The 84,077-nt window shown below is 66.7% G+C and carries 78 protein-coding genes and 2 pseudogenes (1 of these 80 only partly in view); 39 read left to right on the forward strand and 41 right to left on the reverse strand.

What is annotated here, in order from left to right:
* The 9 genes from A7X97_RS07590 to A7X97_RS07625 form a co-directional block, all read left to right on the forward strand.
* Positions 1–264, forward strand: the 3' portion of a protein-coding gene (locus tag A7X97_RS07590; protein WP_072167115.1) for an SPFH domain-containing protein. Its footprint begins 876 nt before the window's first position; the window shows 264 of its 1,140 coding nt (coding positions 877–1,140); its start codon lies beyond the left edge, outside the window; the stop codon is at positions 262–264.
* A 20-nt stretch (positions 265–284) separates the two neighbouring features.
* Entirely contained in the window at positions 285–1,637 is a 1,353-nt protein-coding gene (locus A7X97_RS07595) for a TFIIB-type zinc ribbon-containing protein (protein ID WP_111007759.1), read from the forward strand.
* Positions 1,634–1,891, forward strand: coding sequence for a hypothetical protein (locus A7X97_RS07600; RefSeq protein WP_053496535.1), 258 nt, complete (start codon positions 1,634–1,636; stop codon positions 1,889–1,891). Before A7X97_RS07595 ends, A7X97_RS07600 begins: the two co-directional genes overlap by 4 nt.
* Before the next feature lie 210 nt (positions 1,892–2,101).
* Positions 2,102–2,293: a hypothetical protein gene (locus A7X97_RS22070; RefSeq protein WP_227836744.1), complete on the forward strand. Its 192-nt coding sequence runs from the start codon at positions 2,102–2,104 to the stop codon at positions 2,291–2,293.
* 33 nt (positions 2,294–2,326) lie between these two features.
* Entirely contained in the window at positions 2,327–2,686 is a 360-nt protein-coding gene (locus tag A7X97_RS22075) for an AprI/Inh family metalloprotease inhibitor (protein WP_227836745.1), read from the forward strand.
* A 69-nt stretch (positions 2,687–2,755) separates the two neighbouring features.
* Complete coding sequence (locus tag A7X97_RS07610) at positions 2,756–3,715, forward strand: cation diffusion facilitator family transporter (RefSeq protein WP_072167118.1); 960 nt, start codon at positions 2,756–2,758, stop codon at positions 3,713–3,715.
* A gap of 72 nt (positions 3,716–3,787) precedes the next feature.
* On the forward strand, positions 3,788–4,423 hold the full coding sequence (locus A7X97_RS07615; protein ID WP_111007801.1) for a DNA-3-methyladenine glycosylase: 636 nt from the start codon (positions 3,788–3,790) through the stop codon (positions 4,421–4,423).
* The gene (locus tag A7X97_RS07620) at positions 4,423–4,617 is read left to right on the forward strand and encodes a hypothetical protein (protein WP_061480303.1); all 195 of its coding nucleotides are present in this window, start codon (positions 4,423–4,425) and stop codon (positions 4,615–4,617) included. The genes A7X97_RS07615 and A7X97_RS07620 overlap by 1 nt, the downstream gene beginning before the upstream one ends.
* A gap of 120 nt (positions 4,618–4,737) precedes the next feature.
* Entirely contained in the window at positions 4,738–6,450 is a 1,713-nt protein-coding gene (locus A7X97_RS07625) for a sensor domain-containing diguanylate cyclase (RefSeq protein ID WP_072167120.1), read from the forward strand.
* Positions 6,451–6,480: 30 nt separating this feature from the next.
* On the opposite strand, the gene A7X97_RS07630 is transcribed toward A7X97_RS07625, so the two are convergent.
* From A7X97_RS07630 to xth, 3 genes are all read right to left on the reverse strand, one after another.
* Positions 6,481–9,189: a class III lanthionine synthetase LanKC N-terminal domain-containing protein gene (locus A7X97_RS07630; protein ID WP_181503430.1), complete on the reverse strand. Its 2,709-nt coding sequence runs from the start codon at positions 9,187–9,189 to the stop codon at positions 6,481–6,483.
* A 158-nt stretch (positions 9,190–9,347) separates the two neighbouring features.
* Entirely contained in the window at positions 9,348–9,473 is a 126-nt protein-coding gene (locus A7X97_RS22240) for a hypothetical protein (RefSeq protein WP_255299118.1), read from the reverse strand.
* 217 nt (positions 9,474–9,690) lie between these two features.
* Positions 9,691–10,482: an exodeoxyribonuclease III gene (xth, locus tag A7X97_RS07635; RefSeq protein WP_111007761.1), complete on the reverse strand. Its 792-nt coding sequence runs from the start codon at positions 10,480–10,482 to the stop codon at positions 9,691–9,693.
* A 160-nt stretch (positions 10,483–10,642) separates the two neighbouring features.
* Between xth and A7X97_RS07640 the strand changes: the two genes are divergently transcribed.
* Positions 10,643–12,229, forward strand: a complete 1,587-nt coding sequence (locus A7X97_RS07640; RefSeq protein ID WP_088497568.1) for an alpha-amylase family glycosyl hydrolase — start codon at positions 10,643–10,645, stop codon at positions 12,227–12,229.
* Here the strand turns inward: A7X97_RS07640 and A7X97_RS07645 are convergent.
* Complete coding sequence (locus tag A7X97_RS07645) at positions 12,199–13,185, reverse strand: TIGR03885 family FMN-dependent LLM class oxidoreductase (RefSeq protein ID WP_111007762.1); 987 nt, start codon at positions 13,183–13,185, stop codon at positions 12,199–12,201. The genes A7X97_RS07640 and A7X97_RS07645 overlap by 31 nt on opposite strands.
* A gap of 59 nt (positions 13,186–13,244) precedes the next feature.
* On the opposite strand from A7X97_RS07645, the gene A7X97_RS07650 reads away from it, so the two are divergent.
* The 3 genes from A7X97_RS07650 (at position 13,245) to A7X97_RS07660 (ending at position 15,195) form a co-directional block, all read left to right on the forward strand.
* Positions 13,245–13,628, forward strand: a complete 384-nt coding sequence (locus tag A7X97_RS07650) for a sensory rhodopsin transducer (protein WP_072167125.1) — start codon at positions 13,245–13,247, stop codon at positions 13,626–13,628.
* Positions 13,629–13,728: 100 nt separating this feature from the next.
* On the forward strand, positions 13,729–14,595 hold the full coding sequence (locus A7X97_RS07655; protein ID WP_019659796.1) for a glucose 1-dehydrogenase: 867 nt from the start codon (positions 13,729–13,731) through the stop codon (positions 14,593–14,595).
* Positions 14,596–14,601: 6 nt separating this feature from the next.
* Positions 14,602–15,195 carry a mechanosensitive ion channel domain-containing protein gene (locus tag A7X97_RS07660; RefSeq protein ID WP_111007763.1) on the forward strand — a complete coding sequence of 198 codons (594 nt, stop codon included), beginning with the start codon at positions 14,602–14,604 and terminating at the stop codon, positions 15,193–15,195.
* Positions 15,196–15,314: 119 nt separating this feature from the next.
* On the opposite strand, the gene A7X97_RS22245 is transcribed toward A7X97_RS07660, so the two are convergent.
* From A7X97_RS22245 to A7X97_RS07675, 4 genes are all read right to left on the reverse strand, one after another.
* Positions 15,315–15,437, reverse strand: coding sequence for a hypothetical protein (locus A7X97_RS22245; RefSeq protein ID WP_260808591.1), 123 nt, complete (start codon positions 15,435–15,437; stop codon positions 15,315–15,317).
* Between the two features lie 13 nt (positions 15,438–15,450).
* Positions 15,451–16,539 carry a DNA glycosylase AlkZ-like family protein gene (locus A7X97_RS07665; protein ID WP_111007802.1) on the reverse strand — a complete coding sequence of 363 codons (1,089 nt, stop codon included), beginning with the start codon at positions 16,537–16,539 and terminating at the stop codon, positions 15,451–15,453.
* A gap of 95 nt (positions 16,540–16,634) precedes the next feature.
* Positions 16,635–17,261 (reverse strand): signal peptidase I, encoded by a 627-nt coding sequence (gene lepB / locus A7X97_RS07670; protein WP_111007764.1) that lies wholly within the window; start codon positions 17,259–17,261, stop codon positions 16,635–16,637.
* A gap of 118 nt (positions 17,262–17,379) precedes the next feature.
* The gene (locus A7X97_RS07675) at positions 17,380–17,973 is read right to left on the reverse strand and encodes a TetR/AcrR family transcriptional regulator (protein ID WP_088497563.1); all 594 of its coding nucleotides are present in this window, start codon (positions 17,971–17,973) and stop codon (positions 17,380–17,382) included.
* A 238-nt stretch (positions 17,974–18,211) separates the two neighbouring features.
* On the opposite strand from A7X97_RS07675, the gene A7X97_RS07680 reads away from it, so the two are divergent.
* Positions 18,212–20,407 carry a TonB-dependent receptor gene (locus A7X97_RS07680; RefSeq protein ID WP_111007765.1) on the forward strand — a complete coding sequence of 732 codons (2,196 nt, stop codon included), beginning with the start codon at positions 18,212–18,214 and terminating at the stop codon, positions 20,405–20,407.
* A gap of 185 nt (positions 20,408–20,592) precedes the next feature.
* On the opposite strand, the gene A7X97_RS07685 is transcribed toward A7X97_RS07680, so the two are convergent.
* Together A7X97_RS07685 and A7X97_RS07690 are read right to left on the reverse strand one after the other, a co-directional pair.
* The gene (locus A7X97_RS07685; RefSeq protein ID WP_111007766.1) at positions 20,593–20,949 is read right to left on the reverse strand and encodes a hypothetical protein; all 357 of its coding nucleotides are present in this window, start codon (positions 20,947–20,949) and stop codon (positions 20,593–20,595) included.
* Between the two features lie 458 nt (positions 20,950–21,407).
* Positions 21,408–22,073, reverse strand: coding sequence for a TraX family protein (locus tag A7X97_RS07690; RefSeq protein ID WP_072167129.1), 666 nt, complete (start codon positions 22,071–22,073; stop codon positions 21,408–21,410).
* A gap of 114 nt (positions 22,074–22,187) precedes the next feature.
* Here A7X97_RS07690 and pip point away from each other — a divergent pair, with 114 nt between their 5' ends.
* The 8 genes from pip (at position 22,188) to A7X97_RS07730 (ending at position 30,517) form a co-directional block, all read left to right on the forward strand.
* Positions 22,188–23,135: a prolyl aminopeptidase gene (pip, locus tag A7X97_RS07695; protein WP_111007767.1), complete on the forward strand. Its 948-nt coding sequence runs from the start codon at positions 22,188–22,190 to the stop codon at positions 23,133–23,135.
* 308 nt (positions 23,136–23,443) lie between these two features.
* Positions 23,444–23,743 carry an EF-hand domain-containing protein gene (locus A7X97_RS07700; protein ID WP_111007768.1) on the forward strand — a complete coding sequence of 100 codons (300 nt, stop codon included), beginning with the start codon at positions 23,444–23,446 and terminating at the stop codon, positions 23,741–23,743.
* 293 nt (positions 23,744–24,036) lie between these two features.
* Complete coding sequence (locus A7X97_RS07705; RefSeq protein ID WP_072167132.1) at positions 24,037–24,336, forward strand: hypothetical protein; 300 nt, start codon at positions 24,037–24,039, stop codon at positions 24,334–24,336.
* Positions 24,337–24,399: 63 nt separating this feature from the next.
* A complete protein-coding gene (mgtA, locus tag A7X97_RS07710; RefSeq protein WP_111007769.1) occupies positions 24,400–27,159 on the forward strand; it encodes a magnesium-translocating P-type ATPase in 2,760 nt (919 codons plus the stop codon).
* A 31-nt stretch (positions 27,160–27,190) separates the two neighbouring features.
* The gene (locus tag A7X97_RS07715; protein WP_049448085.1) at positions 27,191–27,928 is read left to right on the forward strand and encodes an MgtC/SapB family protein; all 738 of its coding nucleotides are present in this window, start codon (positions 27,191–27,193) and stop codon (positions 27,926–27,928) included.
* Between the two features lie 351 nt (positions 27,929–28,279).
* The gene (locus tag A7X97_RS07720) at positions 28,280–29,335 is read left to right on the forward strand and encodes a sensor histidine kinase (protein ID WP_088497553.1); all 1,056 of its coding nucleotides are present in this window, start codon (positions 28,280–28,282) and stop codon (positions 29,333–29,335) included.
* Positions 29,328–29,969 (forward strand): response regulator transcription factor, encoded by a 642-nt coding sequence (locus A7X97_RS07725; protein WP_088497552.1) that lies wholly within the window; start codon positions 29,328–29,330, stop codon positions 29,967–29,969. Before A7X97_RS07720 ends, A7X97_RS07725 begins: the two co-directional genes overlap by 8 nt.
* Entirely contained in the window at positions 29,966–30,517 is a 552-nt protein-coding gene (locus A7X97_RS07730) for a DUF1697 domain-containing protein (RefSeq protein WP_088497551.1), read from the forward strand. The genes A7X97_RS07725 and A7X97_RS07730 overlap by 4 nt, the downstream gene beginning before the upstream one ends.
* Before the next feature lie 69 nt (positions 30,518–30,586).
* Here A7X97_RS07730 and A7X97_RS07735 read toward each other — a convergent pair whose 3' ends face one another.
* Together A7X97_RS07735 and A7X97_RS07740 are read right to left on the reverse strand one after the other, a co-directional pair.
* On the reverse strand, positions 30,587–31,759 hold the full coding sequence (locus A7X97_RS07735; RefSeq protein WP_088497550.1) for a low temperature requirement protein A: 1,173 nt from the start codon (positions 31,757–31,759) through the stop codon (positions 30,587–30,589).
* A 9-nt stretch (positions 31,760–31,768) separates the two neighbouring features.
* A complete protein-coding gene (locus A7X97_RS07740; RefSeq protein ID WP_005416705.1) occupies positions 31,769–32,035 on the reverse strand; it encodes a hypothetical protein in 267 nt (88 codons plus the stop codon).
* 202 nt (positions 32,036–32,237) lie between these two features.
* On the opposite strand from A7X97_RS07740, the gene blaL1 reads away from it, so the two are divergent.
* Positions 32,238–33,107 (forward strand): L1 family subclass B3 metallo-beta-lactamase, encoded by an 870-nt coding sequence (gene blaL1, locus A7X97_RS07745; RefSeq protein ID WP_088497549.1) that lies wholly within the window; start codon positions 32,238–32,240, stop codon positions 33,105–33,107.
* A gap of 116 nt (positions 33,108–33,223) precedes the next feature.
* Here the strand turns inward: blaL1 and A7X97_RS07750 are convergent, their stop codons facing one another.
* The 3 genes from A7X97_RS07750 to A7X97_RS07760 all read right to left on the reverse strand — a co-directional run bounded on the left by A7X97_RS07750 (position 33,224) and on the right by A7X97_RS07760 (position 36,530).
* Positions 33,224–33,763: a DUF411 domain-containing protein gene (locus A7X97_RS07750; protein ID WP_080376956.1), complete on the reverse strand. Its 540-nt coding sequence runs from the start codon at positions 33,761–33,763 to the stop codon at positions 33,224–33,226.
* Positions 33,764–33,879: 116 nt separating this feature from the next.
* The gene (locus A7X97_RS07755) at positions 33,880–34,221 is read right to left on the reverse strand and encodes a hypothetical protein (protein ID WP_088497595.1); all 342 of its coding nucleotides are present in this window, start codon (positions 34,219–34,221) and stop codon (positions 33,880–33,882) included.
* A 23-nt stretch (positions 34,222–34,244) separates the two neighbouring features.
* Positions 34,245–36,530 carry an FdhF/YdeP family oxidoreductase gene (locus A7X97_RS07760; RefSeq protein WP_111007770.1) on the reverse strand — a complete coding sequence of 762 codons (2,286 nt, stop codon included), beginning with the start codon at positions 36,528–36,530 and terminating at the stop codon, positions 34,245–34,247.
* 244 nt (positions 36,531–36,774) lie between these two features.
* Between A7X97_RS07760 and fdhD the strand changes: the two genes are divergently transcribed.
* Positions 36,775–37,614 carry a formate dehydrogenase accessory sulfurtransferase FdhD gene (gene fdhD, locus A7X97_RS07765; RefSeq protein ID WP_072168795.1) on the forward strand — a complete coding sequence of 280 codons (840 nt, stop codon included), beginning with the start codon at positions 36,775–36,777 and terminating at the stop codon, positions 37,612–37,614.
* Between the two features lie 205 nt (positions 37,615–37,819).
* Entirely contained in the window at positions 37,820–38,818 is a 999-nt protein-coding gene (locus A7X97_RS07770) for a TraB/GumN family protein (RefSeq protein ID WP_111007771.1), read from the forward strand.
* A gap of 56 nt (positions 38,819–38,874) precedes the next feature.
* Here A7X97_RS07770 and A7X97_RS07775 read toward each other — a convergent pair whose 3' ends face one another.
* Positions 38,875–39,411 carry a carboxymuconolactone decarboxylase family protein gene (locus A7X97_RS07775; protein ID WP_072168797.1) on the reverse strand — a complete coding sequence of 179 codons (537 nt, stop codon included), beginning with the start codon at positions 39,409–39,411 and terminating at the stop codon, positions 38,875–38,877.
* Positions 39,412–39,517: 106 nt separating this feature from the next.
* Between A7X97_RS07775 and A7X97_RS07780 the strand changes: the two genes are divergently transcribed.
* Positions 39,518–40,399 carry an AraC family transcriptional regulator gene (locus A7X97_RS07780; RefSeq protein ID WP_088497546.1) on the forward strand — a complete coding sequence of 294 codons (882 nt, stop codon included), beginning with the start codon at positions 39,518–39,520 and terminating at the stop codon, positions 40,397–40,399.
* Between the two features lie 195 nt (positions 40,400–40,594).
* Here the strand turns inward: A7X97_RS07780 and A7X97_RS07785 are convergent, their stop codons facing one another.
* From A7X97_RS07785 to A7X97_RS07820, 8 genes and pseudogenes are all read right to left on the reverse strand, one after another.
* Positions 40,595–41,152, reverse strand: coding sequence for a TetR/AcrR family transcriptional regulator (locus A7X97_RS07785; protein ID WP_072168799.1), 558 nt, complete (start codon positions 41,150–41,152; stop codon positions 40,595–40,597).
* Between the two features lie 4 nt (positions 41,153–41,156).
* The gene (locus A7X97_RS07790) at positions 41,157–42,689 is read right to left on the reverse strand and encodes an MFS transporter (protein WP_088497545.1); all 1,533 of its coding nucleotides are present in this window, start codon (positions 42,687–42,689) and stop codon (positions 41,157–41,159) included.
* A gap of 148 nt (positions 42,690–42,837) precedes the next feature.
* Positions 42,838–43,584, reverse strand: coding sequence for a hypothetical protein (locus tag A7X97_RS07795; RefSeq protein WP_072168800.1), 747 nt, complete (start codon positions 43,582–43,584; stop codon positions 42,838–42,840).
* Positions 43,584–44,204, reverse strand: coding sequence for a DUF3299 domain-containing protein (locus A7X97_RS07800; protein WP_072168801.1), 621 nt, complete (start codon positions 44,202–44,204; stop codon positions 43,584–43,586). Before A7X97_RS07800 ends, A7X97_RS07795 begins: the two co-directional genes overlap by 1 nt.
* Complete coding sequence (locus A7X97_RS07805) at positions 44,194–44,745, reverse strand: DUF3299 domain-containing protein (protein WP_072168802.1); 552 nt, start codon at positions 44,743–44,745, stop codon at positions 44,194–44,196. The genes A7X97_RS07800 and A7X97_RS07805 overlap by 11 nt, the downstream gene beginning before the upstream one ends.
* Before the next feature lie 2 nt (positions 44,746–44,747).
* Positions 44,748–46,001 (reverse strand): annotated as a pseudogene (locus A7X97_RS07810) (ABC transporter permease).
* Positions 45,994–46,689 (reverse strand): ATP-binding cassette domain-containing protein, encoded by a 696-nt coding sequence (locus A7X97_RS07815; protein WP_061479410.1) that lies wholly within the window; start codon positions 46,687–46,689, stop codon positions 45,994–45,996. Before A7X97_RS07815 ends, A7X97_RS07810 begins: the two are co-directional and overlap by 8 nt.
* A complete protein-coding gene (locus tag A7X97_RS07820) occupies positions 46,686–47,219 on the reverse strand; it encodes a ZrgA family zinc uptake protein (protein ID WP_072168804.1) in 534 nt (177 codons plus the stop codon). The genes A7X97_RS07815 and A7X97_RS07820 overlap by 4 nt, the downstream gene beginning before the upstream one ends.
* 31 nt (positions 47,220–47,250) lie before the next feature.
* Between A7X97_RS07820 and A7X97_RS07825 the strand changes: the two genes are divergently transcribed.
* Positions 47,251–47,727 carry a MerC domain-containing protein gene (locus tag A7X97_RS07825; RefSeq protein ID WP_111007772.1) on the forward strand — a complete coding sequence of 159 codons (477 nt, stop codon included), beginning with the start codon at positions 47,251–47,253 and terminating at the stop codon, positions 47,725–47,727.
* 73 nt (positions 47,728–47,800) lie between these two features.
* Here the strand turns inward: A7X97_RS07825 and A7X97_RS07830 are convergent, their stop codons facing one another.
* The gene (locus tag A7X97_RS07830) at positions 47,801–48,703 is read right to left on the reverse strand and encodes a LysR family transcriptional regulator (RefSeq protein ID WP_111007773.1); all 903 of its coding nucleotides are present in this window, start codon (positions 48,701–48,703) and stop codon (positions 47,801–47,803) included.
* Between the two features lie 118 nt (positions 48,704–48,821).
* Between A7X97_RS07830 and dkgB the strand changes: the two genes are divergently transcribed.
* From dkgB to A7X97_RS07850, 4 genes are read left to right on the forward strand one after another with little or no spacing between them, the layout of a single operon-like run.
* On the forward strand, positions 48,822–49,625 hold the full coding sequence (gene dkgB / locus A7X97_RS07835) for a 2,5-didehydrogluconate reductase DkgB (protein ID WP_111007774.1): 804 nt from the start codon (positions 48,822–48,824) through the stop codon (positions 49,623–49,625).
* Positions 49,626–49,636: 11 nt separating this feature from the next.
* Complete coding sequence (locus A7X97_RS07840) at positions 49,637–50,584, forward strand: TIGR03571 family LLM class oxidoreductase (protein ID WP_111007775.1); 948 nt, start codon at positions 49,637–49,639, stop codon at positions 50,582–50,584.
* Between the two features lie 19 nt (positions 50,585–50,603).
* On the forward strand, positions 50,604–51,542 hold the full coding sequence (locus A7X97_RS07845; RefSeq protein ID WP_111007776.1) for a cyclase family protein: 939 nt from the start codon (positions 50,604–50,606) through the stop codon (positions 51,540–51,542).
* Positions 51,539–51,862 carry a MoaF-related domain-containing protein gene (locus A7X97_RS07850; protein ID WP_111007777.1) on the forward strand — a complete coding sequence of 108 codons (324 nt, stop codon included), beginning with the start codon at positions 51,539–51,541 and terminating at the stop codon, positions 51,860–51,862. The genes A7X97_RS07845 and A7X97_RS07850 overlap by 4 nt, the downstream gene beginning before the upstream one ends.
* Before the next feature lie 19 nt (positions 51,863–51,881).
* On the opposite strand, the gene A7X97_RS07855 is transcribed toward A7X97_RS07850, so the two are convergent.
* Positions 51,882–52,835 carry a LysR family transcriptional regulator gene (locus tag A7X97_RS07855; protein WP_111007778.1) on the reverse strand — a complete coding sequence of 318 codons (954 nt, stop codon included), beginning with the start codon at positions 52,833–52,835 and terminating at the stop codon, positions 51,882–51,884.
* A gap of 105 nt (positions 52,836–52,940) precedes the next feature.
* Between A7X97_RS07855 and A7X97_RS07860 the strand changes: the two genes are divergently transcribed.
* The gene (locus tag A7X97_RS07860; protein ID WP_111007779.1) at positions 52,941–53,684 is read left to right on the forward strand and encodes an SDR family oxidoreductase; all 744 of its coding nucleotides are present in this window, start codon (positions 52,941–52,943) and stop codon (positions 53,682–53,684) included.
* A 117-nt stretch (positions 53,685–53,801) separates the two neighbouring features.
* Here A7X97_RS07860 and A7X97_RS07865 read toward each other — a convergent pair whose 3' ends face one another.
* Genes A7X97_RS07865 through A7X97_RS07875 form a run of 3 tightly spaced genes read right to left on the reverse strand, consistent with a single transcriptional unit; the run spans position 53,802 to position 59,292 of the window.
* Positions 53,802–56,879: an efflux RND transporter permease subunit gene (locus A7X97_RS07865; RefSeq protein WP_111007780.1), complete on the reverse strand. Its 3,078-nt coding sequence runs from the start codon at positions 56,877–56,879 to the stop codon at positions 53,802–53,804.
* Complete coding sequence (locus tag A7X97_RS07870) at positions 56,876–58,048, reverse strand: efflux RND transporter periplasmic adaptor subunit (protein ID WP_111007781.1); 1,173 nt, start codon at positions 58,046–58,048, stop codon at positions 56,876–56,878. Before A7X97_RS07870 ends, A7X97_RS07865 begins: the two co-directional genes overlap by 4 nt.
* Positions 58,045–59,292 (reverse strand): TolC family protein, encoded by a 1,248-nt coding sequence (locus A7X97_RS07875; protein ID WP_111007782.1) that lies wholly within the window; start codon positions 59,290–59,292, stop codon positions 58,045–58,047. Before A7X97_RS07875 ends, A7X97_RS07870 begins: the two co-directional genes overlap by 4 nt.
* Positions 59,293–59,354: 62 nt before the next feature.
* Between A7X97_RS07875 and A7X97_RS07880 the strand changes: the two genes are divergently transcribed.
* Both A7X97_RS07880 and A7X97_RS07885 read left to right on the forward strand, forming a co-directional pair.
* Positions 59,355–60,029: a response regulator gene (locus tag A7X97_RS07880; RefSeq protein WP_072168815.1), complete on the forward strand. Its 675-nt coding sequence runs from the start codon at positions 59,355–59,357 to the stop codon at positions 60,027–60,029.
* Positions 60,022–61,395, forward strand: a complete 1,374-nt coding sequence (locus A7X97_RS07885) for a sensor histidine kinase (protein ID WP_111007783.1) — start codon at positions 60,022–60,024, stop codon at positions 61,393–61,395. Before A7X97_RS07880 ends, A7X97_RS07885 begins: the two co-directional genes overlap by 8 nt.
* Before the next feature lie 139 nt (positions 61,396–61,534).
* Here the strand turns inward: A7X97_RS07885 and A7X97_RS07890 are convergent, their stop codons facing one another.
* Both A7X97_RS07890 and A7X97_RS21680 read right to left on the reverse strand, forming a co-directional pair.
* The gene (locus tag A7X97_RS07890; RefSeq protein ID WP_111007784.1) at positions 61,535–63,880 is read right to left on the reverse strand and encodes a GH92 family glycosyl hydrolase; all 2,346 of its coding nucleotides are present in this window, start codon (positions 63,878–63,880) and stop codon (positions 61,535–61,537) included.
* Between the two features lie 619 nt (positions 63,881–64,499).
* A complete protein-coding gene (locus tag A7X97_RS21680) occupies positions 64,500–64,889 on the reverse strand; it encodes a hypothetical protein (protein ID WP_146260233.1) in 390 nt (129 codons plus the stop codon).
* A 264-nt stretch (positions 64,890–65,153) separates the two neighbouring features.
* On the opposite strand from A7X97_RS21680, the pseudogene A7X97_RS07895 reads away from it, so the two are divergent.
* The 4 genes and pseudogenes from A7X97_RS07895 (at position 65,154) to A7X97_RS07915 (ending at position 72,154) form a co-directional block, all read left to right on the forward strand.
* Positions 65,154–66,575 (forward strand): annotated as a pseudogene (locus A7X97_RS07895) (autotransporter family protein).
* Positions 66,576–66,670: 95 nt separating this feature from the next.
* Positions 66,671–68,980, forward strand: coding sequence for an autotransporter family protein (locus A7X97_RS07905; protein WP_111007787.1), 2,310 nt, complete (start codon positions 66,671–66,673; stop codon positions 68,978–68,980).
* A 95-nt stretch (positions 68,981–69,075) separates the two neighbouring features.
* Positions 69,076–71,493, forward strand: coding sequence for an autotransporter family protein (locus A7X97_RS07910; protein WP_111007788.1), 2,418 nt, complete (start codon positions 69,076–69,078; stop codon positions 71,491–71,493).
* Positions 71,494–71,908: 415 nt separating this feature from the next.
* Entirely contained in the window at positions 71,909–72,154 is a 246-nt protein-coding gene (locus A7X97_RS07915; RefSeq protein WP_088496249.1) for a hypothetical protein, read from the forward strand.
* Between the two features lie 59 nt (positions 72,155–72,213).
* On the opposite strand, the gene A7X97_RS07920 is transcribed toward A7X97_RS07915, so the two are convergent.
* Both A7X97_RS07920 and A7X97_RS07925 read right to left on the reverse strand, forming a co-directional pair.
* Positions 72,214–72,537: a thioredoxin family protein gene (locus A7X97_RS07920; protein WP_072168822.1), complete on the reverse strand. Its 324-nt coding sequence runs from the start codon at positions 72,535–72,537 to the stop codon at positions 72,214–72,216.
* 5 nt (positions 72,538–72,542) lie between these two features.
* A complete protein-coding gene (locus A7X97_RS07925; protein WP_072168823.1) occupies positions 72,543–72,959 on the reverse strand; it encodes a host attachment family protein in 417 nt (138 codons plus the stop codon).
* 558 nt (positions 72,960–73,517) lie between these two features.
* Between A7X97_RS07925 and proP the strand changes: the two genes are divergently transcribed.
* Complete coding sequence (proP, locus tag A7X97_RS07930) at positions 73,518–75,005, forward strand: glycine betaine/L-proline transporter ProP (RefSeq protein WP_111007789.1); 1,488 nt, start codon at positions 73,518–73,520, stop codon at positions 75,003–75,005.
* Positions 75,006–75,089: 84 nt separating this feature from the next.
* Here proP and A7X97_RS07935 read toward each other — a convergent pair whose 3' ends face one another.
* From A7X97_RS07935 to A7X97_RS07970, 8 genes are all read right to left on the reverse strand, one after another.
* Positions 75,090–75,704, reverse strand: a complete 615-nt coding sequence (locus tag A7X97_RS07935; protein WP_111007790.1) for a hypothetical protein — start codon at positions 75,702–75,704, stop codon at positions 75,090–75,092.
* 63 nt (positions 75,705–75,767) lie between these two features.
* Positions 75,768–76,394, reverse strand: a complete 627-nt coding sequence (locus A7X97_RS07940) for an ATPase (RefSeq protein ID WP_111007791.1) — start codon at positions 76,392–76,394, stop codon at positions 75,768–75,770.
* A gap of 3 nt (positions 76,395–76,397) precedes the next feature.
* Positions 76,398–76,739, reverse strand: coding sequence for a type II toxin-antitoxin system prevent-host-death family antitoxin (locus tag A7X97_RS07945; protein WP_111007792.1), 342 nt, complete (start codon positions 76,737–76,739; stop codon positions 76,398–76,400).
* A 70-nt stretch (positions 76,740–76,809) separates the two neighbouring features.
* Positions 76,810–78,396, reverse strand: coding sequence for a sensor histidine kinase (locus tag A7X97_RS07950; protein WP_111007793.1), 1,587 nt, complete (start codon positions 78,394–78,396; stop codon positions 76,810–76,812).
* A 9-nt stretch (positions 78,397–78,405) separates the two neighbouring features.
* Positions 78,406–78,810 (reverse strand): response regulator, encoded by a 405-nt coding sequence (locus A7X97_RS07955; RefSeq protein WP_005416747.1) that lies wholly within the window; start codon positions 78,808–78,810, stop codon positions 78,406–78,408.
* 136 nt (positions 78,811–78,946) lie between these two features.
* Positions 78,947–80,401 carry a surface lipoprotein assembly modifier gene (locus A7X97_RS07960; protein ID WP_111007794.1) on the reverse strand — a complete coding sequence of 485 codons (1,455 nt, stop codon included), beginning with the start codon at positions 80,399–80,401 and terminating at the stop codon, positions 78,947–78,949.
* A 90-nt stretch (positions 80,402–80,491) separates the two neighbouring features.
* Positions 80,492–81,256: a Slam-dependent surface lipoprotein gene (locus tag A7X97_RS07965; RefSeq protein ID WP_111007795.1), complete on the reverse strand. Its 765-nt coding sequence runs from the start codon at positions 81,254–81,256 to the stop codon at positions 80,492–80,494.
* Positions 81,257–81,308: 52 nt separating this feature from the next.
* The coding region (locus tag A7X97_RS07970; RefSeq protein ID WP_111007803.1) for a TonB-dependent receptor domain-containing protein at positions 81,309–84,077 on the reverse strand (2,769 nt) is incomplete at its 5' end.

Below are 84,077 nucleotides of genomic sequence, written 5' to 3' on the forward strand. Positions count from 1 at the left end.
CTGTCCGGCTCGCGCGGCAATTCCAACCTGCAGGCGAGCGTCGCCCAGGGCATCCAGTCGGCCGGCGAGAACGGCGGTGCGGCCGGCCTGGTCGGTGTCGGCATGGCCTCGGGCATGTTCGGTGTCGGCGGCATGCAGCAGCCGGTCACACCGGCTGCCGACGATCCGGTGGCCAAGCTGAAGAAGGCCAAGGAAATGCTGGACCTGGGCCTGATCACCCAGGGCGACTATGACGCCCTGAAAGCCAAGGCGCTGGGCCTGTAACAGCAGGACGCACAACCCACATGTCCGATCCCAGAAACGGCCCACCGCCGCTGCCCGGATCCGTGCCCGCGACGCCGCCGCCCTTGCCGGCGGCGTCGTTGGATGGGCCCGGTTCGCCGCAGGACGTCCCTCCCCTGCCCGGCAGCTTCCCGCTGGACACCTCGAAACTGCCACAGGCCATCCGCGATGAAGTGGAAGCGCCCGATCCTGTGGCCATTGATACCTCGGCCAGCGAGCTGAAGGACGGCCTCAACCGCTGCCCGAAGTGCGGCGCCACCGACATCCGGCCCAAGGCCGGCACCGATATCCTCATCTGCCTGTACTGCCGTCACGAATGGCATGGCGCGCGGGTCGAGGAGGAATTCGGGCTGGGCGAGGCCATCGACCAGTTGCGTGGCACGGTCATCGCCTCCGGCGCGCGTGACATCGACGCCGACACCTCGGCGTTGATGACGTTCAAGTGCACGGGCTGCGGCGCTGAAGTCACGGTCAATACCGAAAGCACGATGACGGCGCGCTGCCACTGGTGCCGCCATGTATTCGGCGTCAACGAACAGATCAGCAATGGTGCGGTGCCCGATGCGGTGCTGCCCTTCCACATCAAGAAGGACGATGCGGTCGCGCGCATCCGCCAGTTCGTCGACAAGCGCCGCATGTTCGCGCTGAAAGCGTTCAAGGAGCAGTTCACCCCGGAAAACGTGGTGGGCGTGTTCCTGCCCTACATGATCGTGGACAGCAACGTCAGCGCGGCCGTGGCCGGCAAGGGCGAGATCCAGACCCGGCAATACACGGTCGGCACCGAGAAGAACAAGCGCACCCTGTACGACGCCGATGTCTACCAGGTCGAACGCCAGGTGGATTTCACGGTTGATGACCTGCCCCTGGAATCCTCGGCCGAGCGCGGCAATCTGGATACCCGCGCCAACACCAACAACATCATCAACACCATCCTGCCGTTCGACACCAAGAACGCGGTGAAATGGAACGCCTCATACCTGGCTGGCTTCACCTCTGAGAAGCGCAACCTGGATGTGGAAAAGCTGCGGCCGCGGCTGGAAGACCAGCTGCTGTCGATCGCCCGCGCGCAGGTGGAAGGGTCGGTGAGGCGCTACAACCGTGGCGTGCGTTGGGAACAGGAACAGCTGGAGGTGCATGGAACGCGCTGGGTGTCGATGTACCTGCCGGTGTGGTTGTACTCGTATCACCAGCCCGGAAAGAACGGCGGCATGTTGCACTACATCGCGGTGAACGGCCGTACCGGCGAAACCATGGGCAGTGTGCCCGTGCAGCAATGGAAGATGCTGCTGGCGGCCCTGGCCACCGGCACCGTCATTGAAGCCCTCGCAATTGCCTTCCTGGTGGCATCGACATGAGCGACGACAGTGGCCTCTGGCTGTTGGCGGCAGGTCCGGCCGGCGCAACCGCGCTGTACTGGGCGCTGTACCGCTATTACCGCAACACCGACAAATCGCACTCCTTCGAGCACGAGACCGAGATCGAGGCCAAGCCGGTCACCGGCTCGGACCAGCAGGTCGGCCGGGTCACCGGCACCGAGGACAAGCGTATCCGCGGTGACAACGTGTATGAGTACCGGAAACGGGTGGCAAGGGTGAAGCCGGATCAGTAGCGCCAGGCCATGCCTGGCTGCGGGTCATGCCGGCCGATGGCCGGCATCCCTTCGGTCTCTGGGCGTCAAAGGGGAGCCGGCCAGCGGCCGGCACGACCCTTCAGCGGACAGCACCTGTTCTTGGCTGGCTTGCCTCAGGGCGCGCCCTCACACCGCCTCCCGCCCCACCGGTTCGGTACTCGCGCGATCCACCCTTCCGAGGATCGTGCGATGGCCGCCGTTCCTGCCCGTGCCTGCCTGTCCGTCCCGTGCTTCCTGACCCTGCCCGCCCTTGCCCAGGACGCGTCGTTCGGCTTCGGTGAACAGGCCACCCGTACCGAGCAGACCACGCAATCCAGCAGTACCCAGACCCAGAGCAGTGGCGCGGTGACCACGCAGACCACCACCAGCGGCAGCTCGTAGTCCGAGTCGCGCAGTGAAAGCAAGGGGCTGGACGTGGACTTCGGCTTCCACGACAACAACGATGACTGGGACCACGACCGCCAGCGCGGCGGCCGCGGCGTGCGCGAAGGCGATCTGTTCCGCAGCTGGACACTGGGCCAGGAGAACGGCAGCACCTGCACCATCGAGCTGAAGAACATCGAGTGGTTCGGCGGCTACAGTGCCTCTGTGCCTGCCGGCTGCCCGGATGGCTTCTTCTCGGCCAACCGCTGGGTGCTGTCGGGCAACCAGCTGCTGCTGACTGACACCAGCAACACCGTATTCGGGCGCTTCCGCGCGTCGGGCGGCGGACGCTGGACGGGGTACCGTGAACCGGATGGCGCGCGGCTGTATCTCAATCCCAAGGGGCGCTGATCGCACCGTGCACGCAGTGGGCACGCGCTGATCGGGAAGATCAGGCATCCGCCCCACCCCGCCACCGAAATGTCCGCTCCCACCGGCTCCCGTCTCGTCATCTATGCGGCCCTTGCAGGCAATCTGGCCATTGCCGTGGCCAAGTTCATCGCAGCCGGCATCTCCGGCAGCTCGGCCATGCTCAGCGAAGGCGTGCATTCGCTGGTCGACACATTGAATGAACTTCTGCTGCTGTACGGGCTGCGCCGTGCCAGCAAGGCGCCGGATTCCCTGCATCCGTTCGGCTATGGCCGCGAACTGTACTTCTGGAGCTTTATCGTCGCCCTGCTGGTGTTCGCTGCCGGCGCCGGCGTTTCGGCCTACGAAGGTATCCAGCACATCCGCCAGCCGGAGCCGGCCACCAACCACGCGTTAAGCTACAGCGTGCTGGGCATCTCCATCCTGTTCGAGGGGGCTTCCTGGTGGGTGGCGCTGCGTGAGTTCCGGCGCACCAAGGGCAGACTTGGCTACTTCGAAGCGTTCCGCCGCAGCAAGGATCCTTCCACCTTTACCGTGCTGCTGGAGGATAGCGCGGCCCTGCTGGGCCTGGGCTTCGCACTGATCGGCCTGGTGGCCGCGCAGGTGCTGGACATGCCGGTGCTTGATGGCGTTGCGTCGCTGTGCATCGCTGGCGTGCTGGCCGCCACCGCCTTCCTCCTGGCCCGTGAGACCAAGGGCCTGCTGGTCGGAGAGCCTGCCCATCCCGCAGTGGCCGAGCGGATCATGGCGGTGGCCGAAACCGATCCGGATCTGCGCCGCGCCAACGGGGTGACCACCATGCAGATGGGCCCGGAACAGGTGGTGGCCATGCTCAGCGCCGAGTTCGAGGATGACCGGCGGACCCCGCAGATCGAAGCCTGCATCACCCGCATCGAAACGGCGGTGAAGCGCGAGTATCCGGAGCTGGTGGCACTGTTCATCAAGCCGCAGACGCCGGAGGTGTATGCCGCCCGGCGCGCTGCATTGGCCGCACCGCCTGCGCCGGAATGACGCGGCGTCTGCGCCCGTTTCACCTGATCGATGCCACAGTGCCACGGTCTTTCTCCCGAGCCTGCCACCACCGTGCCGGATTGGTTGCCCGCCTCCCTGCAGATCCTGCCGCGCCGCTTCTACCGGCGTCCATCGACCGACGTTGCGCCGGAGCTGCTCAACAAGCTGCTGGTGCGCGACGATGGTCGCGCTGGCCGCATCGTCGAGGTTGAAGCCTATGCCGGCAGCGACGACCCCGCCGCGCACTCCTATCGCGGGCCAACGCCGCGCACGGCCAGCATGTTCGGTGAGGCCGGCCACCTCTATGTCTACTTCACGTACGGCATGCACTGGGGCAGCAACGTGGTCTGCGGAGAGGTCGGTGAAGGCGTGGCGGTGCTGCTGCGGGCCGTCGAGCCGCTGGCGGGCCTGGAGCGCATGCACGAGCTGCGTTCCGCCGCGCGCCGCGACCACGATCTGGCCAGTGGCCCCGGCAAGCTCTCGCAGGCCTTCGGGTTGGACCGCAGCTTCGACGGCGCCGATCTGGTGACCGGCAGCCATGGCATCGTGATCGCCAGCGATGGCACCCCGCCTCCGTCCGACCCGGAAGTTGGTCCTCGCATCGGCATCACCCGAGCCGTGGATTTCCCGTGGCGATGGCACGTCCGTGACCACCGTCACGTATCGGTGCGGCGACGCCGCATCTCCGCCCCCGCAAGGAAACGTTGATGACACCTCTCGACAAGCCGTTGCGACGCGAACTGGAGATCGATGGCCAGCCCTACACCCTGACTGTGGACCCTGAAGGCCTGAAGCTGGCGGAGAAGGGGCGACGCAAGGGCATTGCGTTGCGCTGGCAGGATCTGGTGTCCGGGGACGCGGCGCTGGCAACCGCATTGCAGGCGTCGCTGCGCGAGCACTGAACCGGCGCACCCAGCTCACGTCGGCATCACCCCGTCACAGCGATACATAACACTGTACCGACTACCGTAGTCCCAGACAGCCGCCGCAAGCGCCCTCGCCACCCTGCCCTGAAAAGCACCATGGACGAAGCCGAACGACTGCTTGAGATCGAACGACTGCACCTGTTGGATACGCCCCCGGAGCCGGTGTTCGATGCCATCGTCGCCGCCGCCCGCGCCGCAACCGGCATGACCATGGGCCTGATCAGCGTGGTGGCCGAAGACCGCCAGTGGTTCAAGGCCAACATCGGCCTTGAAAGCGTCAGCGAAACGGCCCGCGAAATTTCCTTCTGCACCCATGCCATACGCCAGGACGAGCTGTTCGAGATACCCGATGCGCGTCAGGACCCACGTTTCTCCACCAACCCCCTGGTGACGGGTGGGCCGCGTATCCGCCACTACGCTGGCATCCCCCTGGGCTCGGCGCACGGCGCGCGTATCGGAACACTGTGCCTGCTCGATCCGATGCCCGGCGTGCTGTCTCCGTCCCAGCGCGAGCTGATGGTGCACCTTGCCCGGGTCACCACCCAGGTGCTGGAGCAGCGCAGCACGCTGATGGCGCAGGTGGGCCAGGCCAAGGCGCTGCATCGTGAGCTCAAACGCAGTGAGGACTTCCTGGAGCGCACCAACCGCGCCGCCCGGGTGGGCGGCTGGGAGATGGACCTGGTCACCAACGAAGTGCGCTGGACCCGCGAGACCAAGCAGTTGCACGGCGTGCGCAGCAACTTTGAACCGACGCTCGACACCGCGCTGTCGTTCTATCGCGAAGACAGCCGCAACATCATCCGGGCAGCAGTGCAGCGTTGCATCGACGAAGGCACGTCCTGGGAGGTGCAGCTGCCAATGACCACCGCCGACGGGCGCGCGATCTGGACCCGGGTGGTCGGCAGCCGGCAACAGGTCGACGGCCATCCGCGCCTGGTCGGGGCGATCCAGGACATCACGGACGAACGAGCCGCGCTGGACGCGCTGGAAGCGAGCGAAACCCGCTACCGGCGACTGTTCCACTACAGCCTGGGCCTGATCTGCACCCACACGCTGGACGGCACATTGACCTCGGTGAATCCCGCGGCGGTGCAGTCGCTGGGCTTCGAGGAAAGCCAGATGATCGGGCGCAGCCTGTGTGACCTGATGCCGCCGGAAAAACGCGAGGGCTTCAAGGCCTACCTCGCTCGGATCCAGGCAAACCACACCGACGCTGGCGTGATCGAGCTGATTGCCGCCGACGGTACGCGCCACTACTGGGCGTACCACAACGTGCTCGACAGCGAGGCCAGCCCGCCCTACGTGCTGGGACATGCACAGGACGTCACCGCGCTGCGGATGCAGGAGCAGCAGCTGCGCGAAATGTCCTTCAAGGATCCGCTCACCCAGTGCTACAACCGGCGCTACCTGCACCGGCTGGATGAACTGATTGACGAGCGCTGGGCCTGCGTGATGTTCGACCTGGACCACTTCAAGCACATCAACGACACCCAAGGCCACCGGCGTGGCGACGCCGTGCTGGTCGAGTTCGCCACCTTCCTGCGCTCGCCGCTGGGCAAGGAGGAGACGGTGGTGCGTCTGGGCGGCGACGAATTCATGGTGGTACTGGTCGCGCCTGCGGACGGCCGGTTGAGCGAACTGGAGCATTGGTACCAGGACCACGCCGCGCTCTCGCCCAGCGCGTTCTCGATGGGTGCGGCCATCAACACGCCCGGCGAGCCGGTGGCCGACACCATCCAGAAAGCGGACAGCCGCCTGTATCGCACCCGCGCGCGCGTGCGTCGGGAGCCACGCGCGCAGAAGGATTAGGACCGCCCGCGGATCGCTACCGCGCGCTGCTCACGCAAGTCGCCTCGCTGCACCGGACCGTCGGTCGAGCAGGCCATCCAGCATCAGCAATCGTGGAGAGCGCTTCAGCAGCCGGTCCAGGAAGATGCCGATGCCGGCGCCCCCAACGCTGTACTCATTGCAGACCCGGTGATGTGCCGGGCCCGCGAACGCCACCCCGACGGGCATGGGAACTGCGTGCTGTACGATCGCCTCGGCGTGATGGAAGGCCACATTCGCGTAACGCTCATCCCCCAAGACGCAAGCCAGGTCCAGCATGTACTCACCGAATCCGGCATTGCCGCTCTCCTGCCACAACTTGTTGGTCACCCTTGATCGGACCGAATAGGCACACTCCAGGGCAATCTCGCGGAAACGCACCTCACCCGTCGCAGCAAAGTGGCGAAGGCAGGCGGTACCGATGCCCGCTGCACCAAACCGTGTGTGCGGTGAGTTGCTCGCATTGGCGGGCGCATCCGCCAGATTCTTCCAGAACAGCCGTCCGGCCACACGGATGCCATGGGAAATATCGTAATCCAGCGCCTGCGACGCCGCCTCCAGGAACCGGGCATCGCCGCTGGCCACGCCAAGGTAGCTAAGGAACAGTGCAATCCCGGATTGACCATCACCCAACCCAAGGAAGATCTTGCCCTGCGATGACCAGAATCGACCTTGCGGGCTACGCCGGGAGCTTTCCAGCAGGCCTTCGCCGATGCTGATCGCCGATGACAGGTAAGCGCCATCACCGGTGGCCTGCCAGAAGTGCAGGTCCATCAGGCCCTGTCCGGCCGCACCAAAGTACAGGCTAGGAGTTGCCAGTGCGTCGCCCGACTGCGCGACGCCCGCGCGCACCCGCATCGCCGCTTCCCGTCTCCCGGCCTGCAACAGCAGCAGGCTGACCCCGGCTAGTCCGGAGTACAACCCTGGCGGGCACCGCTCACTGACCGCCCTGTCCTGGATCCAGTCAAGAATTGCCGGGTCGAGGTGCCCCTCATGCCGTAGCAGGAACCATGCGGTTCCCGTCGCGCCAAACTGAAGCGAAACCGGGTTGGTGAAGAACAGCTGCGGTCCGGCTGGCCAGAGACGATCATCACGCCCGGTGTCGACAGCGGAGTGCAGATAGGCCGCGAGCCCTGAAAGGATGTCCTGGAGCGCCCGGCACTCGGAGGGCGCCGGCACCGGCGCGGTCAGCAGCTCCTGGCGGGACGGAAACATCACCCGCCGTAGCGATGGCACTTCAATGTTGCCCAGCGCTTTCAACGTCTTGGCGATGTCCCAGCGCCTGCCTGCATCCTGATCGGTCAACCCGACCACGATATCCCGCAGCGCCTCGGGCAGGCCTAGGTCGGCCAGAACCTGAGGCAACTTTCCGTCGACGATCTGCCCACGGGCCAGGTCGAGACCGGAGGCGCAGAAGGTGAGCATATCCAGGATCAGCACACCCAGCGCATAGTGATCCTCTTGCACGGTCGGTCGCCGCGACGCACGCTGTTCCGCCGATGCATATCCGGGTGTCCACCCCTTCACCCAGCGGTCGTCAACACCGATTTCATGCGCGAATTCGAGATCGATGAACTTCACCTTCCCGGCGGCGGTGAACATTACGTTACTACGTGTCAGGTCGCGAAGTACGACACCACGTGAATGCACGACGGAGAGCGCCTCTGCAATGCTGACAATCTTCTCCCGGATGCGCCTGAAGCCATCGGCGGCCGTCTGCAGCTCCTCCGAGAAGTAGAAGTCCATTGCGCTGTCCCACAGCGTCGAAGCCTCCAGCTGTTCCTCGACGAGAAACCAATTGTTCCACTCCTTGAACAGCGCCACGAACTCGGGTACCAAGCCAGTGCCCGACAGCTTCTGCAGAATCCTGGCCTCACGCTGGATACCGCCCACGAGCACATGCGGAGCAAGTGCCTGCATTGAGCCGGCGAAGCCGCGCACCTCGCGGATCACGATTCGCTGGCCTGTATCCATATCCACGCCGTGGTAGACGCCGCCTGTACCATTGAATTTGAGCGCGCCCAGCACCCTGTAGCGCTGGTTGAGCAGTATCTCCGCCGGCGGCGGATCGACCGCAGGACGCTCCAACGGAACCACCGGGTCCGTGCAGCCTGGAGGGAGCCGGAAGTGGGCACCTCGCACGTCGTCGTGCCAAGAGCCATCCTCCAGCCGGAATCCCTGCTGCCTGTTGCCATAGATGTCGGGTCGGAAGCCCTCCGAGTGGGCACCGTAGCGATAGTAGACAACACTGCTCCCCTTGTACGGGCGATCAGTAAGAATGTGTGGTCCACCGAGGTGCTGCGTACGTACGTGCAGCCGTTCCAGCAGGCTGAGAAACTGGGCCTCGCCTGCCGGATAGAGCGTGATGAACTTTCCAAGCTGGAACCGCGACCATCCCTTTCCCAGCGACATTGCCAGCATGCGCGGATCGGAGCAGAACTTGAACATGGCACCCGCGGCCGCGATCTCTTCGCACGCTACCGCGATGGTCTCTTCGGCGTTCTCCGGGATGCTCGATATGTGGATCTTCCAGCCGTGGGAGCGGCTCTTCCATCCCGGCGGCCGGCAGTGTGTCCAGAACCCACGTGGCTGCAACTGCCAGTCGGCAGGGAGCAGGTTGCGAGCAACGGAAGAATATTCATCCGTCGGCCTATAGCGTTCGATGTTCTCGAAATGAACATCGTCTAACAACGTATACATCCGTGCCGTCGTGTCGACCACCAACAACCTCCCTGTCATCCCGGCCCAAGCTGGGTTGATCCGGAAACATCCGGCTGGCCAGGTACAAATGCGCCGCCAACGGGATGCCGGCGGCGCACGTTGGATCAGCTGCCCGGTGCCGTCAAAAAGCGCTCGCCGGCAACAGGACGCGGGATCGATCAGGCTTGATCCATGCCATCTTCGATGCCTGCATCCGAACTGATCAGAGACAGGCAGGCAGTGCAGGTTTCAGAGACATCGAGGCACTCGATTTCAAGGGTCTGCAGGGCAAGTACATTGTTCATTCGTCACTTCCTTATTTAATGGAGATGAACACTGCTGAATACGGTGAAGCAGATCAGTATTTTGCTCAATATAGCTGCACCGCGCGCCACTTATAATCTCAGCGGGTTTTCGATGTCAAATCGCATTATCAAATTCCGCTTTATCCATCACAGAATGGACCACCCTGCTTTGATTACTCCATTGCAGATGCCGGATGCGGGCCCTGCCGCGCGTTGATCACGCGCTTACCGTCACCCACGCCGGCGCGTGGTCGCTGGCCTTTTCCTGTAGGCGTACCCAGCGGTCGACGCCAGCGCCCTTCAGTCGCGACGCCAGTACGGGGTTCAACAGCAGATGATCGATGCGCAACCCACGGTCGCGCTCGGCATGCTGGCGGAAATAATCCCAGAAGGTATAGATCGTGGCGTCGCCGTGCACCTTCCGCACCGCATCGGTCCAGCCCTGCGCCAGCAGTCGTTCGAAGGCCTCGCGCACCTCCGGCTGGAACAGCGCATCGCGGCGCCAGGCCTTGGGGTCGTAGACGTCGGCTTTGGTGGGAATCACGTTGAAATCACCCAGCAGCAGCGCCGGATGCGGCAGCTCGACCAGGCTGCGCGCATGCCGGATCAGGCGCTCCATCCAGCGCAGCTTGTAGTCGAACCTGGGACCGGGCTGCGGGTTGCCGTTGGGCAGGTAGAGGGCACCCACGATGACCCCGTGCGCCACCGCCTCCAGGTAGCGGCTCTGGGTGTCCTTGGGCTCGCCCGGCAATCGGCGGCGGCTCTCGACCGGCGTGGTCCCTCGTGCCAGCAGCGCCACGCCGTTCCACCGCGCCTCGCCCTGCCAGAGCGCGCCGTAGCCCGCCTCTTCCAATGCCGCAGCCGGAAACGCGGCGTCGGTCGCCTTCAGTTCCTGCAGGGCAACCACATCCGGCGATTCCCTGTGCAGCCAGTCCAACAGCTGCGGCAAGCGTGTGCCGATGCCGTTGACGTTGAACGTGGCAATGCGAAGCGTCTTGCGTCGGGCCATGCAGGAAGTCTCCTCGGCGCCGGGAATGAGCGTTCACTGTGCGCGCCCGCGCATGCAGAATCCGTGGATGCCATGTCACGACAGGGTGCCATCCGTTTCACCAACCGCTGCCACGGGCGACAGCAGGCTGGTCACCCGTGGCCAGTGACGGAGAAGCCCCATGGCGGTGCGCCCGCTGCGCGCGATCTACCAGGTCGACCCCTACCTGTTCCGCGACAGCAATGGGCGCGGCTGGGGCACCCTGGATGGCATCACCGAAAAGCTGGACTACCTGCAGTGGCTCGGCATCAGCCATGTGTGGCTGCTGCCGTTCTACTGCAATGCCGGCCGTGACGGTGGCTACGATGTCACCGATCACTACCGCATCGATCCACGCCTGGGCGACCAGACCGCGTTCCAGCGCCTGGTCGATGCTGCCGACGCACGCGGTATGGGCATCATCGTCGAGCTGGTGATGCAGCACACTGCCAGCGCCCACCCATGGTTCGTCGCCGCGCAGCGCGGCGACCCGGCCTGGCGCCGCTGGTACCTGTGGAGCGACCACGTGCCCGACGACGGCCTGCAGCCGATGTTCCCGCCGATCGAGGCGTCTGCCTGGACATGGGACGCCGAGGCCGGCGCGTTCAACCGGCACATGTTCTACCGGCACGAGCCAGACCTGGAGCTGGCCCATGCGCCAGTACGCGACGAACTGCTGCGGGTGATGACGTTCTGGATGCAGCGCGGCGTGGCCGGCTTCCGCGTGGATGCGGTCCCGTACATGGTCGAGCGCGCCCGCCACGCGGACCCGCGCGACGACGGGCTGTGGCTGCTGGAGGAAATGCGCGCCACGGCAGACGCACAGCAGCCAGGGCTGCCGTTGATCGGCGAAGCGGATGTCCCCGCGTCCCGCTACGGTGACTTCCTGTGCCAGGGGCGGCGGCTTTCGCACCTGCTCGACTTCCATCTGAACAATCATTTCTTCCTGGCCCTGGCGCGCGGCGACGCCAGTGAAGTGGCCCGGGTCATGGCCGAATACGGACCGCAGGCGCCGCCGCACACGCGCATCGCCTGGCTGCGCAACAATGATGAGCTTGACCTGGAGCAGCTGCGGCCCGACGAACGCGAAGCGGTGATGGAGCGCTTCGCGCCCGAACCTGGCATGCGCATCTATGGCCGCGGCATCCGCCGCCGGCTGGCGCCCATGCTGGACGGCGACACCGCGTGGCAGGCCATGGCCTGGGCCGCACTGCTGTCGCTGGGTCAGGTGCCGGTGATCCGGTATGGCGAGGAAATCGGCCTCGGCGACTGCCTGGAACTGCCCGAGCGCAACGCCGTGCGGATGCCGATGCACTGGCACGACCGCCCAGGGGCGGGGTTTACCGATCAGCCACGGCATGCGTGGCGCGCGCCTCCGGCAGACGGCGCTTACGGTTACCGGACAGTGAATGTCGAGGCGCAACGCGCGACGCCCGGCTCGCTGCTGCGGCGTGTGCGCGAGCTGCTGCAGCAACGCAATGCCCATCCCGTGCTGCAGCAGGGGCCACACACGCTCGACCCACCTTCACCTGCGCTGCTGATGCTCCGCTACGGCGAGGCCCCCCACCAGGCGCTTGCACTGATCAACTTCGGCGACAACCCGGTTGAGGTAGAGGTGCCACTGCACGGCCCGCTGCGTATGCTGGTGGGCCACGGCACCACCATGCAGGATAACCGCTGCATCCTGCAGGGCCACGGCTACGCGTGGCTGGCCGCCGAGGGCGCCTGAGTGCGCAGCGCGGGCAGCACGTGTTCGGCGAAATCATCGATGAAGCGGTCCTGCTCGCGGTTCACGTTGTGCAGGTAGATGCGATCGAAGCCCAGTGACTGCAGTTCCTGCAGCCAGGCCCGGTGCTGGCCAAGATCCGCCGAGACATGCACGTGCTGGCGCAGCTCCTCGGCACTGACCGCCCGGGCCTGTGCCTCGAACTGCTCGGGCTGGTCCAGGCCTTCGGCCAGTTCCGGTGGCAGCACATTGGCGCTCCACTGCTCCATCGCACCGTCCAACGCCGCCTGTTCGGCGCGCGCGTAGGAGAGTTTGGCCTGCAGGTACATCGGCTTGCCCCTGCCACCGCCGTCCTCGAACGCCGCCACCACACGCCGCAACTGCGCAAGTGGCTGGCTGATGGTGATCAGGCCATCGGCCCAGCCCCCCATCCAGCGTGCGGTTTCCTCGGTGACGGCTGCACCCAGCAGCGGCAGGGGAAGGGCCGGTCGGCTGTACAGTCGCGCCTGGCGCACCTGGAAGCCACCGCTGTGGTCGACCCGCTCGCCTCCCCACAGTCGCCGCATCACCTCGGCCGCAGCGCGCAGTGCCTTCTGCCGCTCGCGCTTGGCTGGCCACGGCTGTCCAGTAACGCGCTCATTCAGCGCCTCGCCGGTACCCAGCGCCAGCCAGATCCGGCCCGGCGCCAGCTGCTCCAGCGTCGCCGCTGCCTGGGCCACCAAGGCCGGGTGCTGGCGCAGCATCGGGCACGTCACCATGCCCAGGGTCAACGCGCTCTGCACCGCCAGCGCGCCGGCCCACACCCAGCTGTGGCCCGACTGCCCTTGCGCAGCCGTCCACGGGTGGAAATGGTCCGAGCACATCAGGGCCTCGAATCCCGCCTGTTCGGCGCGCAGCGCCAGGCCCAGCAACGTGGCGGGCGGGAACTGCTCATGCGATGCGTGGTAGCCGATGGTCATCACGGATTCCGTGCGGAGACTGGACACGATGGCAACACCCCTCCAGCTAAAACGGCGTCATGGAAACGAACACTCCCTGCATCGGGCATCGACGCTGGGCTATCGCCGAGGGCTACATTCCAGCCTGGAGCAACGGCCCGTCACCGGAGATGCAGAGTCACGAAACCTGCTGTGTCCTCAATGCCGGCAGCGAGGACGCGCATGTCACGCTGACCCTCTACTTCGAGGACCGCGATCCGGTGGGTCCCTACCGGATTACAGTGCCGGCGCGGCGCACCTGCCATCTGCGCTTCAACGACCTGCAGGATCCGGCACCTGTGCCGCTCGGTACGGGCTTCGCCACCCTCGTCGAATCCGACCAGCCGATCATCGTGCAGCACACGCGGCTGGATTCACGGCAACCGGCCAACAGCATCATGACCACCATCGCGCATCCAGTGTGAAGCCGCGCGCGCAGGCGTCCACGCTGCAACGACACCGCGCCGTCCAGCCGTTTACCCGCTTGGAGGGAGACTGGCGCCGGTTTCCTTTCGGAGAGTGACGATGGCCCTGCCCGACTACCCACGCCCGCCGTTCCCGGCCCAGCAGCAATCCTTCCCCGGCAAGACTGCGCAGATGCAGCCCCGGCCGGACCACGGCGAGGACAGTTATCGCGGGCATGGCCTGCTGCAGGGCAAGAAGGCATTGATCACCGGCGGTGACAGCGGTATCGGCGCGGCGGTGGCGATCGCTTTCGCGCGCGAAGGCGCCGACGTTGCCATCGCATTCCTCGATGGCGAGCAGGACGACGCCCGCCATGTGCAGCAGCAGATCGAACAGGCCGGGCGCAAAGCCGTGCTGGTACCCTGCGACATCAGTGACCCGGCACAGGCGCGATCGCTCGTAGACCGCGTGGCCAGCGAACTGGACGGTCTCGATATCCTGGTCAACAACGCGGCCTACCAGCGCTACTACGAGCACTTCGACGACATCACCCTGGATGACTGGAAGCGGACGTTCGATACCAACGTGCATGCCGTGTTCAATCTGACCCGACTGTGCGTCCCGCACCTGCGCGGTGGCGGTGCGATCATCAACACCGCATCGGTCAACTCCAAGCGGCCGACGCCGAACATCCTTCCCTATTCTGCAACCAAAGGTGCCGTCGCCAACCTGACGCTGGGGCTGGCCGGCCTGCTGGCCGAGCATCAGATCCGCGTCAATGCCGTGCTGCCCGGCCCGATCTGGACGCCGTTCATTCCCGCAGGCATGGCCGCCGAAGAGGTCGAACAGTTCGGCGCGCAGACGCCATTCGGCCGCCCCGGACAGCCGGCCGAGCTGGCCTCGGCCTATGTGATGCTGGCTTCGGACAGCGCCAGCTACACCTCCGGTGCGCTGCTGACCATCTCCGGCGGCGCGGCAACACTGTGACCCCTCATGGCCGGATTGCCCGCCTGGATTGAGGACTGGCTGACCGTGGTTGTGCCGGTGGCCGAGGTGCTCGCCATCCTCGGCGTCGCATGGGTTATGGTGCGTGCCCTGGCGTGGCTGCTGGTGCAGGCGCGGCAGCGCGGCAGGCTGGCACCAGAGCTTCATGTGGGCCTGCGCCGCGGCGGTGCCCTGCTGCTGTATCTGGCGGCTGCGCTGCTGATACTGGAGCGACTGGGCGTGTCGCGCTCGGTGCTGTGGACCGCGCTGACCGGGTTCATGGCGGTCGGTGCGGTGGCGTTCTTTGCTGCATGGAGCGTGTTGTCCAACCTGTTCTGTTCGTTCCTGATCGTCGCCACGCGCCCGTTCCGCATCAATGACACCATCGAGGTGCTGGAAAGCGTGGACAAGCCGGGCTTGTGCGGTCAGGTGGTGGACGTCAACCTGATCTACACCACGCTGAGTGATCGTGGCGAAGGCGCGCGCGGTTGCCTGCTGCGCGTGCCCAACTCCTTGTTCTTCCAGCGCATCACCCGCCACTGGGGTGACAGCGGCTATTCCCAGCTGCCGGGAAGCGTGCCAATCAAAGGCAAGGTGCGCTGAGTAGCTGTAGAGCCGAGCCCATGCTCGGCTTGCTGCGCGCAGCGCTCGGTGCAGCGCGACCTGAACGGAGAGCAGCCGAGCATTGGCTCGGCTCTACGGGTGCCACAGCGGGTGCAACCCTACTCCGCCGCCAATGCCTGGATCGGGTCCAGCTGCGCGGCGCTGCGCGCCGGAAAGTAGCCAAAGCCCAGCCCGATCACAGACGAACACACCAACGCGGCCAGCACCAGATAGGTACCCATGCGCCGCTTGGCGCTACAGGAACTCCGCCAAGCGCTGCAACTCGTCGTCCAGCGCGCCACGAAATGCCTTGTCGCGGGCCAGCGACTTTCCGGCATAACCCACGTTCGGCACCAACTCACCGCCGCACACGCTCAGGTTGGCCCAGCCCACCACCTGGTCATGCCACAGCACCGGCAGTGCGTAGTACCCATACTGGCGCTTTGGCGCAGGTGTGTAGGCCTCGAACTTATAGACCCAATCCCACAGCAACTCGAAACGGCGGCGGTCCCACACCACCGGGTCGAACGGCGCCAGCAGGCGCACCTGATCGTCTGGCGCGTGCCTGCGCGAGCGTGGATTCTCGTCTGCCGGCCAGTACCAGGTGGTGCCCTCCAGCGAGCAGCTGGCCAGCTGCTGCTTGGCCAGCGCCAATGCCTTGCGGGTCTGCTCGGCCAGATGCGGTGCACCATAGCCCAGCAGGCGCACCAGGTAGGTCAGGCTGGCCGATGGCAGCGGCGCGTACTTGCGCACCACCAGATCAATCAGGGCGGCCGCGCGTTCGACCTGCGACTGCTCGCTGGCATCCGCCTCGGCATGCTCGGCCACGGCGTAGATACGGGTGCCGTTGTCACGCCGCGCCACGCGCAGCATTCCGCGGTAGTGCATGCCATCGAGCAGGTGGGTGCTGGCATTGCTGGTGCCGCCCCAGTAGTTGGTCACCCGCCCATGCGCAAACGCCTGGTCGACCTCGCGGGGGTGCACGCTGCCGCGCTCGCGCACGAACGCCAGCACGTCGGCCGCGCGGCGATGGGTCTCGGCGTCCCACTCGCGCTTGGACACGCGCGGGTGCATCAGCGCCAGATGCTCGCGCGGCAGGAAGCCGTAGTTCACCAGGCAGTCCTCTTCCACCGGCAAGCGCGCATAACGACGTTCAAGATCACCCGCGCGGTAGTCCTTCACCCGGTGCCGCAGGGTCAGGTCCTGCGCGCGTGCCGGTGCCCGGATCGGGTCGGCCTGCACGAAGCCCAGCCGCCGGATTGCGGTCAACAGCGTGGTCGGCTTGAACAGGGTGCGCGCCACCGCGTAGCGGCGCAGATCTTCAAGGGTAGGCGTGGCAGGCATGGCTGCATTGTAGATCCACGCCATGCGTGGATGGGATCACGGCAATTCCCCCGAGGGCTAGCGCTCATCGCACCCGGACCCTTCACCGGATCCAACTACAGGCGCTGCCAGACCACGCCCTCACCCCGGCGGTAGTACACCGCCATCGCGCGGCCATAAATCCGGTCCGCATCGACCCATCCGAAGAAGCGGCCGTCCAGGCTGTTGCCACGGTGATCACCCAGCACCAGTACCTTGCCGGAGGGTACCTGCACATCGGCAATGTCCGGGCCTCCGCCATGCGTCAGGTAGAGCCAGGCGTGCCGCTTGCCAAACCGTTCCACGCCGCTCGCATAGGTCATCTGGAGGGGGCGTCCATTGACGCTCAGGCGCCCATCCTGCAGACGCACGCGGTCGCCGGCCACGGCCACCACGCGCTTGATCATGCGCACGCCATCGGCCGGCGAAGCGAACACCACCACCTCGCCGCGTTGCGGCACGGTGGCGCCCATCAGCTTCAGCCCGCTGAAAGGCAGGCGCAGGCCGTACGCGCGCATATCGACAACGACGCGGTCACCCGGCTGCAAGGCGGGCTGCATTGAACCACTCGGCACGACGTAATGGTTGGCCAGGGTGTCGCGTGCAACGAAGAACAGGCCCAGCAGCATCAGCAGCGGCGCGGCCTCCTTCTTCAGCCACGCCAGCATTCGCTGGGACCACGACGCGCGGAGGGTGGCATCCATAAGGGCTCCGGAAGGTGATGGAAGGACTCGGAGCCCTAGGCTAGACCGGGCACACCTGGCCACACATAGGACAGGTCCCAGATGTGCCCGCCCGTAGGGCCCACAGGCACGACCAACGCTACAGATCGCCGTCCGCATCCAACAACTGCAACGACCCGATCACGAGCGCCTGCATGCCCTGCTTGAACTCGGTGATCACCTGGCCCTCTTCGTCATCCGCAATCGCGTAGATGGTGTCGGCGCCGGCGATGCAGTAGAACGCGATCGTGGCCAGCAGCCAGCGCGCCTTGTCCATCGGCAGGCCGAACACTTCGGCCACGTGCGCCTGGTGCGAGGCAATCTTTTCCAGCATCGGCGCGGTCGCCACCGTGCGCCGCAGCAGGTATGGCGGCAACCCGGGATGCGCCTTCACCACCTCGCACAACGATTCCACGAACACCATCAGATAGCCCTGCAGGCCGCCCGCCGCATCGGCCGACGCGCGCGGAATCTGCCAGCGCTGGAACACGGCTTCGGCCACCAGCCGCTTCAACGCCTCCAGGTTCGCAACGCGCTTGTACAGCGCCGCTTGGGTGACCGCGAGCTCGGCGGCCACATTGGCCATGGTCAGGTTGGGCAGACCCAGGCGGATGCCGATGTCGGCCAGGCGCTCGGGGGTGATGGTCGGTGGACGGCCGCGCGGCGGCACCGTGGTTTCGCGTTGCGTGTTCATACCCTGCCGAGGGTGCCAGCAAAGGGACCCTCTTGTCCGCTTTGGTCTCTTTAGTTTAATTTACTCAACTAATTCGGAATGCGTCTGGTTCGCAATCATGGCGCCGTCCGGATCGAGCCCGTGGCTCACTTCCCGCCAGGTCCCCACCCAGCCGACAACCCCGCGCTGCGCCCTCCCCCGTGCTTGCCGATGGCCGCGCGCCAGGCGCGCTCGCCCTCGCGATTCACAGGACCCTGGTATGACCGTATCCCCCTTCTCCTCTTCACAGAACCAAGCTGCCGCCGTGCCCTGCAGCCAGCCACTTCCACACGGCCTGGCCCGGCGCTACCGCGCATCGGCGCTCGCGCTTGGCCTGATGGCATCGTGTGCCGCGCTGGCCGAAACCGCGCCGTCCACCCTGCCCTCGGTGCAGGTACAGGAACAGCGCCGCGTGACCGGCGACTACGCCGGCGGCCAGGTCGCCGCCGGTGGCCGCATCGGCCTGCTCGGCGACAAGGATTTCATGGATACGCCGTTCAGTACGGTCAGCTACACCGAGTCGTTTATCCGCGACCGCCAGGCCAAGGACCTGACCGACGTCATCGCCGCCACCGACCCCACGGTGTTCAGCAACGGCGTCACCGGTTCCTGGAGCGAGAACTACGCAATCCGCGGCTTCGCCTCCAACACCAGCGACACCACCTTCAACGGCCTCAGCGGCATGGCGCCGTACTACCGTACCTCGCCGGAGATGTTCGAACGCATCGAGGTGCTGAAAGGCCCCTCCGCGCTGCTCAATGGCATGCCGCCGGGCGGCTCGGTGGGCGGCGCGGTGAACCTGGTGCCCAAGCGCGCTGGCGAGCAGCCGCTGTTGCGGGTCAGCGCCAACTTCGCCTCCGACGCGCAGTTCGGCACCCATGTGGACATGGGCCGTCGGCTCGGCGCGGGCAAGCAGTTCGGCGTCCGCTTCAACGGCGCGTACCGTGATGGCGATGGCGCAGTGGACAAGCAGCGCAAGAAGGTCCAGCTCGGTTCGCTGGCACTGGACTGGCGCGGCGAACGTGCGCGGCTGTCGGCCGATCTGTACAGCGCCGATGACCGTGTTGACGGCCCCGCACGTGGCGTCGGCCTGGCACCCGGCGTCGCCATTCCGCGGCCGCCGCGTGGCGATACGCTGATCAACCCGGACTGGGCCTACGTGGACAGCCAGGACAAGGGCGCGATGCTGCGCGGCGAACTGGACATCAACGATACCCTGATGGCCTACCTGGCCTACGGCACCAGCAGGACCGACTACCGCTACAACGGTTCGATCAGCGCGCAGATCCTCAACCCGGCCGGCGACTTCACCACGGTGATCGGCCAGCTCGCCTTCGATATCAGGAAGCAGTCCGGCGATGCCGGCCTGCGCGGTTCGTTCCGGACCGGCAGGGTCGGCCACCAGTGGGCTGCCAACGTGACCCACTACCAGCACACCCAGAACGACTACGGCCGCCGCAGCGTGCCGGGCTGGGACTGGACCACCAACCTCTACAACCCGGTGTGGGGCCCGGCCGCGCCGTTCGTAGCGCCGCACATCTCGCATACCGAACTGCGGCTGGACAGCCTCGGCTTCGCTGATACCCTGTCCTTCGCCGATGAACGCGTGCAGTTGACCCTGGGCGTGCGCCGCCAGCAGGTGGTCAGTGAGACCTTCAACGTCGCCACGGGTGCGCGCACCTCACGCTACGACGAGAGCGCCACCACGCCGGCAGCGGCGCTGCTGGTGAAAGCCACCGACACGATCTCCCTCTACACCAACTACATCGAGGGCCTCAGCCAGGGCGCCACCGCGCCGATGACCGCCGCCAATGCCGGCGATGTATTCGCGCCGTTCCGCACCAGGCAGAAGGAGCTGGGCCTGAAGCTGGACCTGGGCCGCTTCGCGCACACCTTCAGCGTGTACGAGATCAAGCGGCCCAGCAGCTACACCGACCCGGTCACGAATATCTTCTCGTTCGGCGGCGAACAGCGGAACCGCGGCGTGGAATGGGGCTTCTTCGGTGCGCCACTGGACGGCGTGCGCCTGCTGGGCGGCGTGGCCTACGTGCAGCCGAAGCTGACCCGCACGGCGGGCGGCGTGAATGAAGGCCGCATGGCCACGGCAATTGCGCAGCGGCAGGCCAAGCTGGGCGTGGAGTGGGATGTGCCCGCGCTGGAAGGCCTGACCCTGACCGGCAATGCCACGGCCATGTCCAAGCAGTACATCAGCGCCGACAACCGCCTGTCGGTGCCGGGGCGGACGTTGTTCGACGTGGGCGCGCGCTACAGCACCACCGTGGCGGGTCGACCGCTTGCGCTGAGAGCCAGTGTGAACAACGTGACCAACAAGGCGTATTGGGGCATGCCGTTGTTGTCGAGCCTGGCGCTGGGTGCACCTAGGACGGTGCTGGTGTCGGCGACGATGGATTTCTGAGGCGGCGCGGAACCCCTGTAGATCCGATCCATGCTCGGCCCGGTTCTGTCTGGTGAGCCGAGCGTAGGCTCGGCGCTACAGAACGCGGGGCCATCCGCCAACGGCATCCAGGCAGGATGCGAATATTCTGTAGAGCCGAGCCCACGCTCGGCTCCACGCCAACAGCATCCACGCATGGCGTGGCTCTACTCGGGATGCAGGCGGAAGATGGCGTGATTGGTCAGCGCCAGCGCGGCCAGCTTCAGACCTTCCATCACGCGATCGCCCACGTACTGTTCCGGGCCGCCATTCTGGCGGGCGCGTTCGGCCGCCAGCAGGATCTCCTGCACGATACGCAGCCCGGCCAGTGCACCGTCGGCGTCGGCCAACGCCAGGCACCGGCCCGGCAGCTGATGGCGCTCGGGCCAGGGCTGGCCGTCGGCAGCCGCGCCCAACCCGATGCGATGCAGCAGGGCCGTCAGGTTGTTGGGATCGGGCGGGATGTCGTGCCCCTCATCGGCATTGGCCGGGGCGCGCTGATGGGGAAACTCCGATGCGTTCATGGCAGGTCTCCGTGCAAGGCATGCGGGACCACCGCCCTTAACAAAGGCGGCGGACGGTACGTGTGTGGAAACCGGTAGCTAAGCGTCATTACCCGGTGGGTTCGCTTGCGCGCACCCCACGTACCGCCCGCCATGGAACGCGAACGGAATGCCAGCCGGCGCCGCGCAAGGCGACGCCGGCTGGCAAGCGTAAACAACGCATAGCTAAACGGGTTTCCACACCCGGCCACCCTTTTCCGGCGGCAATCCATCATGTGCACGGCGGGGTGGCAGGCGCCAACAACCCACGTGCAAAGACAGCAACGTTCACGCAGTGGCAGCATTGTCGCATATCGACAATCGAGCCGAAGATTCAACAACTTGCACCATGCCGATGGCGGCATGCTTCACCCGCATCGGCACCGCGCATTCCTTGACCGCATCCGGCATTCAAGACAGGCGACGCGCCAGTTGCGACATTACGCAAGCAGATAGGCAATCAACGCCAGCACCGCCAGATGTCCCACGTAGTACCCGTAGAACACCCACCGCCAGCGCGGCAGTGGCCAATTCACCCGCGCGGCCAGCAGCACCACCGGAACGGCCAGCAGCGCCCAGCCGTTGTGGTTCGCCCAGCACACCGCTGCGAGCCCGACCAGCAACAGCCACCACGCGCGATGCCGGAACGCGATCCATCCCAGCAGCACGCAGCCGACACCCGCCCACTGGTAATCCACGAACATCGGCAGCACGCCGGCAGCCAGCAACAGCAGAACGGGCCGATGGTTCGCCAGCGCATGAACGGCCACGGCCGCCAGAGTGAAAGTAAGCAGGATGTTGAGCGGCAGCCAGGAACCAAACGCGAATGCGTGCACTGGCTGGGCGATCAACCCCCAAAGCACGAGCCGGCGTATCGATTTGCGCAGGTCGGCCCCGGGCTGGGCCAGGTTGCAGGCCATCACCAGCGCGAACAGCGGGAAGGCAATACGCCCCAGTTCGCTGACCACCGGCACGTAGCCGCCGAAGGCCACCTTGGCCACGTGATCACCGGTCATGGCCAGCAGTGCGATCCACTTCAACAGCTCGCGCGCACCGCTGCCAAGGGTGAAGTTGAAGGTTGACGTCCCGGTCGTGGTCGCTTGCATCGCGGAAGCTTATGCGCATCGGCCAGCCCATTTCCAGCGCCGCGCAGGAGCCCGTCGCTGCAGCCCGCAGGTGGCGGCGCTATGCTGGCCGCCCCTGCTTGTGAGACACCCGCCATGCGCACCCTATACCCCGCCATCGAGCCCTACCGCGAGTTCACCCTACCGGTGAGCGATCTGCACACGCTGCATGTCGAAGAGTGCGGCACACCGGACGGCATTCCGGTGGTGTACCTGCACGGCGGCCCGGGCGCCGGTATCTCGCCCACCCATCGCCGCTTCTTCGATCCGGCACGCTACCGCATCGTGTTGATCGACCAGCGTGGCAGCGGCCGCTCCACACCGTTCGGCGAGCTGCGCGACAACACCACGCAGGACCTGGTGGCCGACATCGAGAAAGTGCGTGAGCACCTGGGCATCGAGCGTTGGCTGGTCTATGGCGGCTCCTGGGGGTCGACCCTGTCACTGGCCTACGCACAAGCGCATCCCGAGCGCGCCACCGGCCTGATCGTGCGCGGCGTATTCCTCGGACGCGAAATGGAGAATCGCTGGTTCGCCGAGGCCGATGGCGGTGCGCGCTGGATCTTTCCGGAGCGCTGGGACCGTTATGAGGCTTACATTCCGGAGGCTGAGCGTGGCGACATGATTGCGGCCTATTGGACCCGCATGGATGGCCCGGATGAGGCGACCCGCATCGAAGCCGCGCAGGCCTGGCTCGGCTGGGAAGACAACGCGGCAACCCTCCAGCACGACGTCGACGCCCAATCCACTGATGATCCGCTGGATACCTTGGCCAAGGCCCGCATCGAGGCGCACTACTTCCGCAACGGCATCTTCCTGGAACCCGACCAGCTGCTGCGCAACATCGATCGCATCCGCCATCTGCCCTGCGTGATCGTGCAGGGCCGCTACGACATCATCTGCCCACCGCGCAGCGCGTGGGACCTGGCCAAGGCCTGGCCGGAGGCGGGGCTGGAAATGGTGACCTCCGGCCACAGCGCCAACGAGCCGGCCACGGTGGATGCGCTGGTGCGGGCGACGGATGCCTTTGCCGACCGGTTCTGAAGCAGACGGTAGTGCCGGCCGCTGGCCGGCTTCCTGCCGTTCGAGGGTAGAGTGGACTGTTAGTCGACTGCTCTTGGCAGGAAGCTGAAGGCCCCGCGCTGCACTAGCAGTTAACTCTACCGAGGCGTCTCCGTCGAGCCACCGCCCCCAAGGCCTCCGCGCGCAATCGCCTCTGCGCGGCCCGGTGAATGGCGGCCCACCGGCAATGGTCGACGGGCCCCATTCTTCGCAGCCCGCTTACAGCCTCCCGCAGAAGATCCGGCCGTGACCACCGCACCGGTCGTCCGCCTTTTCTTCAGGAGCACGCCATGATCGCTTGTCGCTACCTTCCGATTGTACTCTCGCTTTCTGCGGCCTTGCTGCTGGGCGCCTGTTCCAGGACCCAGGAGGCGAGCAGGGCCACCGCCGACGAGGACGTCACCGAAGTGAAGCTGATACCGCCGTATGAATCGTTGGACAAGGACAAGGACGGCATCGTCACCCTGGCGGAAGTCGATGCGGTGGCACCGGACTGGGCCGAGCGCCTGCATGCCTGCGATACCGACCGCAACAAGACGCTGAGCCGCGGCGAGTACGACGTGTGCAAGCAGACCAGCGCTTCGCATTGATCCATCACCGAACCCCCGATTGGCGCTGTGCATGCCCGGCTATACCAAGGTATAGCCGGGCTAACCCACGGACCTCTAGGACTGTCCCGTTCAGGCGCGGACAATAGCACCACTGGGCAGGGCAACCCTGGCCGGCCCCCTCCCCTCATGGAGACGCAGATGGACCCCGACCCTTCCGGGCGCACCGCGACCCGTATGCCTGATTGCTGCCTGTTCCTGGCGCCTGGCCGCCGGTCCCTGCCTGCCTGAGTGACGGGGGACCGCCAGGCGCCGCCTGCCTGGAGATCGCCCCCATGTCCTACAAGATCCTCTACATCACCCTGCGTCGCCTGATCGGCGAGCGCGATGTTGCCGCCCTGCGCAGCCAGCTGCTGCAGTACGGCCCGATCATGTTTGCCCGTTCGCTGTCGCTCGGTTCGCCACGCGTTGTGGCCGACGCGCTGTCGCTGCTCCCGATCAGCGAGCGCATCAATGTGCTGCGCCACCTGCCCTATCCCCTGCGCGACGCGATGAAGCCACTGTGCATCGGTGGCAGCCAGCGCCTGCGCATGCAGCCGTGGTCGCCAGCGGTGCTGGCCATGCGCCACGCCTGACCTGCCTCACCCATTCCGTTCGTGTTCCGGCTGCGGCCGGCTCTGACATTCGAGGAGCGTCCCATGAGCCTGCTCAACGCCTGGTTCAACGCCTTCCTGCGCAGCCGCCGCGCAGGCAACCTGTTCCGCCGCCGTGCGATGCCCGAAGCCGGCTTCGGCCCTGGCAGCGCCGAGGCCGCGCCGTTCGCGCTCACCACCGGCCTGGTCACCCTCGCCCAGCAGGACGAAGCCGAGCTGCTGACCACGCTGGAATCACATGCCGATGGCCTCAGCCCGCACGAGGCCGAGGAGCGACTGGCCACGCTCGGCCCCAACGAGGTGGATCACGAGAAGCCGCTGCCGTGGTGCCGCCACCTGTGGCAGTGCTACCGCAATCCGTTCAACCTGCTGCTGACCGTGCTGGCGGCGGTATCCTGGCTGACCGAGGACATCAAGGCGACGATCGTCATCGGTGCGATGGTGCTGCTGTCCACGCTGATCCGCTTCGTGCAGGAGGGTCGTTCGAACCGAGCGGCCGAGCGGCTGAAGGCACTGGTCGGCAACACTGCGCGCGTGCTGCGCCGCAATCCCGGCACCGAGGCTGCGGATGTGGCAGACCAGTACTTCGGCGCGCGCCTGCACAGCCGTCGCCCTGCACGCCTGCTGGACCTGCCGATCCGTGAACTGGTGCCCGGCGACCACATCGTGCTGTCGGCAGGCGACATGATTCCGGCCGATTGCCGCGTGCTGAATGCCAAGGACCTGTTCGTGGCGCAGGCGGCGATGACCGGCGAATCGCTGCCGGTGGAGAAGTTCGCGCACCCGGGCGATGGCCTGGCCGGCCTGCTGGAACAGCACAACCTGCTGTTCATGGGTACCAACGTGGTGTCCGGTACGGCCACCGCCATCGTGCTGGCCACCGGTAACCGCACCTACTTCGGCACGCTGGCCCAGCGCAGCACCGCCAGCGACCGTGCGCCCACCGCATTCCAGGCCGGCGTCAACAGTGTCAGCTGGCTGCTGATCCGCTTCGCGCTGGTGATGGTGCCATTCGTGCTGCTGATCAACGGCTGGACCAAGGGCGACTGGACCGAGGCGTTCCTGTTCGCGCTGTCGGTGGCGGTGGGCCTGACGCCGGAAATGCTGCCGATGATCGTCACTTCCACCCTGGCCAAGGGCGCGGTGCTGCTGTCGCGGCGCAAGGTAATCGTCAAGCGCCTGGATGCCATCCAGAACTTCGGCGCGATGGAAGTGCTGTGCACCGACAAGACCGGCACCCTCACCCAGGACAGGATCGCGCTGGAGCGCCACACCGATGTGTTCGGCCACGATTCGGAAGACGTACTGAAGTTCGCTTACCTCAACAGTCACTTCCAGACCGGGCTGATCAACCTGCTGGACCGCGCAGTGCTGGAACACGTGGAGCTGCAGAGTTCGTTGCGGCTGTCGCAGGACTACCACAAGGTGGATGAGATCCCGTTCGACTTCGAGCGCCGCCGCATGTCGGTGGTGGTCTCCGAGCGCGAGGACCACCATGAGCTGATCTGCAAGGGAGCCGTGGAAGAGATGCTGGCGGTGTGCAGCACCGTGCGCGAGAACGGCCAGGACATGCCGCTGGACGAGCGCCGCCTGGCGCGGGTGCGGCAGACCACCGAGGAACTGAACGAACAGGGCCTGCGCGTGGTGGCGGTGGCGATGAAGGAGACCGCAGCCAGCCAGACCACCTACTCGCAGGCGGACGAGTGCGGGTTGACCCTGGTCGGCTACGTGGCGTTCCTGGACCCGCCGAAGGAATCGGCCGCGCAGGCGCTGCAGGCGCTGGCCGCACACTGCGTCGAGGTCAAGGTCTTCACTGGCGACAACGAACTGGTGACCGCGCGTGTGTGCGCACAGGTGGGACTGGATGCCGACACCATCCTGACCGGGCCGCAGATCGAGCGCATGGATGACGGCGCGTTGTCGCGGGCGCTGCACCACCATCGCGTGTTCGCCCGGCTGACGCCGCTGCACAAGGAGCGCCTGGTGCGCGAGCTGCGTGCACAGGGCAAGGTGGTCGGCTTCCTCGGCGACGGCATCAACGATGCACCGGCGCTGCGCGCGGCCGATATCGGCATCAGCGTGGACAGTGCGGTGGACATCGCCAAGGAGGCCGCCGACATCATCCTGCTGGAAAAGAATCTGATGGTGCTGGAGGAAGGCGTCATCCAGGGTCGGCGCACGTTCAACAACATGCTGAAGTACATCCGCATGACCGCCAGCTCCAACTTCGGCAATGTGTTCTCGGTGCTGGTGGCCTCGGCCTTCCTGCCGTTCCTGCCGATGCTGCCGCTGCAGCTGCTGGTGCAGAACCTGCTGTACGACATCTCGCAGATCGCCATCCCGTTCGACAACGTGGACGAAGAGCTGGTGCGCAGGCCGCTGAAGTGGAACCCGGCAGACATCGGCCGCTTCATGGTGTTCTTCGGGCCGATCAGCTCGATCTTCGACCTGAGCTGCTTCGCGCTGATGTGGTACGTGTTCGATGCACGCACGCCGGCCGACCAGGGCCTGTTCCAGTCCGGCTGGTTCGTGGTCGGCCTGCTGACCCAGACCCTGATCGTGCACATGATCCGCACGCCGAAGCTGCCGTTCCTGCAGAGCATCGCCGCGCCGCCACTGCTGCTGATGACCGGCCTGGTCATGGCCATTGGCGTGGCCCTGCCGATGAGCCCGCTGGCCGGCTACTTCAAGCTGCAGGCCCTGCCGGCCGGCTACTGGCCGTTCCTGGTGGCGATCCTGTTCGGCTATGCGGTGCTGACCACCGCGCTGAAGCGCTTCTACATCCGTCGCTACGGCTGGCAGTAAGCGCCCGCCGCCTTGTCCAGGGAGAATCACAATGGACATCAATCCGAACCTGCCGGCGTTCAACGCCGGCGCAACCCTGAGTTCGCTGATCAGCCTGTCGGTGGCGTTCGTGCTTGGCACGGCCATCGGCCTGGAACGGCAGCTGCGCCAACGCACCGCGGGCCTGCGCACCAACACCCTGGTGGCGGTGGGAGCGGCGGTGTTCGTCGATCTGGCGGTGCGCTTCCATGACCTGTACGGCGGCCCGCCGTCGCCGCTGCATGTGGTGGCCTATGTGATCTCCGGCGTCGGCTTCCTGGGCGCCGGCGCGATCATGAAGGATGGTGCGCAGGTGTCCGGCCTGAACACCGCCGCCACCCTGTGGGGCTCGGCGGCGGTGGGTGCATGCGCGGGTATCAAGCTGCTGCCGGAAGCGGTGCTGGCGGCGGTGTTCGTGCTGGCCGCCAACACCCTGCTGCGGCCGGTGGTGAACCGCATCCAGCGGCAGCCGCTGCCGGAAGCGTTCAGCGAAGCGACCTATGCGATCAACGTGGTCTGCCAGCGCGAGCAACAGGCCGAGGTGCTGGACCAGCTGTTGCTGCTGCTTGAACAGGCACAGTACCCGGTGCGCGCAGTCGACCAGCGCCCGTTTGGCGAGCGCGACGTGGAGATCGAAGCGGTGCTGTATGCCACCACCGTCGATGCGGGCGAACTCGATGCGGTATTGGCCACGCTGGCGACCACGCCCGGCGTCCTGCAGGGGTTCTGGAACGCCAGCCTGGAGGAGTAGTGTCGGCCGCTGGCCGGCAACCTGATGATCTCCGGAAGCACCCTGCAGATGCCGGCCAGCGGCCGGCACTACCAGGCATCGTTCTGGCTTGTGCCGGCCTACGGTCGGCACCCACCCCACACGAGCACGCCGACCCATGATCCGCGGACGCCCCATGCATCGCCTCGGCATGCCCACCGCTGGGGGTAGTGCCGGCCGCTGGCCGGCAACCCCGTGATCTCCGGAAGCACCGTGCAGATGCCGGCCAGCGGCCGGCACTACCAGGCATCGCTTTGACCGGTGCCGACCAAGGCCGGCATCCACCGATGGCGGCTTTGCTATCCTTTCACCCCACGCCAGGGAGCCGTCCCGATGCCATCGCTGTCGCCCCGCCGCCCACTGGTGCTGCTGGCCCTGTTCGTCGTGATGGCGGCGATCTTCCTGATCGACACCGTCACCGATTACGCGGTTGCCGCCGCCTGCTTCTACGCGGCAGTCATCCTGGCCGCATCGCGCGTGCTGGGCGCACGCGGGTTGATCACGCTTGCCCTGGCCTGCATCGCGCTGACCGGGCTGAGCTTCTTCCTGACCCGCTTCGGCACCTACCGCATCGGCCTGGTCAATTCGGTCATTGGCATGCTGGTGATCGGTATCACCACCTACCTTGCCCTGAACATGGAAGCGGCCAAGGCCGCCGTGCAGGAAGCACAGGGCCGCCTGCTGCGGGTAGCGCGCGCCTCCACCGTGGGCGAGCTGACCACCTCCATCGCGCATGAAGTAAACCAGCCGCTGGCGGCCATCGCCAGCAGCGCCGAAGCCTGCCAGCGTTGGCTCGCGCAGGATCCACCCAACGTGGACAAGGCGCGGCAGACCGTGGCCCGCATCCTGGCCGATGCACATCGTGCCGGTGACGTGATCGCCCGCATCCGCGGCCTGACCCAGGGCGCGGCACCGCAGCGACGCGCCTTCGATCTGAACCAAGCGGTGGAGGAAATGCTGGCGCTGTCGCGCAGCGAGCTGGACCGGCATGGCGTGGCCGTGGCACTGCTGCTGGACACCGAGCTGCCACCGGTGCAGGCCGATCGCGTGCAGGTGCAGCAGGTGATCGGCAACCTGATCCTCAATGCGGTGGACGCGATGGAGACCGTGCCCACCGCCGACCGACGCTTGTCCCTGCTGACCCGGCGCAACGGCCAGCGGATCAGCCTCAGTGTGCGTGACCGCGGCGTCGGCCTGCCCGCCGACCATCCCGAACGCGTCTTCGATGCCTTCTGGACCACCAAGTCGCACGGTCTGGGGCTGGGTCTCAGCCTGAGCCGCTCGATGATCGAAGCCAACGACGGCCAGATCCGTGCCGAACGACCGGCAGGCGGCGGTGCCTGCTTTGTGTTCGACCTGCCCATTGCCACGGACGCCCACCATGCGTAAGCCGACTGCCGCCAACCCCGATCCGGCACCCATCGTCTATGTGGTCGACGACGATCCGTCGGTGCGCGCGGCACTGGAAGACCTGCTGGCCTCGATGGGCCTGCAGGTGCGGGCCTTCGCCTCCACCCAGGCCCTCCTCGAACACGCGCTGGAAGACGCACCGGCATGTCTCGTGCTGGACGTGCGAATGCCCGGCCAGAGCGGTCTTGAATTCCATCGCACGATGGGCAACCACGGCCTGCAGCTTCCGGTGGTGTTCATCACCGGCCACGGCGACATCGCGATGGGTGTCAACGCGATCAAGGGTGGCGCCATCGAATTCCTGACCAAGCCCTTCCGTGACCAGGAGCTGCTCGATGCCATCCACAAGGGCATCGAGATCGACCGCCAGCGCCGCCGCGAGGACAAGGCGCTCGGCGCGCTACAGCTGCGTTGGCACACCCTCAATGCCGGCGAGCGCGAGGTGGTCGATGGCGTGGTGCGCGGCCGCCTCAACAAGCAGATCGCCGCTGATCTCGGCGTCAGCGAGATCACGGTGAAGGTGCGCCGTGCGCAGGTGATGCGCAAGATGGGCGCACGCACCCTGGTCGACCTGGTGCGCATGTACGACCGCCTGCAGGCGGGTACGCCATGAACGTCCACGTCGCGCTGCTGCGCGCGGTCAATGTCGGCGGCACCGGCAAGCTGCCGATGCGCGAACTGGTGGCAATGTGCGAGGACGCAGGCTTCGCCGATGTCCGCACGTACATCGCCAGCGGCAACGTGGTGTTGCGCAGCTCGCTCGACGAAGCAGGCGTGCGCCAGGCCCTCGGCCAGCGGCTCCAGGCCTATGCCGGCAAGCCGGTGGGCGTGCTGGTGCGCACGGCCAACGAGATTGCCGGTGTGGTGGCACGCAACCCGTTTGCACAGGCGGCCGGCAACCGTGTGGTCGCCCTGTTCCTCGACGGCAGCCTGCCTGCCGATCCGCTGGACGGCGTGACCGGCCGGCGCGACGAACAGCTTGCACTCGGCACGCGCGAGATCTTCATCCACTACGGTGCCGGCATGGCCGACTCGCGCTTGCGGGTGCCCTATGCCCAGCACGGCACCGCCCGCAATATGAACACAATCGGCAAGCTTGCAGTGATGGCCGCAGCGCTTACCTGGCCTGCCAGCAATCCGCGTGCTGGCCGGAGGCGGTAGCGTCGACCCTCAGGCACTGCGCTGCGCTCGCGCTCCGTGGAGGCTGAAGCAGTGGGCGGACCCAACGGGTCACGCCCGCTGCAAGCGGCGCTTCAATCGCGTATCCAGCAGCCCCACGCCCAGCAGCACCAGGCTGGTCAGCCATCCGGCGGCCAGCAGGTGCACGTGCGGTAGCATCAGCCCCAGCACCAGCAGCGCCACCGCGCCCAGCAGATGCGAGCGCGGCGCGTGCCCATAGACCACGCGTTTGTACAGGGCACTGCCCAGCAGATAGATCAGCGGGCCTGCCACCATCACGCTGGCGTAAACCGTGGTGACGGCCACCCCCGGATGGTCCATGACCAGATCATTGCCCACCGCCGTGGCGATGATGCCGGCGATCAGCAATGCATGCACGTAGTGGAAGTTGGCGCCCATCCGTCCGGGGTCTTCGGCGTGGGTGATGGCCTCTGTGGCATCGCGGCTGGAGATGCCGAAGTACAGCCACCACATGGCAATCGTGCCGGCGAAGGTGGCCAACACCGCTGAAACCACTTCCAGGCTCCAATGCTCGACGTCGCTGAGCACGCCACCGGTGGCCAGCAACGTCTCGCCCAGTGCGACGATGACGAACAACTGGCAGCGTTCGGCCAGGTGCCCCCCCTCGATAGTCCAGTCGCGGGTGTGCGAACGACCCATGCCCGGGAACGCGAAGCCGAACATCGGCGAGATGTATTCGCAGGCCACCGCCACCGCCCACAATGCCAGGCGGAGGTTGCCCTCGGCCGCCGCGCCGGCCAGCCAGAGGCAGGCCGACACGCTGACCCAGGCCAGCATGCGGCGGAAGTTCGGTGCCAACGGATGGCTCCGGCCGACCTCCAGCAGCACGAACGCGGTGCGTCCGACCTGCATCGTGGCGTACGCCCCGGCGAAGATCCACGCACGATCGGCAAACGCCTCGGGAATGGACGAGGACATCAACAACGCCAGCAGCATGGTGGCGAACAGCAGGCCGCGGATGCGCGGCGCCTCCGGGTCGAACCAGTTGCTGACCCAGCACGCGTACTGCCAGCCGAGCCAGACCGCGAACCACAGCACCAGCGTCTGCAGTACACCGGCCAGGTCCAGGTGGTGCAGCAGATGGTGGCTGAGCTGGGTGACCGCGAATACGTAGACCAGATCGAAGAACAGTTCTTCGTAGGTCACGCGGGCATGGTGGCCGTCGCGGTGGCGCAGCGCGGGCAAGCGCAGTCGGGTACGCATGGAACTCCTTCAGCGCGCCAGGCGCCAGTACAGGAAACCGGCCAGCAACGCCGGCGCGGCAAACACCAGCAACAGGATCGGCAACTCCTCGCGTACCGCGTAACCGGCCTTGCTGACCCCCACCCACATGTTGGCCACGGCCACCAGCAGCCAGGTAGCGATGAAGGCGATCAGCGCCGTGGGCAGCTGCGAGGTGCCCACGCTCCAGAGACGGCCAAACAGCAGGAACACGCCCAGCAGGAGCACGCCGCCGAGCATCACCATGAGCACATGCATGGTCCACCTCCTTGAGCCTGGGAACAGGCTAGCCCCGGCCGATTGTGCGCAACAGCCCGTGGAGATGGATTCACAGTCCAGAGCAAGCGAACAATCCCGGCATCGGCTGCGGCGACCTTATGGCAGCCATGAGTTATTCGCGAAACGGGCCGTCCAGGGTACGTGCTAGCTTCATCCGACCCTATCCAGACCCCTCTCCGCCATGCGCCGTTGCCTGACGACCCTTGCCCTGACTGCCACACTTGCCTTTGATGTCACTGCCGCCGACACACCGCTGCCACAGCTGCAGGCCTACACCGTAGACCCATCCTGGCTGCAGCCGATGGCGCCGCTGCAGATCGCCGACCATACCTGGCAGATCGGCACTGAGGACCTGACCGCGCTACTGGTGCAGACCGCCGACGGCGCGGTGCTGCTCGACGGCGGCATGCCGCAGATGGCCAGCCACCTCATCAGCAACATGAAGGTGCGCGACGTGGCGCCGCAGGACCTGCGCTTGATCCTGCTCAGCCATGCGCATGCCGACCATGCGGGCCCGGTGGCAGAACTGAAGCGCCGTACCGGTGCGATGGTGGTAGCCAACGCCGAATCAGCGGTGCTGCTGGCGCGCGGCGGCAGCAACGACCTGCACTTTGGCGACAGCATCACCTTTCCGCCGGCCAGCACCGACCGCATCATCATGGATGGCGAAGTGGTCACGGTGGGTGGCATCGAGTTCACCGCCCACTTCATGCCCGGGCACACCCCGGGCAGCACCGCCTGGACCTGGACCGATACGCGCGATGGCAAGCCGGTGCGCATCGCCTATGCCGACAGCCTGAGCGCGCCGGGCTACCAGCTGCAGGGCAATGTCCGCTATCCCCGCCTGGTCGAGGACTACCGACGCAGCTTCGCTACGGTGCGCGGCCTGCCCTGCGACCTGTTGCTGACCCCGCATCCGGGCGCCAGCAACTGGAACTATGCTGCTGGCAGCAACGCCAGCGAGAAGGTACTGAGCTGCAAAGCCTACGCGGATGCGGCAGAGAAGAAGTTCGACGCGCAGCTGGCCAAGGAAACGGCCACGGCACGCTGATCCTGTAGAGCCGAGCCCATGCTCGGCTTGCCGGCCGACAACAGCCGAGCGTAGGCTCGGCTATCCACAGGACGCGTCGAAGAGTGCCGGTCAGGACAACCGGCACCCGCCGTCCATCAGCCACCCTGCCCGTGCTGGGCAAACGGCTCGGTGCTGCCGTCGTTGCGCACCAGCTCGACGGTGTACGGCTGCACGTAGCCATCCGGCATTTCCATGCCCGGCGAACCGGCCGGCATGCCGGGCAGTACCAGCCCGCGCGCGGCCGGGCGTTCGGCCAGCAGGCGCTTGATGTCCTCGGCCGGGATGTGGCCCTCGACCACATACCCGCCGATCTCGGCGGTATGGCAGGAGGCCTTGCCGACCGGCACGCCCAGGCGAACCTTGATCGGATTCATGTCATCGGTGTCGCGCACCTCGACCTGGAAGCCGGCGGCCTTCAGGTGGTCGACCCAGATGCCACAGCAGCTACAGCTGGCAGTCTTGTGCACGATGGCCACCGGCAAGACCGGATCGACCTTGGCCGGGCCGGCCTGGATCGGTGCCACCGGTGCTGCGCTGGCGATCGGTGCGGCGGCGGATTCTTCGGCGGCACGTGCACAGGCAGTCGTGGTCAGCACGGTGCCCAGCAGCAGGCCGAGGGAGAGAGTGCGGTTCATTGAGTAATTCCTTTGCAGAGGCGGACAACGCGGCCCGCCGCCCGCGCATCGAAGGCGCAGGCAGAGGCGAGAAAAAGTCGAACAGGCATGGCAGGCGCTTGAGCGCCTGCAGGACATCACACGATGGGGGGACGCAACGGGTCCGGCATCGGCGGCGATGCGCGTTGCTGGGAGCGCGCGGCTACAGGTGCCTCGCGCCACGGCGATGCGGGCGTTCCGCTCAACGTGGCCAGCATGCCAAGGCAGGCCGGCGGGCATTCGCACTCACCGCTCTGGCAGGCCGCCCGGGCCGCATCATCGCAGCAGCCGGCTGCCGCCAGCGCAGCCGCGTGTGGTGCAGCGCAGTGATCCTGGTTGCCCGACCCGCCGTACGAAGACGAGGCAAGCGCCAGCGCCGGTGCATTCAGCACCAGGGCAACGAGCAGCATCCATCGCAGCAGCAGGTCAGGCAGGTTCACCCGCCGATGATAGCCGATGCGCGTCACGCAATCGCCGCCGCCATCGCCCGCATCCGCACCGGGATCGACTTCGCTGCGGGTGTGCCGCTGATCCGGTCGTAGTAGTCCAGCGGCAGCAACGGATTCAGTTCCGGGTAGTAACCGGCCAGCGCGCCGCGCGGCATCGGGTAGTCCAGCACCGTCAGGCCCTCGATGCGGCGCTGCACGCCATCGCCGCTGATCGTCTCCAGGCTGACCAGCGCCTCCTTCTCCAGCCCGCGCGCCAGCCGGTCCTCGATGTTCATGAACAGCACCATGCGATCGTTGTACACGCCGCGATAGCGATCGTTGTAGCTGTAGATGGTGGTGTTGTACTGATCATGCGAGCGCACGGTAGCCAACCGCAACAAGTCCGGATCGTGCACCGGATCGTCCACATCCAGGCCGGGCATCACCAGGATGTTGGCCTTGCCGTTGGGCGTGGGCCACACCCGGCGGCGCGGCGGAATGTCCAGGTGGAAGCCATGAGTCTGCTGGATGCGCTCGTTGAAGCCGGCGTAGATCTCCGGGTACACGGCAGCGATCAGCGCGCGGATGGAGGCATAGTCGTGCATGCAGCGCATCCAGTCGACCTTGCTGTGCGGCAGTGTGGCCATCGCCATGCGGCAGACGATCTCGACCTCGGGCAACACATCGGCACTGACCGGCTCGAGCACGCCGCGTGAGGCGGTCACGTTCGACATCGCGTCTTCGATGGTGACGAACTGCTCGCCGGCCGGCGTGACGATGCGCTCCGAGCGCGCCACCACCGGCAGGATCAGCGCATCGCGGCCATGAACCAGATGACCTCGATTGAGCTTGGTGGCGATGCCCACGGTCAGGTCCAGCCCACGCATCGCCTCGTACGCACGCGGCGTATCGGGCACCGCACGAATGAAGTTGCCCCCCAGGCCGATGAAAACCCTGGCGCTGCCCGCCAGCATCGCCTCGATCGACTCGACCACGTGGTGACCATGCTCACGCGGCGGATCGAAGCCGAACACCTGCTGCACGCGGTCCAGGTAGGCCGGCTTGGGCTTCTCGTCGATGCCGACGGTGCGGTCGCCCTGCACATTGGAATGTCCGCGGATCGGACCGATGCCGGCACCGGGCTTGCCGAAGTTGCCGCGCAACATCAGCAGGTTGGCCACCTGCTGCAGCAGGCGCGAGCCATACTGGTGCTGGGTCAGCCCCATGCCGTAGCAGATCACGGTGGCGTTGGAGCGGATGTAGATCTCTGCGCATCGGCGGATCTGCGCCTCCGAGATGCCGGACACCTGCACGATCTGGTCCCAGTCCTGCGCCATCACGTCTTCGCGCAGCGCCTCCAGGCCCACCGTGTGTTCCGACAGGAAATCATGGTCGAGCACGCGCTCGCCCTGTGCCTCACGCTCGAACATCACCTTCATCATGCCCTTGATCAGGGCCAGGTCGCCGCCGATGCGGATGTGCACGAACTCGCTGGTGATCGCGGTCGAGCCGAACGTGGCCATCTGCACCACGTCCTGCGGCTCGGCAAAGCGGATCAGCGCGCGCTCGGGCATGGGATTGACCGCCACGATCGGGATGCCGCGTTTGCGTGCTTCGACCAGGTTGCTCATCATCCGCGGCGAATTGGTGCCGGTGTTCTGGCCAATCACGAAGATGGCCTCGGCGTGCTCGAAATCCTGCAGCACGATTGTGCCCTTGCCCACCCCGATGGCCGGCGGCAGCCCGCGGCTGGTCGGCTCGTGGCACATGTTCGAGCAGTCCGGGAAATTATTGGTGCCGAACTCGCGCACGAAGATCGAATACAGGAACGCCGCTTCGTTGGGCGTGCGCCCGGAGGTGTAGAACTCGGCCTGGTGAGGACTGTCCAGCGCCTGCAGGTGGCGACCGATCAGTGCGAAGGCATCTTCCCAGCTGCACGGCACATAGTGGTCGGTGGCTGCGTCGTAGCGCATCGGCTCGGTCAGCCGGCCCTGCATCTCCAGCCAGTAGTCGGTCTGCGCCATCAGTTCGGTCACGGTATGCCGGGCGAACAACTCGCGGCCGGACCGGAACTCCGTAGCTTCCCAGGCCAGTGCCTTCGCGCCGTTCTCGCAGAACTCCAGCTTCCTGCGTTCGTCGGCATCGGGGAACGCACAGCTGGGGCACTTGAAGCCACCGGGCTGGTTCATCGCCAGCAATGCCTTCGACCCCTTGCCGATCACACTCTGCTGCAGCAGCACCTTGGCCGTGGCGCCGGCGGCACCCCAGCCTCCGGCGGGCTGGTTGTAGGGCTTGTAACGCGGCGGTTTCTGCTCGGACATGTTCGGGAACCTGGCGGAAGGAACGCAGCAACGAACGGCACAACGCGGTCCGGCGGTGCATTCAGTGGCACGGCCAGCCGCACAGTCAAGCACGGCCCACGGCGCTTCGCCAGAGGGCACAGGCTGATTTCAGCACAACCTGCCATGGCAACGGTTACAGCCGCGTCTGCGCGCGACCACTGCGCTATCCTCGAAACCGCAGGCGGTGGCCCGCCCGCGTTTCTCCCTTGTCCGGACGCGCTGCATGCCTGATTCGATCCCGCCGCACACCCCGCCTGCCGGCACCGCCCAACGCCCGTTGCAGCGCTGGCGCGGCGGCACGCAACAGCAGCGGGTCGACGTGGTGGCCGAGGAAGTGCCGGTGGCGCTGCGCTACAACGATGCCGCCTTTGCCGTGATGATGGCCACACCCTGTGATCTGGAGGACTTCGCACTCGGATTTTCGCTCAGCGAAGGCCTGATCAGCGCGCCCTCGCAGCTGCTGTCGATCGATATCCACCCACAGCTGGAAGGCATCGAGCTGCAGATGACCGTGGACGAGGCTGCGCCCGGCGCAAACCTCGACCCCGACAAGGGGCGCCTGCTGCCCGGCCGTGGTGGCTGTGGCCTGTGCGGCACGCGCCAGCTGGAAGAAGTGCTGCGCCCACTGCCGCAGATCCGCGAGCGCCGCAGCTATTCCGCCACCGCCCTGCAGCGGGCGTTGGCCACCTTGGCGCAGCACCAGCCGATGAATGCGGCAAGCGGCTCGATCCACGCCGCGGCCTGGGCCGACGCCAGTGGGCGCATCGGCTGGGTACGCGAGGACGTCGGCCGCCACAATGCACTGGACAAGCTGATCGGTGCGCTGCACCACAACGAACACGCCATCGAAGGCGGCCTGCTGGTGATTTCGAGCCGGGCCAGCTACGAAATGGTCAGCAAGGCGGTGCGCGCCGGCGCCAGCGTGCTGGCGGCAGTGTCGGCGCCGACCGCGCTGGCGATCGACCTGGCCCGCAGTGCCGGCCTGTGCCTGGTCGGGTTCGCGCGGGAGAGCGGGTTCAATGTGTATACCCATCCGGACCGGTTGCAGGCGGACGACCGGTAATCTCCGCTGCGTAGGGTCGACTATCACTCGTGGCGCGAGGTTTCCGGGCACCTGAAGGACGAGCAGTCGATTAACTGTCGCCTCTACCGCAACGGCTTCCGGGCCCCTCGCCCAGCCAAGGCGAAATCGTCGTAGTCCGATAGCCGACAATCGGCGCGCCACGCACCATCGAGGACACTCATCATGGTCCTTTCTGGAGTTCCCCATGTCGGCTGCCCGGCAACCACGTTCACTGCTGTCGGTTTCCCTTGATGTTTCCGTGCACCGTACGTTGGCAGGTGCGCCGGCTTCCGGAAGCCGCGGAACCAAGGTAACGGATGCCCTGCCTCCCCCCACGATCCGTGCAGAAGGTCCGGCGCTCTGGCAGGCAAGGCGTGAAGAGGCCCACCTGTGGATCCTGCCCGTCCCCACCGCGCTACCCGGATCGATGCGATGCGTGACGGGCGAAGCAGGACGCATTGCCGCGGTTGCGCACACCATTCTGGGCCGGCCGAAGGTGGACATCACCGGCAGATGGGAGGGCTCGGGACTGAGCGCGTTGTTCACACTGGCCCGCGCGGTGTCTGAAGCCGAAACCATCCACCACAATCCCGACAACCTGACCCTGAAGGATGTTCTGCCGGCGGACGTCCATGCAGAATGGCAAGCGGCATTGAATGAGTGCGGAATCGATCCAATCGAGCTGGAACGCCTGCGTCCCCACTTCGCGGCCAGAGCGCTGCGCAAGGCCGTCATGGCCAGGCATCGGCTGGAGTCGCCGAAGGCATTCTGCAAGGAGCTGCGCAGGATAGGACGCGCGGGTGGAGCGCGCTACTTCGTGCCGCGCACTGAACTGGCTATCGACATCGCGGCAGCTGACGACTGCGGTAAACCGCATCCTGCACTGGATGACACGACACGGTTTGCGGTGCAGGTCGAACGACTCCGTCGCCTTCACGATACCGCCCGTGTTCAGTCCAAGGCCTGGGCGCAGGGCAATGCCCTTGGCATGTGTGGGCATGACGTGCCTATGGATATGCACGTGACAGCGACTGGCAGCAACGAGCTGGACACGCTTCGACGCGAGGCCTGGCTCAGCGCAGTGGAAACCGTAACTGCGGGAAGATCAACCACGCTTGCGATGCTCGATATTGCAGATGCGTTCGACGGGAATGGCTACATCAGAGCGCTGCGCGAACGCGGTTTCAGCTTCCAGCCGGCGTAGCCACTGAGCTGCGGGCCTGAGTCCGGGCAGCACTCTGCTGCCCGGAGCAATTGCACTCAGCGCAGCGCGACCTTCGGGAAGTCCACCGGCACGTCGAACGCCACGTTGACGTAGTTGGTGAACAGGTTGAGCGCCACATGCGCGAGGATCTCCACGATCTGCTCATCATCGAAGCCAGCCGCGCGCAGCGCCTGCACGTCGCCGTCGGCGATCTGCGCACGCTGCTCGACCACCTTCAACGCGAAGTCGAGCGCCGCCGCAGTGGCCGGGTCGCTGGACTGGCCGATCTGCGCGGCCGCCATCTGCTCGCTGCTGGCACCAGCCTTGCGGCCCAGCGCGGTGTGCGCGGCCAGGCAGTACTCGCAGGCGTTGCGGTTGGCGATGGCCACGGCGATCTGCTCGCCCAGCAGCGGCGACAGGCGACCGCCGCCCAGCGCGCCGAACGAACCCCACATGCTCTGCAGGGCGGCCGGCGAGTTGGCCACGGCGCGGAACATGGCCGGGGTGGCGCCGAAAGCGGCGTGGACCTGGCCCAGCAGGGCCTGGCGGTCGGCGGTGGTGTTGGCGGCATCGATCAGGGGGACACGGGACATGGTGGATCTCCTTGGGAAAGCGCCCGGGATTGGACGACCCGCTCATCCTAGGTAGACTCGCCGGACGCATCAGTCGTAATTCGCCATACATGTTGTCCATACGTCCATGAGCATGCCCGCCGCCGCCCCTGCGCCAGATCGACTCTCCTGCCTGCTGGAACGCTTCCGGGTGCAGGCGGCGCTGTTCTACAGTGGCCCGCTGTGCGGGCGGCATGTCTTCGAGCCGCAGCCCGGTCGTGCGTTCCTGCACATCCTGCGCCAGGGTGAAATGGAAGTCCGCCATCCCGACGGCGATATCGCGCTGCCCCGGCTGAAGATCGACACACCCAGCCTGCTGCTGTACCCGCAGCCGCTGCACCATGTGTTCTTCAACGCGCCGCTGGATGGCCCGGATTTCACCTGCGCCACGCTGGATTTCGATGGCGGTGCGCGCAATCCGATCGTGCAGTCGCTGCCACCGGTGATGGTAGTACCGCTGGCGGCCATCGGCGAACTGGATGACACCCTGCAGCTGCTGTTTGCCGAGGCCGATCGCCAGCGCTGCGGTTCACGGCTGCTGACCAATCGCCTGTTCGAGGTGGCGCTGATCCAGATCCTGCGCTGGGTGGTCGACCACCCGGATGCAGCGGGCGTCAGTCACGGACTGATGCGCGGGCTGTCCGACGCGAGGCTGGCACGCACGCTGGTGGCGATGCACCAGGCACCGCAGGACGAATGGACGCTGCCCCGGATGGCCGCGACCGCCGGCATGTCGCGCAGCGCATTCGCGGCAGTGTTCAAGGAGGTGATGCAGGCGACGCCGGCCGCTTATCTGCTGGACTGGCGGCTGAGCCTGGCCTGCGCGCAGCTGCGGGCCGGCGTGGCGGTCAAGCAGGTAGCGGTCGAGGTGGGGTTTGCCGATACCGCGTCGTTGTCGAAGGCGTTCCGCAAGCGGCTGGGGGCATCGCCCAGGGCGTGGCTGGCCGCGAGCGCCACGCAGGCTCGGTAAATGGGTGAGGGGTGGAGTCGGCCGCTGGTCGACTATCGCGCGACGCGCGGGATTTTCGTTGTCTGACCGAAGGGCAGCCGACCAGCGGTCGGCTCTACCACGGGCGATCGAAGCGGCATTTCCGTGGCCTGACCGAAGGGCTGCCGACCCGCGGTCGGCTCTACCACGGGCGATGTCGGCGCGCCGGCTGGCCGCTCAACTGGACGTGCCGTCAGACTTTGCCAGCAGCCCGGCGATGCGCTCGGCCACCTGGGCACGTACGCCTTCATCCAGCTGCCCTTCGTACATCGCCTCGTAGATCCACAGGCCGTCGGCCGCCAGGCGCGCCACGAAATTGTCGAGCGTCGTCGGATCCACATTCCCGGCCTCCGGCGCGGACGGTGCCCAGCGCTGAACCGCCGGGCCCCACGGACGCTCACCCGCCTCCGGGTCGGCCGATTCGAGCATGAACATCAGTTCGGCACGGGTGGCGCTCTGGGCCGACACGCGCACGAAGGTCTGGTAACGCTCCAGCGCCGAGGCTTCGTCCGCACGCTTCCCCAGCAGCGTTTCCATGGACGCCTCCCAGGCCTGCGCCAGGTACTCGTCGATCCCGCGCAGCAGCGCCTCGCGCGAGGGAAAGTGGTACAGCAGGCCGCCGCGGGTCAGCCTGGCCTCGGCCGCCACCGACTCGAAGGTCACCGCACGCACGCCGTCACGATTGATCACGTTGACGGCGGCGTCGAGGATGCGGTCGCGCTTGCTGGTTCTCATGGCGTCATTTTACGCGATCGGCCGCGCCCTCACGGCTGCCGGCCCGGCCACGCAGCAGGTGCGCCAGGATCGTCGCGCCCAGCGCCAGTACCGCCGTGATCACCAGCAGCACGCTCTGGTAGCCACGGTCATATGCCGCCGCAGCCAGTGCGAACCAATCACCCTGCCCGCTCTCGCGCGCGGCATGCAGCGCCTGGGTGAAACCCTCGCGGGCAAGCGCGGGCATATCGGCCGAGACCGGCAGGAACACGCTGTACATCGCCGCGCTCAGGCTGCCCAGCATCGCCACCGCCAGCAGGCCACCTAACTCGTAGGACACTTCTTCCACGGAAGACGCCATGCCCGCGCGGTGCGTCGGCACGTTGTTGAGGATGGCCGTGGACGCCACCGAGATGGCCGAACCCATGCCGAAGCCGGTGATCGCCATGCCGGCGATCACCCAACCGAGGCCGTGCGGGAAGCCGAACGCCACCAGGCCGACGCCCAGCGCGCCCGTAGCCAGGCCACCGCAGATCAATGGGCGCAGGCCCACCCGGTGCAGGATGCTGCCGCCCAGCAGCGCACTGGGCAGGCTGCCCAGCGCCGCCACCGACACCAGCAGGCCCGCCTGCAGCGGCGTGAAACCTGCCACCAGCTGGAAGCGCTGCGTGGTGACCAGCTGCAGGCCGGCCATCGCGAACAGGGTGAACACCGCCGAAAGCGTGCCGGCCAGGAACGCCGGATTACGGAAGATAGCGAAGTCCAGCAGCGGGTACGGCAGCTGCTGCTGGCGGCGTGCGAACGCTGCGCCGCTGGTGACAGCCAACAGCAGCGCGCCCGCGCCCAGCGCATACGACGGCGGCGTAGCGATCAGCGACTTGATCGCCAGCACCAGGCCGGACAGTGCCGTCAATGCCAGCAGCGACGAAACCAGATCCCACGGCCGCGAGGTGTCGCGCTGTCCTTCCGGCGCCAGCAGCAGCGTGGCCACGAAGGCGACCACCGCCACCGGCACGTTGATCAGGAACACCGAGCCCCACCAGAAATGCTGCAGCAGCCAGCCGCCAATGATCGGGCCGAGCGCCGCACCGACGATGGCCACCGAACCCCAAATGGCGATGGCGATGTTGCGTTCGCGCTCTTCGTGGAAGCTCAGGCCGATCAGCGCCAGCGTGGCCGGCATCATCGCGGCCGCGCCGACCGCCAGCAACGCACGTGCGGCAATCAGCTGTGCTGCGGAGTCGGCGAACGCCGCTGCCAGCGAGGCGACGCCGAACACCACCAGGCCGATCAGGAACATGCGGCGGTGGCCGATGCGGTCGCCCAGCGTGCCCGCCCCCAGCAGCAGGCCGGCCATTACCAGTGGATAGGCATTGATGATCCACAGCGCCTGGCCGGCGCTGGCCGAGAGTTCCCCAGTCAGTGTGGGCAGTGCGGTGTAGAGCACCGAGTTATCCAGCGTGACCAGCAGCAGGCCGGCGGCGACGGTGAACAACAGTGCCCACCGACGGGCACGCGACAGGGCCGGAGCGCCGGCCAAGGGCTGGGACAGAGCCATGGGAGAACCTGATGGGATGAAGTACCACCGTAACTATACAGGATGTCCGGTATAGTTACGGAAACTGTACCACCGGTTCAGATTGGGGTCCGGCCAATGTTCATGTTGCCGCGCCGCGCCTGCCGAGTGTGGCCGGTGTCAGGGATCATCACCGGCAGTGTTCCGGCAGCGCGGCGATGGCTGATACCACGGCCGCCTGCATGCCCTGCCCTACGGCCATGTCCAGCTCCCCACCTGTATTCCCATGCTGGCGCCGCAGTTCGTCCTCGCACAGCCCGCGCACCCGCGCCCGGGCATTGGCGCGCAGGCTGCTGCACCGCCAATCGGTGCCACCCAGCGGCAACACCGAATACACCACGCTGTTGCAGGCATTGCCGGCCCGCTGCTGCAACGACACCCCACCAAAATCCCGTGGTTCGCTGCTGCGCTGCGGGTCGAAATAGCTGTCCGGGAACGTGCGCGCGTACTGCTCGATGTCCACCGCCAGGCTGCGCCCACCGGCCAGCGGCATCTGCAGCGGCTGGCCGCACGGCGTCGCATCAGCGCGATGCTGGATGTACTGGTAGATCGGCCGGTCCAGCGTTGGATCCTGCTGGGTCACCGCACTGACCGCCGCCAGCACCGGCAACGACGCACGATTGGCCATGCGCGCCAGCAGCCCGGCCTGCGTCGGCTGGCAGCGGTCGCGCACTGTTGCCGCGAGCAGGAACAGCACGTCATTGCGAAACGCGTGGTCATCGCCCAAGCGCTGTTCGATGCGCTGGCGGGCATCGGACGCCGGTGCCGGGAACGCGACTTCCGGCGGCGCAGCGGGTGCAGCCCGCCGCTGCCACCACACCAGCAGCACAACTGCGCCCAGTAGCACCCCGGCAGCCAGGACCCAGCGCCGCCGCATCAGTTGTGGATCGCCGTCAGCGTGGCCGCGGCGGCATCGTAGGACGCGCTGGCAATGTCCGCATCGAAGCGCTTCACCCGCAGGCGGCCGGCCAACCGGTACGGATCCCACAGATCGCCCAGCGCGATCGGCGTCGCCAGGGTCACGTGGATGATCTGGTTCGGCGGCGGTGGCGGCACGTGGATGCAGGCCCCGTAGAACGGCACGAACAGCAGTTCATCCACCAGACCGGCATCGTTGGTGCCGAGCGGTACCACGTAGCCATCCAGGTCCACCGCGCGGCCATCGGCAGCATCGACCACGCGCGAGGAGCCGAACTGCTTGGCGCGATCGGGGCTGGAATGGTCGATCTCCTGCCCCGGCGGCGTGCCCGAGCCGGTGTCGTCGATCAGCCCGCCCACGCCGTCCATCCCATTGCGTGACAGGCCGATCTGCGGGGGCGGGCGCTGATAGGTGACTTCGTCGGGCCGCAACGCGTCCCAACGGTCGATCGGGGCTTCGGCCGTGGCGGAGGGCGCCGGCTTGTCCTGCGGCACGACCGCCACGGCATCGCCGCCCGGCGACGTACAGCCCGCCAGCCACAGGCATCCCAGCATGAGCAAAAGGGGGCTACGGTTCATACGGCCTCAGCTCCGCATCGCGCATGGTGTACGCCGAGCCGGCCAGATCGTCATCCAGCCGTTCGGCACGCAGGGTGCCGGCCAGGAAGAACGGCGAGTACATGTCCGGCATCTCGATCGGGCGCGGCAGCACCACGTGCACGATCTGGTTCGGCGGCGGCGGCGGCACGTGGATGCAGGCGCCGTAGTACGGCACGAACAGGAATTCGGTCAGCCGCCCGTCCTGCGCATTGGCCAGCGGTACCACGTAGCCTGGCAGGCGCACCGGTCGCTGCAGGACCGTGTCCACCGTGCGGAAGGTGCCGAACTGCGGCATGCGCCGGTTGCCGTTGTGCTCGACCTCCGGGCCCTCGCCCCGCTCCAGCGCGGCCAGCTCATCCTTCGGCATCATCTGCAACCAGTCCAGCTCCTGCTCCGCAGCGCCTGCAGGGTCCTCGCGGTCGACCACCGGCGCGGGTGGCAAGGCCTGTAAGCCCGTATCCACCGGCCGCTCGCAGGCTGCCAGCGCCAGCACCATCGGCAATGACAGCATCCAGCGCATGCTCAGCCTCCCGGTGAAAGGCCATCGGCCAAGGTGCGCCGGTAGGCCAGCAATGCCGGCACCAGCCCAGCCACCGCACTGATCGCCAGCACCCCCGCCACCCACGCCAGCTCGCGGCCATCCGGCCAGACATGGGTGATCGACAGGCCGAAGGTGGCCAGTACCCAGCCGCGCCCGGCAATGCTGGCGACCACCAGCAGCGACAGGGCCAGCACGCACGCCACCGCACTGGTCGCCACCGCTTCCACCACCAGCAGGCCGGCGATGTAACCCGGCCGTGCCCCGGTGGCACGCAGGATGGCCATCTCACGCCGCCGCTCCTGCAGGGTCGAGACCAGCAGCGCCACCAGCGAAACCATGCCCAGCAGCACCACCATCGCACTGATCAGCTGCAACGCCCGCTCGGCGGTACCCAGCGACTGCCATAGCTGCTGCAGCGTCACGCCGGGCAGGATCGCCAGCATCGCCTCGTCCGGGTACTCGTTGATCCTGCGCTGCACCGAGAACGTCGCGATGCGCGAGTTCAGGCCGAGCATGAAGGCGGTGATGCTGGTCGGGGTCAGGTCCAGATGACGCGCCTGCTCGGCGCTGACGCTCTGGCTGCGCAGCTGCACGCCCGAGCGTCAGTCGACATGGATCGCCTCGATGGCCGCCAGCGAGACCAGCAGCGACGAGTCGACCTGCGTGCCGGTGCGCTGCAGGATGCCGGTGACACGGAATGGCTTGTCGGCGTGCCTGGCCAGGGTGACTGCGCCGGTGCCGTGCGCCAGCACGATCTCATCACCGAGGACGACCTTCTGTGCCTGTGCCACCTCGGCACCGATCACCACGTCATACAGGTCATCGAACGGCCGTCCGCTCGCAAATGCAAGCACGTGCCCGGCGCCGTAGCGGTAGTGCTCGAAATAGGCATCGCTGGTACCGACCACGCGGTAGCCGCGCCAGGAATCGCCCAGCGAAAGCGGCACCGCCCACTTCACCTGCGGCATTGCGGACAGCGCCTGGTAGGACTGCCAGGACACGTTGTTGGTCGGGTCGCCGATATGGAACACCGAGTACAGCAGCAGGTTCACCGGCCCCGAACGCGCACCGACGATCAGGTCGGTACCGGACACGGTGCTGGCGAAGCCTTCGTGTGCTTGCGTGCGCACGCGCTCGACGCCCAGCAACAGCACCACGCTGAGGGTGATGACCAGCACGGTCAGGCCCACGCTCACGGCACGGCTGCGCAGGCTGGCCCAGGCAAGCTCAAGCATGGCCGGCACCTGCCTGGTTGATCTGAGACAGGGCAATCGTGCGGTCGAACAACCGCTCCAGGCTGTCGTCATGGCTGACCACCAGCACCGTGGTGCCGGCCGCCTGGCACTGCGCAGACATCAGCTGCAGGAACGCGGTGGCCGCGTCGCGATCGAGCGCCGAGGTTGGCTCATCTGCCAGCAGCAACGCCGGGCGGCCGATCAGGGCGCGTGCCGCCGCCACGCGCTGCTGCTGGCCAACGCTGAGTGTGCCTGCGCGCCGCTGCATCAGCGCCGGGTCCAGCTGCAGGGCCTGCAGCAGGCGGGTGATCTCGGCATCCACCGGGCCGCTGATGCGCGCGCTGCGCACGCGCGAGAAGCGCAGGCCCAGTGCGATGTTGTCGCGCACGCTCAGAAACGGCAGCAGGTTGAACTGCTGGAAGATCACGCCCAGGTGGTCGGCACGGAAGCGGTCGCGTGCGGCGCCACGCATCGCCTGCAGTGCGTGGCCGGCGACCTCCACGCTGCCCTTGCCGGGCAGCAACACGCCCGCCAGCAGGCCCAGCAGCGTGCTCTTCCCGCCACCGCTGATCCCGCGCAGCAGCACGCTGCTGCCCTGCTCGATCCACAGCCGCGGCACATCCAGCACCAGGCGCCGGCCATAGCCGAACTGCACGCCATCCAACGCGATCACCGGTCGCAGGCTCACGGTGCCAGCACCACGCGCAGGTTGTCCGCAGTCAACACGCTGCGGTTCTGGCCGCGAGCCGTGGCGCTGTTGACGATCACTTCGTGCAGGCCCGGGAACAGTACGGGCAGGCGCACGACCATGGCCCGCAGCTCGGCCGGCCTGGCGCAGTGGTACTGCAGCGTTGCGCTGAACCCCGCGTGCCGGTGCTGGCCTGGCGGCGGCGCGGCAGCCGACGCATCGAAGCCCTCGGCCTTGGCATCGTTGCCGGAAAGGCGGCAGCCCGCCGCGGTAGGCAGGGTGACCCAGCTGCCCCCCTTCAACAGCGCAGTCGCTCGCGCCAGCGCGGCCTGCTCTACCGCATTGGCCGGCGGCCGCTCGAAATCAAGGATGCCGATGCCGGGGGCCTGCAGGGCGAACTCCAGTGTTTGCTGGTCAAGCGCAACATCGACGGTGGCCTGGCCGTGCACATGCGCACCCAACTGGCGGACGTCATGGGCCTGCGCGGTGCTGGCCGTCAGCAGCAGGAAAAGAGCAGCAGAACGCTTCATGGGGATCCCCCGGTTGTTACTATGTAACATTATGGACCACACCCCCACGACGCCCGCAAGGGCCCTGGCCCAGCCGCCACGTTCGGCACGCTGGCACCCCCGCTTCGATCTTGCCGGGGCCTGGCTGTCCCTGGCCTGCGCCGCCCACTGCATCGTCCTGCCCCTGCTGCTGGCCTTCGTGCCGGCCACGATGATGGCGCTGCGCTCGTTCCAGCATCCCGGCCATGGCGCCATGACATGGCTGCTGATGATGTCGCGCTGGGAGTGGCTGTTCGCGCTGCTGGCCTCCTCGCTGGCCTTGGCGAGTACCTTGGCCGGGGTGTATCGGCATCGGTACTGGTGCCCCCTGCGGTTGGCGTGCGTCGGCGCCATCCTGCTGTTGTCGGCCTCGCTGTACCTGCCGTTGAAGGAATCGCTGCTCTGGCACGGCGTGGCGACAGCCAGCGGTGGCGTGCTGCTGGCATGCGCGCATATCGGAAACCGGCGCGCGCTGCACAACCGCCGGTAGTGCCGGCCGCTGGCCGGCAGCGGCGGTGATCCAGCAGATGGGGAAGCCGGCCAGCGGCCGGCTCTACCGATCTTTATTCATCGAACGGGCGCTGGCCGAGCGTCTGTGTGACATGGTCGACGAAGCATGTGATGCGCGCGGCCAGCGCGGTGTTGCGGTAGTACACCGCGTTGATCGGCTGCCGCACCTCCTGCGTCTGCCTGGCCAACAGCTGCACCAGTCGGCCCTCGCGCCGGTCCTGGCCGGTCAGGAAGTCGGACAGGCAGGCGATGCCCAGCCCGGCCACCGCCATCTGCCGCAGTGTCTCGCCACTGGATGAAGCGATGGCCGGCGCGATCACGAAAGGCCCGCCATCGGCATCCTGCAGCGGCCATTCGTTCAAGGAGCTGGGCTGGGTGAAACCCAGCAGGTCGTGCTCGCGCAGTTGCTCCGCGCGCGTAGGCGTGCCGTGCCGTCGCAGGTACTCGGGGCTGGCCAGCACGCGGATGCGACTGTGGCCGATCGGCCGCGCATGCAGGGTCGAATCGCGCAAGACGCCGATGCGGAACGCCACATCGGTGCGCTTTTCGATCAGGTCGGTGATGCCCTCGTTGGAATTCAACTCCAGCTCCACCTGCGGGTAGCGCTCGCGGAAGCCCTCCAGCAGCGGCACGATCACGTGCAGCATGAACGGCGTGGCCGCGTCCACGCGCAGGCGCCCGACCGGCTGCAGCCGCCGCGCCGCCATCTGTTCCTCGGCCTCGTCAACCGTGGCCAGGATCGTGCGCGCGTACTCCAGGAACGCTGCGCCTTCCTCGGTCAATTCCAGCCGGCGCGTGGTCCGCCGCAGCAGCGTGGTCTGCAGCTTGTCCTCCAACCGCGCCAGGGTGCGGCTGGTGGCCGAGATGGTCAGCTCCAGCGCCTCGGCCGCCGCCGTGATCGAGCCACCATCGACCACCGCCACGAAGGCCTTCAGCTCATCCAGGGTGGTTTTCATTATTTACCTCGCTGCAAAAGTATTTCCCGTATACACGGCTTAATCAACAAATGTAAAGCACCCACACTTCGCCCTGTCCCGAGCCCGCCGGCTCTCAACGAAGTCCCTGGAGTCCATCATGAGCGTTCCTTCCTTTGGCGTCGGCACCTTCCGCCTGACCGGCCAGACCGTCATCAACTCGGTGCGCAACGCCCTCGACGTCGGCTACCGTGCGGTCGACACGGCGCAGATCTACGGCAACGAAGCCGAGGTCGGCCAGGCCATCGCCGAATCCGGCGTCCGGCGCGACCAGCTGTTCCTGACCACCAAGATCTGGGTGGACAACTACGCCGTCGACAAGCTGATCCCGAGCCTGCGCGACAGCCTGGCCAAGCTGCGCACCGACTACGTCGACCTGCTGCTGATCCACTGGCCGGCGCCGGGCAATGGCGTTGAACTGCGCGAGTACATGACCGCGCTGGCCGAAGCCAAGACGCTGGGCCTGACCCGCCAGATCGGTGTGTCCAACTTCAACATCGAACTGACCCGGCAGGCCATCGAGGTGGTCGGCGCCGGCGAGATCGCCACCAACCAGATCGAACTGAGCCCCTACCTGCAGAACCCGGCACTGACTGCTTTCCTGCAGGATCAGGGCATCACCGTGACCTCCTACATGACCCTGGCCTACGGCAAGGTGCTGAAGGACCCGGTGCTGGCCACCATCGCCGACAAGCACCAGGCCACCGTAGCCCAGGTCGCGCTGGCGTGGGCGCTGCAACGGGGCTACGCGGTCATCCCGTCCTCGACCAAGCGCGAGAACCTGGCCAGCAACCTGCTCGCCCAGGACCTGCGCCTGGATGCCGACGACATGGCCGCGATCGCCGCGCTTGACCGCAACGGCCGCGAAGTCGATCCGCCGGGCCTGGCCCCGGCCTGGGACTGAGGAGCCTCGCCATGGGGAGTGCGTTGGCGCGGCTGCAGGCCGGGGGTTTCAGCATCGGCATCGAAGCACCGCTGGACAATGACTGGACGCCGCTGGGCGAACAGGCGCGACGCGCCGCGCGACGCCTGCCCGGCCAACCGGACCTGCAGCGCCATGCGGAGCTGGCACGGCTGGCCGACCGCCTCGGCTTCCGTGCGCTGTGGCTACGCGACGTGCCGGTGTACGACCCGGCCTTCGGCGATGCGGCCCAGGTGTTCGAGGTGTTCAGCTACCTCGGCTATCTGGCCGGCATCACCGAGCAGATCCTGCTGGGCACCGGTGCGGTGGTGCTGCCGATCCGCGAGCCGTTGCTGACCCTGAAGTCGGCGCGCAGCGTGCAGCGACTCAGCGGCGACCGCCTGCTGCTGGGCGTGGCCAGTGGCGACCGCCCGGTGGAGTACCCGCTGTTCGGCCGCGACTTCGACAGCCGTGGCAGCCGCTTCCGCGAGCAGATCGCACTGTTGCGCGAAGGCGCCGCCGCGCACCTGCCGCAGGGCCTGGATGTGCTGCCCGCGGATGGCCCGGCCCTGCCGCTGTTCGTGGCCGGCCTGGCCCAGCAGCAACCGGCGTGGATCGGCCAGCACATGGACGGCTGCCTGGCCTACCCGGGCACGCCACAGGACCATGCGCAACGCGTGGCGGCCTGGCGCGCCGTGGCCGGCAACAAACCGTATGCCAGCTTCATCCATCTGGACCTGGTGCCCGATGCCGATGCCCCTCTGCAGCGCTGGCGCTTCGGCCTGCGCGGCGGCCGCAACGCCCTGCTGGCCGAGCTGCATGCCATGCAGGCCGCCGGTGTCGACCACATCGGCCTGCAGTTCCGCCGCAATGAACGGCCGTTGGCCGAAACCTTCCACGAAATCGCCGAGTACGTGCTGCCGCGCTTCCCGGCCCATGCCGGCGCCGCCGCGACGGCCTGACAGTTACCGGAGCTTTGCCATGAAGATGAAGACCCTGGCCGCCCTTGCGCTGGCCACCCTGCGGCTGTCCTTCCAGGCTAGTGCCGAGGACTGGTATCCCTCTGCCTACGGTGCCAATGACGAGATCGGCGCGGCCAACCTGCTGACCGCGGACGTGGTCAAACACGCTGTCTCGCTGGTCAGGACCGGCAAGACCTATCCGCTGGCGGTGCCGGTGGACAAGAACCTGCCCGCGTTCCGCCACCGCAGCTTCCGCCTGTACAACGTGCAGGTCGGCCAGCAGGCCGGCACGTCGCTGGGCCCCAACAGGTTCACCTTCAACGATGAACTGGTGAACGCCTGGACCGGCGTTGGCACCCAGCTCAACGGCATCGGCCATATCGGCATCGACAACGTCTACTACAACGGCAACAGGGCCGCCGACTTCGTCACCGTGGACGGCGTGCGCAAGCTCGGCGTCGAGAAGGTGCCGCCAATGGTCACCCGCGGCGTGGTGCTGGACATGATCGCGTACTACGGCAAGGCGATCGTGCCCGGCGGCACCGAGTTCACCGTGGCCGACATCCAGGCCGTGCTGAAGAAGCAGGGCCTGAGCCTGCGCAAGGGCGACGTGGTGCTGTTCAACACCGGCTGGCTGGAACTGATCGGCAAGGACGACAAACAGTTCCTGGAAGTGGAACCGGGTATCGGCATGGAGGCCGCGAAGTGGCTGGCCGACCAGGGCATCGTCGCCTTCGGTGGCGACACCTGGGCCTCGGAGGTCTACCCGAACCCGGACGGTGCCGAGGAATTTCCGGTCAACCAGTACATGCTGGCCAAGCGCGGCATCTACAACCTGGAGCTGATCGACAGCCGTGCCCTGGTGCGCGACAAGGCCTGGGAATTCCTGTTCGTACTCGGCCAGCCGCTGTACGTCGGCTCGACCCAGGTCAACATCAACCCGGTGGCGATTCGATGAGCGCTGCCACCGACCTGCCCGTGTTCGCTGGCCGCCGTTTCCGCGTCTGCTATGACGGCCTGGCGGCCGACAATGCCTACAGCGCCGATGGTCGCCACGTGCAGTACGTCATCGTCTCCGGCGCCTATGCCGGCGCACGTGGCGAAGCCGCCTGCGAGTGGCAACAGATCAGCGACGGGATCTATGCCATTTCGTGGCAGGAAGCCGACGGCGCCACGGTGGTGCATGTCGACGACTTCGTGGGTGGGCGTTCGCTGGCCTGGTTCACCGCCCCCGATGGGAGTTTCCATCGCATGCAGGGGCCGCTGCACGCGCTGTGATGCCGGCCAGCGGCCGGCACTACCCAAGCAATACCCCACTCTGTTTGACCGGGCCCGGTAGTGCCGGCCGCTGGCCGGCACCCTCGAACGAGTCGAACACCCCAGTCACCCAGTCGATGAACACCCGCAACCGCGGCGACGGCGTGCGGTTGCGCGGGTAGACCAGGCTCAAAGGGCTTGGCGTCGGCGGCGCCTCAGGCAACAGCTCGACCAGCTGCCCGCGCGCGATATACGGGTCCATCCGGTAGCGCGGTGCCTGGATGATGCCCAGGCCTGCGAGCGCAGCACCAAGGAAGGCGTCCGCACCGGACACACGCACCCGCGCCGGCAGCGGCAGGTAGCGCACCTGCCCGCCCTGCTGGAACTCCAGCGGAATCAGCTGGCCGCTGGCGCTGGAGCGGTAGCCGACCATCTCGTGGCCGTCCCGCAGGGCATCGATGCTGCCCGGCGCGCCCCTGGCCTGCACATAGCTTGGCGAGGCCACCGTCACCTCGCGCAGCATCGTCAACCGGCGCGCCGCCAGATCGCTGTCGGCCAGCGTCCCCACCCGCAACGCCGCATCCACGCCTTCGCGCAACAGGTCGACATAACGGTCGCCTTCACTGACGTCCAGCTCGATCTCCGGGTAGCGCCGCAGGAATTCCGGCAGGTGCGGAAACAGCAGGTGCCGGCCCAGCGTGCCATGCACTTCAATGCGCAACGGGCCGCGTGGCGGCGCGTCACGGAACGCGGCCTCCGCATCATCCATGTCGGCGATCAGGCGCAGGCAACGGCCATAGAAGGCCTCGCCTTCGAGCGTTGGCACCACCCGCCGCGTGGTCCGGTGCAGCAGGCGCACGCCCAGCCGCTGTTCCAGTGCCTTGATCGCGTCGGTCACCGTGGCCCGTGGCAGGCCCAAGTCCTCGGAAGCCCGGGTGAAGCTGCGGCGCTCGACGATACGGACGAAGGCGCGCATGGCCGTGAAGCGATCCATTGTTCGGTGATCCGGATGATGTTGGCGGATTATGCAGGATTATCCGAGCGGGCAATGGCGCGAAGATGGCCCTGCGCCACTCCGGCGTGCCCACTGGAAACCACCATGACCCCCTCCCCCGTCCGCTCTGTCGCCCTGGTTACCGGCGGCTCCCGTGGCATCGGCGCCGCCATCTCCCGCCGGCTCGCCGCCGACGGCCACGCGGTCGCGATCAACTATGCGGGCCGCCGCGACGACGCCGAAGCCTTGGCGGCCGAACTCAGCGCAGCCGGCGCGCAGGCCATCGCATTGCAGGCCGATGTCGCCGATCCGCAGGCCATGCGTCAGCTGTTCGATGCCATCGAAGCCCGTTTCGGCGGTATCGACGTGGTGGTCAACAGCGCCGGCGTGCTGCAGCTGGCGCCGCTGGCCGACACCGACGACGCGTTGTTCGAGCGGGTCATCGGCATCAACCTCAAGGGCGCCTTCAACGTGCTGCGTGAAAGTGCGCGCCGGGTGCGCGACGGTGGCCGCATCATCACCCTGTCCACCAGCGTGGTCGGCACCCGGCTGGAGAACTACAGCGTGTACGCCGCCAGCAAGGCGGCGGTGGAGACCATGGGCGCGATCCTCAGCAAGGAGCTTCGCGGGCGCAACATCACCGTGAACGCCGTGGCGCCGGGCCCGACCGCCACCGACTTGTTCCTGGACGGCAAGCCGCCCGAGCTGATCGAGCGGCTGGCGAAGATGAACCCGCTGGAGCGGCTGGGTACGCCCGAGGACATCGCCGGCGCGGTGGGGTTCCTGGCAGGTGCCGATGGCGGATGGATCAACGGCCAGGTGCTGCGCGCCAACGGCGGAATGGTGTAGATCGCACAGATGGCATCCACGCATGGCGCGACGCCCTTGTAGAGCCGAGCCCATGCTCGGCTGCTCTTCGCGCAAAGGCCAGAAGCAGCCGAGCGTGGGCTCGGCGCTACAGTCAGGTCAGGCGCCATGGGCCTCGCGACGCCCGTGTACCCAGTAGTAGAGCGTAGGCAGCACCAGCAGTGTCAGCAGCATCGCCGACAGCAGGCCGCCGATCACCACCACCGCCAACGGCTTCTGGGTCTCGGCACCGATCGCGTGCGAGGTGGCCATCGGCAGCAGGCCGAACATCGCCAGCAGCGCGGTCATCAGCACCGTGCGCAGGCGCTGCAGCGAGCCTTGAATCACTGATTGCAGCAGGTCCATGCCCTGCTCGCGCAGCTGGGCGAAGCGGCTGAGCATCACTACTCCGTTCAGCACCGCCTGCCCGAACAATGCAATGAAGCCGATCGCCGCTGACACCGACAATGGAATGCCGGTCAGCCACAAGGCGAGGATGCCACCGATCATCGCCAGTGGCACGTTGGCCAGGATCAGGGCGGCACTGCTGATGTCCTTGAAGGCATCGAAGAGCAACACGAAGATGATCAGCACCGACAGCGGAATCACCCAGCCCAGCCGCTTCATCGCACGCTGCTGGTTCTCGAACTCGCCGGACCACTCCAGCCGGTAGCCTTCCGGCAGCTGCACGCTGGCGTCCACGCGCTTGCGCATGTCAGCCACCACGCTGCCCATGTCGCGGCCGGCGATGAAGATGCTCACCGCCTTCACCCGCTGTGCGTTCTCGCGCGAGATGTTGATCGCGCCGCTGGCCATGCGGAACTCGGCCACGTCGGACAGCGTCACCGTGTGGCCATCGCCGATGCCAACCGGCACCGTACGCAGCCGCTGCAGCTCACGATCGGCATCGTCCAGGCGCAGGGTGATCGGGAACCTGCGGTCACCTTCCCACAGTTCACCGACCTGGCGTCCGCCCAGTGCGGTCTCGATCACCTCGTCGATGTCGCGCACGTTCAGGCCGTAGCGCGCGGCGCGGTCGCGGTCGATGTCGATCTGCAGCTGCGGCAGCGAACCGTCGCGATCGATGAACGCGCTTTCCACGCCGTCCACCGCACGTACCTGGACCAGGATCGCCTGCGCGTGCTGGTTCAGTACATCCAGGTCCGAGCCGCTGACCTTGATCACCACCTGGCCCTTGATCTGCGAGATGCTCTCCAGGATGTTGTCGCGCACCGGCTGCGAGATCGAGAACTCCGGTCCCGGAATGCGCTGCTCCAGCGTGCGCTGCAGATCGCTCACCAGCTGGCGCTTGTCCACGCCCTTCGGCCATTCCTTCTCAGGCTTCAACGCCACCAGCGCCTCGATCTGGTTGGCGCCCTTGGCATCGGAGCCGTCTTCTGGCCGCCCCAGCTTGGCCACCACCGTCGACACCTGCGGGAAAGTGCCGACCAGCTCACGGATGCGCCGCGACTGCTGCTGCGCTTCGCCCAGGCTGGTGCTCGGGTCGAGCGTGGCCGTCAGCCAGATCGATCCTTCGTCCAGCTCGGGCAGGAACTCCGAACCCAGCCGGGTGCCCAGTGCCAGCGTGCCGACCAGCAGCGCAACCGCGGTCAGTACCACTGCACGCGGGCGGGCCAGCGCCCGCTCCAGGATCGGCTTGTACCAGCCGCTCAGGCGGTCCATCAGTGGATTGCCATCACGCATGCGGTCGCGGCGCAGCCACCAGTAGCAGAACAGTGGCACCACGGTCAGTGCGAGGATCAACGCACCGATCAACGCCGAGGTCACCGAGTACGCCATCGGCGCGAACATTCGGCCCTCCTGGCGCTGCAGGGTGAAGATCGGGATGTGTGCGGCGATGATGATCAGCATCGAGAAGAACGTCGGCCGCCCCACTTCGGAGGCTGCCGAGAGGACGGTCGAGAAGCGCGTTTTCCTGTCAGCGTTCGGCGGCAGCTTCGACAGCCGCGAAACGATGTGCTCGGTCACGATCACCGCGCCATCGATGATGATGCCGAAGTCCATCGCTCCCAGCGAAAGCAGGTTGGCCGGTACGCCCCACAGGTGCAGGCCGAGGAAGGTCGACAGCAGTGCCAGCGGCATCATCGCCGCCACGATCAGCGCCGCGCGGGCGTTGTACAGGAACAGCCACAGCACCAGGAACACCAGCACGGCGCCTTCCAGCAGGTTGCGGAAGACGGTTTTCAGCGTGGTCGAGACCAGCCATGAGCGGTCGTAGAACGGCTCGATGCTGACGCCGGCCGGCAGCTGGTTGGCCTCGATCTCGGCGATGCGCGCATGCAGGGCGTCGAGTACGTCGGACGGGTTCTCGCCCTTGCGCATCAGCACCATGCCGAACACCGCATCGTCATTGTCGTCGTGGCCGACCAGGCCCTGCCGGGGCAGGCCGGTATCGGCGATACCGGCAAGGTCGCGCACCAGGATTGGCGTGCCACCGCGCTGCGCCACCACCACGTTGCCAATGTCGGCCGGCGAACGCATCAGGCCCACACCACGGATCAGGAACTGCTGCTGGCCGCGTTCCACATAGCCGCCGCCCGCGTTCGAACTCCCCTTCTCCAGCGCCTCGGCGAACTCACCGAGGCTGATGCCGCGGTCACGCAGCTTGTCCAGGTCCGGCTTGACCTGGAAGGTGCGCGCAAAGCCACCGAAGCTGATCACATCGGCCACTCCAGGAACGGTGCGCAGGCTACGCTCCATCGTCCATTCCTGCACGGTGCGCAGCTGGGTCGGGGTCAGGTGCGGGCCTTTCAGCACATAGCGGTAGATCTCGCCCACCGCCGAGCTCATCGCCTCCAGCTCCGGGGTCACCCCTTCCGGCAGCTCCACGCCCTGCAGGCGCTCCAGCACCTGCTGGCGTGCGAAGTAGTCATCGGCCTTGTCGTCGAAGGTCAGGATGATCATCGACAGGCCGAACTGCGTATGCGAGAACACCCGCACCGAATGCGGAATGCCGGACAGCGCCACTTCCAGCGGCATCGTCACCTCACGCTCCACCTCTTCGGCGGCACGGCCCGGGTGCAGCGACACCACCGTCACCTGGGTGTCGGACACATCCGGGAAGGCTTCCACCGGCAGCACGCGGAACGCGGCGATGCCAGCGCCGATGAACAGCAGCAACGCCAGCATCACCATCAGCGGCTGGCGCAGGCAATAGGCAATCAGGCGATCGATCATGGGGCGGCGCGCCCCGTGCCGGTGCTGACGGCTGCCGGCGCGCTGTCCACCAGCTGTTGCAGCAGCAGGCCACCCTCGACGACCACTCTGCTGCCCCGCGCCAGGCCTTCACGCACCCACAGGCGGCCGTCACCCAGCTCCTCGGCGTGCACCGCGTGGCGCACGAAGCGGCCCTTGCCTTCCTCCACGAACACCACCTGCTTTCCGTCGATCAGCAACACCGCGGCGTCGGGCAGCGAGACACCGCCCTCGGACGGCAACGCCACCTGGGCGCGTACGTACTGCCCGGCCTTGAAGCCACGTGCGCGGTTGTCCAGCTCGGCACGCGCCTGCACCACGCGGCGCTCACTGTCGACGAAGTCATCCACGTGCTGCAGGGTCGCCTGCAGCGGCTGGCCATCGGCGCCGGGCACGCTCACCTGCATGCCGGCCTTCAACCGCCCTGCCAGGCTTTCAGGAACATCCAGCAGCAGCCACAGGCGGTCCGGATCGCCGATCACTGCCAATGGCTGCTCGCTGTCGGGACTGACCGACATGCCCGGGTTCATCCGCCGCTCCACCAGCACGCCATCGATGGGGGCGCGCAGCGGCAGGCGCTGGTCCACGCGCTGGCCATTGCCATAGGCCCGGGCGAATGCATTCGCGCGCGCATGATCGGCCTGGCTGCCCGCGAAGTTGGCCTCGGCCTCGTCCAGTTCACGGCCCGACGCCACACCCGCGGCATGCAGCTCGCGGGTACGGTCCAGTTCCCGGCGGGCCCGCTGCAGCTCGGCGCGGCCACGCACGCTGTGGGCCTGGGCCTGGCCGAACTCGGGCGAGGTGATCCAGGCAATCACCTGGCCGGCCTTCACTTTCTGCCCCGGCTGCGCCTCGATGCGCGCCACCTGACCCGGCAACGGCGTGCGCAGTGCACTGGAGCGTGTCTCGTCCCAGACCACCCGGCCCGGCAGCTGCAGGCTGGCGCTTGCGCCGGCGGTCACCGCCTCGCTGCGCAGCACGTCCAGCTGGCGGCTGCCGGCTGGAAACTGGACCTGGCCGGCACTGACCTGCGGCGCGTCCTCGGTATACGACGCCGGCTCGCGGCCGCAGCCGCCCAGCAGGGCCAGCGCCAGCAAGGCCGGCAGCACGGCATGTCGCGCCTGCGGGCGACAAACGACGATGAACTTCATCGAGACTCTCCTTCAGCAACGGATGTGGCCGCTTCCCAGCGCGCCAGGGCAATGGCATGGTTGACGCGTGCTTCGATCAGTGCGCCCTCGAAGTCGCGCCAGCTACGGCGCGCATCCAGCAGGTCGGTCAGGCTGGCGGCGCCGCGCCGGTAGGCCAGTTCGATGCCCTGCACCGCCTTGCGCGCGGCGTCGGACTGCAGTCCTTCGTAGTCGCTGCGGCGCTGCGCGGCGGACTGCACGCTGGCCTGCAGCAGGTCAAGTTCGGCGCGCGCTTCGCGCTGCAGCACCTGCAGTTCCAGCGCGGCACTATCACGGTCGGCCTCGGCACGCTGCATCGTGCCGCGTGCACGTGACGGGCCGCCGAGCGGGATGGTCAACGACACGCCCCAGGTCACACCGCTGATGTCGGTCGGCTCGCGTTCGGCTTCCACGCCCAACTGGATGTCGCGATAGCGCTCGCTGCGCGCCAGTGCCACACCGGCATCCGCCGCGGCCAGGCGCGAACGCGCCGCACGCAGACCGGCACGCTGCTGCGGATCGAACGCGCCCGTTGCGGCAACAGCTGCGGGGTCGGGCCAGGGCTCATCAGCGCTCAGGTCACCGCTGTCGTCACGGCCGAGCAGCAGCCCCAGCGCATGCCGTGCATCGCGCAGATCCAGGGCCGCCTCGCGCGCCGCGTCGGCTACGGCGAGATCGTCCACCGCCAGCCGCGCGCGATCCACCGGTGCCATCGCCCCTGTCGCGACCTGCTTGTCCGCCGCCGCCATCTGCTCGGCCGAACTCTGGCGGTTGGCGTCGGCGATCTGCGCCCGCTCCTGCGCGCCCTTCAGGCCGAAATAGGTTTCATGCAGCGCCACTTGCTGGCGGCGCCGGGTATCGAGCATCTCCAGACGGGCCACTTCCAACAGCGCATCGGCCTGGCGAATGCGCAGGGCGCGCTTGCCACCGCGCTCCCAGGTCCAGCCCAGGCCCAGCGTGCTGTCCACCCGCTTGTCCTGCCAGCGTCCGGGGCCGATGCCGTGCTTGGGGCTGATCTTGCTGGTGCCGATCGACAGCTCGGTGGCCGGGCGCAATGCCGCTGTCTGCGCATCGCCCTGCGCCCCGCGTAGCTCCAGTGCCGCCGCGCGCAGGTCCGGGTTGTGTGCTTCCATTGCGTGCTGCGCTTCCTGCAGGGACAGCGCCGAAGCCGCAGGCGCGCACAGAAGCGTGGCCAGCACGGCCGCAAGACGAGAGGAGAAATTCATGCACGTCACGGTAAGGTGATGCACTTGCGCCAAACTTGCCCCAACCTTGCACGAAGCTTGCAATGCGAATCCTGCTGATCGAAGACGACGCCGCTCTGGCCGATGGACTGATCCGCGCCCTGCAGGGTGCCGGTCATCTGTGCGACCACCTCTCGCGTGGACTGCACGCGCCGGCGGCACTGGCCGGCGCACCGTATGACGTGATGGTGCTGGACCTTTCATTGCCCGACGTCGATGGCCTGGACCTGCTCTCGCGCCTGCGCAACGACGGTGCCACCCTGCCGGTGCTGATCCTGACCGCACGCGATGGTGTGGAGGACCGCATCCTCGGCCTCGACCGCGGTGGCGACGATTACCTGGCCAAGCCGTTCGCACTCGGTGAGCTGGAAGCCCGCCTGCGTGCACTGTCGCGCCGCCGCAGCGATGCACCGGCTCAGAAGCGATTGGGCCGGTTGTGCTTCGACAGCATCCGCAATGAAGTGCAGGTTGAAGGCCAGCGCATCGAGTTGACCGCGCGCGAGCTGTCGCTGGTCGAGGCACTGATGCAGCATCCTGGCCGCACCGTCACCAAGCAGCGCCTGTTCGATGCGCTGTACAGCTGGGACCACGAAGCCAACCTGTCGGTGATCGAGGTGCATGTCAGCCGCCTGCGCCGCAAGTTGGAACAGGCGCGTGCCGGCGTCGGCATCCGCATGCTGCGTGGCCTGGGTTATCGCTTGGAGGCCGTGGGTGACTGAGCGCGTGCACAGCCTGCGGGGCCTGCTGCTGCGCCGCCTGTGGCTGCCACTGCTGGTGCTGCTGCTGTGCAGCGCGGTAGGTTCCTTCGCGCTGGCCCGTTTCTACGCCGGCCAGGTCTACGACCGCTGGCTTCTGGACTCGGCGATGTCGCTGTCCGAGCTGGTGACGGTGCAGGACGGTCATGCCTCGATCGAGATCACGCCCGCGGTGTCACGTATGTTCAGCTGGGACACCGCCGATGAAGTGCATGGCGAAGTGGTCGACGCTGCGGGTGCACGCTTGTATGGCGACCTGGCCGAAGCGCTGCCCCGCCCGGCCACCGCCGCTTCAAGCGACGACGCGGTTTATTACGATGCGCGCCTACGCGGGCAGCCGGTGCGCATGGTCGAAGTCGTGGTCAGCGCCGGGCCCGGCCACGATATCCGGCTGCGCGTGGCCGAGACGCTGCGCAAGCGCCACCGGCTGGAGCGCAAGCTGCTGCTGACCAGCATTCCGTTCCAGGCCGCGATCCTCGCCCTCGCGGCCTGGCTGGCCTGGTCCGGGACCGGCGCTGCCGCACGCCATGCGAACCAGGTGGCGCGGCGGTTGGCCAGCCCACGCCCCGACCCGCTGGCGCCACTGGAGCCGGCGCAGGAGGCGCCGCGCGAACTGTGGCCGGCGGTGGAGGCCTACAACGCCCTGCTGCAGCGACTGGACGCCATGCAAGCCGCGCAACGGCGCTTCGTCAGCAACGCCGCGCACCAGCTGCGCACGCCGCTGGCGGCGATGCAGGTGGAGCTGGAGAGTTCATTGCGGCAACAGGATCCGCAGACCCAGCACCTCGCGCTGTCCGGCACGCTGGCTGGGTTGGCGCGGCTGCAGCACCTGGTCAACCAGCTGCTGATGCTCAGCCGTTCGGAAGATCCCCATGGCAGCGTACTGCCGCTGCAGCCGCTGGACCTGGCCGCGCTGGCGCGGGGCGTGGTCGAGCGCTACGCAGACCGTGCGTTGGCGGTCGACGTGGACCTGGGTTACGACGGACCCGACGACGGTGTGCAGGTGCAAGGTGATCCGCAGCTGCTGCGCGAGGCGCTGGGCAACCTGCTGGACAACGCGCTGCGCTATGGCGCCGCGCCCGGTGTGATCACCCTGGGCGTTCGGCAGGAAACCGACGGCGTGCAGGTCTGGGTGGACGATGACGGCGCCGGCATCGCCGAAGCCGAACGCGCGCGCGTCACAGAACGCTTCTACCGGGCCAGCAGCGAGGGCGACGGCTGCGGGCTTGGCCTGGCGATCGTGGCCGAGATCGCGCAGCGGCATGGTGCGATGTTGAAGATCGAAACGGCGCCGCTCGGTGGCGCGCGGGTGGGGGTGCGGTTCCGCTGAGCTTTGTTGAATTGCCCTTTTAGAGCCGAGCCCATGCTCGGCTGCTCCTGGCACGATGCCTGAGCCGAGCGTGGGCTCGGCTCTACAGGTTCCTGGTCACCCGTGAAGCGTGCCAACCAAGGTCGGCACCTACCAATCGTCACTGGCTCATCGAATACGGCGCCTGCGCGCCCTGCCCCGGCCAGTCCTTGTTCGGCTCGGCCTGCATGCTGAAGCGCAGTTCGCCGCCGGCCAGGATCTCGTCGTGGCGCAGGAAGGTACGCTGCAGCGGCTTGCCGTTCAACGTCACGCTGCCCACGTACGTGTGCGCGTCATCCAGCCCCTCGGCCACGATGGTGAACGTCTTGCCGTTGGGCAGGCGCATCGCGGTCTTCGGCAGGAACGGACGGCCAAGGATGTACTCGCCCGAGCCCGGGGCCACTGGATAGAAGCCCAGCGCGGTGAACACGTACCACGCCGACATCTGGCCGACATCATCGTTGCCGGCCAGGCCATCCGGGCGGTCGGCGTACTGGGTATCCATGATCTGCTTCAGGCGCGCCTGCGTGCGCCACGGCTGGCCGGCATACGAATACAGGTAGGCCACGTGGTGGCTGGGCTCATTGCCGTGGGCATACCAGCCGATCAGGCCGGTGATGTCTTCCATGTGCTCGAAGATCGACGGATCCACCTTGGCGTTGAACACCTCGTCCAGGCGCGCGAGCAGCTTGTCGCTGCCACCGTGCGCGGCCGCCAACCCGGCGACGTCCTGCGGCACGTACCACGAATACTGCCATGCGTTGCCCTCGGTATAGTCGGTGCCGTAGCCGCTGGCGCTGGGGTCGAAGGGCGTGCGGAAACTGCCGTCGCGCTTGCGTGCGCGCATGAAGCCGGTGTCCTTGTCGAAGGCATTGCGCCAGTTGCCTGCGCGCTTGTCGAAGGTCGCCGCGATATCGGCCTTGCCCATGGCCTGCGCCATGCGTGCGATGGTCCAGTCGTCGAAGGCGTATTCCAGCGTCTTGCTGGCTGCTTCGCCCTCCTTGTCGATCGGCACGTAGCCCAGCTCGCGGTACTGCGCGATGCCGTCATAGGGACCGTAATTGGCGGTCTCGACCATTGCCTTCAGCGCCTTGTCGGCGTCGAAGCCACGAATGCCCTTCACGTAGACATCGGCGATCACCGGCACGGCGTGGTAGCCGATCATGCACCAGTCTTCCAGGCCATGGAACGACCATACCGGCAGCATGCCGTACGGGCTGTGCTCATGGTGGGCAAGCATGGAATTGACGAAGTCGCTGTTGCGCTTCTCCGGCTGCACCAGCGTCAGCAACGGGTGCAGCGCACGGTAGGTGTCCCACAGCGAGAACGTGGAATAGTTCGTGTAGCCCTCGGCCTTGTGCACGGCATTGTCCGGCCCGCGGTACTGGCCATCGGCATCCATGAACAGCGTCGGCCCCAGCAGGGTGTGGTACAGCGCGGTATAGGCACTGCGCCGCGCATGCTCGGGGGCGTCGATATCGAGTACCGACAGCGCCTGCGTCCACTCCTGCTTTGCCTGCGCACGCACGCGGTCGAAATCGAAGTCGGCCACTTCGGCGTCGAGGTTGGCGATGGCGCCGGCTTCACTGACCGGCGAGATCGCCACCTTCACCACCAGCGGTGCATCCAGCTTGCCGAATGCGAACGTGCCGACCAGCTGTCGGCCCTCGATCTGGGCGCGCTGCGCGGGATCCTTCTCACCCGGCGGCGGGAAGCCCTTGTAGACGATGTCCTGCTCGGTGTTGTGCAGCTCGTGCCCGGCCAGCGGGCGCGAGAAACGCATCGCGAAATACAGCTGGCGGCCCGGCGCCCAGCCGCGGGTTTCGCGGAAGCCCGTGACCGTGCCGTCGGCGCGCACCCGTACCCGCGACCACAGCACCTTGCCCGGGTAGTCGTACATGCTGGTACGCATGTCCAGCAGCACCTTGGCGTCGGTACCCTTGGGGAAGGCATAGCGATGCACGCCCACGCGGGTACTGGTGGTCAGCTCGGCACGCACCCTGTAGTCGTCCAGGGTGACCGCGTAGTAGCCCGGCTCGGCCTTCTCGTCAGCGTGGCGGAACCGCGAGGCATAGCCGCTGCCCGGCTTCTCCGGATCGCCACGCTCCAGGCCGGGAGTGCCGGTGAACGGCATCAGCAGGATGTCGCCCAGGTCCGAATGACCGGTGCCGGAAAAATGCGTATGCGAGAAACCGACGATGCTGCTGTCGTCGTAACGGTAGCCCGCCGCCCAGCCATAGGCCTTCTCGCGCGGCTGGATGCGCGTGTCCGGGCTGAGCTGGACCATGCCGAACGGCACCGTGGCGCCGGGATAGGTGTGGCCCTCGCCACCGGTTCCGATGAAGGGATCGACGGCGGCGTAGGCGCGTTCGGCGGCGGATTTCGACGGGACCGCCAGCGCCGCCCCGGAGGCAAGCACGGCGGTCGCGGCGAAAGCGATCAGGAGACGACGGTCCAGCGTGGGCATCGGCGTTTGGATCGATTCAAGATGTTGACCGGATGCTAGCACCGGGCTTCAGGTGCCGCATGTTGCGGCGCAACTGAATGGATCTAAAGGCGACAAAAGCTGTCCGATTTCCTATGCAACTAATTGCATGGTTCGATGCCGTGGCGCTCACCACACTGTCGCCAAAGCCGAAAAGCGGGGCGAAAAAGGTGCCCTGCGGCATTCCCGGTCGCAATGCGACCGCTATTGCACTTTGCACCAGCCGGGCCGGAAAGTGCGCCGGAATCACTTCATCCTCACGCCATCACAGCGTTTCATTCACGCCAACGAAGTGATGCGGCCCGTTTCCCGAAGTTTGATACCCCGTAGGAGTACCGCCATGAAGATCGCAGTTCGTCGTTCCCTTGCCATGGCCATAGCCACCGGCATCACCCTCGCATCCACCGCCCAGGCCGGAACTCTGGGCCCTGGCCAGTCGGCCACAGTGAATGCTGGGGATGCCCCGGAGTCCTGGTCACTCGACGGCGCACAGCTGACAGGCAATCCAGGAGCACGCCTCCTGGACATCGATGCCCGAGGGACATCCAGCGTCACGGCGAACAGCGTGTCCATTGATGGGCGGATCAATCTGAACAACAGCTCACTCTCGTTGAGCGACAGCACCGTCCGGAACACCGCCGGCCGTGCCCTGAGTCTGATTACCTCCGGTGGCACTTCCGGCAGCTCCGTCGCAGTCGTCGAACGCACCACACTGGTAGGTGCCGGCATCGGTGGTAGTGCTACGCAGGGTGCCGATCTGACGCTGGACGCAAGCCGACTCGAAGGCGTGTTCAACTCCAACGGCGCTTTTGACCGCGGTATTGGATTCCTGTTGGCCGACCCGGCCCACCTGCTTGCCCGGAATGGAAGCACCATCATTGGTGATGATTCGGGCATCAATGCGAACTTTCAAATGGCCGCACCAGGTGATAGAGCCAATGTTGAGATAGACGCTTCGCGTGTTGAAGGCCGCAGCGGCGCAGGCATTCATGTTGTGCGCTTTGGTAGCAGGCCTTCTGTCCTGGCGACGTTCAATTTCCGCAACGGCAGCCAGCTGGTCGGTGGCAGCGGCACCGCGCTTCTGGTCGAGGATGCAGACGCAGAGATCGACCTGAACCTCGATGCCTCGAGCGCGACCGGTGGCATCGTTAACGCTGCCGGGGGCACTGTGAACGTCGCACTCTCGAACGGCGCCAGCATCACCGGCGCGATGACCGACGTCACTCGCGTGTCACTGGACTCTGCCACCTGGAACATGACCGGAAACTCCACGGTCGGTGCGCTAAGCCTCGGCAACGGCACCGTGTCCCTCGGCGACGGCTCCGCCTTCCACACCCTGAACGTAGCCGGCAACTTCAGCGGCGCCGATGGCACGATCATCTTCAACACCGTATTGGCCGGCGACAACGCCGCCACCGACAAGCTGATCATTGGCGGTGACACCAGCGGCACTGCCAATGTGCGCGTCAACAACGTCGGCGGTGCCGGTGCTCAGACGGACAAGGGCATCGAACTGATCCAAGTGGGCGGCACCTCCAACGGCCAGTTCAACCTCTCCGGCCGCGCAGTGGGCGGTCAGTACGAGTACTTCCTGCACAAGGGTACCGGCGCTGATGGCAACTGGTACCTGCGTTCCCAGCTGCCGACGGTTCCTGACCCCTGCGAGGCCAACCCCGGCTTGCCGCAATGCCCGCCGGTCGACCCTGTGGATCCCGTGGATCCCGTGGATCCCGTGGATCCGGTCGATCCGGAACCGGTGCTGCGCCCCGAACCCGGCGCCTACCTGGCCAACCTGCAGGCCGCGCAGACGATGTTCCGCCTGGGCTACCACGACCGCAACGCCGGCCAGAACTCCGGCCGCGCCTGGGCCCGCGTGGATGGCTCGCGTAACGGCTTCGATGCCGTCAGCCGCCAGCTCGACATCCGTGGCAACAGCCAGGCACTGACCGTCGGTGCTGATCTGTGGCGTCACGATTCGGGCAGCAGCGTGGGCGTGATGCTGTCCACCGGCAACGCCACCAGCACCTCCACCAACGCGCTGACCGGCTACTACGCCCGCGGCAAGGTGAAGGGCGAAGCGCTGGGCATCTACGGCACCTGGCGCGGCGGCAACGGTGCCGACCCGTATGCAGGCTTCTATGTGGACGGCTCGGTGCAGCGCGCGCAGTTCCGCAATCGCGTGGAAGGCATCGGCCTGGACGCGGAACGCTACGACAGCCGTGCCTGGCAGGGTGCGGTGGAAACCGGCTACGCGTTCCGTGTAGGCGGTGCCAGCAACGGCGGCATCTACCTGGAGCCGTAGCTGCAGGTGGGCTACAGCCGCTGGGACAGCAACCGCCACACCGAGGCCAACGGCACGGTGGTGAGCACCGAGAATGCCAATGGCCTGTTCGGCCGCGCGGGCCTGCGCCTGTCCGGCGTGACCCGCTGGGGCAACGGGACCGCCGAGGTGCAGCCGTACCTGACCGCCAACTGGCTGCACACCCGCGCCGAATCGCAGATCCGCATGGATGACGAGATCGCCGATGCACGCGTGCCGCGCAGCCGTGGCGAGTTCAGCGGCGGCGCATCGGTGAAGTTTGCCAACGGCGTCGGTGCCTGGGGCGGCCTGTCGCTGCAGCGGGCCAGCGGCTATCACCAGACCAGTGCGCAGGTGGGTGTCAGTTACAGCTGGTAAGCCTTGCGCATGAGAGGCAGCCAGGCTGGCGCCTCCCAGAAAATCCACATAGCCTTTCGTGAGCCGCTCGGATTGAGGCTCGCAGGAGACCTTTCATGAAGATCGTTGTTCGTCATTCCCTTGCCATGGCCATAGCCACCGGCATCACCCTCGCATCGACCGCCCAGGCCGGAACTCTGGGCCCCGGCCAGTCGGCCACTGTGAATGCTGGCGACCCTGTTGAGAGCTGGACGGCCCAGGACGCCACGCTGACGTTCAACACCGGCAGCGCCGCCACATCCGTAGGCATCAGTGAGGGGTCCACGCTCGCCATGACGGGGGCAGCAGTCATCGCCAGCCAGTCGTTTGCCGCCGTCCAGATCGCCTCCTCCAGCGCGACGATCACCGGCACCCGGATACAGAACAGCCGCGCTGCGGGATTGGCTGTAACCAATGGCTTCTCTGGTGGCGCTGCAGGCACTGCAACTGTCACTGGTTCGAGCATCGTCGGCCAAGGAATAGGAAGCTATGTTCAGGGTGGCGTGCTGGCGCTGAGCAACACAACGATTGATGGAACCGGCATCGGAGCCGGCCTCCTTCCACCCGAAATCTCGTCCGGTCTGGCAGTCTTCTCCAATTCAAATGTCAGCATCACCAACGGTTCTTCCGTCACGGGCGATGAAAACGGCATCGTTGTGAAGGACATTGGGGGAACCCCCACCAGTCCGATCAGTGACAACGTCCTCACCATCGACAAGTCACGCGTCTCCGGCCGAAATGGCTCGGGCATCGTGGTCAGCGGCGCCGGGTCGATCGCTCCTACCACGATCAACATTCTCAACGGCAGCGCCGTCAGCGGCGGCAATGGCGTGATTGCTGAAGCCGTCGATGGCGGCACTCTGAATCTGAACGCCGGCGCGTCGCAACTGCAGGGTACGCTTCGTGCCGACGCCACCTCGCAGCTGCACGCCAAGCTGTCCAATGGCGCCGTGTTGAACGGTGTCATGACGAATGTCACCAGCGCCACATTGGACTCTGCCACCTGGAACATGACCGGAAACTCCACGGTTGGTGCACTAAGCCTCGGTAACGGCACCGTGTCCCTCGGCGACGGCTCCGCCTTCCACACCCTGAACGTAGCCGGCAACTTCAGCGGCGCCGATGGCACGATCATCTTCAACACCGTACTGGCCGGCGACAATGCCGCCACCGACAAGCTGATCATCGGCGGTGACACCAGCGGCACGGCCAACGTGCGCGTCAACAACGTCGGCGGTGCCGGTGCTCAGACCGACAAGGGCATCGAATTGATCCATGTGGGCGGTGCGTCCAATGGCAAGTTCAACCTGGCCGGCCGCGCGGTGGGCGGCCAGTACGAGTACTTCCTGCACAAGGGCACCGGCGCCGACGGCAACTGGTACCTGCGCTCGCAGCTGCCGACCCAGCCCGACCCGTGCGTGGTCGATCCGACCCTGCCCGAATGCAATCCGGTCGATCCGGAGCCGGTGCTGCGCCCCGAGCCCGGCGCCTATCTGGCCAACCTGCAGGCGGCGCAGACGATGTTCCGGCTGGGCTACCACGACCGCAACGCCGGCCAGAACTCCGGCCGCGCCTGGGCGCGTGTGGACGGCTCACGCAATGGCTTCGATGCCATCAGTCGCCAGCTCGACATCCGTGGCAACAGCCAGGCACTGACCGTCGGTGCTGATCTGTGGCGTCACGATTCGGGCAGCAGCGTGGGCGTGATGCTGTCCACCGGCAACGCCACCAGCACCTCCACCAATGAACTGACCGGCTACTACGCCCGCGGCAAGGTGAAGGGCGAGGCGCTGGGCATCTACGGTACCTGGCGCGGCGGCAACGGTGCCGACCCGTATGCAGGCTTCTACGTGGATGGCTCGGTGCAGCGTGCGCAGTTCCGCAATCGCGTGGAAGGCATCGGCCTGGAAGCGGAACGCTACGACAGCCGTGCCTGGCAGGGTGCGGTGGAAACCGGCTACGCGTTCCGTGTGGGCGGTGCCAGCAACGGTGGCATCTACCTGGAGCCGCAGCTGCAGGTGGGCTACAGCCGCTGGGACAGCAACCGCCACACCGAGGCCAACGGCACGGTGGTGAGCACCGAGAATGCCAATGGCCTGTTCGGCCGCGCGGGCCTGCGCCTGTCCGGCGTAACCCGCCCGGGCAACGGCGCGGCGGAAGTGCAGCCGTACCTGACCGCCAACTGGCTGCACACCCGCGCCGAATCGCAGATCCGCATGGATGACGAGATCGCCGATGCACGCGTGCCGCGCAGCCGTGGCGAGTTCAGCGGCGGCGCATCGGTGAAGTTTGCCAACGGCGTCGGTGCCTGGGGCGGGATGTCGCTGCAGAAGGCCAGCGGCTATCACCAGACCAGTGCGCAGGTGGGTGTCAGTTACAGCTGGTAAGCCTTGCGCATGGGAGGCGGCCAGGCTGGCGCCTCCCAACCGATCCACATGAACTTTCGTAGGCCGCTGGGACGGAGGGTCGAAGGAGACTTTCCATGAAGATCGCTGTTCGCCGTTTCCTCGCACTGGCTGTGACCAGCTATCTTGCCATGGCAGCTCCGCTGCATGCCGGATCGCTGAACCCTGGGCAGTCCGCAACCGTGCAACCGGGAGACTTGCCAGAGGCGTGGTTACTCATCAATGCCCGGCTGATCGTCAATCCCAGCGGAAAGACACTCGGCATCGACGCACATGCCCAGTCCACGGCGACGCTTTCAGGTGCCGAGGTGTCTGCATCAGCAGTAAACTCCACCGCAATCCGCGTCGCAAACAGCGTACTCACGCTCACCCAGTCGACGGTAAACAACACGGGTGGACGCGGCGTGGAGCTTACCTACGCCAGCTCGCAGGGACGTCCAAACCCCGTAGCCAACATCAGCAACAGCCAGATCACCGGCCAAGGGGCCGGCATCAGCGTGGTTGGCGAAACATTCAGGCGGCGCGCTGTGCTGAATCTGGACCGTACGCAAGTCATCGGCCAGCTGGTCAGCACTGCAGATCCGGCACTGGCCGGCAACGGCATCGTCGCTTTCGAGGGCTCAGACATTCACGTGGGCAACGGAAGCGTGGTAACTGGCGCACAGAACGGCATCTACGCCGTAGGAAGTTCCACCAGCCCCATCGCCTCCAGGGTGGTCATCGACGCTTCCAGGGTGGAAGGCAACGCAGGTGCCGCACTGATTGTCCCCGCACCCACATTGGCGCGCATCCCAGACTCCGACGTCCGCTTCACCGTCCGCAACGGCGCGCAGCTGATCGGCAGCAACGGCAACCTGCTGGAAGTCACTGCGGCCGCTGCCACCGTTGGCTTCACCGTCGACGACTCCAACCTCTCCGGCAACATCATCAACACCGCTGGCAGCATCGTCGATGTCGGCCTGACCAATAACGCCTCGCTGCGTGGTGCCACCGAGAACATCACGTCGATGGCGGTGGACAATGCCCGTTGGCAGCTGACCGGCAGCAGCAGCACCGGCTCGGTGTCGCTGGGCAGCGGCGGCGAGATCGCGCTCGGCGACGGCTCCGCCTTCCACAGCCTCAACGTGGCCGGCAACTTCAGCGGCGCCGGTGGCACGATCATCTTCAACACCGTGTTGGCCGGCGACAGTGCCGCCACCGACAAGCTGATCATCGGCGGTGACACCAGCGGCACTGCCAACGTGCGCGTCAACAATGTCGGCGGCGCCGGTGCTCAGACCGACACGGGCATCGAACTGATCCAGATCGGTGGCGCATCCAACGGCCAGTTCAATCTGGCCGGTCGTGCGGTGGGGGGGCAGTACGAGTACTTCCTGCACAAGGGCACCGGAACCGATGGCAACTGGTACCTGCGTTCGCAGCTGCCGACCGTGCCTGACCCATGCGTGGCGAACCCCGACTTGCCGGAATGCCGGCCAGTCGATCCGGTCGATCCGGTCGATCCAGTAGATCCCGTGGACCCCGTGGACCCCGTGGATCCAGTCGATCCCGTGGGTCCGGTCGATCCGGAACCGGTGCTGCGCCCCGAGCAAGGCGCTTACCTGGCCAACCTGCAGGCGGCGCAGAGCATGTTCCGCGTCGGCTACCACGATCGCCATGCAGGCCAGAATGCCGGCCGCGCCTGGGCACGCGTGGACGGCTCACGCAATGGCTTCGATGCCATCAGTCGCCAGCTCGACATCCGTGGCAACAGCCAGGCACTGACCGTCGGTGCTGATGTGTGGCGTCACGATTCGGGCAGCAGCGTGGGCGTGATGCTGTCCACCGGCAACGCCAGCAGCACCTCCACCAATGAGCTGACCGGCTACTACGCCCGCGGCAAGGTGAAGGGCGAGGCGCTGGGCCTCTACGGCACCTGGCGCGGCGGTAGCACCGCCGATCCATATGCGGGCTTCTACGTGGATGGCTCGGTGCAGCGTGCGCAGTTCCGCAATCGCGTGGAAGGCATCGGCCTGGACGCGGAACGCTACGACAGCCGTGCCTGGCAGGGTGCGGTGGAAACCGGGTATGCGTTCCGTGTGGGCGGTGCCAGCAACGGCGGCGTCTACCTGGAGCCGCAACTGCAGGTCGGCTACAGCCGCTGGGACAGCAACCGCCACACCGAGGCCAACGGCACGGTGGTGAGCACCGAGAATGCCAATGGCGTGTTCGGCCGCGTGGGCCTGCGCCTGTCCGGCGTAACCCGCCCGGGCAACGGCGCGGCGGAAGTGCAGCCGTACCTGGCCGCCAACTGGCTGCACACCCGCGCCGAATCGCAGATCCGGATGGATGACGAAGTGGCCGATGCGCGCATCCCGCGCAGTCGTGGCGAGTTCAGCGGCGGCGCATCGGTGAAGTTTGCCAACGGCGTCGGTGCCTGGGGCGGCCTGTCGCTGCAGCGGGCCAGCGGCTATCACCAGACCAGTGCGCAGGTGGGTGTCAGTTACAGCTGGTAATCGGTCGCCTTCGGCCCGTGGTCGATTCGATTGCGGGTTTGTCTCAAGGCGGGAGGTGTGGCTGCCGGACTGGGGTTCGCGGCCACGGCGTGAAGGGCGCGACAGGGATTGTCGCGTCCGCCACTTGTTTGCCGGGATCTACAACGGTGAGTGATGTGACCTTTCGATTCTGCCCGTTCGGCAGACACCATCAATGAGCGTTCCACGTCGTGATGCGTACAGGATGGCGCCGCAGCGGACATGCCGCTGCCGGGATTGGAACCCCCGAAAGGAAGGACAGAGATAGCCCGTCGCAACTACGGCGGGCGATGCGTGTGGCCGTCAGGCCCTCCGGTTTTCTCTGTTCCTTCCGGGAGTTCCAAGCACGCATCGCCCGCCACCCTTGCGGTGGCCCTCGCACCCAAGGAGTTTCCGCATGAAACACCCACGCCCGCTCAGCCCGGCCATGGAGTCGCTGTTCCAGCGCATCGAACACGCACTCAACAGCGCCGAAGGCATGGCCATCCTCATCGGCGAGCAATACGGCCCCGAGCCGAAACCTCCCGCGCCGATGGGCTACGACGCCAAGCAGATCGCCAATGCGATGGTCATGCTGAGCCAGCATGGGCGTTGCCTGCTGCAGAAGTTGCGCGCGGAAGCGGAAAAGGTGACCTATCACTAGACCGCGATGCAGCCAAGCCTGCTCGTCGCCGTGCGGGCCGCAGGCAGCGACTGCTGCCCTCAACCCGGCAACGCGCTCCGCAACGTGGCGAGGTCGGCGCTGTCGACCGGCCTCACCACCCGCGCCACTTCCTGGCCGTCATGCAGCAGCACCACTGTGGGCCACAGTTTTACCTTGAAAGCACGCCCCAGTGGCTTTCCCTTGCCATCTTCGATCTTCCAATGCACCAGATCATGGGCGTCCACAAACGCCTGGAGTGTGGGCTGCGCGCCCTGGCAATGGCCACACCAGGGTGCACCGAACTCGAGCAGCAGCCAGCCCGCCTGAGCTTCCACGTCCGCGCCGGCGGGCTCCGCCGCCGGGTAGTCACGCATGAACGGCATGGTCGTTACCCCGCCAAGGCCTTCTGGATGTCCTCCACCGGTGAATTGGTCAGATCCTTGGCAATATCGCCCAGCAGGCGCGCCTGGACCTCCTTGTGCAGCAGCGGGCGGATACGGCCCAGCGTGGTCGGGTCTGCCACCAGTACCAGGTGTGCATAGCGATTATTCAAGGCATCTTCGTTGAGCTGCTCAGCCACCTGCTTGGCGAACGTCGCTTCGTTGAGCTGAGAAATGGACATGTCCTTCGGCACCGCACCGGCCGGCCCCTGACCTGAGATACCCTGCTCGCTGATGTCCTGCAGGCGCAGTTCGCCTTCCTGCTTCAACGTCAGCTGATGTTCGTCGCCAACGTTGGTGAACACGCGGGCCGAACCACCATCGGCGACGATGATCAGCGTGCCTTCGGGAATGCGACGGGTCATGCGATGCTCCTTCTCGATTGCGTTCGGCACTACCGTAGACAGCACTGCGTGAGCGCTGCGGCCAGGGTTCGTTCAACGCGTGTCATCGCATGCGTTGCGGATGAACAGGCGCCATGGAACACAGCGTGCAGATCAGCCCGCTTCTCCGCATGCTCACGCCGATGCCGTTATCATGAACCGATGATCGACACGACCCACTACGTGACGGGCGCACCTGTTACGTGGGAAGCACTGCCGACCGGCGCTTCGCTTGCCACGATGGCTCCCGCCCTGCCCTTCCATCGCCTCGCGCTGGATCCCGGCGGATGACGCCCGCAGGCGCTCTGCCTGCATTCCCACGCTGACGTGACCGCTGGCCGCTGATTGCGCAGCTGCAGCGGTCTGTTTCCGCATGTCCACCGTTACGGCGGTACGTTGACGTGCGCGTGGCGTCGTGCCTGCGCACATTCTCCCTGCCCCCGATGCCCCTGCGCCACCTGCGTCTGCATCGCCGTTTCCGTTTCTCGGGACACATCACACCGTCTATCCCGCACTGTATTTACCAAACAAGGAGTCCCCATGCAGGACACCCCCGATGCACACGCCCACTTCGGCTGGTTCAAACGCCGCCGCCACCTGAAGGTCGATGAGATCACCGTCGTCGACAAGCCCATGCTCAAGCGCGCCGTCGGCGCGGCCGCACTCGGCAATGCCATGGAGTGGTTCGACTTCGGTGTCTACGGCTATCTGGCGGTCACCATCGGCCAGGTGTTCTTCCCCTCCAGCAATCCCACCGCGCAGGTGATCGCCGCGTTCGCTACCTTCACCGTGGCGTTCCTGGTGCGCCCCTTGGGCGGCCTGGTGTTCGGGCCGCTGGGTGATCGCTACGGCCGCCAGAAAGTGCTGGCGTTCACCATGATCCTGATGGCGCTGGGCACCTTTTCGATCGGCCTGATTCCCGCCTACGAGCGCATCGGCATCTGGGCGCCGGTGCTGTTGCTGCTGGCGCGCGTGGTGCAGGGCTTCTCCACCGGTGGCGAGTACGGCGGCGCGGCCACCTTCATCGCCGAGTATTCCACCGACCGCAACCGCGGCCTGATGGGCAGCTGGCTGGAGTTCGGCACGCTGGGCGGCTACATCGCCGGCGCAGGTACTGTCACCGCGCTGCACATGCTGCTGAGCAGCGAGCAGATGCTGGACTGGGGCTGGCGCATTCCGTTCCTGGTAGCCGGTCCGCTGGGCCTGCTCGGCCTGTACATGCGCATGAAACTGGAGGAAACCCCGGCTTTCCGCGCCTTCGCCGAGGAAGCCGAGAAGCGCGAGCACGATCGTCCCGGGCTGGGCGCGCTGTTCCAGGTGCACGGTCGCCAGCTGCTGGTATGTATGGGCCTGGTGCTGGTGTTCAACGTGACCGACTACATGCTGCTGACCTACATGCCCAGCTACCTCAGCGTCACCATGGGCTATGCCGAGAGCAAGGGCCTGCTGCTGATCATCATCGTGATGCTGGTGATGATGCCGCTGAACATCGTCGGTGGCGTGTTCAGTGACCGGCTGGGCCGCCGGCCGATGATCATCGGCGCGTGTATCGCGCTGCTGGTGCTGGCGGTGCCGTGCCTGCTGCTGGTCGGCAGCGGCAACGACGGGCTGATCTTCCTCGGCCTGATGCTGCTGGGGCTGGCGCTGGTGTGCTTCACCAGCTCGATGCCGTCCACGCTGCCGGCACTGTTCTACACCCCGGTGCGCTACAGCGCGCTGTCGATCGCCTTCAATGTGTCGGTGTCGCTGTTCGGTGGCACCACGCCGCTGGTGACCGCGTGGCTGGTGGAGCGTACCGGCGACCCGCTGGTGCCGGCCTATTACCTGATGGGCGCGGCAGTGATCGGCCTGGTGACCATGCTGTTCGTGAAGGAGACCGCCGGCCTGCCGCTGCGCGGTTCACCGCCGGCCGTCGGCTGCAGGAAGGAAGCCGCTGCGCTGTTGATGAGCGATGCACCGGTGACGGTGGACCCGGACCTGCCACCGCTGCCGGACGTTGCGGACTCTGAGCAGGTGAAGCCGGCCTGAGGCTGGGCGCAGAACCCGATCCACGCATGGCGTGGATCTACAGAGTCAGTGGCGCCGGGCGGATACGCCCGGCGCTGCCTAGCGCTACTTCTTGACGCGGGTCAGCTTTCCCGGCGTCCAGCGCAGTGTCCAGGTGTAGTGACCCTCCGGCGGGCAGACGTGGCGGAAATCGCGGGGAATTTCGCAGACCGTTGCGCCCGCGGTAACGGTGAAGGCAACGATGATCCGGTTACCATCGATTCGAATCGACTGCACCGCGCCAGGAATTTGGATGCCGGCATCATCGCCATAGCCATACCTGCGGATGGCGGCATAGTCCTCTGCTTCCACCGGCGACAGGCTCTTCGGGTTCTCCTGGCCACGCGGATCGTTCGCTGTCAGCGCCGTCATCACCGCCACCACATTGCTCTGCGCGAAGCTGCCGCCGGTGTAGGTGGACGTGTAGAAATACACGGCCTCGGCACGGCCATCGCCATCGAGATCGGCAACAGCGGTCCACACCGGACGGAACTCGGATTCAATGTCGTCGCCGGGAATCAGCCGCAGGTTCGCTTCGGCGGCCCGATAGGCCTGCACCAGGCTGGGTGGCGCAACCACCCGCTTGGATCCGGGCGCAGCCACCGCCGTCAAGCTGGACAGCGCCAGCGCAGCAAGCGCCAGGAAGATCGAAGTGGAGCGGAATATCGCGGGTCCGTGCATGTCATCCTCCTTGATGGTGCGGTCAGTTTAACCACAGCCAAGGCATCCACGCATGGCGTGGATCTAGCGCGGATTGTTCAATTCCATCGCGCGCATCACGATGGGCTTGGCCCAGCCGGGCGTGTGCAGCAGGTCGGCTACCGCAATGGGGTACTGCAGTTCGCCTGCAGCCATGGCCAGTACCGGCAGCGGCACCACGCAGCCCTGCGCGTCGGCCGGTGCGCTGTTGTCGTAGACATGCAGCTCGGCCAGGTGTGGCAGCAGCTCCAGCAGGTTCGCGCGCGCGGAATCGAAACGCGCGCGGATCCTCTCCACCGGAATATCGTGGCCGCCAGCGGCCACCCGCGCCGCAACACGGGCGATGTGCAGCTCGACATCGGCCAGCCCACAGAACCAGATCGCCACCTGATGCCGTTCGCAGGCCTCACGCAGCAGGTGCGGAATGGTATTGCCGCCGAGTGTGGTCTCGAAGGCGAAGTCGGTGCCATCAGCCATGGCCTGGCGCAGGCGGCGGGTGCCTTCCTGCCATGCCTCCGCGTTGGCCTCCGGCAGCGGCCAGCCGGCGTCGACCAGGCGACGGGTGAACGAGTCCGGGTTGAACCAGCTCAGTCCTTCGGCGTCCAGCCAGGTGCCCAGCAGCGAACTCTTGCCGGCGCCATTGACGCCGGCCAGCGCCAGGATGCGTCCCATCGATCAGAGCGGACGGCCGAGGGTGGCTTTGCGGCCGCGCCGGATCGGCTGGCCCAGTACCTTGCCCAGCCCTTCTCCGCGCTGCAGCCCGGCCAGGGTCTGGTCGAACTCGCTGCGCAGGCGCAGCAGTTCCTCGCTGCGCTCATCGGCATCGCCGCCGGCAGCCTTGGCCAGCAGCTCCTGGTAGGTGCGGATATCCACGATCACCGCTTCGGGGTGATTGTGGTTGGTGATGACCAGCGCCTGCTTTTCGCGCACGGTGCGCATCAGGCTCGGCCAGCCCCGGGTCTTCACCGACGAGGCCGGGGCCTTCTCGAGGCCAGGCAGATCCAGCGGCAGGGTCATCACACGGCTCCAGGCGGGGTGGATAAGCGACACTATACCCAATTTGGCCAAATTGGAGATAAATACCCTTTTACCCAGGCAGCCCGGAGTCCGGGGCGTCAGTCTGCAGCAGGCTGTCGCGCTCGCGCAGCGGGAACCGGATCCAGGCATCCAGGCCTTGCGGGGCAAAGCGCAGCTCGCCACTGCCGGCCAGTTCATAGGGCACCCGTTGCTCGATCAGGACCCGGCCCAGGCCACGTTGGCGTGGCATCTCCCACCCCGCCACCTCGGCATGGCGCTCGCACCAGTGCAGGCCCAGCCACGGCTGCCCATCCTGCACCTGCAGGTGCCAGCAGACATCGATCCGGCCGTCCTCGTGGGCCAGCGCGCCATACCGCAACGCATTGGTGGTCAGCTCATGGATGGCCAGCGACAGTACTTCGGCCGCCTTCGGTGGCAACAGCACATCCTCACCCTGCAGGTGATAGGCGGCGGCGGCCGGCGTCTGCGCCGCGATCTCCTCCTCGAGCATGCCGCGCAGGCAGACCCCTACATTGGCGCCACGGGTCAACAGGCTCTGCGTGCGCGCCAGTGACATCAGCCGCGCGCACAGGCGCTCGGCATACTCGTCCACGCTGCCGACCGATGCGCGGGTCCGCCAGGCAAGGGCATGGATGGTCGACATGATGTTGCGCACGCGATGCTGCAGTTCGGCCAGCAGCACCGATTGGCGCTCGGTGGCACGCTTGAGGTCGTCGATGTCCACGGCGATCGCGAACACGCCACTCACCCCGCCATCGGCATCACGCAGCGGTGCGGCGGCGACACGCGTCCAGCGCGCGCGCCCATCGTCATGGATGAACTGGAACTCCAGGCCTGGGACCATCGTCTCCCCCCGCAGGGCGCGGGCGATGGCGAAATCGTGGGGTTCGATGCGCGAGCCATCGGGATGCGTACCCTGCCACCGGTAGTGGTTGGGGCGATCCATGGAGGGCACCTTGCCGGTGGGAAGATAGGTCCGCATCTGGTCGTTGGACAGTTGCAGGTTGCCGTCGGCATCGACAATGCAGACACCCACCGGCAGCACCTTGAAGGCCAGCGCCAACCGGCGGTCGCTCTCACGGCGCTTCTGTTCCTCACGTTCGCGGGCCGCCTGCGCAACGTGCGCGGCCGTCGTTTCGAACATGGTCACCAGCACGCCGTTGATGCACCCGTCCTCTCCGCTTATGGGGCTGTAGGTGATGGTGAACCAGACATCCTCCAAGCGCCCCCGCCGCGCCAGCGGATAGAGCTTGTCCTCATAGGTGATGGTCTCGCCCTGCCACACACGCTGATAGATCGGGCCGTTGATGTGCCAGACCTCGGGCCAGCACTCGCGCGTCGGCTGGCCCAGTCCGCCAGGATGCTTGTCAGCCAGGATCTCGGCATAGCCATCGTTGTAGAGCTGCACCAGCTGCTCGCCCCACAGCACGATCATCGGAAAGCCGTGCGCAAGCATCAGGTCGACGGTGGCGCGCAGGTGCGGCGGCCATTGCTCGATCGCACCCAGTGGCGTGCCTGACCAGTCGTGCCGGGCAATACGGGCGGCCATGCCGTCATGACGCGCATGCGCCTGCAGCGACGGCGGCATGCCCGCCGGGCGCTCCACGGCCCGGAGGCCTTCGGTGTGGCGCGACATGCCGCGCAATCAGGCGATGCCCGCAGGGGCCTGCGGCGTCGCCACCAGTCCCGCCAGCTGCTGGACCAGGGCCTCGATGTGATAGGGCTTGGTGCAGCGTGGCGCATCCGCGAAGCGGCTGGGCAGGTTGTCATCGTAGCCAGAGGTCAGCATGAACGGCGTACCCGCTTCGGCCAACCGGTCGGCCAGCGGGTACACCTGTTCACCGCCCAGGTTGATGTCCAGCAGGGCCACATCGATGGGGTTGTCATCCAGCAGCCGGCCGAGTGCCTGCAGGTCCCCGGCCGGCCCCACTACCTGCGCGCCCTTCAACTCCAGGTAGTCCACCAGGAACATCGCGATGGCGAACTCATCTTCCGCCACCAGTACTCTCAACCCTTTCAGGCCTTCTGGTTTGTTGCCCGCTTCCAGCACGACCGGCGCTCCTCGATACACGCGGCCCACCTCCGCCGCAACGGTCGTAGGATGCGCGAACCGGGCTACAAGGGCGCGTGATGATCGATGAAGATCGCAGCCGCGGCGCATTCACTCCGGCCTTGCAGCGGTGCGTTCAGAACGCACGCTCCCATTTCAGGCTGAGCAGACTGCGGTCATGGCTGTACAGCCAACCGACGTTGCTGTCGATGCGGGCGTAGCGCAGGCCCAGGCTGGGCACCAGCCCGCCCACCGCCAGCCGCTCGCTGCGCACGATGGCGATCAGGTTCTGTTCGTCGTCCTGCCTGCGCGCCTCCAGCAACGGACTCCAGGCATCATAGTCACGGCGACGCAACGACACGAACACCGTGGCCGTGGTGCCACTCCACTGGCGCGCCGCGCCCAGCCGCAGTCCGCGCTGGCGGTAGCCGTTGGCCGGGTCGGCTGCGCTGCTGTCGGTCAGGTCCATGCCCGCGAACAGGGTCCAGCGCGGATTGAGCGCGCGGAACCAAATGGCATACAGCGCTGCCAGATCGCCATCGTAGTTGTCAGCCAGGCCCGGCTCCCGGTAGCGCTGGCGCTTCCAGTCGGCCTCCAGCTTGAGCAGGCTGCGCCCGTCCAGGGCGTACTGCCACTCGCCGTGCACGCCGCTGCCGCCCTGCAGGGCGTGGTTGCCCAGCGCCTGGAAGTCATAGCTCGGCGCCAGCTGCAGGGTGTGCCGTGCACTGCGCCAGCTGTAACCGGCCTGCACGCTGGCGTTGAGCTCGTTGTATGCACTGTACCCGCGCCATGCCTGACCGAAAGCGAGACCGCGCACGTAAAGTCCATGATGGCCGGCCCACGCCCAGCGCCGTTCCAGGTTGGCGTCGTAGTCCAGGCCGGTGGCGCGCTGCGCTTCGGGTAGCGTGCGTTCGATCAGGCAGGTGTCGCCGACGACGAACAGGCAGGTGCGGCTGGCCGAACTGCGGTTGATGTTGTCGCTCCATGCAGGCCCGGCGGCGACCGCCGCCTTCCAGCGCCTGCGTGCCTGCAACGCGTCCAGATAGCTGTCCACGCGAGCGCGGACACCCGTAGTGGCCGGATCGTTGCTGTCGATACCGGCCTTGATTGCACCGAACAATGCCACCGCCTCGCGGTCGCGCTGGTCTTCGGCATGGACGCGTGCCAGTTCAAGGCGGGCGGGCAGGAAGTCCGGCTGCGCTGCCAGCAGCGCTTCGTACTCCCGTGCAGCGCGCGGATGGTCACCGGCCACGCGGGCCAACGCACCCTGCGCGTAGTGGCGCAGCAGCGGATCGTGCCCCGGAAGCTCGATGTATTCGGCCAGGAACGCCGCAGCGGCCGGCCACTGCTGGTGCTGCAATGACAGGTAGAGGGCCTGGCCGAGATCATCGACGGTGCGCTCCACCCGCACGGTCTGGCCATCGATGGTGAGCGTCGGCCGTTGCGATTCGGCCTGCTGCAGGCGCTGCTGGTCCTGCTGCTGGTGGCGCAGTTCGCTGCCCTGTTCGAGCACGCGGCGCAGATCGTCCTGCTGGGCGCGCACGTCGGCGGCAACCAGCAGCAGGAACACAAGGAAAATGGGGTGGCGCATGGTCGATCCGTGGCGGTGCATGCAGCGGGCCGAAGCAGGGACTGGCGGATCGCGGCTTGTCCCTGCCCTGCCCCGTCAGGGGCGTGGCAATCAGTTCTTGCTGCCGCCGAAGGCGGTGTCGTACTGGCTGTTGCCGGCGAACGTAGCGATACCGGCCAGGGTGGCGGCGTTGGCGCCGAAGAACTGGCCCTGGCTGTTGCCGGTGACCGAACCGTTGGCCACAGCGGTGCCGGCGAAGGACGCATCGGCGCTGTTGATGTTGGCGTTGATCGCCAGGGTCTGGCCACCACCGGCCAGGCCGCCGGTCAGCTTGCCGGTACCGAAGTTCGCGGCGAAGGTGCCGCTGAGCAGGTTGCTGCCGTTGAACTTGTTCAGGCCGGCCACCTCGTACGTGGCGGTGCCGCTGGGCAACGTGGTGCCCGCGCGGTCGCCAGCGAAGTAAACCTGGCGGTTGTTGAAGCCACCCGCGGCGCCATCCTTGGACCATTCACCGAACCACACATCGCCACTGCCCACCTTGACGAAGTTGAAGTGGCCCATGCCGGCATGGTTGCCGGGGGTACCGGTGATCGGCATGGCCAGCGTACGTACGGTCACGTTGCCCACGGTGGTGGGGGCCGAGTATGCGGCCAGGCCCTGGAAATCGACCGGCTTGGCGTTGGAGACGGTGCCGACACCGATGCCGGCCTTGCCGGCACTGTGCGGGCCGCCGTTGACTTCGGAAGCACCGACCTTGACGTACAGCTGCGAATCGGTGGCCGCGCTGGCCGCACCGACGATGTCGGCAGCCTGGGCAGCACCGGCCAGGGCAAAGGTGGCGGCCACGGCCAGTACGGAACGGGAGATCATCTTCATGGAACTACTCCTTGGGTTGAGGGAACTACGGGTACAACAACGGAACAGGTCATCAGAAGCGCGCGGTGACACCGAGCTTCAGCGTGCGCCCTGGCGCCGGCAGCGTGGAGCGCGTGGCCGGGTCGACGTAGTAGCGGTTGCCGAGGTTGGTGCCGACCAGCTCGATGCTGGCATGGTCGTTGATGCGCCAGCGCGCGTAGGCATCGACGGTGGTGATGTTTCCCCAGGTGAACGGCACGTTCTGCCAGATCAGGCCACCACTGCCGGCGTACAGGCGGTCACGGTAGGCCTGCAGGTCCGGGTTCTGGTGGCGCTGGTAATGCACGATGCGGCTGCCCAGCTCCAGGCGCTCATCGAACAGCCGGGTGCCCAGCGACGCGTTCACCGACAAGCGGGGAATGGCCTGGGTCAGCAGGTAGCCACTGACGAAGCCGTCCTGCACGCAGTTGGGCACCTTGCCGGCGAGTGCATCGAGCTGCACCGCCATGCTTTCGTCACAGACCTTGTTTTCCAGCGTGCGGGTGATGCCCAGGTCGGTGAAGAAGCGACGGTTGTCGAACCGCGCCTGCAGCTCCACGCCGCGGATGCGCTGCTTGTCCAGGTTGTCGAACAGGAAATTGCCGTCGCGCTCGATGACGTTGCGGGTCTTGTGCACGTAGTAGGCCAGCTTCACGTCGGCATCCGCGGTGTTGCCGAACAGCGCCGACAGGTTGTGCACGTAGCCCACTTCGTAGTTGTAGGCGTGCTCGGGCTTGAGCGGGTACAGCGGGTTCAGGCTGCTGGAGAACGCGATGGTGCTCTCGAACATGCTGGGGAAACGCACCGCCTCGCTGTAGCGGACGTAGGCGCGCGCATTGGGCGAGAAATGCGCGGTGGCCGAGAAGGTCGGCAGCCAGGCATGGTCGCGCCTGCGCTCATTGCGCCCGGACACCGTCTGCGGCCGCCCGCTCTGGATGCTGCACAGGATCTGCGCACCCTGCACCGGCAACCGCCCGGGAATGGCCGCCACCTGGCCATTCAGGCAGGGGTTGCTGGCACGGCTGTAGTTGCCGTCCGCATCCGGCAGCCACGGAATGGTGTGGTCCACCGCAACCGGCGTCTCATACCTGCTCAGCAGGCCCTTCAGCAGATCATCAACGATGAAGCCCATGCCGATGCTGTCCCAGAACGCGCGCTGCGACTCGATGGCGTCGATCTCGCCCTGCAGGCTGGCCGGGCGTTCGGGCAGTTCGTTGACGCGGTAGCGGGCCTCCTTGGGGAACACCGAGGTGGTCATCAGCTCCGGGTGGTCCTGCAGGAAATCATCAAAGGCCCAATAGCGCGCGTAGCGCACGCCAGCACTCAGGGAGAGGAAATCCACCGGCCGCCAGTCCAGCACCAGGTAGCCCTCACCTTCCTGGCGGCGTCCCGCGCGCGGGTACATGCGCCAGCCATCGCTGACGCCGAAGTACGGGTCCGCCGAGCGCAGTTTCTCGAACTGCCAGTTGCCGCCCACGGTCAGGTCCAGGGTGGAATGCAACGCGAAGCGGTTGCTCAGGGTCAGGCCGGTGCGGTCGTTGCGGGCATTGGCCAGCGCGGTATTCCGCAGGATCGGGCTGCTGCCGGGGTTCCAGTCGGGGTTGCTGGCAAAATTTGGGAAGCCGCCAGCGGTGTACGTATCGCTGGTGGTTTCGGTGCGCCACAGGTTGGCACGCAGGTCCAGCCAGCGGCTTCCGGCGGGCTGCCAGTGGTATTCCAGGTTCCAGGCATCGGCATCGACGCGGCTGAGCGGCCACTGGATGCGACCGTAGTCGGGCGCGGACAGGATGCGCGAGGGCATGATCTCGCCGTAGTGCGAGAGCGTGCGCCGCCAGGTCGCGCGCAGCTGCTGGTCGTCGTTGATCTGCCAGGTCGCCTTCAGCAGCCACGATTCCTGCTCGCTGGAGGTATTGGGCACCTCGTCGCCGGGCTTGAAGTAGCGCGCCAGCGTGGTGATGTAGTCCAGGCCCTTGTACTCGAACTGCTCGCGCGGATCCTGGTCGTAGTACGCCGCGCCCCGGGTGCCGGAAAAGTAGTTGCCGCGCTTGCGCCAGGCATAGGCCGCCATCAGGTCCACGTGTTCGCCACGCAGGCCCAGCGCCAGCCGCCAGGCCTGGTCTTCCCCGGCGAACACATGGGTTTCAGAACCGCGCGACTTCACCGGCACCAGCAGCGTGCTGTCGGCATACGGTGCCGAGGGCGAGCCCTGCGGGAACCCGGGCACCGTGCGGTAATCCTCGCCGGTATGCAGCCGCGGCAGGCGTGGCGCCACCGCATTGCTGCTGCCTTCGATCTTCAGCTCCCCGCCGAAGCGCTCACCGGCAGCAACAACGTCGTCAACGTCGATGGTCTTGATCACCAGCGCGCCACCGATCCCGCTGTGCACATCGCGCACCAGCCCTGGCCCCTTGATGACCTGGATGCCACCGATCAGGTTGGGATCGATGTAGTTGCGGTTGCTGACGCCGTTGTAGCCGCGCCAGACCGTGAGCGCCTGCTCGCCACCGTCGATGCTGACCGGCACCCGCCCCGGCCCCTGGATGCCGCGGATGTTGATGTCCAGCGCGCCGCTGTTGCGCGCATCACCGCTGAACACACCGACCAGATCCTTGACCACGTCGGCCGGGTTGGAGCCGCGATAGCGCTCCACACGGTCGCGCCCCGAGTACGCCGTGGTCAGATCCAGCGCGAACACATCATCGTAGCCGCGCCGATCGCGGGCCTCGCCCCCTTCCGACTGCAGGCGGCCGGCCACGTCCAGTGTTTCGGTCACCCGCACCCCTTCCCCTTCCCCTTCCCATTC

Origin of the sequence: Stenotrophomonas sepilia (genome assembly GCF_003244875.1) — a bacterium.
Classification (GTDB): Bacteria; Pseudomonadota; Gammaproteobacteria; order Xanthomonadales; family Xanthomonadaceae; genus Stenotrophomonas; species Stenotrophomonas sepilia.

Bases quoted from the DNA above. Each gene is read 5' to 3' on its own strand.
- A7X97_RS07750 (WP_080376956.1), bottom strand. From the start codon at position 33,763: ATGAACCGCACTCTCTCCCTCGGCCTGCTGCTGGGCACCGTGCTGACC.
- A7X97_RS07715 (WP_049448085.1), top strand. From the start codon at position 27,191: ATGGACATCAATCCGAACCTGCCGGCGTTCAACGCCGGCGCAACCCTG.
- A7X97_RS07880 (WP_072168815.1), top strand. From the start codon at position 59,355: ATGCGAATCCTGCTGATCGAAGACGACGCCGCTCTGGCCGATGGACTG.
- A7X97_RS07860 (WP_111007779.1), top strand. From the start codon at position 52,941: ATGACCCCCTCCCCCGTCCGCTCTGTCGCCCTGGTTACCGGCGGCTCC.
- A7X97_RS07875 (WP_111007782.1), bottom strand. From the start codon at position 59,292: ATGAATTTCTCCTCTCGTCTTGCGGCCGTGCTGGCCACGCTTCTGTGC.
- A7X97_RS07845 (WP_111007776.1), top strand. From the start codon at position 50,604: ATGAAGATGAAGACCCTGGCCGCCCTTGCGCTGGCCACCCTGCGGCTG.
- A7X97_RS07665 (WP_111007802.1), bottom strand. From the start codon at position 16,539: ATGCCTGCCACGCCTACCCTTGAAGATCTGCGCCGCTACGCGGTGGCG.
- A7X97_RS07870 (WP_111007781.1), bottom strand. From the start codon at position 58,048: ATGAAGTTCATCGTCGTTTGTCGCCCGCAGGCGCGACATGCCGTGCTG.
- A7X97_RS07705 (WP_072167132.1), top strand. From the start codon at position 24,037: ATGTCCTACAAGATCCTCTACATCACCCTGCGTCGCCTGATCGGCGAG.
- A7X97_RS07640 (WP_088497568.1), top strand. From the start codon at position 10,643: ATGGCGGTGCGCCCGCTGCGCGCGATCTACCAGGTCGACCCCTACCTG.
- pip (WP_111007767.1), top strand. From the start codon at position 22,188: ATGCGCACCCTATACCCCGCCATCGAGCCCTACCGCGAGTTCACCCTA.
- A7X97_RS07965 (WP_111007795.1), bottom strand. From the start codon at position 81,256: ATGAAGATGATCTCCCGTTCCGTACTGGCCGTGGCCGCCACCTTTGCC.
- fdhD (WP_072168795.1), top strand. From the start codon at position 36,775: ATGCCTGATTCGATCCCGCCGCACACCCCGCCTGCCGGCACCGCCCAA.
- A7X97_RS07945 (WP_111007792.1), bottom strand. From the start codon at position 76,739: ATGACCCTGCCGCTGGATCTGCCTGGCCTCGAGAAGGCCCCGGCCTCG.
- A7X97_RS07775 (WP_072168797.1), bottom strand. From the start codon at position 39,411: ATGTCCCGTGTCCCCCTGATCGATGCCGCCAACACCACCGCCGACCGC.
- A7X97_RS07655 (WP_019659796.1), top strand. From the start codon at position 13,729: ATGGCCCTGCCCGACTACCCACGCCCGCCGTTCCCGGCCCAGCAGCAA.
- A7X97_RS07795 (WP_072168800.1), bottom strand. From the start codon at position 43,584: ATGCGGCGGCGCTGGGTCCTGGCTGCCGGGGTGCTACTGGGCGCAGTT.
- proP (WP_111007789.1), top strand. From the start codon at position 73,518: ATGCAGGACACCCCCGATGCACACGCCCACTTCGGCTGGTTCAAACGC.
- A7X97_RS07725 (WP_088497552.1), top strand. From the start codon at position 29,328: ATGCGTAAGCCGACTGCCGCCAACCCCGATCCGGCACCCATCGTCTAT.
- A7X97_RS22245 (WP_260808591.1), bottom strand. From the start codon at position 15,437: ATGGGTACCTATCTGGTGCTGGCCGCGTTGGTGTGTTCGTCTGTGATC.
- A7X97_RS07840 (WP_111007775.1), top strand. From the start codon at position 49,637: ATGGGGAGTGCGTTGGCGCGGCTGCAGGCCGGGGGTTTCAGCATCGGC.
- A7X97_RS07890 (WP_111007784.1), bottom strand. From the start codon at position 63,880: ATGCCCACGCTGGACCGTCGTCTCCTGATCGCTTTCGCCGCGACCGCC.
- A7X97_RS07800 (WP_072168801.1), bottom strand. From the start codon at position 44,204: ATGAACCGTAGCCCCCTTTTGCTCATGCTGGGATGCCTGTGGCTGGCG.
- A7X97_RS07825 (WP_111007772.1), top strand. From the start codon at position 47,251: ATGGACCACACCCCCACGACGCCCGCAAGGGCCCTGGCCCAGCCGCCA.
- dkgB (WP_111007774.1), top strand. From the start codon at position 48,822: ATGAGCGTTCCTTCCTTTGGCGTCGGCACCTTCCGCCTGACCGGCCAG.
- A7X97_RS07960 (WP_111007794.1), bottom strand. From the start codon at position 80,401: ATGCGCCACCCCATTTTCCTTGTGTTCCTGCTGCTGGTTGCCGCCGAC.
- A7X97_RS07855 (WP_111007778.1), bottom strand. From the start codon at position 52,835: ATGGATCGCTTCACGGCCATGCGCGCCTTCGTCCGTATCGTCGAGCGC.
- A7X97_RS07680 (WP_111007765.1), top strand. From the start codon at position 18,212: ATGACCGTATCCCCCTTCTCCTCTTCACAGAACCAAGCTGCCGCCGTG.
- A7X97_RS07675 (WP_088497563.1), bottom strand. From the start codon at position 17,973: ATGAACACGCAACGCGAAACCACGGTGCCGCCGCGCGGCCGTCCACCG.
- A7X97_RS07735 (WP_088497550.1), bottom strand. From the start codon at position 31,759: ATGCGTACCCGACTGCGCTTGCCCGCGCTGCGCCACCGCGACGGCCAC.
- mgtA (WP_111007769.1), top strand. From the start codon at position 24,400: ATGAGCCTGCTCAACGCCTGGTTCAACGCCTTCCTGCGCAGCCGCCGC.
- A7X97_RS07700 (WP_111007768.1), top strand. From the start codon at position 23,444: ATGATCGCTTGTCGCTACCTTCCGATTGTACTCTCGCTTTCTGCGGCC.
- lepB (WP_111007764.1), bottom strand. From the start codon at position 17,261: ATGGATGCCACCCTCCGCGCGTCGTGGTCCCAGCGAATGCTGGCGTGG.
- A7X97_RS22240 (WP_255299118.1), bottom strand. From the start codon at position 9,473: ATGAACAATGTACTTGCCCTGCAGACCCTTGAAATCGAGTGCCTCGAT.
- A7X97_RS07730 (WP_088497551.1), top strand. From the start codon at position 29,966: ATGAACGTCCACGTCGCGCTGCTGCGCGCGGTCAATGTCGGCGGCACC.
- A7X97_RS07865 (WP_111007780.1), bottom strand. From the start codon at position 56,879: ATGATCGATCGCCTGATTGCCTATTGCCTGCGCCAGCCGCTGATGGTG.
- A7X97_RS07820 (WP_072168804.1), bottom strand. From the start codon at position 47,219: ATGAAGCGTTCTGCTGCTCTTTTCCTGCTGCTGACGGCCAGCACCGCG.
- A7X97_RS07785 (WP_072168799.1), bottom strand. From the start codon at position 41,152: ATGAGAACCAGCAAGCGCGACCGCATCCTCGACGCCGCCGTCAACGTG.
- A7X97_RS07625 (WP_072167120.1), top strand. From the start codon at position 4,738: ATGGACGAAGCCGAACGACTGCTTGAGATCGAACGACTGCACCTGTTG.
- A7X97_RS07935 (WP_111007790.1), bottom strand. From the start codon at position 75,704: ATGCACGGACCCGCGATATTCCGCTCCACTTCGATCTTCCTGGCGCTT.
- A7X97_RS07620 (WP_061480303.1), top strand. From the start codon at position 4,423: ATGACACCTCTCGACAAGCCGTTGCGACGCGAACTGGAGATCGATGGC.
- A7X97_RS07650 (WP_072167125.1), top strand. From the start codon at position 13,245: ATGGAAACGAACACTCCCTGCATCGGGCATCGACGCTGGGCTATCGCC.
- A7X97_RS07925 (WP_072168823.1), bottom strand. From the start codon at position 72,959: ATGACCCGTCGCATTCCCGAAGGCACGCTGATCATCGTCGCCGATGGT.
- xth (WP_111007761.1), bottom strand. From the start codon at position 10,482: ATGGCCCGACGCAAGACGCTTCGCATTGCCACGTTCAACGTCAACGGC.
- A7X97_RS07645 (WP_111007762.1), bottom strand. From the start codon at position 13,185: ATGACCATCGGCTACCACGCATCGCATGAGCAGTTCCCGCCCGCCACG.
- A7X97_RS07690 (WP_072167129.1), bottom strand. From the start codon at position 22,073: ATGCAAGCGACCACGACCGGGACGTCAACCTTCAACTTCACCCTTGGC.
- A7X97_RS07685 (WP_111007766.1), bottom strand. From the start codon at position 20,949: ATGAACGCATCGGAGTTTCCCCATCAGCGCGCCCCGGCCAATGCCGAT.
- A7X97_RS07830 (WP_111007773.1), bottom strand. From the start codon at position 48,703: ATGAAAACCACCCTGGATGAGCTGAAGGCCTTCGTGGCGGTGGTCGAT.
- A7X97_RS22070 (WP_227836744.1), top strand. From the start codon at position 2,102: ATGGCCGCCGTTCCTGCCCGTGCCTGCCTGTCCGTCCCGTGCTTCCTG.
- blaL1 (WP_088497549.1), top strand. From the start codon at position 32,238: ATGCGCCGTTGCCTGACGACCCTTGCCCTGACTGCCACACTTGCCTTT.
- A7X97_RS07920 (WP_072168822.1), bottom strand. From the start codon at position 72,537: ATGCCGTTCATGCGTGACTACCCGGCGGCGGAGCCCGCCGGCGCGGAC.
- A7X97_RS07780 (WP_088497546.1), top strand. From the start codon at position 39,518: ATGAGCATGCCCGCCGCCGCCCCTGCGCCAGATCGACTCTCCTGCCTG.
- A7X97_RS07740 (WP_005416705.1), bottom strand. From the start codon at position 32,035: ATGCATGTGCTCATGGTGATGCTCGGCGGCGTGCTCCTGCTGGGCGTG.
- A7X97_RS07660 (WP_111007763.1), top strand. From the start codon at position 14,602: ATGGCCGGATTGCCCGCCTGGATTGAGGACTGGCTGACCGTGGTTGTG.
- A7X97_RS07790 (WP_088497545.1), bottom strand. From the start codon at position 42,689: ATGGCTCTGTCCCAGCCCTTGGCCGGCGCTCCGGCCCTGTCGCGTGCC.
- A7X97_RS07950 (WP_111007793.1), bottom strand. From the start codon at position 78,396: ATGTCGCGCCACACCGAAGGCCTCCGGGCCGTGGAGCGCCCGGCGGGC.
- A7X97_RS07915 (WP_088496249.1), top strand. From the start codon at position 71,909: ATGAAACACCCACGCCCGCTCAGCCCGGCCATGGAGTCGCTGTTCCAG.
- A7X97_RS07760 (WP_111007770.1), bottom strand. From the start codon at position 36,530: ATGTCCGAGCAGAAACCGCCGCGTTACAAGCCCTACAACCAGCCCGCC.
- A7X97_RS07720 (WP_088497553.1), top strand. From the start codon at position 28,280: ATGCCATCGCTGTCGCCCCGCCGCCCACTGGTGCTGCTGGCCCTGTTC.
- A7X97_RS07805 (WP_072168802.1), bottom strand. From the start codon at position 44,745: ATGCGCTGGATGCTGTCATTGCCGATGGTGCTGGCGCTGGCAGCCTGC.
- A7X97_RS07770 (WP_111007771.1), top strand. From the start codon at position 37,820: ATGTCGGCTGCCCGGCAACCACGTTCACTGCTGTCGGTTTCCCTTGAT.
- A7X97_RS07910 (WP_111007788.1), top strand. From the start codon at position 69,076: ATGAAGATCGCTGTTCGCCGTTTCCTCGCACTGGCTGTGACCAGCTAT.
- A7X97_RS07905 (WP_111007787.1), top strand. From the start codon at position 66,671: ATGAAGATCGTTGTTCGTCATTCCCTTGCCATGGCCATAGCCACCGGC.
- A7X97_RS07850 (WP_111007777.1), top strand. From the start codon at position 51,539: ATGAGCGCTGCCACCGACCTGCCCGTGTTCGCTGGCCGCCGTTTCCGC.
- A7X97_RS07610 (WP_072167118.1), top strand. From the start codon at position 2,756: ATGTCCGCTCCCACCGGCTCCCGTCTCGTCATCTATGCGGCCCTTGCA.
- A7X97_RS07940 (WP_111007791.1), bottom strand. From the start codon at position 76,394: ATGGGACGCATCCTGGCGCTGGCCGGCGTCAATGGCGCCGGCAAGAGT.
- A7X97_RS07600 (WP_053496535.1), top strand. From the start codon at position 1,634: ATGAGCGACGACAGTGGCCTCTGGCTGTTGGCGGCAGGTCCGGCCGGC.
- A7X97_RS21680 (WP_146260233.1), bottom strand. From the start codon at position 64,889: ATGAATGCCTGCGCCGCTGCGGCCTTCAACACGCGAAGCGTCTATCTC.
- A7X97_RS07595 (WP_111007759.1), top strand. From the start codon at position 285: ATGTCCGATCCCAGAAACGGCCCACCGCCGCTGCCCGGATCCGTGCCC.